Below are 108,778 nucleotides of genomic sequence, written 5' to 3'. Positions count from 1 at the left end.
CGACCTGCCGCGCCTCGTCGGCCACGACGTGCCGGGTCAGGTCGCCAAGGCCGGCCGGCCCTGCGATCTCCACCCCGCGCCGCCGTTGAAGGCCGCCTGAGCCCCTGTCGGAGACAACCGGACCGGCGGTGCACGAATGCCCCGGCCTCACATGCGAGGAAACCCCATGATCACACGACGCAGCCTGCTCGCGACCGCCGCGACGGGCGCCACCCTCATCGCCTGCCCGGCCGTGCTGCGGGCGCAGAGTCCGAGGATCCTCAAGCTCTCCCACCAGTTCCCGGGCGGCACGATCGACCAGGGCGACGCCCGCGACCGCATCGCCCGCCGCTTCGGCCAGGCGGTCGAACAGCGGACGGGCGGCAGCCTGCAGGTGCAGGTCTACCCGACCTCTTCGCTGATGAAGACGCTCGCCCAGTTCAGCGCCGTGCGGAAGGGCGCCCTCGACATGAGCCTCGTGCCGCTCTCCTACGCGGGCGGCGAGGTGGTCGAGACCAACCTCGCGCTGATGCCGGCCCTCGTCTCCAGCTACGAGCAGGCCGCCAAGTGGCGCACCGCCCGGATCGGCGAGGAATTCTCGAAGACGCTCTCCGACAAGGGCGTGATCATCCTCACCTGGATCTGGCAGTCGGGCGCGGTCGCCTCGCGGGTGAAGCCGATCCTAGAGCCCGCCGACGTGAAGGGCGTGAAGATCCGCGGCGGCGGGCGCGAGATGGACATGATGTTCCAGGCGGCCGGCGGCATCGTCTCCACCATGCCGTCGAGCGAGATGTATATCGGCATGCAGACCGGCGCCCTGGAGGCGGCGGTGAGCGCCTCGACCAGCCTAATCTCCTTCCGGCTCGACGAGATGACCAAGAACCTGACCGCGGGCCGCGGCCGCTCGTTCTGGTTCATCCTCGAGCCGCTGATCCTGTCGAAAGCGACCTTCGACGCGCTGACCCCCGAGCAGCAGCGGGCCGTGCGCGACGTCGGCCAGGAGATGGAGGCCTTCTCGTTCGAGGCCGCGAAGGCCGACGACGAGGAGATCGTGAAGGTCTATGCGGCCCGCGGCGCCACGGTCCACGACCTCACCGACGCGCACATCGCCAAGTGGAAGGATCTCGCCCGCGACACCGCCTGGAAGGATTTCGCGGGCAAGAACGCCCGCTGCGCCGAACTCCTGAAGCTCGCCGAGCAGGTCGCGTAACGGGGCTTGCCGGACACGGGCAGGGATCCCGGGGGGCGCCGAGGCGGCCCCGGGACGACGGCGCGAGGGCGGAGCCGTTCGCCCGGACCCCGACCCGGAGCGATATCAGGCCAGCAGCCCCGTCCGGCGCCCGAGCCAGAGCGTGAGGCCCGAGCCCGCGAACATCGCGAGGCCGAAGACCCAGCCCGAGACCGCCCCGGCCGTGATGCCGGAGAGCAGCGTGCCGACGCTGCAGCCGAGCCCCGTCATCGCGCCCCAGCCGAGCAGCACACCGCCGAGGAGGCCGCGCAGCACCTGGCTCCCCGTGGGCCGGGCCGGGCAGAACTGCCCGGCGGCGAGCGCGGCCGCGAAGGAGGCCAGCACGAGGCCGCCGACGAACAGCCCGTTCGGCGTCAGCACGGCGTCCCGCACGGCGGTGGCGCAACCGCGGAAGCTGTCGAGCCCTTCGAGACGCTCGGGGAGAAGCCCGAGCGCGCCCGCCGCCTGCCGGGAGCGGCCGCCGATCTCCGCCGTCACCCCGAGCGGGCCGACCCGCAGATAGGCGAGGGCGCCGATCGCCCCGACCGCGAGCCCGCCGAGCCAGACCGGCCAACGCCCGGTGAACACGGCCCGCAGCGGATCCGGCCGGACCGCCGGCCGCGGCTCCGGCGCGGGCAGGTGCCGCAGCAGCGCCCAGGCCAGGACGGCGAGCAGGCCGAGCGCCGCCGCGAGGCTGCCCGCATAGCCGAGATGGCGCGGCAGCCAGAGCACCGGCATCTCGGACACGCTGGCGAGGTAGAGCGGGTTCCAGGTCGCGAAGCCGAGGACGAAGCCGAGTCCTGTGCCGACGAGCGCGAAGGGCGCGGTCGGCGAGCCCTCGCCGAGGCGGTAGAGATGCGCGCTGATGCAGGAGCCCGACACCGCCATGCCGGCCCCGAACACCGCGCCCGCGAGCACCAGCACGGGACCGACCGGCCCGATATGCGCGTCCGGCGGCAGCCGCGTGCCCGCCGGATCCGGCATCCAGGCGCCGAGCACGACCGCGTAGCCGGCGAGCCCCGCGGCGAGCGCGGCCAGGATGCCCAGCAGCCCGCGCGGGTCGCCCGCCACGAGGAAGTCCCGTCCCAGGCAGTAGAAGCAGAACCGGCTGCGCTGCAGCACGAAGCCGAACAGCGCGCCGAAGGTGAGCGACAGGGCGAGCCGCGTGCCGCCGGGCTGCCCCGCGAGCCACCACGCGGCCCCTGCGAGGCCGGCCGCGATGGCGGCTGGCGCGAGCCGACGCGGGAGCGCCCGCGCGGCGGTGCCGGCGGGCGCGTGAGGCCGGGGGAGGGGGAGAGCCCCCTCCGCGAGGCGGTCCGTCATTTGCCGCCCCAGACCGTCCCGGCGAGGTTCACCACCGGCACGCCCACCGCGTTGCCGTATTCGGTCCAGGAGCCGTCGTAATTGCGGGCCTGATAGCCGAGGATCCGGCTCAGCACGAACCACGAGTGGCTGGAGCGCTCGCCGATGCGGCAGGAGGTGATGATCGGCTTGGTACCGTCGATGCCGGCCGCCGCGTAGAGCGCCTTCAGCTCGGCCGGGGACTTGATCGTGCCGTCGGCGTTCACCGCCTTGCCCCAGGGCACGTTGACCGAGCCCGGGATATGGCCGGCGCGGATCGCGAGTTCCTGTACGCCGGCCGGTGCGATGATCTTGCCGCTGAACTCGTCGGGCGAGCGGATGTCGAGGATCTGCTCGTCGCGTTCCTTCTTGGCTACCGCCAGCACGTCGCCGAAGCGGGCCCGCAGGGCGGACGAGGCCGGCGCCGGCGTGAAGCCGGAGGCCGCGACCTCGGCGCTCCGCGTGTCGAGGGGCCGCTTCTCGGCCTCCCACTTCTTGCGCCCGCCATCGAGCAGCTTCACGTTATCGACGAGGCCGTACTGGGCGAAGACCCAGGCGCCCCAGGCGGCGAACCAGTTGTTGTTGTCGCCGTAGAGCACCACGGTGGTGTCCCGATCGATGCCGAGCCGGCGCACCAGGGCGGTGAACTTCTCCGGGCCGGCGATGTCGCGGCTCACCGTCTCGACGAGGTCGGTGTGCCAGACGACGTTCTGGGCGCCCGGGATGTGGCCGCGCTCGAACACGCCCGGCTCGACGCTGACCTCGACGATCCGGACCTTCTTGGCGTCGAGGTTCTTCTCCAGCCACTCGGTCGAGACGAGCGGGCTCTCCTTCGGATCGGTCTTGGCTGCGGCTGGCCCTGCGGTCTTGGCCGCCGGTTCCTGCGCGACGGCCTCGGACAGGGGAAGGAGGGTGCCGGCGACGAGCGCGAGCAGACGGGCGGATTGGCGCAGCACGGGACAGGCTCCGGAGCAAGGCAGGCAAGACTCCCCGGATCGGTTCGGGAGATCCCGCTGCCGATCCGCAGGTCGCGTCTAGGCGTTCTATGAATCTGGACTGAGTTCGTCGCCGCTCCCGATCGGCAGTCCGGCGAAGATCTTGAGCAGATCCTCGCAGCACGTGCCTTCTGGAGCTGCGACAGGACGGAAACTATTGCCAGGCTTCATGCAGCGTCAAGGAAACGGCGTTCTCTTTTGCTGTACTCGCCAGTAGTCTTGCTTTCTTGGCGTCGGGGCAGGCATAAAGGACTATCTTCGCCCGTTGAACGTGCGCCGGATCGAGAGCTTCCCCGAGGAGGTGAAGGGCCAAGAAGCCATGGCCGCCGTTTCCTTTTCCGTGGATGGGATGCGGTGCCCTAAGATTGGGACGCGCAGGCATTTTGCGCCGCCTCATCCCGTGCCTTCGTAGCGCAGCGCCGATCATGGCGTGACGAAGGGGGAGTGATGGTTCAGCGTGCGGAGCTTCTACCGCGTTGGTTGCGCCGGCGGCGCATCTCGCTCAAGGCCAAGCGCCTGATCGCCGCAGCGCTCCAGCGGCGCAGAGCGGTACAGGGCGCCGTATCCCAACCCCCGGCGGCCCGCGCGTCGGCGATCGTCATTCCGTTCCCGCGCGCTTAGAGCGCTCTTGCGCCGAACTGGATGCCGGTCCGGCGCAAGAGCACGCGTCACGCAATGGCTCCAGCGAGGTTCGGCCCGTGCGCGCTCTGCGCGACTTGATCGGGCCCCGGACAGAAAAGGGGCGGACGGCCCAGGCCGTCCGCCCCTTTCGTGAGCGCGATGGTCGCGGCTGGCTCAGCCGCGCTGCTCCAGCGACACATACTCGCGGCGGTCCGGGCCGATATAGAGCTGGCGCGGCCGGCCGATCTTCTGGGACGGATCCTCGATCATCTCGGCCCACTGGGCGATCCAGCCGACGGTGCGGGCGACCGCGAAGAGCACCGTGAACATGTCGGTCGGGAAGCCCATCGCCTTGAGCGTGATGCCCGAGTAGAAGTCGATGTTCGGGTAGAGCTTCTTCTCGATGAAGTACTCGTCCTTGAGGGCGATCTCCTCGAGCTTCACCGCGACCTCGAGCAGCGGATCGTCCTGCTTGCCGAGCTCCTTCAGCACCGCGTGGGTGGTGGCCTGCATCAGGCGGGCGCGCGGATCGTAGTTCTTGTAGACCCGGTGGCCGAAGCCCATCAGGCGGAACGGGTCGCTCTTGTCCTTGGCCTTGGCGACGTAGGCGTCGACGCGGTCGGGCGTGCCGATCTCCATCAGCATCTTCAGCGCCGCCTCGTTGGCGCCGCCATGGGCGGGCCCCCACAGGCAGGCGATGCCGGCCGCGATGCAGGCGAAGGGGTTGGCACCCGACGAGCCCGCGAGCCGCACCGTCGAGGTCGAGGCGTTCTGCTCGTGGTCGGCGTGCAGGATGAAGATCCGGTCGAGTGCCTTCGAGAAGACCGGGTTGACCTGAAACTCCTCGCACGGCACCGCGAAGCACATGCGCAGGAAGTTCGAGGTGTAGTCGAGCTCGTTCTTCGGGTACACGAACGGCTGGCCGATCGAGTACTTGTAGGCCATCGCTGCGAGCGTCGGCATCTTGGCGATCATGCGGATCGAGGCGATCATCCGCTGCTGCTCGTCCGAGATGTCGGTCGAGTCGTGGTAGAAGGCCGAGAGTGCGCCCACGCAGGCCACCATCACGGCCATGGGGTGGGCGTCGCGGCGGAAGCCCGAGAAGAAGCGGTTCATCTGGTCGTGCACCATGGTGTGGCGCGTGACCCGGTAGTCGAAATCGGCCTTCTGGGCCTCGGTCGGCAGCTCGCCGAACAGCATCAGGTAGCAGGTCTCGAGAAAGTCGCCCTTCTCGGCGAGCTGCTCGATCGGGTAGCCGCGGTAGAGCAGCACGCCCTCGTCACCGTCGATATAGGTGATCTTCGACTCGCAGGAGGCCGTCGAGGTGAAGCCCGGATCGAAGGTGAAGGCACCGGTCTTGGCGTAGAGCTTGCCGATGTCGACAACGTCCGGACCGATGGTCCCCTTCTTGACCGGAAGCTCGACCTGCTTCCCGTCCACCGTAATGCTGCTGGTTGCGCTCATGGGACGTCGACCTCTCCTGACGAGGGTGCGTTGCCGGCTGCGTGCCGCGGCCGGAGGCCTTGGCCCGAACTCGGGCACCGGAAGCATTTTGCTGCAGGTGCTCACAGGTGCATCGGGTTAGCGGATCGGTCGGACGCCAGCAACGGGGCGGGTGACATCCGCCCCGGAACGCCTAGCGAAAACCGGGCCGCTCGTTCGATTTCGGCCGGCCCAGGACGGTTCTAGGCGGCCTGATCGCGCAGACGTGCGAGACTCTCGTCCCGGCCGAGCACCGCCATCACGTCGAAGAGCGGCGGGGAGGTCGTCCGACCCGTGAGTGCTGCACGCAAGGGTTGCGCCACCTGACCGAGCTTCACGCCCGCGCCCTCCGCGAAGGCGCGCACGGCGGCCTCGGTTGCGGCGGCGCTCCACGCGGGCAGAGCCTCCAGCGTCGGCAGCACGGCGGCCAGGCGCGCCTTGGCGTCGGCGCCGAGCAGCCCCTTCGCCTTCTCGTCGAGAGCAAGCGGGCGCGGCGCGTAGAGGTAGTAGGCGCTGTCGAGGAGCTCGATCAGGGTCTTGGCGCGCTCCTTCAGCCCCGGCATCGCCGCCAGCAGTTTCTCACGCAGGTCCTCCGGAAGCGGCGCCGAGAGACCGCGGGCCGGGCCCACATGCGGCAGCATCGCCTCGATCGCCGCCAGCAGGTCGGCATCGGCCGCGCCCCGGATGTAGAGGCCGTTGAGGTTCTCGAGCTTCGCGAAGTCGAAGCGCGCGGCCGAGCGGCCGACCGCTTTGAGGTCGAAGGCCTGCACCATCTCGTCGGTCGAGAAGACCTCCTGGTCGCCGTGGCTCCAGCCGAGGCGCACGAGGTAGTTGCGGAGCGCCGCCGGGAGGTAGCCGAGGTCGCGGTAGGCATCGACGCCGAGCGCGCCGTGGCGCTTCGAGAGCTTCGCCCCGTCCGCGCCGTGGATCAGCGGGATATGAGCCATGGACGGCACGTCCCAGCCCATCGCCCGGTAGATCTGGCTCTGGCGGGCGGCGTTGGTGAGATGGTCGTCGCCGCGGATGATCTGGGTGACGCCCATGTCGTGGTCGTCCACCACCACGGCGAGCATGTAGGTCGGCGTGCCGTCCGAGCGCAGCAGGACGAGATCGTCGAGATCCCGGTTCTGCCACGTCACGCGGCCCTGGACCGCGTCCTCCACCACGGTCTCGCCCTCGGTCGGCGCGCGCAGCCGGATGACGTAGGGCGCGCCCGCCGGCGCCTCGGCGGGGTCGCGGTCGCGCCAGCGCCCGTCGTAGCGGGAGGGCTTGCCCTCGGCGCGGGCCTGCTCGCGCATCTGGGCGAGCTCCTCGGCGGTGGCGTAGCAGCGATAAGCATTGCCGGCGGCGAGCAGGCTCTCGGCCACCTCGCGGTGGCGCGCCGCGCGGGCGAACTGGAACACCACGTCGCCGTCCCAGTCGAGCCCGAGCCAGCGCATCCCGTCGAGGATCGCGTCGATGGCCCCTTGGGTCGAGCGCTCGCGGTCGGTGTCCTCGATGCGCAGCAGCATCCGGCCGCCGTGATGGCGGGCGTAGAGCCAGTTGAACAGCGCGGTGCGGGCGCCCCCGATATGGAGGTAGCCCGTGGGCGAGGGCGCGAAGCGCGTGACGACGGGTGACGACATCGATCTCGGGATGCAGGTGCGGCGCGCGGGCTCTTTTCGGGAACGCGCGGGCTCGCGGACGAACGGGAACGGGGCGGCCGGCCCTGTGGGGCGCGGCGGCAGTGGCTGTAGCATGGCCCCGCCGATGCGTTAAGAAAGCGTTGGCGCGGCGTGAATGTTCACGATGCGCGTGACGGACGGCCCGGACCATGGAGCGGATCGGCGCGCGGGGGAGCGGCGGGAGCCTCGCGCTCGGGCTCGCCGCACGCCGCGCGCCCGGGCTCGTCCTGCCGGCGCTCCGCGGCTGGGTCGGCGGCTGCCTCGCCGCGGAGTCCGCGCAGCGACGGCTGTTCCCCTGGCTCGCCGTCGCCTTCGGGGCGGGCATCCTCCTGTTCTTCGGGGTGGCGGACGGCACGCCCGTCCTCGCCGCGCCGCTCGGCGCGGCCGCCCTCTGCCTCGGGCTGACGCCCTGGCTCGGGACCCGCCCGGTGATCCTCGCGCTCGCGCTGGCCCTGACGGCGGCCTCCCTCGGATTCGCGGCCGCGTCCTGGCGCGTCTCGCGGGTCGCGGGCCCGGTCCTCGCCCGCACCACCATCGGGCCGCTCACCGGGCTCGTCGAGTCCCTGGAGGAGCGTGAGGAGGGCGCCCGGCTCGTGGTCCGGGTCGCCCGCTTCGGCGCGCTCGCTCCGGAAGAGACCCCACGGCGGGTGCGCGTGTCGTTCAAGAAGGCGCCGCCCGTGAGGCCCGGCGACGCGATCGAGGCGAGCGCGCGCCTGCTGCCCCCGCCGGAGGCCGCCCGACCCGGCGGCTACGACTTCGCCCGGGACGCCTGGTTCCGCGGCATCGGCGCCGTCGGATCGCTGACGGGCAAGATCGTGGTGCGCCCGCCCGCCGAAGCGCCGGCCCTGTCCTCGCGCCTCGCAGCCCTGGTGGACGCGGCGCGCAACGCCTTGACCCGGCGCATCGCCGAGGCGACCGGGGGCCAGGCCGGGGCGGTCGCCGCCGCCCTCGTCACCGGCAAGCGCGGGCTGATCGCGCCCGTGACCAGCGAGACCCTGAGGGCGGCGGGGATCTACCACGTCGTCTCGATATCCGGTCTGCACATGGTGCTGGCGGCGGGCGTGGTGTTCTGGCTGATCCGGGCCGTGCTGGCGCTGGTGCCGCACCTCGCCCTGTTCTGGCCGATCAAGAAGATCGCGGCCGCTGTCGCGATGCTCGGCGTCACCGCCTACTGCGTCTTCTCCGGGTGGGACGTCGCGGCCGAGCGCGCCCTCGTGATGACGCTGATCATGCTGGGCGCAATCCTCGTGGACCGCCCGGCGCTGTCGATGCGCAACCTCGCGCTGGCGGCGCTCGTCGCGCTCACCCGCGAGCCCGAGGCTCTGCTCGGTCCGAGCTTCCAGATGTCGTTCGGGGCGGTGGCCGGGCTCATCGCCTGCGCGCGGCTCGTCGGCGGCACCTTGTTCCGGCAGGAGGGCGCAGGCCGGATCGGACGGTTGTTCGGCGCGGCGGCGGCGGCGATCATCGGCACGCTCGCCACCACGCTGGTGGCGCAGGTCGCGACCGCGCCCTTCGCCACCTACCATTTCCAGACCGTGCAGCCCTTCGGGTTGCTCGGCAACGCGCTGACCCTGCCCCTGGTCTCGCTCGCGGTGATGCCGGCGGCGGTGCTTGGCATCCTGGCCTACCCCTTCGCCCTCGACCTGCCGGTCTGGTGGCTCATGGGGCAGGCGGTGCGGGGGATGCTGGCGATCTCCGGTTGGATCGAGGGCTTCGGCGGCGCGACGCTGGTGGTGCCGGCCTTCGGCACCGCGGCGCTCGGGCTGCTCGCCGCCGCGCTGCTGCTGGCGACGCTGCCGGCCTCCGGCCTGCGCTGGCTCGCGCTCCTGCCCGGCGCCTGCGGCCTGGCGCTCGCGGCGGCCCCGGAGCGTCACGACCTCTACGTCGACCGGCAGGGCGGCGGGGCGGCTCTGCGCGGCGCGGACGGGCGCCTGATCACGCTCGGGCGCCCCTCGGGCTTCGTGCTCGAGCAGTGGCTGAAGGCGGACGGCGACGGGCGCAAGGCCGAGGCCGTGGGCGGCGGCACCTGCGACCGGCTGGGCTGCGTCGGATACCTCGCGGACGGACGCGCCGTCGCCCTGGTGCGGGACCGGCGCGCCTTCGCGGAGGATTGCGCCCGCGCCGCGGTGATCGTGACGGGGCTCGCGGCCCCGCCCGGCTGCGCCGCCGGTCTGGTGATCGACCGGGCCTACCTCGCCCGGCACGGGGCGACCGCGCTACGGGTCGCGGTGGGCGGTGCGCTCGTCCCGCGGCACGCCCGCGATCCCGCCCGCGCCGCACCGTGGTGGCCGGCCGCCCGGCCGCCCCCGGAGACGCAGAAGGCCCCGCAGCCGGCAGCCGCGGAGCCTTCCCAGGAGGAGTCGCCCGGCGTGCCGGACGATCCCGAACCGTAACGGCCGATCAGTAGCGGCGAACGAGGCTGACGAGCCGGCCCTGGATCTGAACCCGGTCCGGCCCGAGCACGCGGGTCTCGTAGGCCGGGTTGGCGGCCTCCAGCGCGATCGAGGAGCCGCGCTTGCGCAGGCGCTTGAGCGTGGCCTCCTCGTCGTCGATCAGCGCCACGATGATGTCGCCGGTATTGGCCGTGTCCTGCTTGCGGATCACCACGAGATCGCCATCGAGGATACCGGCCTCGACCATCGAGTCGCCGCGGACCTCCAAGGCGTAGTGCTCGCCGCCCGCCAGGAAGTCCGGCGACAGGGTGATGGCCGAGCTCTGGTTCTGGATCGCCGAGATCGGCGTACCGGCGGCGATCCGGCCCATCACCGGGATCGAGACGGCGCGGCCCTGCTCGTCGGTAAACTGAGTGGTGGTAGGCCGGGGCGGAACCGCCTTGGCCCGGCCGCCCTCGACCACGCTCGGGGTGAAGCGGCGCGGCTCGGGCGCCGCGGCGCTGGCAGTCGCGGGGCCGAGGCTCTCGGGCAGGCGGATCACCTCGATGGCGCGGGCCCGGTTCGGCAGGCGCCGCAGGAAGCCGCGCTCCTCAAGTGCCGTGATCAGCCGGTGGATGCCGGACTTCGACTTGAGGTCGAGGGCGTCCTTCATCTCGTCGAAGGAGGGCGGCACGCCGCTCTCGCGCATCCGCTGCTGGATGAAGCGCAGGAGATCCAGCTGTTTACGCGTCAGCATCGGGTGGCACTCGCATTCGGGGCAGGCGGAATCGCGGCTTCGGAAACAAACCACGAACACGTTAAACGTTCCGCAAGTGTTCCGCAAGCGGGCGCGCCCAGGCTCGGACGCGCTTCAGACCAGCCGGCGGTCGAGGCGGATGATACGGCAGGCGTCGCCCGCCCGGGCGGGCGGGGCATGGGGCTCGCGGATCAGCAGCGCCTCGGCCTGGCCGAGCACCGCGAGCATCGAGGAATCCTGGCGCCGCTCGGGCGTCGCCACCGGCAGGCGGTCGGGCGCCGTCCGCAGGGTCGCCCGCATGTAGTCCTGCCGGCCGTCATTGGCCTCGAGGTCGCGCCCGAGGACGGCGGGCTCGCTGCGGTCGGCGCCCGCCGCCGGATCGCCGAGCAGGGCGCGGATCGCCGGCAGGACGAAGAGCAGCCCGCAGACGATCGAGGAGACCGGGTTTCCGGGCAGCCCGATCACCAGCATGGCGCCGAGCCGGCCGTGCATCAGCGGCTTGCCGGGGCGCAGCGCCACCCGCCAGAAGCCGAGCTCCAGGCCTTCCTTCGCCAGCGCCGCCTGGACGAGGTCGTGGTCACCGACCGAGGCGCCGCCCAGCGTCACGAGCAGGTCGGCCCGGGCCGCGCGGGCGCGGCGGAAGGCGTCCTCCAGGGCGGCGTGCTCGTCGCGCACCACGCCGAGATCGATCGGCTCGCCGCCGGCCGATTCGACGAGGGCGGCGAGCGCGAAAGTGTTCGAGGCGACGATCTGGTCCCAGGCAGGCGGCTCGCCCGGCAGGACCAGCTCGTCGCCGGTCGCCAGGATCGCGACGCGGGGACGGCGCCGCAGGCCGAGCACCGGGTGGCCGGCCGCGGCGGCGAGCGCGATGCGGCGGGCGTCCAGGGTCTCGCCCGCGCGCAGCAGCGTGTCGCCGGCCGCGAAGTCGAGCCCGGCGCGGCGGACGAAGCGGTCGGGCACGACCGGCTCAAGCACGCTCACCCGGTCGTCCTCGGCCTCGGCGTTCTCCTGGATCAGGATGGCGTCGGCGCCCTCCGGCACGGGGGCGCCGGTGAAGATCCGGACGGCCTCGCCCGCCTGAAGCGCGCCGCGGTACCCGTTGCCCGCCGCGCTGGTGCCGACGCGGCGCAGGACGGCGCCGGCCCGGTCGGCATCGGCGCTCCGCACCGCGTAGCCGTCCATGGCGGAGGCGCGGAAGGGCGGCTGCGTGCGCTTCGCCGCCACATCGGCCGCCAATGTGCGGCCGGCGGCCTGGCCGAGCGGCACGTCCTCGGCCTCGACCGGTCCGGGCACGCTCGCCAGGACTCGGGCGAGCGCCTCCGCGACCGGGATCGGCCCGCTCACGCCCCGGCCCTGTAGGCGCCGGAGCGGCCGCCGTCCTTGGAGAGCAGCCGCACGCCCTCGATGCGCATGCCGCGATCGACCGCCTTCACCATGTCGTAGACCGTGAGGCAGGCGACCGAGACGGCGGTGAGCGCCTCCATCTCGACCCCGGTCGGGCCCTGCACCCGCACCTCGGCGGTGACGCGCAGGCCGGGCAGCGCCTCGTCGATCGCGCAATCGACCCGCACCTTCGAGAGGAGCAGGGGGTGGCAGAGCGGGATCAGCTCGTGCGTGCGCTTGGAGGCCATGATGCCGGCGAGCCGCGCGGTGCCGATCACGTCACCCTTCTTGGCGTCGCCCTCGCGGATCAGCGCCAGCGTCTCGGGGCGCATCACCACGCAGCCCTCGGCGGTCGCGGTGCGGTCGGTCGCGGCCTTGTCGGTGACGTCGACCATGTTGGCCGCGCCGCTGGCGTCGAGATGGGTGAGGCCGCCCAGGTTTCTCGTCATGTCCCCTCAGGCCTCGTCGCCGAAGAGCAGGCCGCGGGTCGCGGCGGTCACGTCCGCCTGCCGCATCAGGCTCTCGCCGACCAGAACCGTGTGGAGCCCGTGCTCGCGCAGGCGCAGCACGTCGGCGTGGGTGGAGATGCCGCTCTCAGCCACCGCGATGCGATCCTTCGGGATGCCGGGCGCGAGGCGGATCGCGGTCTCGAACGAGACCTCGAAGGTCTTCAAGTTGCGGTTGTTCACGCCGATCATCGCGGCGCCGAGCGGGATCGCGCGGGCGAGCTCCGCCTCGTCATGCACCTCGACCAGGGCATCCATGCCGAGGTCGTGGGCCGTCTCCACCAGGGCGGCGGCCTCCTCGTCCTCCAGGCAGGCCATGATGACGAGGATGCAGTCGGCGCCCCAGGCGCGGGCCTCGTAGACTTGGTAGGGCTCGAACAGGAAGTCCTTGCGCAGGGCCGGCAGGGCGCAGGCCGCGCGCGCCTGGGTCAGGTATTCGGGCTTGCCCTGGAACGAGGGCTCGTCGGTGAGCACCGACAGGCAGGTGGCGCCCCCGGCCTCGTAGGCCTTGGCCAGCGCCGCGGGCTCGAAATCGGCGCGGATCAGGCCCTTCGAGGGCGAGGCCTTCTTCACCTCGGCGATGAGCGCCGGGCGCCCCTGCCCGACATGGGCCCGGATCGCCGCCGCGAAGCCGCGGGGCGGCTCCGCCTTGGCGACGCGGTTCTCGAGCTTCGAGAGCGGCACCCGCAGCTTCGCCTCGGCGATCTCGCGACGCTTGTAGGCCTCGATGCGGGCGAGCACGCTCGGGCGCTCGGGGGCGTCCGCGACAGCGGTCTCGGCGGGGAGGGCGGAGGACATCGGTGCTCCTCAGGCGTTCGAGACCGCGACGAGGCGGGCGAGTGTCGCGCGTGCCGCGCCCGAATCGATCGCATCCTGCGCCCGCGCGACGCCCGCTTCCAGGGTGTCGGCGGCGCCTGCGACCACGAGGGCGGCGCCCGCATTGAGAACCGCGATATCGCGGTAGGCGTTGCGCGCGCCGTCGAGCACCTGGGCCAGCGCCCGGGCGTTGTGGTCGGGGTCGCCCCCGCGCAGGGCTTCGATCGGGTGCAGCGGCAGGCCGACCGCCTGCGGGTCGATGGTGAAGCGCGAGATCCGGCCCTCCTCCAGCGCGACCACGGCGGTGGGGCCCGTCACGGTGATCTCGTCGAGCCCGTCCGAGCCGTGCACGGTCCAGACCCGGCGGCTGCCGAGCTCGGCCAGCACGCGGGTCAGCGGCTCGGCCCAGGCGGCCTGCGAGACCCCGAAGAGCTGGTGCTCGACGCCGGCCGGGTTCGAGAGGGGGCCGAGCAGGTTGAAGATCGTGCGCACCGGCAGCTCCGCCCGCACGGGCGCCACGTGCCGCATGGCGCCGTGATGCGCCTGGGCGAACATGAAGCAGAGCCCGGCCTCGGCGAGGCAGCGGCTCAGGTCCTCGGGCGGCAGCCCGAGCTTCACGCCGAGCGCGGCCAGCACGTCGGCCGCGCCCGAGCGCGAGGTGGCGGCGCGGTTGCCGTGCTTGGCCACCGGCACGCCGCAGGCGGCAACCAAGATCGCGGCCAGCGTCGAGACGTTGTAGCTGCCCGAATGATCGCCCCCGGTGCCGACCACGTCGATCGCGCCGGGCACGCCCGCCACCCGCACCATGCGGGCGCGCATCGCCTCGACGGCGCCGACGATCTCGTCCGGGCTCTCGCCGCGGACCTTCAGGGCCATCAGGAAGGCGCCGGCCTGGACGGGCGTGACCTCCCCCGAGAGGAGGTCGTCGAAGGCGGCGCGGGCCTCCGCGCGGTCGAGCGCCAGGCCGCCCGCGACCTTCGCCAGATGGGGCTTGAACGAATCCATGCGCGCGGGTGCTGTGCGGCCTCAGTCGAGGGCGTCAATGCACGCCGGAACCGCGCTTGTCACGCTCCGCGTGTCCCGGACCGCGCCGCTCGGCGTTCCAGGCGGCGGCGATGTCGAGGAAGTTCTGGAGCATCCGGCTGCCGTGGTGCGAGAGGACGCTCTCGGGGTGGAACTGCACCGCGTGGACCGGCAGGTCCCGGTGCTCCAGGCCCATGATCAGGCCGTCGGCCTCCGCGGTCACGCCGAGCGTGTCGGGGAGTTTCGCGCGCTCCACGATCAGCGAGTGGTAGCGCGTCGCGTCGAAGCTGTCGTTGAGGCCCCGGAAGATGCCCTTGGCCTCGTGGCGAATGGTCGAGACCTTGCCGTGCATGGGCGCAGGCGCGCGCACCACCGCGCCGCCGAAGGCCTGCCCGATCGTCTGCAGGCCGAGGCAGACGCCGAAGATCGGGATCTCGCCGCTCAGGTGCTTGACCGCATCGAGGCAGACGCCCGCCTCGTTCGGCGTGCAGGGGCCGGGCGAGAGCACCAGCGCGTCCGGCGCCTTCTCCCGGATACCCGCGACCGTGATCTGGTCGTTGCGCACCACCTCGACTCCGCCGCAGAGCGGGCCGATCAGGTGGACGAGATTCCATGTGAAGGAATCGTAGTTGTCGATGACGAGGACGTTGGCCATGGCCGGCGGCTTTCCGGAAACTTCCAGCCGATGTGGCCGGTGCGGGGCGCCGGGTCAACGGGTGCGAGGCGCGGCGGCCTCCGCGCTTCCGCCTCCGCAGGAAACCGGCGCTTCGGGGCCGACACCACGCAGGATCGATCTTGCCGGTCCCGCCCTCGCTCCGTCCTCCCGGGGCCGCGTGAGCGGAACCCGGGATCCAAGCCCACCGAAGCGGCAGGTTCGGCAGGTTCGGTGTTCATGGCTTCCGGGCTCGCCCGCGGTGCCTACCGGCGCGAGCCGCGGTGGCGGTTGCCGGTGGTGCGGATGCCCGCGGGACGCCCAGGCGGGTTCGGCTTGAACGGGCGCCCGGCCGCTCCCTTGGCCGCCTTGCCCCCCGGCCGCTTGGCGCCGGAGCGGGCCCGGCCCTCGGACAGCAGCTCGAACCGGAGCGCGCCCGCGCTCGGCGCGGCCTCGACGAGGCGCACCTCGACCCGGTCGCCGAGCCGGAAGGTCTCGCCGGTGCGCTCGCCGACGAGCGCGTGGCGGGCCTCCTCATGGCGAAAATAGTCGGCGCCGATGGTCGAGACCGGCACGAAGCCGTCCGCCCCCGTCTCGTCGAGCTTGATGAACAGGCCGGAGCGCGTCACGCCCGCGATCTGTCCCGCGAAGGTCGCGCCGACCCGGTCGACGAGGTGGTTGGCGATGAGCCGGTCGATGGTCTCGCGCTCGGCCGCCATGGCGCGGCGCTCCGCCGCTGAGATCTGTTCGCCGATCCGGTCGAGTTCGGGGACCGAGATGTCGGCGGGCAGCCCGTCCTTGCCGAGCCCGCAGGCGGTGATCAGCGCCCGGTGCACGATGAGGTCGGCGTAGCGCCGGATCGGCGAGGTGAAGTGGGCGTAGCGGCGCAGGTTCAGACCGAAATGGCCGAGATTCTCCGCCGCGTAGACCGCCTGCGCCTGGGAGCGCAGGATCACCTCGTTGAGGAAGACGCCGTGCTCGCTCTCGGCGGCGGTGGCCAGGATCCGGTTGAACAGGGCAGGGCGCAGCGCCCCCTCCTTCGGCAGCTTGATGCCGACCGAGGCCAGCACCTCGCCCAAGGCCCGCATCTTCTCCAGCGCCGGCTCGTCGTGCACGCGGTAGATCAGGGGCTGGCGCGCCTGCTCCAGGGTCTCGGCCGCGGCGACGTTCGCCTGGATCATGAACTCCTCGATCAGCCGGTGGGCGTCGAGGCGCTCGGGCACGACCACCCGGTCGACGCGGCCGTCGGCGCCGATCAGCACCTTGCGCTCGGGCAGGTCGAGGGCGAGCGGCCCGCGCCGGTCCCGGGCGATCTTCAGGGCCGCGTAGGCGGCCCAGAGCGGGCGGAGCGCGCCGTCGAGGAGCGGTTCGGTCGTCGCGTCCGGGTGCCCGTCGATCGCGGCTTGCGCCTGCGCGTAGGCGAGCTTGGCGCGCGAGCGCATCATCACGCGGTGGAAGCTGTGGCGGCGCTTCTCGCCCTCGGCGGTGACGATCATCCGCACGGCGATGGCCGGGCGCCGCTCGCCCTCGCGCAGCGAGCAGAGGTCGTTCGAGATGCGCTCCGGCAGCATCGGCACGACCCGGTCCGGAAAGTAGACCGAGTTGCCCCGCTCCAACGCCTCGCGGTCGAGGCTGGAGCCCGGGCGCACGTAGGCGGCGACATCCGCGATCGCGACCGTGAGGATGAAGCCGCCCGGATTGCCGGGATCGGGATCGGCCTCGGCCATCACCGCGTCGTCGTGGTCCTTGGCGTCCGGCGGGTCGATGGTGAGGAGGGGCCGCTCGCACCAATCCTCGCGGCCCCGCAGCGTCGCGGGCTTGGCGGCGTCGGCTTCCGCCAGCGTGTTCTCGTGGAAGACGTGCGGGATGTTGTGCAGGTGGAGCGCGATCAGGCTCACCGCCTTCTCGGAGCCGAGCGAGCCCAGCCGCTCGCGCACGCGGCCGCGGGGCAGACCGAAACGGGTCTCGCGCTCCAGGCTGACGCTGACGAGGTCGCCGTCGCGCGCCTCGCCCTCCTCGCCCGGGGGGATCAGGATCTCGCGGCCCTGGCCGCGCTTCTCCACGGGCTCGATCCGGCCGCCCTGGGCGCCCGCCCGGTACACGCCGATGATCTCGGCCCTGTTCTTGCCGATCACCTTGATGACGCGGCCGGTGTAGCGGCCCTCGGCCTCGCCGTCCGGCTCGACGCGCAGCAGCGCCCGGTCGCCGATGCCGGGGGCCGGGCGCCTGTCCCGGCGCCCGCCCTTCACGGGCATCAGCACGATCGTCGGCGGCTTGCCCTCGCCCGCCCACTCGACTGGGCTCGCCACGAAATCGCCGTGGCGGTCGCGGGAGCGGATGTCGCAGAGCACCACGGGGGGCAGGCGACCCGCCTTGGCGAGGCTGCCGCGCGAGCGGGACACTGCCCCGTCCGCCTCGATCTCCTTCAGGATGCGCTTCAGGCCGATTTTGTCGGCGCCCTTCAGCCCGAAGGCCTGGGCGATCTCGCGCTTGCCGACCTTGTCCTTGGACTCGGCGATGAAGGCGAGGATCTGCTCGCGGGTGGGCAGGGTGGCGGGGGTCGCGGTCGCGCGCTTGGCCAAAGAGTCGGGCTCGCTGCGCCGTCTCTGCGGACGGCGCCGGTTTGAGTTCGGGGCCGGAATACAAAGGCCCGGCAGGTGATAAGATGGTATCGCGGGCGCGCTCCGGCAATGTCGGGGCGGGGGCCCTCAACAGCTCAGCCGGTGGAGGCTGATCTCGCGATGCGCTCGACGGCGGCGTCGACGTCGAAGGTCTCGGCCAGAATCTCGTCGAGCGTGAACGGACATTGCCGCGGCAGGGTCAGGTTGACCCGGCCCTCCTCCGGTTGGAGTTCCGGCGCCTCGGCCGCCTGGACCGCCAAGGTCCAGGCGCCGTCCATGCGCACGCTCTCGGGTTCCGGCGGGTCGGCCGCCAGCGCCCTAAGCGCCGCGCGGGCGCTCTCCCGGAACTGCAGGCTCCTGTCGTCGTCCGAGACCAGGGCCGCCTTGGTCAGCTCGGCCAGGGCGTCCCGCACCCGCTCCACGCTCGCGTTCATGTCCGTCCCGTGATGTCCTCGGCTGGAATATGGCAAAGGCGATGCCACGGGGGAGGGGAGAGCCCGTCAGTAGGGCGTGCCCTTCTGCCGCTGCGCCCGCAGGGCCTCGGCGTACCACGTCAGCTCGTCGAGGAATCGGCTGGCCGCCTTGGGGAGCCACGCTTCGGCCGGGTCGCCGGACTCGGAGAGCGCCTTCCCGATCCGCGGGATCGGCAGCAGCGAGGGGATGCTCGGCGCGCCGAGTTCGGCCAGCATCGCCCGCAGCTGCATCGCGGCGCGCACGCCTCCGTACTGGCCGGCGGAGTAGCAGCAGATCGCCGAGGGACGCCAGAAATACTCCTCGAGGAAGTGGTCGAGGGTGTTGGAGAGAGCCGGCGGGATGCTGTGGTTGTACTCGGCCGAGACGACCACGAAGGCGTCAGCCCGCCGGTAGAGGGCGGCGAGGCGCTCCAGCGGCTCCGGAGCCTCCCCCTTGGGATACTCCTTGTACATGCGATCGAGCAGCGGGAGCTTCAGCTCGGCCGGATCGACCAGCGGCGCCTCGTGGCCGCGGGTCTCCAGGGCCCGCACCAGGAAGCGCGCGGCGCGCAGGCCCTGCCGGTCGGAGCGGACGCTACCGAGGATGACGGGACAGACCAGGGACATCGGCGATTCTCCGCGTAGACCATCGTCCGGCTGAGGATGTCACGGAGTCCCGATCCGGACCCCGATCGGGTTGAACGGCCGCGGCCCGGCTGGTAGCAAGCGAGTCGGGCCGGTGTAGCACAGCGGTAGTGCAGCGGTTTTGTAAACCGAAGGTCGGGAGTTCGATCCTCTCCACCGGCACCATGCTCTTCAGGCGCTCGGCCTGCATCGCTCCTCACAGTACGGCACAGCTTCCGGTCAAGGTTTGGCCGAGCATCGTCGCTGGAGGCTGAGCCTTACATTTCAGTAACACACGAGAAACCTGATGAAAGCCGCCTGAATGCGGCTTTCAGATCCGATTGAATCCCCATCCTGTAGCTCCGGCGCCACATGGCGATGAGCCCGGCACCGACGGACGGCCCCGAGCGCCTCCCGGTGTTCCGGAATGCGGCCTCCTCACGGTCCAGCCTCATCGCGTCCGCAGGGCTACCGATGACGCACGACCCGAATAGCGGCGCACCAGCCGCGCCGGAGGATGTCCAGCCGCCACGCCGCGGCCTGGGACGCGTTCCGCACCGGTACCGGCTCGATCCGGCCGCCCGCGCCCGGATCGGCCGCGGCCTGAGGTTGCTCTACGCGGAGGCGCTGACCCAGCCGGTTCCCGAGCGCCTCGAACGGCTCGTCGAACAACTCGGCGCGGCCCGCCCCGCTTGCCCCAGCGAACGGATTGAGGAGCCGCCGCTATGACACGGCCCGATCTCGCCCCCGGTGCGCCGCTCACCCCCGATGCCGAGATGCGCGACATGCTGCTGGGTGCGATCCCGGCGCTCAGGGCCTTCGCCTTCTCGCTGACCTACGACCTGGATCGCAGCGACGACCTCGTGCAGGACACGCTGGTGCGCGCCTGGATCAAGGCCGACAGCTTCCGCCGCGGCACGAGCCTGACGGCGTGGCTGTTCACCATCCTGCGCAACCTGTTCTACTCCGAGCAGCGCAAGCGGAAGCGCGAGGTCGAGGATGTCGACGGCAGTCTCGCCGCCCGCCTCGGCAGCCTTCCCGAGCAGGAGATCCGGGTCGAGATGGAGGCGTTCCGCGGCGCCCTTGAACGCTTGCCCCTGGCGCAGCGCGAGGCGTTGATCCTCGTGGGAGCCCAGAACTTCACCTACGAGGAGGCCGCGGAGATCTGCGGCGTGCCGACGGGGACGATGAAGAGCCGGGTGAGCCGGGCGCGGCTGCGCCTGATCGAGCTGCTCGGCATGGACGGGACGGGCGACATCGGCACCGATGCCCAGACCCGCGCCGCGCTGGGCGATTAGCGTGCGTCCGCCGGGCTCAGGCCTCAGGGCCGACGGTAGACCCAGACCCGGGCAGGCGGAAGGTTGAGCCAGACCCGGTTGGAGCGGTCGGCGGTGTAGCTGCCGGCCTCGCAGCGGGCCGGGATCGGCGGCACCACCGCGTAGGTGAACTGCACGAAGGGTGCACCCGGCTGCATCAAGTCGTGGGCGGCGTTCAGCAGGTCGAGGCGCTGCTCCAGCGGCTTGGTGAAGAGCGGCAGGCTGGAGATCGTGGCCGCGGCGGGCTCGCGCAGGATGTCGCCCAGGGTGCGGCGGATGTCGTAGGCGTCGCCGCGAATCACCTGGACGCCGGGGAAGCGGCGCGCCAGCAGGGCGCAGAAATCCGGGTTGAACTCCACCAGCACGAGGCGCTCGGGCACCACGCCCCGGCGCAGCAGGGCCTCGGTCACCGGGCCTGTGCCCGGGCCAAGCTCGATCACCGGGCCGTCGCGGCGCGGATCGACGTAGGAGGCCATGGTGCGGGCGAGCATCTTGCCCGAGGGCGTGACCGCGCCGGTGACCAGCGGGCGCTCGAACCACGAGCGCAGGAACCGCGCCTCGTCCTCCAGCGGATCGCGCCGCTCACCCAACCCCGCGGCCCGCGCTTTCGTGCTGGAACGACGTAACGGAGGCAAGTCCGGAGTTCCTTGTTATCGTTGGAGGATCGAGGACGACGCTCTCATACCGCCAAGCCGGCGGCCCTGCTAGGGCAACGCCGCACGGGACCGGCCAAAAGCGACAACCGTGCGGAGCCGGTTTGGATCCGGCCGCCCGCGCGGTTTTTGCCCGGCCGCCGACGGGCTCAGGCCTGTGCCGCACCGCCGAAGAAGTCGCGCACCTTCGAGAAGAAGCCCGTGCTCTCCGGGTGGTTGTCGTCGGAGGCGGTCTTGTCGAACTCCTGGAGCAGCTCGCGCTGACGCTTGGTCAGGTTCTGCGGAGTCTCGACGAAGACCTGGATGTAGAGGTCGCCCACTTCCCGCGAGCGCAGCACCGGCATGCCCTTGCCCTTGATGCGGAACTGCTTGGCGGTCTGCGTGCCCGCCGGGATGCGCACCTGGGTCTGCGTGCCGTCGATCACCGGCACGGTGATCTCGCCCGCGAGCGCCGCCGTCACCATCGAGATCGGCACGCGGCAGAACAGGTCCGCGCCGTCGCGCTGGAAGAAGTCGTGCGGCTTGATCGAGAGGAAGACGTAGAGGTCGCCCGCCGGCCCGCCGCGCAGCCCGCTCTCACCCTCGCCGGCCAGCCGGATGCGCAGGCCGTCGTCCACGCCCGCCGGCACGTTGATCGAGAGCGTCCGCTCGCGGTTGACCCGCCCGGCGCCCGCGCAGGACGTGCAGGGATCGTCCACGATCTCGCCGCGGCCGTGGCAGTTCGGGCAGGTGCGCTCGATGGCGAAGAAGCCCTGCGCCGCCCGCACCCGGCCGTAGCCGCCGCAGGTCGAGCAGGTGCGCGGCTTCGAGCCGGGCTTGGCGCCCGAGCCCGCACAGGTCTCGCAGGTGATCGAGGTCGGAATGCGGATGGTCTCGGTCTTGCCTGTGAAGGCCTCTTCCAGGCTGATCTCGAGGTTGTAGCGCAGGTCCGCCCCGCGCTCGCGGCCCGGCGCGCCGCCGCGCCCGCGGGCCTGCCCGCCCCGGCCGTCGCCGAAGAAGTTGTCGAAGATGTCCGACATGAAGTCGCCGAACTCGTTGCCGAATCCGGGGCCGCCCGCACCGCCCTGACTGAACGCGGCGTGGCCGAAGCGGTCGTAGGCCGCGCGCTTCTGGCCGTCCGAGAGGCACTGATAGGCCTCGTTGATCTCCTTGAACTTGATCTCGGCTTCCTTGTCCCCCGGGTTGCGGTCCGGGTGGTAGGTCATGGCGAGCTTGCGGAAGGCGGTCTTCATCTGGCCGTCCGTGGCCGTCCGCTCGACGCCCAAGATCTCGTAATAGTCCCGCTTCGACATCCCTGTCCTCAAGGTCCCTCGCCCCGCGCCACGGGGGCGGGCGGCCAGCCGATTCGCCCGGTCGATCGGAGCCGGGTCTAGCATGCCCGCGCGTTTCCGCGACGCCGCACGGGCAGGCGGCATATAAGGATGCCGGTTTCCGGCTGCATCCTCCGGCCGCGTTATCGTTCCGGATCCCAAAGGTCGAGACCTTTGGCGGGTGCAGGACGGAGCCCTGCTGCCTGGCTGCGCCGAGGATGTGGCTCGGCTACCCCGGGACTCCGCCCAAGGACCCCGCCTTCAGGCGCCCGCTACCCGAAGGCGCCGACCTCGTGCTGGATCATGCCGGAGATCTCGCGGACTTGGACGAACATGCGCCGGATCGGCTGGAACAGGCCGGTATGCTCGGCCTCGTAGGTGCCGACATCCCGCGGCCCCGCCGGTTCCCCGAAATTGAGCCCCAGGGTCGGGTCGGGGGTCACGGGGAAGATCTCGTCGAGGAGCGCGAGGCAGGCGTCGATGTCGAGGCGCAGGAAGCGCTCCAAGAGCTGCTCGCGGCTCACGCCCGCCTGCGGCCGGAAGCTCGGGATGTGCACGGCCGTGAACCAGATGCGGTGGATCAGGGCGAGGCGCAGGGCGTGCAGCAGGGTGAGGCGCACCGACATCTTCTTCAGGTCGGGCGCGGCGGCCTGCAGCCCGAGCCAGTCGCAGGTGAGACGCCCGAACAGGCGGCGCAGGGCCGGCGCGAGGTCGAGCCGCTCGAGGCTGCGGGCGATGGTGATCAGCTCCTCGCGCCGCCCGTCCTTCTGGGTGCGGCGCGCCCGCTCCAGCCAGACCGCCGGGTCGAGCGTGTCGATATAGGCGCGCAGCACGTCGAGGTCGCCGACGCTCGCGGCGTGCTGGGCGAGGCGAAAGGCGCGCGAGAAGCGCACCGAGTCGCGGCGCATCTCGTCGAAGATATCCGGCGCCCGCTCGGCCGCCCGCCCGAGGCCGTGCAGCGAGTTGGCGAGGTATCCGAGCTGCTGCAGGATCGCGTTGTTGGGGATCGCCCGCATCTGGCGCGGGTGGGTGATCAGCGCCGGGCCGCCGCCGTCGCTCTGGCGCGCCACGGGCCGCGAGCCGGTGCGGTCGATCAGGCTCGGGCCGAAGGTGCCGAGCAGCGCCGCGTAGCCGGGATCCTCGACGAGCGACTCCATCTCCTGGCGCACCGCCGTGAAGAACTCGAGCGCGAAGTCGGTCTCGGCGTAGACCGGGTCGCGGGCGGCGTCCGGCCCGGCCTTCGGCTCGGCCAGCGCGTAGTCCGCGAAGGCGTCGTCCTCGGCGAGGTCGAGGGCGTAGACGTGCTCGGCGATCCGCGCGAGGCTGGCCTCGGCGAGCGCGGGCGAACCGAACAGCAGGTAGCCGTCCGTGCCCTGGAAGCTCGATTCGAGGCGCACCCGGATGCCCGCTGCCCGGTTCTTCGCGCGCGCGTCCTCGGGGGCGAGGTAGGCGAGGCGGTCGCGGAGCGAGGTCGGGTGGGCGCCACGCCCGATCGACTCGCCGTGCGTGTCGAAGATCGCGAGCTCGATGTCGGCGAGCCCGTTCTGCACCATCAGCTCGGTGATGCGCAGGCGCAGGCGCTCGATCCAGAAGGTGGCGGCGAGCTGGCCGACATAGCGGCCCGAATCCGAGTAGCCGAACTGCACGGTGAGCCGGCCGATGCGCTTGAGGTAAGCCCGCCAGTGCGGGTTGCGCAGCGCGTCATCGAGCACGCGGATGCCCTGCTCCAGCGCCTCTGCCGTCTCGAAGAGGGGCGTGATCTCCAGCTTGTCGGCGATGCCGTAGTGCCGGGCGAGCCAGAGCGCGGCGAGCAGGGTGTAGCCGGTCTCGGTCTCGGCGATGAGGAAGCGCACCGGGTGGGTGCCGTCCACGTGCTTGAGGATCTGGGCGATCGTCATCATCAGCCGTGCGGCCGAGGCGCGCTCGGCGGCCAGCGCCCCGAAATCGACGTCGACGGCCGCGACGTCGTTGAGGAGCGCGTGGATCGTGGCGAGGTGCGAGCGGCGCTGGGCCGGGTCTGCCGGCTCGCCCTCGATATCGGTGACGCGCCGCACCGCGTTGTGGATCTGGCTGGCGTTGAGCCGGAAATGCGGCAGGGCGTTCGAGAGGCCGTGCGTCGCCACGCCCGCGCGCAGCACCGCGATCGTCCGCTTGTCGGCCTCGTCCTCCGCGGCCCCGAGCGCGGCCGCGAGGCCTGCGAGCAGCGCCCCCGCATCGGTCTGGGCTCGGTCGCGCTCGATGATTACCGCGAGGGCGAAGCGATGCACCGCCTCCAGCGACGGCTTATCGCCGAGCCTGGGCGCCACGATGAGCTGACGGTTGACCGCGCTGAGGGCGTTCTCAGCCAGCGCGCGCACCACCTGCGTTGCCGGAATCTTCGGCACCTGGCGCAGCACGCGCTCGAACTGCATACGCTTCGATTCGAGGCGGTAGCGCAGGGTGTCCCACCAGCCGATATCGGTGCGCCCGTCGGTGTCGCAGCCGACCCAGCTCGCGACCGCCAGCGGGCGCGGCACCAACTCGCCCCAGCGGTCGGGCCAACGGCGGCGGGCGGCGTCGATGAGCGCGCCGTTGAAGCCGTCCAGCGCCGCGCGGGCATGGTTGGCTGCGATGCAGGCCTGGTCGAACTCGTCGTCGAGGCTGATCTTCGGGTCGGGCCGGGTCGAGAGGGCGGCGGCCTCGGCGATCAGCGGCTCGCGCGCCGCCGGATCGGCGAGGCTGGCGCTGCGGGCGAGGAGGGCCGCCACTGCGCGGGGCATGCCGAAGGTCGGATGGGCGGTGAACACCACCGCGAAGGCGGTTCGGCCGACGCGGTCGCGGAACGTCTCGAAATCCCCCGCCCGCTGCGGCACCGCGGCGGCGAGGCGGTTGGGCACCGCTGCGTCCGCGTCCTCTCTGTCGTCGGGTGCCCCGTTGAGCCCCACATAGGCCCGCAGGCGGGCGGCCCGCTCGGCGAGCGCCTGGGCGCGGAGGCGCACGAACAGGGCGTCGAGGTCGTCCCCGCTGATCTCGCCGCGGTCGAAGCGGCGGGTGATCGCCAGGGTCACGGCGAGCACGGGGTTGCGGAACGGGTCTTCCGCCGCCTGCTCGCGGGACGCCTCGATCAGGCCGCGCAGATGGGTCTCAAGCTCCTCGGGGCTTCGGCTCCGCTCGGTCTCGCGCATCGATCGGTCCTGGCTCCCTGTGATTCGGTTCTATCCGGCGAGCATCCGCGGGAACCCGTTCGGCATCCCGGTGCAATCTCCGTTCCGCTTCGTCGGCGGCCCCGCCTGATCGCGCGGCGCGCAGGCATGCGCAAGAGGAGGCCGGCGCTTGAGGAAGCCGAGGAGAGAGGTGCAAGAGGCGTGCGCTTCGGGTAACGGTTCGTCCGCATGGAACTCCTCCTGATCCTGGGCGCCGTGCTCGCCTGCACGGTCGTGGGCGTGATCGCGGTGCGCCTGTCGGCCCAGAGCCGCCGTCCACCCCTGCGGCTCGACAGCGAACTCGACGAGCGCGACGAAGATCTGCTCACCCGGGTCGGCCCATCGCGCAGTCCCATCGACCGCTCGGCGGAGGTGCTGGACATCGAGCCGGTTCGGTCCGACTCGCGTCGCCCCAGCGAGAAGATGTGAGCCCGATGGTCCGTACGGCCCCGATCCTCGTCGCTGCCGCGCTCGCGCTCGGCCTGCCCATCGGCAGCCGCGCGCAGGACGCGCCCGTCACCGATACGGCACCGGAACCGAAGCCGGCGCGCCCGAAGCCGCCGAAACTCGCCCCCAAGCCGAAGGCCAAGGCCGAGCCATCGCCCGCCGCGCCGGCTCCTGCACCGGCTCCCGCGCCGCGTCCTGCCGAGCCCCTGCGGGCGCCGGCCGCGGGCATCGACCGGGCTCCACTCGATGCGACCTTCGCGGCGCCGCCGACCATCGCGTGCGGTTCGCAGGCCGCGCGCTTCGCAGGCGAGAAGGGGTTCGAGGTCTTCGTGACCCGGGTCGGACGGGCGCAGGTCGAGAACCCGCTGCGGCCCCTCACGCCGGAGACGACCGAGGTGCTGCAGGTGGCCATCGGCGGGAAGCTCGCGACCGCCTACGGACCCGACCTCTCGGCCCTCCGGCGGGGCGGTCCGCCGGGCGCGATCGAGGCGCAGCTCGGAACGACGATCCGCTGGCAGGAGACGCTTCCGCCCTTGCCGGACCCGCTGAGCATCGTCTCCGAGGATGGCCGCCCTCTGGCGCGCCTGGGCTTCCGGGACTGCACCGAGGCGCCCGCGGTGAAGGCGCCCCCGCCGGTCGCGGCGCGCAAGGAGGCGAAGCCCGCCCGCGCGGCGAAGACGCGGGAGGCCGCCCCGGCGCCCGACGGCGAGGCGGCGCCCCTGCGCGGGCAGGCCAAGGCGGCACCCAAGGTCCCGCCCGGTTTCAGCCTGCCGCAGGGCGCTATCGGCGAGTGACGCCGAGATTTCACGGGAAAACCCTGGGGCAGCGCCGGATCGCCCGCGCGCACGTAAGGAAACCGTAACGCATGAATCCGGTCCTGAATCCCGCGATGACGGCCGCACAGGTGATCGCAGCCCTCGGGCTCGCGCCGCATCCGGAGGGCGGGCACTACCGCGAGACCTTCCGCGATCCCCGCACGGTGGAGGGCCGCTCGGTCGGCACGGCGATCTACTACCTGCTCGACGTCGGCGAGGTGTCCGCCTGGCACCGGGTCGATGCCGCCGAGATCTGGCACTGGTACGCCGGCGCCCCGCTGGTGCTGACGGTTAGCCCGAACGGGCACGACGCGGCGGCGAATCATCTCGGGCCCGACCTCGCCCGCAACCAGCGTCCGCAGCACGTGGTGCCGGCCGGACACTGGCAGACCGCGACGAGCCTCGGCGCCTGGACGCTCGTCGGCTGCACCGTCGCGCCGGGCTTCGATTTCGCGGGCTTCGAGATGGCCCCGCCGGACTGGAGACCGATGCCGCGCTGATAGTGCGGCGACGCGTCAGGAGGCGGCTTCGCGCGGGAGCCGGCGCGAGGCCCGAACGGCCACCAGGGCGCCGGCGACGATGAGGAGGCAGGCGAGCGCCAGAGCGGGCGTGGCCGGCGCGTAGCCGGTCGCAACGAGGAGCAGGGTCGAGAGGACCGGCGCCGCGTAGGCGGCCACGCCGAGGAGCCGGATATCCCCGCGCTTCACTCCGATATCCCAGAGATAGAAGGCGGCGCCGACCGGCCCTATGCCGAGCGCCGCGACCGCGGCCCATTGCGGCGCATCGGCGGGCCACACCGTAGTCTCCACGGCCAGGTGGCAGAGAAGGCTCAGAGCGGCCGTGACGAGGCAGAAGCCCGCGACCGCATCGGTCGGCACCGCGCCGACCCGGGCCGAGAGCACGGAGTAACCCGACCAGACGAAGGCGGCGGCGAAGGCTGCGGCGTAGCCCGGCGCGGCGCCGGCCGCGAAATCGAGCGTTCCGCGGCCCGCGAACAGTGCGACCACGCCCGCGAGCCCTAGGAGCGCGCCGAGCAGGTGCGCGGCCCGCAACCCTCCGGCCCGCGGAAGCAGCGCCGAGAGCAGCACGATGAGAAGGGGCCAGAGATAGTTGATCAGCCCAGCCTCAGCGGGCGGGGCGAGGCGGAGCGCGGCGAAGTAGAGCGCGTGGTAGCCGAACAGGCCGCCGACCCCGAGGAGCCAGACCGACCAGGGCTGACGCAGCGCCTTCAGGCCCTCCGGCCGCACGAGCCAGCTCCCACAGCCGAGGAGGCCACCCACCGCGAAAGTCATTGCCGCGAGCTGGAAGGGCGGGACTGCGCCCGAGGCCGCCGTGAGGACGGCGAGCAGCGACCAGAGCAGGATCGCGCCAAAGCCGAGGGCGGTGGCCGTACCGTGTGTCATCCCGTGTCTCATCGGCCCAGCGCTAGCACGCTGGGCCGATGCCTGGGAATATCGTCAGACGAAGTGCTGGCCGCCGTTGATGGTCAGCGTCGAGCCGTTGACGAAGCCGGCCTCGTCGCTGGCCAGATACTCGACCGCGTGGGCGATCTCGTCGGCTTCGCCGAGGCGGCCGGTCGGGATCGTGGAGATGATCTTGTTGCGGATGTCCTCGGGCACCGCCATCACCATCTCGGTGGCGATGTAGCCTGGCGCCACCACGTTCACGGTGATGCCCTTCGCGGCGCTTTCCTGGGCGAGCGCCTTGGCGAAGCCGATCACGCCGGCCTTGGCGGCCGAGTAGTTGGTCTGGCCGGCCTGGCCCTTCTGGCCGTTGATCGACGAGATGATGATGATGCGGCCGAAGTTGCGGCTGCGCATGCCGTCGATCAAGGGCCGGGTGCAGGTGAACATCGAGTCGAGGTTGGTGCGGATCACCGCCTGCCACTTCTCGAAGGTCATCTTGTGGAAGGCGCCGTCGCGGGTGATGCCGGCGTTGTTGACCAGCACGTCGATGGGCCCGAGCTCGCTCTCGATCGCCTTGATGCCGGCCTCGCAGCTGGCGAGATCGCCCACGTCGAACTTGAAGACCGGGATGCCGGTCTCGGCCTTGAAGGCGTTGGCGGCCTCGTCGTTGCCGCCGTAATTGGCGGCGACCCGGTAGCCCCGGTCCTTCAGCCGCTTCGAGATCGCAGCGCCGATGCCGCGGGTGCCGCCGGTGACGAGGGCGACGCGTCCTTGAGCCATGGTTTCCTCCGGATGTTTTTGTTGGGTCGGTCCCGGGGACCGAGACGGTCCCGCGCGATAGGCACATCTTGCCCATCGCGCGCGAACCGCGCACCGAATTTATTCTTGAGCGGCCTTTGAATGCGTTTCAGAGGGAGCGGGTTTGTCCCGCCCCTGCCGCGAGCCCTGGCGATCAGGGCCGCTCGAGGCACATGGCGACACCCATGCCGCCGCCGATGCAGAGTGTGGCGAGGCCCTTCTTGGCGTCGCGCCGCTTCATCTCGTGCAGCAGGGTGACGAGGACGCGCGCCCCAGAGGCACCGATCGGGTGGCCGATGGCGATGGCGCCGCCATTGACGTTCACCTTGGCGTCGTCCCAGCCCATGTCCTTGTTCACCGCGAGCGCCTGAGCTGCGAAGGCCTCGTTGGCCTCGATCAGGTCGAGGTCGGAGGGCTTCCAGCCGGCCTTGTCGAGGGCCTTGCGCGAGGCCGGGATGGGGCCGGTGCCCATCACCTTAGGGTCGACGCCCGCCGTCGCCCAGGACTTGATCTTGGCGAGCGGCGTGAGCCCGCGGCGCTCGGCCTCGGAGGCCGACATCAGCACGATCGCCGCCGCGCCGTCGTTGAGGCCCGAGGCGTTGGCGGCCGTCACCGTGCCGTCCTTCGAGAACGCGGGCTTCAGCTTGGCCATTGCCTCGACGGTCGCGCCGTCGCGGATGTACTCGTCGGTGTCGACGATCGTGTCGCCCTTCCGGCCCGGCACCGTGACGGGGGCGATCTCCTCCTTGAAGCGGCCCTCCTTGCGGGCGGCCTCGGCCTTGTTCTGCGAGCGGGTCGCGAACTGGTCCTGCTGCTCGCGGGTGAGCTGGAAGGCCTGGGCCACGTTCTCGGCGGTCGTGCCCATGTGGTAGCCGTTGAAGGCGTCCCAGAGCCCGTCCTTGATCATGGTGTCGACGAGCTTGACGTCGCCCATCTTCTGGCCGCCGCGCAGGTACTGCGCGTGGGGGCTGAGCGACATGGATTCCTGGCCGCCGGCCACGATCACGGTCGCGTCGCCGTTCGCGATCTGCTGCATGCCGATCGCGACGGTGCGCAGCCCCGAGCCGCAGACCTGGTTGAGGCCCCAGGCGGTCGCCTTCTCGGGAATGCCCGCGGCGATGGCCGCTTGACGGGCCGGGTTCTGGCCGGCGCCCGCCGTGAGCACCTGACCGAAGATCACTTCGTCCACGTCGTCGGGCGAGACCTTGGCCCGCTCCAGCGCCGCCTGGATCGCCACCTTGCCGAGCTCGTGCGCGGGCATGCTGCCGAACGCGCCACCGAACGAGCCCACCGGGGTGCGCGCCGCACCGACGATGACGATCTCCTCGCTGCCTGCCATCTTGCGTTCTCCTCTGGCGGCCGGCGCGGCTTCAGACATGTCCGCGCTCTGGTCCGTTGATGGGATGAAGGGCCTGTCCAGGGCGAAGTCAAGCCGTCCAAAGGACGAGCGCTGACGGCCGGCAGGGGGCGAAAAGTTGGCTTTGCCGGCCCGTTATGCATGATTGTGCTGGGAAAGGCGTCAGATTGCGGTTTTCGACGCCGCACGAAAGCCTTAAGTTCTGTGGGCGGCCGCATCGTGAAGGTGGTCGCGCCGTCAGGTTCGGGAGAGGCCGCAGAGATGGCGGACAGCGTCAAGGTCCATCAGACCGTCATCAAGAAGTACGCGAACAGGCGCCTTTATCACACCGGCACCTCAACCTACGTCACCCTCGAAGATCTCGCGACCATGGTGCAGAACGGCGAGGACTTCGTCGTCTACGACGCGCGCACCAGCGAGGACATCACGCGCTCGGTGCTGACGCAGATCATCTTCGAGCAGGAGAACAAGGCCGGTGCCGACAACCTGCTACCGGTGGCCTTCCTGCGCCAGCTGATCCGCTTCTACGGCGACAGCATGCGCACGATGGTGCCGAGTTTTCTCGAGTTCTCGATGGCGAATTTCGCCCGCGATCAGGATGGGCTTCGCGAAAAATTCGGCACGGGCTTCGGGACCGGGTTCGGCCCTGCCGCTTTCCAGAACGCGCTGGAGCAGCAGGTGCGCACCAACATGTCGTTCTTCGGGGACGCCATGAAGATGTTCACGGGCCTCAGCGCGGGCGCCACGCCCGGCGCGGCGCCGCCTGCAGCGCCCAAGCCTGCGGCCCCTCCGGCGCAGGCGTCGAGCGGCGGCGAGCTGGACGAGCTGAAGCGCCAGATGCTCGCGATGCAGGAGCAGCTCGCGGCGCTCGCGAAGAAGTAGGGTCGGGCGAGCTCTCCAGCTCCCGCCGGAGAGCGGGCGCCCGCAGGCTGCCTGGCCGAGACGCGTGAACCCGTCAGGCAGATGGGCGCGCGAGGATCCGCTCTGAAGCCGCCGCCCACGCAAAGGTTGACGAAACCTTAATGCCGGCCCAACGCTTGCACCTGCCGTGACACGGTCGCGGAGGGTGCGAGGCGATGTCCCGAATCGAGCCGAGCCAACGTCCCGGAGTGGTGCGATCCGCCACCGCGCAGCCGCGGGCGGGCGCGACGGCGCGCGCGGTCGTGCCCGTGGCGGACGGTGCGGCGGGCCATCGGGACGGTTCGGTTTCGTGGGATCCGAGAAGCCCGGGCAGCGCGCGGCCGCAGATCGGCTTCGTGGCGCAGCTGATGGCGGGTGCGGACCCGACGCTGCTGCCATCGCGGATGGAGCGGGCCCAGCGGGCCGCTTCGCTCTACGCGGAGGCGGCGCGGCGGGTCGCCTGATCCTGATCGAGGATCGCCCCCGAAGGGGCTGCGATCCCGGCCGCGCCGGTCGTCTTCAGTCTCAGGCCTCGGCCGACTTGACCTTCAGGACCTGACGGCCGCGGTACATGCCGGTCTTCAGGTCGATGTGGTGCGGACGGCGCAGCTCGCCCGAGTCCTTGTCCTCGACGTAGGTCGGAGCCTTGAGGGCGTCCGCCGAGCGGCGCATGCCGCGGCGGGAGGGGGAGGTCTTTCGCTTCGGAACGGCCATGGGATCAATCCTTCGAACTGGCGGATGACGGCAAAGCGGCGCGCGGGCGGCTCCTCGGAGCGAGGAGCGCCTCGTGCACCGCCGGACACGGAGATTCGAGGGCGCGCTTATAGCGTCGGCCGACGCCTCTGACTAGAGGCTGACCGCCGGCCCTGCCTGCGGACCGCGCTTAACCCAGAACGCGCCGGGCGTTAAGCGGCAGTTCAAGCGGAACGCCCCACGTTCTCCAGACCGGCTTCGTCCATGAGGTCGGGACTTTTCGGGAGAACCGCCATGGTCTCGTCCACTCGCGCCATCCTGCGCACGCTCGCTCTGCTGACGGCGCTCGCCGCCGCGCCGGCCCTCGCTCAGGCCCCGGCTCCGACTGCGCCAAGCCCCGCCGCACCGACGAAGCCCGCCCCCGCGGCACCCGCCGCCCCGGCCGCGCCCAAGGCGCCGAGCGCGCCCGTCGCCGGATCGCCCAACGCCGCCAAGACCGCGCTCATCGACCTCAACAGCGCCAGCGCCGCCGAGCTCGATGCGCTGCCCGGCATCGGGGCCGCGCGCTCGGCCGCGATCATCAAGGGCCGCCCCTACCGCGGCAAGGACGAGCTCGTCTCCAAGAAGATCCTGTCCGAGAGCGTCTACGAGGGGATCAAGGACAAGGTCATCGCCAAGCAGAAGTAGGCCCGAGACGGCCGCGCCTCAGGCGCGGCCAGCCTCCTTCTGGACCGTGTTGATCCGCGGCGCCGGGGCGTCGCCGTTTCCCGCCTTGGCCCGCTTGCGCCGCCGGACCAGCATGTTGAGGCCCTCCACGCCCGCCGAGAAGGCCATCGCGGTGTAGATGTAGCCCTTGGGCACGTGCGCCCCGAAGCCCTCCGCGATCAGCACCATGCCGATCATGATGAGGAAGCCGAGCGCCAGCATCACCACGGTCGGGTTGTTGGCGATGAAGCGCGAGAGCGGGTCGGCGGCGAGCAGCATCACCGTCACGGCGGCGATCACCGCGATCATCATCACCGGCACGTGCTCGGTCATGCCGACCGCCGTGATGATCGAGTCGATCGAGAAGACGAGGTCGAGCAGCAGGATCTGACCGATCGCCGCCGAGAAGCCGAGCGCGACGCCCGGCCCCGTCTCCTCGGCGTGGGGATCGACGCTCTCGTGAATCTCCTTGGTGGCCTTCCAGAGCAGGAACAGGCCGCCCGCGATCAGGATCAGGTCGCGCCAGGAGAAGGCCTTGCCGAAGATCTCGAAGATCGGCTGCGTGAGCTGCACGATGAAGGCGACCGTGCCGAGCAGCCCCAGCCGCAGCACCAGGGCGAGGCCGATGCCGATGCGGCGCGCCCGCTGCTGCTGGCTCGCCGGCAGCTTGTTGGTGATGATCGAGATGAAGATCAGGTTGTCGATGCCGAGCACCACCTCCATCACGACGAGGGTGGCGAGCGCGGCCCAGACGGCCGGGTCGGCGGCGAGCTGCATCAAGTTGTCGAGCACGGGCATCGTCTCCGTGGCGGCCGGTCAGAGAGCGGGATCAGAGCGGAAGAAGGCTGTCGCGGGCGCCGGGGCGCGCCTCCGGGCCGGGGGCGAAGATGCGGATGACCTTCGGCACCACCTTGAAATGGGCCGGTGTGTAGGTCGTCAGCTCGCCGTCCGTGTTCACCGGCCGCGGCTTGCGGGTGGTGAGCCGGATCTCCGTGGTCTTGAAGGCGCGGACATCCTGCGCCCGCCCCTGCGTGCCGCGGCGCAGCGCCGGCAGCAGCGCGAGGAGACGCCACCAATGAGCGACCTCCAGGCTGTAGAAGTCGAGCTTGCCGTCGTCGACCGCCGCACCCGCCTCCACGGTCATGCCGCCGCCGTAGTGGCGGCCGTTGCCGACAGAGGCCTGGATGGTGGTGACGCGCTCGGTCTGCCCGTCGTGCTCGATCGTGACGGTGAAGGGCCGCACCCGGCGCAGCACCCGCACGGCCGCGACCGCGTAGCCGAGCACGCCCCAGGCCTTCTTCGATTCCGCAGTCAATTCGCCCGCGAGCTCCGCCGAGAAGCCGATGCTCGCGACGTTGAAGTAATAGTGCCCGTTGACCCAGCCGAGATCGGCCGGCCGCGCTTGCGCGGTGGTGATGAGGCGGGCGGCGGCGACCGGATCGAGCGGGATTCCCAGCGAGCGGGCGAGGTCGTTGGCGGTGCCGAGCGGCAGGATGCCGAGCGGCAGACCGGTCTCGACCAGCGCCTCGGCCGCCGCGTTCATGGTGCCGTCGCCGCCGCCGAGGATGACGCGGTCGACCGAGCCGGCATGGGCCGTGATCAGCGCCTTGCAGTCGCCGGGCGGCGGCTCGACCGGCTCGATCCCGCCCGCGCGCAGGACGGCGCGGATCTCGTTGAGATCGACGCCGCCGTTGCGGGCCTTGGCGTTGCAGATCAGGAGGGCGCGGCGCGGCGGCCCGGCTGCCCCAGCCTGCGGTGCTCGGGCCTGCGCGGCTTGGGCATGCGCGGCTTGGGCCTGCGGATCGGTCAAGGGGCGGACACTCCGGTGCGTTCGCGCCGCGTCAGCGCAAAGGCAGGGACGCGGTCCGACATCACGGCCGACGCCTCGGCCGCCAGAGGAGCCCGGACCCGGGTTGAGCGGGAACTTGGGTGTGCGGCGCCCGATCTCAACCCCGGCCGGGGTCCGGACTGTGGATTTCCATGGGTGCGGGGATGACGGGCCGGTGTCCGAGCGGTGTGTCCGCGGCGCCGAGCCGAGACGTGCCGGGGCTGATAAGACCCGTGACGTGAGCCGTCGTCGGGGGGGGCGTTGCGGGTGAAGGGTCGGAACCCCGCGCCCACCCGAGCGCGTTTCACGCTGTGCCGCCCCGGCACGTCCCCGCTCGGCCGCGCCCCGGTGAGATCATGCGTCCTGCTTCTTCCCTCGCCACCCTGAGCCTCGCCCTCGCGGCCGGGGTCCTCGCCGTCGGCGGTGCGCGCGCGCAGTCCGGCTGGGTTGATCCGCCGGCCCGCTCGACCGCGCCGGCAAAGCCCGCCGAGAACAGGCCGGAGCCCGCCGCACCCGCGGCCCCCCCTTCCGCCGCACCGCAGGTGCGGTCCGCCCCCGCCGAGGCGGAGGCCGGGCCGGAGCGGAGCGCGGCGCGCCCCTCCCGGGCTGCGCGTCACGCCGAGCGGCCGGAGAGGCCGGAGCGCCGGCTCGAGCGTCATCGCCGCCAGCGCCGGCTGGCCGACACGCCGCCTGTCCAGGCGGCGCCCGTCCCTCCCGCCGCGCGGCCCGAGCCGCGTCTCAGCGACTGGGCGGGCACCGCGCAGGGCCTCGTGGCGGATTACTTCGACGCGGTCTCGGCGCCCGGCCCGGCCATCGTGGCGAGCGCCCCCCGCTTCTACGGGGATCAGGTGCGCTTCTATGGCCGCACCGTGAGCCTGCGCGCCGTGATGGCGGAGAAGCGGGATTTCGCCCGGCGCTGGCCGGAGCGGCGCTACGAGCCGCGCGGCATGCGCACCTTCTGCAACGGGGCGCTGGCGACCTGCGTGGTGCGGGCGGAGGTCGCCTTCCGGGCGGCGAGCCCCGGCCGTGGCGCGGTCTCGCAGGGGATCGCCGAGGTGGTGCTGGAGGTGAGCCTCGCGGGGCCGCGCCCGGTCATCGTCTCGGAGACGAGCCGGGTCCTGCACCGCGGCTCGGCGAGCGCCGGAACGGCCGGCACCGGCCGGAGCGCCTGACTCGCCCGGCCCCGAATCGGCCCCCGAATCATTTTTTCGCCGGACCCGCGGGACAGTTCGGTCCAGGATGCTTAGATCGGACCCCATGGCGGTTTCAGGCGCGACAGCGGCGGACGGAGTGGACGGTACGGAGGCGCAACGCCCCGTGCTCGACGGCGCGGAGCGGGCCGCGCTGCAGACGCAGATCCGCGCCGAGATCGAGCGCCGACGCCCCCGCCCCGTGGCGCTGCGCACGCTCGAGCTTCTCGTCTCCGCCGCCGTCGAGCCGGCGGAGGCGCCGCCCGGCTACCGGTTGATCGACCGGCACGGCCTGCCGCGGGTGCGCGAGGCGGCCACGGAGGGCGGGACGGCGCGACCGATGACGCTCACCGACCTCCTCGACGAGATCGTCGAGCGTCATCCGGCCCTGTTCCTGCCGCCGGAGCCCGCACCCGTCCCGGCGGAGCCCGCGCCCGAACAGAGCCTCGGGGCCAACGCAGCCGAGATGCGCGCCGCGACCGCGCGCTTCGTCGAGACCCAGTCGGAGCGCGCGCGCGCGCTGGCCGAGCGCTCCTCGGAGCAGGGCCGCGCCCTCGCCCAGTCCGCGGCCGCGGCCTTCGCCGGTCTGCGGGCGCGCCTCGACAGCCGCCGCGGCGCGGAGCCCGCCGCCGAGGGGGCGGCTGCCGACACCGTCGCGCCCGCGTGGCGCGAAGGGGCCGAGGGCGGGCTCCAGCGGTTCCGCACGGGGCTGCAGGATTGGCGCGACGGCGGCCTGGGCGGACGCGGCTCCCGCCGCTGGATCGCGGGTGCCGCCGCCGCGGCCCTCGCGCTCGTCGTCGGGGCGGGGCTCGTCCTCTCCTGGCGCGGATCGGGCGAGGACAGGTCAGCGCCCGGGCGGCAGGCCGCCACGGAGGCGTCGCAGGCCCAGCCGCAATCCCCCTCGCAGGCCGCCCCCGCCGAGGCGCCGCCGGCCGAGGCGGAATCGGCTCCCGAGGAGGCGCCGCGTCCGGCGCCCAACGCGGTGACCGGTCAGGCGCAGGTGATCGACACCGCCACCCTGCGCCTCAACGGCAAGCTCGTGCGGCTGTTCGGCGTCGAGTGGGTGCGCGGCGGCCAGGCGGACGAGCTGGCCCGCTACATCAACAACCGTCCGGTGACCTGCCAGCCCGTGCCGGGCAGCGAGAACCAGCTCTGCCAGATCGAGGGGCGCGACCTCTCGGAGGTGGTGCTGTTCAACGGTGGCGGTCGCGCCTCGCCGGAGGCCACGCCCGAGCTCGTCGCCGCCGAGGACCATGCCCGCAGCGAGCGGCTCGGCGTCTGGAAGCGCTGAGCGCCGCCGGGCCGGCCCGACCGCGGTGCCTCACCAGAGCGAGAGCTGCGTGCTGAAATCCGTGCTTCGGAGCACCCGGCAGGCGGCGGGCTCCGCCTCGCAGGTCGCCCGAGGCCGCAGGTGCAGCGCGCCGTCCGGCCCGTGCTCGAAGCGCAGCCGCACGGGCGGATCGTCGTCACGGGTGTAGACGAGGCTGACGTCGAAGCGGACGAAGTCGTAGCGGCCCCGGTCGGCGTAGACGATGAGATCGCGCGAGACCTCCTCGCCCGGATTCAGGTCGGCGGGCTGCCCGTCCCGCTCCGTCGCCCCGGCGAAGAGCTTGCCCTCCCGCAGGATCGCGATGCCGGGGTCCTCCAGCACGTAGGCGCCGCTGCGGGCCACATGGTCCTCGTCCGTGCCGTCGCCCGCCCCCGTGCCGGCCGGCGCCGTCTCGCCGAAGCGGACCCGCACCCCGGTGACGTTGTAGACGAGGCCGAGCACGCGGACCCCGGCCTGCCCGACATTCCGGCGCCGGACCGTGGACCGGATCGCGAGCCGGTCGCCGCGCTCGCCCGCGCGGACGAGGCTCGTCGTGACCGAGACGGCCGGCGGCTCCAGCCCGGGCTTGATCCGCGCCTCGTAGATGAATGTGTAGACGCCCCAGGCGCCGGCACCGAGGATCGCCAGGGTCTGCACCAGCGCGTTGACCCGCTCGATCCGGCCGCTCGGCCGCGGCTCCTCCGCCCCCATGATGGTCGCTTCCCGCACGGAAAAGGGCCGGGGGAGACCCCCGACCCTGCCGATCTCTTCGGACGTGGCGCGCCGCTTACTAGCGCGCGCCCTGGTTGGCGCCCTGGTTGCCCAGGCCGACACCGGTGTTGCTGCTGGTGCCGGTGCCGCCGCCCATGTTGCCCATGCCGCCCGCGCGGCCGGTCGTGCCGGTGCTGCCCGGGCTGGTGTTCGGGTCCATCCGGTTCATCGAGCGATCCGTGCCCTGGCCGCTGCGCATGGCCGGGTCGCTGGCGCCGGCCGCGCCCGGCTGCGTGCTCTGGGCGAGCGCGGCGTCCGAGAGGCCGAGGACCAGCGAGGCGGCGACGGCGATCGTCTTGATCTGCATGGCGGTTTTCCCTCCGTTCGGTGTTGCGTGGCTGACAACGTCTCAGCCCGCCAGCCGTTCAGAGAAAAACTGTTCGCGGACGCGGTTCTTGCGCCGTGGCGAACACACGCGGATACCGGGGCGGTCATCCGTGCGGGCACAAAAAAGGGGCCGGATCGCTCCGGCCCCCCGTCGGCATCTTGAAGATACGGAAGATCAAGCCCGCTTCTTCTGGTCCTTCTCGTCGACCTCCTGGAAGTCGGCGTCGATGACGTCGTCCTTCTTGGCCTCACCCTGGGCGCCCGCCGCGGCGGCGTCCGGGCCGGCCGCCTGGTTCGCCGCGTACATCGCCTCGCCGAGCTTCATCGAGGCCTGCATCAGGTCCGTGGTGCGGGCCTTGATGGTCTCGACGTCGTCACCCTCCAGCGCGGTCTTGAGCGCCGTGATGGCGGTCTCGATGCCGTCGCGGTCCGCCTGGCCGACCTTGTCGCCGTACTCCTTCACCGACTTCTCGGTGGCGTGGATCAGGCTCTCACCCTGGTTCTTCACCTCGACCAGCTCACGGCGGCGCTTGTCGGCCTCGGCGTTGGCCTCGGCGTCCTTCACCATCCGGTCGATGTCGGCGTCGGAGAGACCGCCCGAGGCCTGGATGCGGATCTGGTGTTCCTTGTTCGTCGCCTTGTCCTTGGCCGTGACGTTCACGATGCCGTTGGCGTCGATGTCGAAGGTCACCTCGATCTGCGGCATGCCGCGGGGCGCCGGCGGGATGCCGACGAGATCGAACTGGCCGAGCAGCTTGTTGTCGGCCGCCATCTCGCGCTCACCCTGGAAGACCCGGATGGTGACCGCGTTCTGGTTGTCCTCGGCCGTCGAGAAGACCTGGGACTTTTTGGTCGGGATCGTGGTGTTGCGGTCGATGAGCCGGGTGAACACGCCGCCCAGCGTCTCGATGCCGAGCGAGAGCGGGGTGACGTCGAGGAGCAGCACGTCCTTCACGTCGCCCTGAAGCACGCCGGCCTGGACCGCCGCGCCGATGGCCACGACCTCGTCCGGGTTGACGCCCTTGTGGGGCTCCTTGCCGAAGAAGGACTTCACCACCTCCTGGATCTTGGGCATGCGGATCATGCCCCCGACGAGCACGACCTCGTCGATCTCGGAGGCCGAGACGCCGGCATCCTTCAGCGCCTTGCGGCAGGGCTCGATCGTGCGCTGCACGAGGTCGTCCACCAGCGACTCGAACTTGGCGCGGCTGAGCTTCAGCGCGAGGTGCTTCGGGCCGGTGGCGTCCGCCGTGATGTAGGGCAGGTTGATCTCGGTCTGCGTCGCGGACGAGAGCTCAATCTTCGCCTTCTCAGCGGCCTCCTTGAGGCGCTGGAGCGCGAGCTTGTCCTTCGTCAGGTCGATGCCCTGCTCGCGCTTGAACTCGGCGGTCAGGTACTCGACCACGCGGTTGTCGAAATCCTCGCCGCCCAGGAACGTGTCGCCGTTCGTGGACTTCACCTCGAACACGCCGTCGCCGATCTCGAGGATCGAGACGTCGAAGGTGCCGCCGCCGAGGTCGTAGACCGCGATCGTGCCGGACTTCTTCTTGTCGAGGCCGTAGGCGAGCGCGGCCGCGGTCGGCTCGTTGATGATGCGCAGCACCTCGAGGCCGGCGATCTTGCCCGCGTCCTTCGTGGCCTGGCGCTGGGCGTCGTTGAAGTAGGCCGGGACCGTGATGACGGCCTGGGTGACCGGCTGGCCGAGATGCGACTCGGCGGTCTCCTTCATCTTCTGAAGGGTGAAGGCCGAGATCTGGGACGGCGAGTACTTCTTGCCGTCGGCCTCGACCCAGGCGTCGCCGTTGTCGCCCTTGACGATCTTGTAGGGCACGAGGCCCTTGTCCTTCTGCGTCATCGGATCGTCGTAGGTACGGCCGATCAGACGCTTGATGGCGAAGAAGGTGCGTTCCGGGTTGGTGACGGCCTGCCGCTTGGCGGGCTGGCCGACGAGGCGCTCGCCGTCGTCCGTGAAGGCGACGATGGAGGGGGTGGTGCGGGCGCCTTCCGCGTTCTCGATGACCTTGGGCTGCGTGCCTTCCATGACGGCCACGCAGGAGTTGGTGGTGCCCAAGTCGATGCCGATGACTTTACCCATGGTGGGATCCCTCTGTTGGTTCGTGTTCAAGCAGACCGCCGAGCCCCGAAGCAGCTCGGCCCATGGCGGTGCGACGTTTGGTGATGTGCGTACGGGAGGGGGGGCGGATCAAGGGCCGGAGCCGGCGAAAAACCCGCGCTTAATCCCGTGTCGCAGCGGATATAAGAAGGGGCCCTGGAGGCCGCAAGGCAAAGCCGCAGCGCACGTGCGATTCCGGTCACGGCGGGACCATCGCCTTGAGGGGTTTGAGGAATCGGCGTCGTCGCACCGTCGCGACCGCGCCGGTGCACCCGCATTTTGTTGCTCCGCTGCCACGCCCGCGCCATCGATGGCGTGTTAGCGTTGGGACGCCGCCGCACGACGGCGCCCACCCTGCCGTCAGGGAGGCGGGTACCGGGCGCACGGTGCGCGCCATGCCTGTTGCCATGCCTGTTTCTGCCTCGAAGGACTCGATGCGTCCGACCCGCAGCTTCCTGATCCCCCTCCTCGGCCTCGCCGCCGCGACGGCGCCGACGCCCGCGGCGCAGGCCCAGAACTTCTTCGAGGAGCTCTTCGGGATCGGCCGCGCGGCCAAGCCCCCGGTGCCGCCCCGCGGCGTGCCGGGTGGCGCGCCCGCCCCCCCGCCCGCGCCGATGCCGGGCGACCCGTTGCCGGCCGACCCGAACGCCCCCGCAGCCGAGGCGCCGCGCCCGGCCGCGCCGCCGAAGCCCGTGGTGCTGAAGGTGCCGAGCGAGGACGCGATCCTCGGCCAGGAACTCCAGCTCAACGGCCTCTCGGGCAAGCTGAAGCTGGAGCGCGCCGGCACGGCGACGACCGCGCGCATCACCCTCCCGGGCACCAAGGTCTCGCAGCCGACCGAGTCCTGCGCGGTGCCGCTGGCGAACGGCAACCCCGTCACCCTCTCGTCGGAGGGGCGGCCCGAGGGCGTGCCGCGGTTCGAGGCGGCGGGGGCCGAGTGCCCGCTGCGCTTCGACGTGACGGAGGGCGGCCTCCTCGTGACGCCCCTCGGGCCCGGCCAGACCTGCACCTTCTCGGCGGCCGATTGCACCACCACGCCGAAGGGGCTGTGGGGCCCGGTCGCCGCGGGACTGATCCCGCGCTCGGCGGAGTTCGACACCGCCCGCGGCGTCGCCGACAAGGCGGTGCGGGACAATTACAAGCTGATGACCCAGCGGGCGCGGCGCGAGGACGTGCGCCCGATCGTGACCGAGCAGGCGGCCTTCTCCTCCGACCGGGAGCAGCTCTGCCGGACTTACGCCCGCGAGGGCGCGCACGGCTTCTGCCACCTGCGCTTCACCGAGAACCGGGCGCTGGCGCTGGCCACGCGCCTCGGCGTGAACACTGCCGCGCCGCCGGCCGCCGCCGCGGCGACCCCGCGCCCGCGCCGGAAGCCGCCCGTCGAGGGCATGAACCCCGACGCGCCGGGGGCGGGGATCCCGGTCGCCGAGTAGCGCCCGACCCGGTCAGGCCCGCGGCGGCGGGTCCGGCGCCTCGACCTCGCCCCGGCGCTGGAGCTGCAGGGCCACGAACCAGCAGAGCGCCGCCCAGGCGGCGCCGACGCACCAGCCGGCCAGGACGTCGCTCGGCCAGTGCACGCCGAGATAGACCCGGCTGACCCCCACCAGCACCGTCATGGCCACGCCGAGGAACAGCACCAGCGCCTTCACCCGTCGGCGCGGGTCGATGCGCGCGAGCAGCGTCGCCAGCGTCAGGTAGGCGATCGCCGACATCATGGCGTGGCCGGAGGGGAAGCTCGCGGTGAACACCTCCATGCCGTGGGGCACGAGGTCCGGCCGCGGCCGGTGGTAGAACAGCTTCAGCACCGTCGAGACGATCTCGCCGCCGCCGACCGCGCCGATCACGAAGGCGCCGATCCGCAGCTTCCCGGACAGAGCGAGGTAGGCCGCCACCGCGCCCGTGAGGAACACGATGGTGAAGACGCTGCCGAGCCCGGTGATGTCGCGCATCGTCTCCTCGAGCCAGCGCGGCCCGATCGGGTCGGAGAGGTCGGCGGGGTTGCGCAAGGAGAGCAGGATCTTGCGGTCGAGCGCCTCGGTCGAGCCCTCGCCGACCTCCTGGGCCAGCGCGAAGAAGCCGTAGCCGAGCGTGCTCACGGTGAGCAGCGCGACCAGCGGACCGACCTCGTTGAGGCGGAAGCGCAGCCAGACCCGCATGGCGCGGCCGGTGAGCGGGTTGCCGCGGATATGCTCGTAGGCCCTCACGCGTTCTCTCCGAAGGACAAGCGGGAGACCTCCTCCCAGGGACCGCCGAGATAGCGCCAGAGCAGCAGGCCCGGCGCGGTGAACCGGAAGGGCGCAAAGCCCTGCTGCAGATCGGCGTGGAGCGCGCGGGCGATCTTCGGATCGACCTTGTTCTGCACCGTGACGTGCGGGCGCCAGCCCTGGGCGTCCTGCGGCGTGAGATGGTCGGCGAAGGCCTGTGCCAGCCGGGCTCGGAAGGCCGCGAGGGCTTCCGATTCCAGCACGTAGGCGACGCCGCGCCCGGTGAAGCGCAGGCCCGTCACCGCGACGGCAGGCGGCGGCACGGTGCGGGCCAAGCTCGCCACCGTCTCGATCACCGCCCGCTCCCGGTCGCCCGGCAGGTGGTGGAACAGGGTGGCATGGGCCGGGATGAAGTTGATCGCTTCGGGGAAGTGGCGCCGCCGCAACCCGTCGAACCGCCCGAAGGTGGCTTCGTCGAAGGCGAGGGTCAGGATGAGGGGCGCGTCGGACATCGGATCCCGAGATGGCGCGGTGACCGCTCAGGTCCAGTAGAGCACGCGGGCGGCCGGCAGGTCGCGGGCGAGCGCCGCGTGGAGCGCGGCGCGCATCTCCGCCATCAGCGCCTTCGGCAGCACGTACTTCACTGAGCCGAACTTCGTGAACTTCCGCGTCCGCTCCGCCTCGTCGAGCGGCAGGTCTGAGCCCGGATACCAGCCCTGAAGAACCTCCTTCGAGCCCGGCGTGAAGCGGTGGGTGATCAGCTCCGCCGTCAGGTCGAGATCGGGCACGCCGGCGAGCGCGTCGGCCGCGTCCCGGATCAGCGCCGCGTAGGCCGCCGGCCAGTCGGGGATCGGCAGGATCGGCGCGACCGTGAGCCCGACGGGGTAGCCGGCGCGCGCGGCCAGGCGCATCGCCCGCAGCCGCGCGTCGAGGGAGGCGGTGCCGCCCTCGTAGCGGGCGGCGCCCCGCGCGTTCACCGAGAAGCGGATGCGGGTGCGCCGCCCGTGGGGAAGATCGAGCAGCGGCTCGACCGCCGCGAACTTGGTGGTGAAGCGGAGTTGCACCGGCGCCTCCCAGGCGCCGAAATGCCGGATCGCCGCCGAGAGCGAGCCGGTCAGGTGCTCGATGCCGAGCGGGTCGGTGTAGCAGGAGGCCTCGAAGGTGGTGCCCTCGTGGCTCCGCGCCTCCGAGGCCGAGGTGACGGCCCCGCGCCCCGCATAGGCGGCGAGGTTTCCCAGGATCGCGTCGAGATTGGCGTAGGCCCGCGTCACCGGCGGGCCGGAGAGCGAGCCGGCCAGATAGCAGTACTGGCAGTGGGCCGGGCAGCCCTCCGCGAGGTCGAAGCGCCAGTCGGCCGAGGGCGGGATCGGCTGGAGCTTCAGCTTGGTCGGCGGCGCGACGACGAGGGCGAGCGTCGCCTTGGCCTCCGCATAGGCCCGGCGGGGATCGGGCCGGCGCAGGCCCGTGAGACGGTTCGAGGCGAGCCGCTCGACCGGCAGCCCCAAGGCCTCGGCCCGGGACAGCATGGCGCGGCCGTGGGCGTGCTCCAGGGCGGCGGGCGTCACCAGGACGCGCCGCGGGCGCCAGAGCCGGGCCGGACGGTCGGCAGGTGCGGTCCGGAGCGGCTTCTCGGCGAGGGCGGGTTCCATCCTGTGCGGAACGCCGCACCGCACGGCCAAGCTCCGGCCTATCGCGACCCGGACCCCGCGGCTAAAGCACCCGCATGTTCAGAAAACGCTGGGACACCGTGCACGAGGGGCGCGAGGGCTGGCTGTTCCTCACGGGGGGCAGCAACCGCGTCATGGACCGCTACGCGCGGGGCCTGCGCCACTGGTGGCTGATGCGGGGATGGGCCCGGCTGATGGAGGCGCGCGCCGCCCGCGCCGCCCGGCTCGGCATCCGCTGCCTGCACGTGATCGTGCCGGAGAAGCTCTCGGTCTACGAGAACCTGACCCACGGCCTGCCCTACGACCCGGCGCAGGCCTCGACGCGCCGGCTCGCCCGGCGGCTCGCCGGCAAGCCCTACTATCTCGACCTGCTGGCTCCGTTGCGCGCCGCCCGCGACGGGCCGGTGCCGCTCTACCAGCGTACCGACACCCATTGGACGGTCGAGGGCTGCCTGCTCGCCTACCGGGCGATCATGCGGGCGCTGGCCGCCGTGCCGCCCGCCGACATCGCCGAGCGGCCCGACTTCGCGCACGAGACGGTGCTCGATCTCGGCGAGAAGGTGCCGCACCGGCCGACCGAGCGCCTGCGGCGCCCGCGCATCCTGCGCGACGCCGTGCGGGCCGAGACCGGGTCCTTGCTCGCGGCCTACGAGGCGCTGGGTCGCGCCCAGGACCTGCATGTCGGCGCTCACGTGGTCTACCGGAACGCGCGGGCGCCGGACCCGCGCCGCATCATGCTGTTCGGCGATTCCTGCGCGCATTTCTCGCCGATCCTGCTGACCGGCTACCTCGCGGAGAGTTTTTCCGAGGTGCACTTCGTCTGGTCGGCGGCGCTCGACTGGGACTACATCGCGCGCGTGAAGCCCGACATCCTGCTGTTCGAGTTGGCCGAGCGTTTCCTCGCCCGCCTGCCTGCGGACGATTTCGACGTGGCGGCCGGCTGCCGGAGGGGCAGGACGCCGCCCTGGCCGAACGGGACCCCGCCTAGTTGAGGAACTGCATCGCCTCGCCGTTCTCCAGCGCGAGGGCTTGCGCCCGCAGCACAGGCTCCGGCGTGCCGGCCACCGCCAGCAGCAGCGTGACGAGCACCAGCAGACAGGCGAGCGCGCCCGTCACGATATCCGCGTGGCGACGCAGGGCGTGGATCAGCAGGCAGCCGAAGGTGAAGAGGGAAGCCTCGGCAACGGGCAGGGTGAGGGCAAACGACATCGACGGCTCCGCGCAGCATGTGCGGCTCATGGTGCGACGCACAAACGAGTGCGCTGCACAAAGCAGAAAATGGACCGTTCGTGCGCGTTTTCATGTCTCTTCCGGGCTTTTCGGACCCTGGTATGCGCCCATCTCATGGCCATGGCGGCGTGCCTGGGTCGGGCGACGGGAGGCGGCGATGGGTTTGCTGGTCGACGGCGTCTGGCAGGACCAGTGGTACGATACGATGTCCACCGGTGGCCGCTTCGAGCGCAAGGCCTCGGCCTTCCGCAACTGGGTGACGGCCGACGGCGCGCCCGGTCCCTCGGGGGAGGGGGGCTTCCGGGGCGAGGCCGGGCGCTATCACCTCTACGTCGCGCTCGCCTGTCCGTGGGCGCACCGCACCCTGATCGTGCGCGCGCTCAAGGGGCTGGAGGCGGCGATCTCCGTCTCGGTGGTCGATCCGCACATGGGCGCGGAGGGCTGGGTCTTCGGCGATAGGCCCGGCGCGACGCCGGACGCGCTCCACGGCGCACGGCGCCTCTACGAGGTCTACCTGAAGGCCGATCCGCACTACACGGGCCGCGTGACGGTGCCCGTCCTCTGGGACAAGCGGCGCGGCACCATCGTGTCGAACGAGTCGTCCGAGATCATCCGCATGCTCAACGACGCCTTCGGCGCGGGCGACCCCGACCTCTACCCCGCCGACCTGCGGCCTGAGATCGACGCGATCAACGCGCGGGTCTACGAGCGGGTGAACAACGGCGTCTACCGCGCGGGCTTCGCCACCACCGAGGAGGCCTATGCGGAGGCCTACGAGGCCCTGTTCGCGGAACTCGACGCGCTGGAAGAGCGCCTCGACCGGGGCCGCTATCTCTGCGGCGGCCGGCTCACCGAGGCCGACATCCGCCTGTTCACCACGCTGGTGCGGTTCGACGCGGTCTATGTCGGGCACTTCAAGTGCAACCGGCAGCGCATCGCCGACTACCCGAACCTGTCGAACTACCTGCGCGACCTCTACGCCCTGCCGGGCGTGGCCGGGACGGTGAACCTCGACCACATCAAGCGGCACTATTATTGGAGCCACACCACCATCAACCCGACCCGCATCGTGCCGCTCGGGCCCCGGCTCGACTTCGCCGCGCCGAACGACCGGGCCTTGCGGTTCGCAACCTGAGACAGGGATCTCGACGGCGACCGTTCCTTCACTAGATCAGCCGGCATGACGCTCATGACGCCCCGAAACCTTGCGCCCGTCCTCCTCCTGCTCGGCCTCGTCTCGCCGGCCGCGGCGCAGACCGCGATCAAGCTGGAGGGCACCTGCGAGAAGCTGGTGATCGCCGGCAAGGACCTCAGCGACGCCTGCAAGGACGTGCTGACCAACACGGTCGCGCGCAACCGCACGAGCTTCGACTTCGCGGCCGAGGACGGCCAGACCCTGAGCTTCGGCGGCAGCGGCGCCCAGCAGGAGCGCACGGAGGAAACGGATCCCCTCCAGCCGATCAGCCTCGTCGTCCCGGGCAAGGCCGGCGCGGCGCAGGGACCGGTCATGGCGGTGGGCGCCTGCCGCTTCTCGACGCCGGAGCCGAGCAAGACCGCGATCACCTGCGAGGCGACCGCGCCCGGGGACAACACCACCTACGCGGGCACCTTCGTGACGGACGCCAGAGCGACGGCCAAGCCGCCGGAGGGCGGGCCCGCGCCGGGCGCCGCGAAGTAGCGCGCGGGGCTGCGGCCGGGCTGGTCAATCCGGTCCGCCCGTCCCATCTACGCAACGGTCCGCAACGTCGCACGGCGCGCGGGCCGGTACGACGCGCGACCGAACCGTCGAGCAGGGTCCTTTGACGCGCGTGATCTCGCGAGAAGCCCTGCCCGGCGGGCCCGACCAGACCCGAGGCTCGACCCGATGCTCAACGACTTCCCCGCCGGCGACGCGCCGAAGCCCGGCGCGGCCGACCTGATCAAGGACACCACCACCGCCACCTTCCGGCAGGACGTCATCGCCGAGTCGATGAACCGCCCGGTGCTGGTCGATTTCTGGGCGCCCTGGTGCGGGCCCTGCAAGCAGCTCACCCCCGTGCTGGAGAAGGCCGTCACGGCGGCGGGCGGCGCGGTCGTGCTCGTCAAGATGAACATCGACGAGCACCCGTCCATCGCCGGGCAGCTCGGCATCCAGTCGATCCCCGCGGTCATCGCCTTCCAGCGCGGCCAGCCGGTCGACGGCTTCATGGGCGCGGTGCCCGAGAGCCAGGTGAAGGAGTTCATCGCCCGCCTCGCCGGCCCGGCCGGCCCGAGCCCGATCGAGGCGGCGCTCGAGGAGGCGACCCGCCTGATCGCGGAAGGCGACCTCGCGGGCGCCTCCGAGATCTACGCCGCGATCCTGGAGCAGGAGCCCGACAACGTCCCGGCGCTCGCGGGCCTGGCCAAGATCCAGCTCGACGCCGGAGAGTTGGAGAACGCCCGGCAGGTGCTCGCCATGGTGCCGGAGGCCAAGGCCAACGATCCGGCTCTCGCCGGCATCCGGGCGGCGCTGGAACTCGCCGAGCAGGCCGCCTCGCTCGGCGACCTCGCCGGGCTCCAGGCCCAGGTCGAGGCGAACCCGGACGACCATCAGGCCCGCTTCGACCTCGCGCTGGGGCTGGCCGCCCGGGGCGACCGCTCGGCCGCCGTCGACCACCTGATCGAGATCCGCCGCCGCGACCGCGACTGGAACGAGGACGGCGCCCGCAAGCAGCTGCTGCAGTTCTTCGAGGCCTGGGGCGTGATGGATCCGGACACGATCCGCGGCCGGCGCAAGCTCTCGACGCTGCTGTTTTCCTAAAGGACCGCCGGAGGGAGGCGCCATGAGCACGCATGCGGGCTACCGGAGCCCGGCCGACTGCCCGGCCGTGATTCCGGTCTTCCCTCTGCCGGGGGCCCTGCTGCTGCCGCGGGGCCAGATGCCGCTCAACATCTTCGAGCCGCGCTACCTCGCGATGGTGGACGACGCGCTCCGCACCGACAGGGTCATCGGCATGATCCAGCCGGACCCGGAGGGGGCCGGCGGCTCGCCGATGAACCCGCGGCTCTACCGGGTCGGCTGCCTCGGGCGGCTGACACAGTTCGCCGAGACCGGGGACGGGCGCTACCTGATCTCGCTCACCGGGATCAGCCGCTTCCGGATCGAGAGCGAGCTCGCCACCGCCAGCGCCTACCGGCGCTGCCAAGTCTCCTACGACGACTTCGCGGTGGACTTCGCGGCCCGCGCAGGCGAGGAGCAGGTCGACCGCGAGGGCGTGCTGAAGGCGTTGCGCGACTTCGTGGAGTCGAACGACCTCAAGGTCGATTGGGCGGGGATCGAGGAGGCGCCGAACGAGGCCCTCGTCAACGCGCTCTGCATGATGAGCCCCTTCGGCGTGCGCGAGAAGCAGGCCATGCTGGAGGCGCAGGACCTGAAGACGCGGGCCGAGATCCTGATCGCGGTCACGCAGATGGAGCTGGTGCGCGGATCCGGCCCCGAGCCGACGCTGCAGTGACGAGAGACGTGAGCGAGACGTGAGCATGGCCAACGAGATCACCGCCCCCGTCGAGGCGACCCGCGTCGACCCGAAGCTCCTGGAGATCCTGGTCTGCCCGCTGACCAAGCAGACCCTGGAATACGACGCTGCTCGCCAGGAGCTGATCAGCCGATCGGCCAAGCTCGCCTACCCGATCCGCGACGGCATCCCGATCATGCTGCCCGAGGAGGCGCGCCCGCTGACGGACTGAGATCCGCTCAGCGGTTCGGGTCGCGCCGGATCTGGTCGATGTTCTGGTTCGAGAGGTCGGCCGAGATGTTGTCGGGGCGCGGCAACCGGCCGCCGGCCGGATAGTAGTAGGTGAAGCGCGGGCGGCCCTGAGCCTCCTCCGGCTGGCCGGCGCGCAGCTTCTTCAGGTAGTCGGCCCCGTCCCGGTCACTGAACGGCCGCCGCGCCTCGCCGCAGCCCTCGCAGACCGAGACCAGCCAGGATTGCCACAGGCCGTCCGTGCGCTGCTGCATCGACTCGGCCCGCTCACGGTGGGCCGAGGCGAGCGCGACGGTGTCGAGGTCCCCCTGCTGGGCCGGCTTCGGCAGGGCGCCGAGCTGGTCGAGTGCGGCCTTGCCGCCGTCCTGGGCCTGCGCGCCTGCGGTGAGCAGGATGAGGGCGGCGAGCGGCGATCTCCCGGGCATGGCGTCATCCTCCGAAGGACCCTTCGAGGTTGCCGAGGGAGAATGGACCGCCGTCGCATCGGTTGCCCGCCGATCGGCCGGACCGCGAGCGCAGAAGGATTAACCCGGGCCGAACTCAGGCACGATCGGCGTATTGCGCGAGGCCGTTGCCGAACGACCAGTTCTCCGCCTTCACCTCGACGAGGTTGATGAAGACGTCCTCCGGCCGCAGGCCGGGGTCGTCCGTGAGGTTGTCCACGATGCGGCGGTAGAGCGCCCGCTTCTGCGCGCGGTTGCGCGTATCGTTGCAGGTGATCTGCACGATCACGAGGTCGTCGCTGCGGGCGACCCCGAGATAGGTGGCCCCGTAGGCGAAGGCGTCCGCCGCGTGCTCGTGGATCAGCACGAAGCGGTCGTCCTCGGGCACGTCGAAGCTCGCGCGCAGGGCGGCGTAGACGCCCTCCGACAGGGCGGCCCGGTAGGCGGCGGGCTTGCCCACCCGCAGGGAGATCCGGATCAACGGCATGGCAGGGCTCCGCTTCAGGGATGGGACAGGCGAGCCCAGCCGGGCGCGGCGAGGTGGAGCACGCTCTCGTGCGGTGTGCCGGCCGCGCCGTCCCGCCGGAGCGTGAGGCGGAGGAGGCGCCACGCGCCTGGATCGAGCGCGCTGACGGCGGCGCAGGCACCCTCCGCCACGGCCGAGGCGGCGCGCTCGGCCTCCGCGGCACGCAGGGCGGCGAGATCGCGGGTCTCGGAGACCGGAAGCGTCTCGCGCACCAGCACGGTCGCGCCGGTCCCTGAGCCGGCCGCCACCACGAGGGGCAGCCAGGTCTCGACGCGCGGGCGGCCGAACCCGTCCACGACGGCCCGGAAGCGGTGGTCGGTGAGGAACTCGCCGGCGGCGAGCGGGTCCAGCCAGAGATAGGTCGCCGCGTAGACGTTGCCGCCGGCGCCCTCCGCGATCGAGAAGGCCTTGAAGCCGAGGCCGGGTGTCGCGTCGAAGAAGGATCCGCGCTCGGCGACGCGGCGGCGGATGCGGGCCATGTCGTAATCGGCGGGCAGGCGGTGGCGGTAGCGCAGGACCAGCATGTTCGGCTCCGGCAATCGGGAACCGTCACGGCTTGCCAAATCACAGGCATCAGAGAAACATATCGCCGGTTATTTGTACGATGAGCATCTGTTATGATTGCCCCGGCGCGCGCCCTCGATTCCGATGCGGTCCAGGCCTTCGTGCTGGTGGCCGATCTCGGCGGCTTCACGCGAGCCGCGGAGGCGCTCGGGACCTCACAGGCCGCGGTGAGCCTGCGCCTGAAGCGGCTCGAGGAACGGCTCGGTCACCGCCTGATCGAGCGCACCCCGCGGCGGGTCCGCCTGTCCGAGCGCGGCGAGGCCTTCCTGCCCGCGGCGCGCGACCTCCTGGCCGCGCAGGAGCGGGCGTGGCAGCAGGTGGCGCCGACGCCGCCGCGTCGGCTGATCCTCGGGATCAGCGATCACGTCGCGGGACCCGAACTGCCGGTTCTGATCGGGCGCATCGCCGCGCAGGATCCGGGCCTGCTCATCGAGGTGCGGATCGCGGGCTCGCGCGACCTCGTGGCGGCCTATGCGCGCGCCGAGATCGACGCCGCCATCGTGCGAAGCGAGGACGGATCGCCGCGGCGCGGTGAGGGGCGCCTGCTCGCCCGCGAGCCCTTCGGCTGGTTCGCGGGGCCCGGCTTCCGGCACCGGCCGGGCGAGGCGCTGCGGCTCGCGACCCTGGCGGGCTCCTGCGGCGTGCGCGAGACGGCTTTGCGCTGCCTCGACGCGGCCGGCATTTCCTGGACAGAGGTCTTCGTCGGGGGCGGCGTGCTCGCGGTCGGCGCCGCGGTCAGCGCCGGGCTCGGCGTCGCGGCGCTCGCCCGCCGGGTCGCCCCGCCGGGCTCGGTCGAGGTCGGCGAGCGCTTCGGGCTGCCGCCCCTGCCGACCGCCGACGTGGTGCTGCATGCCCGCACCCGGGAACCGCGCGCCGGCGCAGCCCTGCGCCTCGTCGGCGCAGCCTTCCGCGCGGCCGCGACCGTTTGAACCAAGTTACCGTCGGTTCAGCTCCCGTACAGCTCCGACCCATCACTCAGCATATATGCATCTGAACAGGCGCGCTTCCTGGTAGCAAAGCTTGGGCGTTCGCAAGAATTCGGCGTCATATTCTCGCCGTTTCCCAGATTTAACCGGGGGTATCGCCCAATCACGGACCCGACGGGTCTAGCACCGAGAACACGCCGCGTGCCCGCGCGGCGAATCATACGGCTTTGCCCGACAGGGAGCACATGACCTCGACCTTCACCGCCCTCAGCCTCGCCGCCGGTCTCGCGCTGACCGGCCTCCTGCCGGCAGCCCATGCCCGGGCCGGGGATTACACGGGCACGTGGCGCGTCGAGCTCGTGACGGAGAGCGGGATCTGCGACAGCCGCTACAGCTACGCCGTCTCCATCCAGGAGGGGCAGGTGCGCCTCGCCTCGGCGGCGGATGCCGGCACGCGGATGAGCGGACGCGTCGGCGCCGACGGCACGGTCGGTCTCACGGTCTCGAACGGCGGCACCAGCGGCGCCGCCTCGGGCCGGCTCCAGGCGCAGTCCGGTTCGGGCACCTGGAAGGTCTCGGCCCTGTGCTCGGGCCGCTGGACGGCGCGGCGCAGCAACACCCGCACCGCCCAAGCGGAATGATCGGCGTCGGCTACGTCAGGCCGTCGCCAGCCAGGAACGCGCCTCCTCGAGACGGGCGCGCTCGAAGACCCGGATCTGCGCGGGCGAGACGAAGTTGAAGGTCTCGGCCAGTGCCTTGAGCCAGGGCGCGTCGGTGACGAGCGCGACGTGGCTGACGCTCTTCATCATCGAGAGGCCGAAGCGCGGGTCCTTGAAGAAGGCCGCCGGCTCCATGCCCTCGAAGGCGCGGATGTCCTCCAAGAGCTTGAGCTTGCCGCCCTTGTCGAGGTCGGCCTTCATCGCGGTCATGGCCGCGTCCATCTCCGCGTCGGTGATCTTCCCGTCGACCACGATCTCGGCGACGTTGGTGTCCGGCTTCTTGGTGTAGCTCAGCACTATCGGGCTCCTGGGGGGCCGTTGCGGCCCGCCACTCTCCTACAAAAAGCTCTGCGGGTCGACATCGACCGCCACCCGCACGCTGCCGCGGGGCTTCGGCGCGCGCGCCAGCCAGTCGCGCAGGTAGCTCTGCAGATCCACGTTGCGCTCGGTCTTCACGAGCAGGCGGAAGCGGTAGCGCCCGCGCACCAGCGCCAGCGGCGCCTCGGCGGGCCCGAGCACCATGGCGCCGGGCGGCGGCTCGGCGACGCGCGCCAGCGCCTGCCCCTGCGCCTCCGCGGCCTCGCGCTCGGCCGCCGAGACGATGAGCGCGGCGAGGCGCCCGAAGGGCGGCAGGCCCGCGGCCTCGCGCGCGGCCACCTCCTCCGCGTAGAAGCGCTCGGCGTCGCCCGAGAGCAGCGCCGCGATCACCGGGTGCGTCGGCTGGTAGGTCTGGACCAGCGCCCGGCCCGGCCGCTCGCCGCGGCCCGCCCGGCCCGTCACCTGCTGCAGGAGCTGGAAGGTGCGCTCGGCCGCGCGGGGATCGCCGGAGGTGAGGCCGATATCGGCGTCCAAGACGCCGACCAGCGTCAGGTGCGGGAAGTTGTGGCCCTTGGCCACGAGCTGCGTGCCGACCACGATGTCGCACTCGCCGGCCGCCACCGCGTCGAGCTCCATGCGCAGCCGCTCGGCGCCGCCCGGGAAGTCGCTCGACAGCACGATGATGCGCCGGTCCGGGAACAGCTCGGAGACCTCCTCGGCGATCCGCTCGACGCCCGGCCCGCAGGCGGTCAGGTTGTCGAAGGTGCCGCATTCGGTGCAGGCCTGCGGCCGCGGCTCGGCGTAGCCGCACTGGTGGCAGACGAGCGCCTTGCGGAAGCGGTGCTCGACCAGCCAGGTCGAGCAGTTGCGGCAGCGGTAGCGGTGGCCGCAGGCCCGGCAGAGCGTGAGCGGCGCGTAGCCGCGGCGGTTGAGGAAGAGCAGCGACTGCTCCCCCGCCGCGAGGTTCGCCTTGATGGCGTTGATCAAGGGCGGGCTTAGGAAGCGGCCGCGCTCCGGCCCATCGAGGCGCATGTCGATCGCCCGGATGTCGGGCAGGCGCCGGCCGCCGAAGCGCTCGGGCAGGCGCACGTGGCGGTAGCGCCCGCGCTCGGCATTGACCCGGCTCTCGATCGAGGGCGTGGCGGAGGCGAGCACCACCGGGCAGCCCTCCAGGCGCCCGCGCACCACCGCCATGTCGCGGGCGTGGTAGTGTACCCCGTCCTCCTGCTTGTAGGCGGATTCGTGCTCCTCATCGACCACGATGAGGCCGAGTTGTCTGAACGGCAGGAACAGGGCCGAGCGGGCACCGACCACGACGCGCGCCTCGCCGGCCGCCACGGCCGCCCGCAGCCGCTCGCGCCGCCGCCCGCCGACGCCGGAGTGCCACGCGGCCGGCCGCACGCCGAAGCGGGCGGCGAAGCGGTCGAGGAACTGCGCGGTCAGGGCGATCTCGGGCATCAGGATCAGCGCCTGCCGCCCGGCCCGGACGCAGTGCGCCACGGCCTCGAAATAGACTTCGGTCTTGCCGGAGCCGGTGACGCCTTCGAGCAGGACGGGGCCGGGCGCCGCCGGTTCGACCGGTTGCAGCGCGCTCCCGGAAACCCGCGCGTTCCCTTCCCCCGGCGATGCGAGCGCCTTTCCCGGCCCGGCGATCAGCTCCAGCGCGGCCGCCTCCTGCGCGTCGGACAGCGGCACCCGGGGGTGGTCCGGGTCCGGCGGGGGCGCCACCGCCTCGGGCTCGACCGCGACCGCCTCCAGCGCGCCGTCGTCGATGAGCCCGTCGACCACGCTGAGCGAGACGCCCGCCGCCTTGGCGAGCGCGCTCTTCCCGTGCAGCGCCCCGTCGGCGGCCGCCTCCAGCACCTTCCGGCGGGCGGGCGTCGCGCGGGTGGGCGCCTTGCCGGAGACGCGCACGCCGACGCGGGCGGTCTCGCGGGCGGCGGCCTCGTCGGGCAGGCGCAGCACCATGGCGAGCGCCGAGCCCTTCGGCGCCAGCGTGTAGCGGGCGATCCAGTCGACGAGCCGGCGCAGGGGCTCGGAGAGCGGCGGGGCATCGACCCGGCCCGTCACCGGCCGCAGGTTCGAGCCGCCCGCCGTCTGGGCCAGCCCCCAGACCACGCCGACCGTCTCGCGGGGGCCGAGCGGCACCTGCACCACGTCGCCTTCCGCGAGGCGGAGACCTTCGGGCACGACGTAGCTGTAGGCCGTGTCGAGGGCGAGCGGGATCAGGATCTCGGCGACGTCGGGCATGGAATCCGGGTGTGCGGGCCGCATCGAGAGGGCCCGCGGGCCTCCGTTCCGGGTCCGTACCATAGGGCGCGGGAAAAAGCGGCGCCCAGCCTCGCCGCAACGTTCAGCGTGCCCGCAGCCCGTGGGCGAGCGGCAGCGCCGCGAGGCTCAGGGCCGCCATCGCCCAGAAGGCCCGCGCGCCGAACGCGGCGTAGAGCGGGCCGGAGGCCAGCGTCACCAGGGCGCCCGCGAGGCCCAGGCCGACGCTGCCGTAGAGCGTGAGCGCCGTGGCGCGCAGATGCGCCGGCACCGTCTCCCCGATCAGCCCCAGGCAGGCGAGGTGCAGGAGCGCGAAGCTGAGGCCGTGCAGGGCCTGGGCGCCGGCGAGCCAGGGCAGGGCGACCGTCTGCGCGGCGATCCCCCAGCGCAGAGCACCGGCGGCGGCGGCCAGCGCCAGCCCGCCCGCGAGGCCGATCCGGCCGAGGAGCCGCGGGCCGATCGTCAGAAAGACCAGAACCTCGGCGGCCACGGCCTCGGCCCAGAGCAGGCCCGCCGCCCCGGCGCCGATGCCGGAGGCGCGCCAGAGGATCATCGCGAAGGCCTCGTGCAGGCCGTGCGCGCCGATCACCAGAGCGGCGACCAGGAGCGTCCGGCGAAAGGCCGCGAGGCGCAGCAGGGTGCCGAAACCCGCCCCCAGGACGGCAGCCGGATCCGGCCTCGGGCCGGTCTCGCCGGGGGGCGACGGCAGGCGCCGCGCGAGGGCCCCCGCGACGATGAAGAGCGCGCCGCCCATCAGGATCGCGGCGGCGAGCCCGTAGGTCCCGGCGAGCCATCCGGCCACGGCGGCCGCGGCGATGAAGGCGCCCGAGCCCGCCGCCCGCACGCGCCCGTAGACGAAGGCCGTCCCGCCCCGCGCCGCACCGAGCGCCAGCGCGTCGGCGAGCGGGGCCAGCGGCGCCGTCGCGACCGCGTAGGCTAGGCCCGCGGCGAGCACCGGCCAGAGCCCGTGGATCGGCAGGTGCGCCGCCGCGAGGAGGCCGGCCGCGACCGCGCTCGCGGCGAGGATCGGGCGGGCCGCGTCGCGCGCATCGGCGAGACGGCCGGCGAGCGGGGCGGCCACGAGCCGCACCAGGGTCGCGGCGGCCAGCACGAGGCCGATCGCCTCGGGCGCGAGCCCGCGGGCGGCCATCAGGTTCGGCAGGAGCGGGGACAGGCAGCCATAGGCGCCGTAGAGCCCGGCATAGAGCGCGAGGTAGCGCGCGAACCCGCCCCGTCCCGCCACGTCATCCCCCGGTCTCCCGACACGCACCAGCCTATACCGGATTGCGCCGGCCGGAGCGCCGCGTCAGGAACGGCCGATGCAGCACGCGCAGCCGAATCCATCCTGTCCTCGGAGCGAAGGGAGCGCTCCCCACGGTTCAGGCTTGGTGCGCGCCCGTGCCTGAGATGCCCCGCCTCGAACTCGACCGCATCGGCTGCCGCTTCGGCCCGGTGCGGGCCCTCGACGACGTCTCGCTGGCGGTGGCGGGTGGAGAGATCGTCGGGCTGCTCGGCGATTCCGGCTGCGGCAAGAGCACCCTGCTGCGGATCGTGGCCGGGCTGGAGACGCCCGACCGGGGCGCCTTGCGCCTAGACGGGCGGGAGATCCGCCCCGGCCTGCCGCCGGAGCTGCGCGGCGTCGGGATGATGTTCCAGGACTACGCCCTGTTCCCGCACCTGACGGTCGCCGAGAACGTGCGCTACGGGCTCGCCGGCCGCAAACGCACCGAGGCCGATGCTGCGGCGGCCGCGCGGCTCGCGCAGGTGGGGCTCGGGCACCGCGCGGCGGGCTATCCCGAGACCCTGTCGGGCGGCGAGGCCCAGCGGGTGGCGCTTGCCCGGGCGCTCGCGCCCGGCCCGCGCCTGCTGCTCCTCGACGAGCCCTTCTCAAATCTCGATCGCCGCACCCGCGACCGGGTGCGGGCCGACACGCTCGCGGTGCTGCGCGCGGCCGGCGCCACGGCGCTCCTCGTGACCCACGACCCCGAGGAGGCGATGGAGGTCTGCGACCGCATCGCGCTGATGCGGGCCGGGCGCGTCGTGCAGGTGGGCACGCCGGAGGATCTCTACCGCCGCCCGGTCAACCGCTTCGCCGCCCGGTTCTTCGGCGACCTTGTGGAGGTCGCGGGGCCCTGCCGGGGCGGAGTGCTGGAGACGCGGCTCGGATCCTTCCCGGTGCCCGGCTTCGCGGAGGGCGCGCGCCTGAGCGCGGCCGTCCGCCCGCAGGCGCTGCGGATCGTGCACGCGGGCGAGGGCTGCCCGGCCCGCGTCGCGCGACGGGTCTATCTCGGCACGCAGACGCGGCTGGAGATCGAGGCCGCGGGTTTCGCTGAGCCGCTGCGCCTCGCGGTGCCCCCCGAAGATGCGCACCGGCCTGGCGAGACCGTCGGCCTCGTGCTGGCGGGCGACACCCCCTTTATTTTTGTGCCCGACGCGGATTAGGGACGGAGGTCCGCGCGTGAGGCGCTGCGTAGATTTTAACTGTTTTAGATCAAAAACTTAGGTCTTGCTTTCGGTCGGCCGATGCCGCTCAACCTCCCGCGCTTCAGGGAGGAAACCATGTCGCGTCGGACTGCCGGATACGCCCTTCTCGCCACCCTGCTCGCGGCCGTGTCCGCGCAGGCTGCGGAGGTGAACCTCTACACCACCCGCGAGCCCGGCCTGATCCGGCCGATCCTCGATGCCTACACGGCCAAGACCGGCACCACGGTCAACACGGTCTTCGTCGAGAAGGGGCTGGCGGAGCGCGTGGCGGCCGAGGGCGAGCGCGCCAAGGCCGACGTGCTGATGACGGTCGATATCGGCAACCTGATCGAGCTGGTCGACCGCGGCCTCGCCCAGCCGGTGAAATCGGCCGCGCTCGATGCTGCCGTCCCCGCCACCCTGCGCGATCCTGAGGGCCGCTGGTTCGCGCTCTCCTCCCGCGCCCGCGTGGCCTACGCGGACGCGCGCGACTTCGCCGACCTGAAGGCGCTCTCCTACGAGGAGCTGGCCGACCCGAAATGGAAGGGCAAGCTCTGCCTGCGCTCGGGCCAGCACCCCTACAACACGGCGCTGATTGCCCATCACCTCGCCAAGCACGGGCCGGAGAAGACGGAAGCCTGGCTGAAGGGCGTGAAGGCCAATCTCGCCCGCAAGCCCGCGGGCGGCGACCGGGACATCGCCCGCGACATCCTGGCCGAGACCTGCGAGATCGGCCTCGGCAATTCCTACTATGTGGGCCTGATGCGCTCGGGCAAGGGTGGGCCCGAACAGGTGAAGTGGGGCGAGGCCATCACGGTCGCACTGCCGACGTTCGAGGGCGGCGGCACGCACGTTAACGTCTCGGGCGCGGTGGTGGCGAAGAACGCCCCGAACCGCGACGAGGCGGTCAAGCTCCTCGAGTACCTCGTCTCCGACGAGGCGCAGGCCCTCTACGCCCAGGCGAACTACGAGTACCCGGTCAAGGCCGGCGCCAAGATCGACCCGCTGCTCACCGCGATGGGCCCGCTCGCGATCGACCCGACGCCGCTCGCCGACATCGCCCGCAACCGCAAGGCCGCGAGCCTGCTGGTGGACAAGGTCGGCTTCGACAATTGATGCGTGAAATCCCCCTCCGCCGCCCTGGCGGAGGGGGAGGCCCGACCTTGCGGCGGGGCCGCAAACAGGCACATTTTCCCCGTGCGACGCGCTATGAGGGATCCATGAGCCGCTCCGCCGCCCGCCCCGACATCCTCGCCGCCATCGGGGACACGCCGCTGATCCGCCTGCGCCGGGCCTCGGAGGAGACCGGCTGCACGATCCTCGGCAAGGCCGAGTTCCTGAATCCCGGACTCTCGGTGAAGGACCGGGCCGCGCTCTCGATCGTGCAGGACGCGGAGGCGCGGGGGCTGATCCGGCCGGGCGGCACCATCGTGGAGGGCACGGCCGGCAATACCGGCATCGGCCTCGCCTTGGTGGCCTCGGTGCGGGGCTACCGCACCGTGATCGTGATCCCCGAGACGCAGTCGGCCGAGAAGAAGCAGACCCTGCGGCTCGCCGGCGCACGCCTCGTCGAGGTGCCGGCGGTGCCTTTCGCCAACCCCAACAACTACGTGCACGTGGCGCGGCGCCTGGCCGAGAGCCTCGCAACCCGCGATCCCGCCGGGGCCTTCTTCGCCGACCAGTTCGACAACGTCGCCAACCGCCGCGCCCATGTGGAGCATACCGGGCCGGAGATCTTCGCGGGCACGGGCGGCGCGGTCGACGGCTTCGTCTGCGCGGCCGGCACCGGCGGCACGCTCGCGGGCGTCGCCGAGTCTCTGCGCACGGCCAAGCCCGGCGTGAAGATCGCGCTCGCCGATCCCGACGGCTCGGCCCTCTACGCGCACTACACCGCCGGCACGCTGAAGGCCGAGGGCTCCTCGATCACGGAGGGCATCGGCCAGGGCCGCGTCACCGGCAACCTCGCAGGCTTCACGCCCGACCACGCCTTCCGCATTCCCGACACCGAGGCGCTGGAGATCGTGTTCGGGTTGATGCGCGAGGAAGGCCTGTCGCTCGGCGGCTCGTCCGGCATCAACGTGGCGGGGGCGATCCGGTTGGCGAAGGAACTCGGGCCGGGCCACACGATCGTGACGATCCTGTGCGACGGCGCGGCGCGCTACGCCTCGAAGCTGTTCAACCCGGCCTTCCTCGCCGAGCGCGGCCTGCCCGCGCCGGACTGGCTCGACGCGCCCGCCGAGGATCTGCCGGACTGGCGGGCCTGAGGGCCCGCCGACCCTCGCTCAGCGGCTGCTGCCGCCGCCGTTCGCGCTGCCCTGCGGGATCGCGCGCTCCGGCTGGCCCGCATTGCCGCCGGCCGCCGAGTTCGTCGTGATGGTCTCCGCGCCCGTGCTGCCGCGCGAGATGATCAGGCTGGGGTCGTTGCCGGTCGTGTTCGGCTGGCGCTGGATGATGGGGCGGGTCGCACCCGGCCCCTGGAGAGGGGCCAGACCCTGGGCCAGGGCAGGGCCAGTGACGAGCAGCGCCAGGGCGCTGACGGCGAATGTCTTTGTCATGGGAGCTCCGTGCCGGACGGTCCGGCGTGTAGAGCGGCAACCGCGCGATGTGCGGGAGGTTTCCGGGCTCGCGCCGAGCGTGCGGCAACGCACGGATGACGGGCCGCGACGTTCCGGACCCGTTCGGACGCCTTCGCAGAACCGGGCATGACTTCGCCGGTTGGCCGTTCGAAGCCCCAGGAGTTGCGATGGCCCTTCCGAGAGACGAGAAGCCGGCGCCGGTGCGGACGAACCGCTTCGGCCTGATCGCGGCCGCCATCCTCTTCGCGGCCCTTGTCGCCTACACGATCTACTTCCTCACCGTTCCGGCCACGCCGCCACCGACACCGCACTGAGGCACGGCCTCCCGACGCGGAAGGCCCGCCGCGGCGGTGCCGGGCGGACCTTGCAGGCGGCGAGCGACGCGCCGACGCCTCAGTTGCGGACGAGGGCGCCCGCGGGGCCGCCGGCATGCTGGCCGGAATAGCGGTAGGCCGAGGCCGCGGCGTGCCGGACCGCGGGCGCCTGCCCGGGCGCGAGGTAGCCCGGATAGGCCGAGGCCGGGTAGGGGCTGTGGCGGGAGTCGAGGCCCTGGGCGAGAGCCGGCGAGGCGACGGTCGCGGCGAGCAGGGCGGCGGCGATGAGGCGAGACGTCATGATGATCTCCCGTGTCTTGGGATGCGAGGAAATCATCCGGTCTAGGGTGGAGTGAGAAAGATCGTGCCTTCGCAATCTTGCGCGGTCTTGGTCGCTCCGGCTGTCCTTGGCCGAATGCAGTGACGAAACCGGTGAATGCGCGCACCGGTTCACGCTGATCGGTGCGCTCTCGCACCTGCGAGACGCGCAGCACCGCCGCTTCGCAAAACACCGGATCGGCCAAAGGTGGCAGAGCCGCGTCATCGTCGTGTCAAGAAAAATGGGACGCGACTGAACGAAGCGGACCGTCACGGCGTTTGAATGGCCAAGCTCACATCCTGTGCAGCTGCCGGAGTATACGCAGCATGTCCCTCGTCACCATTCTGCTGATCATTCTGATCATTCTCGCCTTTGGCGGCGGCGGCTTCCTGGGCGGCGGCGCCTATCGCGGACCCGGCTTCGGCCTCGGCGGCATCCTGCTCATCATCCTGATCGTGCTGCTCGCCACCGGGCGGCTCTGACCCTGTCGTCGCCCGCGCGCCTCAGCGCGCGCAGGTGACGGCCACCACGGCCACCACGGCCGGCGCGACCGCGCCGGCCGACGACTCGCCGGCCCCGCCCGGCGCCGCGATGCCGTTCCGGCGCAGGAAACCCGCGACCGCGTCGCCCGGCAGGATCGGGAAGCGCGCCGGCGGCGCCACTCCGGCAACGAGGCGCGGCGCGTCCGGATAGCGGGCGACGATCCCGGCGAGCGCGCCCGCGCGGTCGAGGACCGGCGCGCCGGCCGCGCCCGGCTGGAGCGGCGCCACCACGCCGGATCCCTGCGCCGTCCCGGGCGCGACGACGCGCCCCTCGGCGCTCGCTGCCAACACCGTCAACGCCTCGTCGGCGCCAACCGGCGTCGCACGCGGCATCGGCAGGACCGGGGCCGGCAGGCCCGGCGCCTCGATCAGCGCGAGGCCTTGGGCCGGGTCGCTCGCGAGCACGCGCGCCGCCGCGGCTCCGATGCGCGGCGCGCACCCGCTGAGCGCGGCGGCCGCTGTCAGCACCCGCCCCTGCGCCACCACGAGGCCCGTCGCGGCGGGGGGCGCCCCGGCCCGCGGGAGTATCGGCAGGGCGGATTGAAGCGAGGGCTCGGCAGGCGGCTGCAGGGACGGCTGCGCGGGCGCGGGCGGCCGCGCGCCGGCCTGCGGCGCGGGCCTCTGTGCCCCCTCGCCCGAGCCGTCCGTCGGCGCGTCGGGGAAGGGCACGAAGCTGTTGGCGACCGCGATCACCAGCCGGTCGACCTCCGCAGCGAGGCGGCTGTCGTAGCCGAGGGTGAAGCCCCGAACGCCCGCCGGACCCGCCGCGTAGCGGATGTAGGAGCGGCCCGTTGCGGTCTCGCCCGTGACCACGATGAAGTCCGGCCGCTTCAGCTTGTAGGTCACGCGCCGGTCCGGCATCGGCGCGGTGGCGCGCTCGAACAGGCTGTCGAGGGTCGCGGCCTCCGGCGGGAAGGCGCGGGTCTCCAGCGTCACCCGGCCGTCCGCGCTCTGCCAGCGCGTGCCGGCCGGAACGGGGCCGGGCAGGGGCGTGCGCTTGGCGAGCAGGCGCTCGGGCACGCCGAGCGTCACGCCGCTCGCCGGGTCCGTCCGTACGACGAAGCGTGCCGCGCGCCGGGCCGCCTCGCCCGCCGCAAGGATCGCCTGACGCATGCTCGGATCGAGCGGATCGCGGGTCTCTCCAGTGCGGGTGCGGTAGGCGTTCAGCCCCTCGAAGGTACGCCGCCCGAACGCGCCGCTGACCACGCTGTTGTAGTCCCCGGTCCAGACGAGGGCGTCCTGCAGCGCCTTGCGCTCCGCCTCGGGCAGCGCCTCGAAGCGCGCGCGCATCGCCTCGACGGCGGGATCGGGCGCTGCGGCAGGCGGGCGCTGCGCCGGCTGCGCCACGGAGGCGGTCGGGGCGGCGAGCGCGGCGGCGACGAGGGCGGCGGCGCGAAGCCGGATGCACGGCATGGTCCCGGGTCCCGATCTTCTGCTTCGGGCGAGCTTGGCAGGCGGTTGGAACGAAGGCCAGCGCGAATTGGGAAGGCGGTGCGCCGGGGCTGCATCCTGGGACGCACGCTCTTGCCTATTCGCACGACGCGTATGGAGGCCTCCGCGCGCTCCCTCTCCCCTGTCGAGCTGCCGGACCCCCACATCTTCCACACTAAGCGCGGGTCTCCGCGCCCTATGGAAGCGGGAGCGCGGTGGGGTGCCTGCCCGCTCGTTCACAGCCGAAGCAGACGCCTACGGCCCTGCGCAGTTCAGCCCGGATCCGCCCCCGCCTGCGCACCGCCCGGCGCCCGCACGGCGGCGAGCACGTAGACCCGGATCGCCGAGGACAGGTTCTGCGCTCCGCGCCCCGCGTCAATCGCGCCGATCAGCGCCTGCACGGATTGCCTACGGGTGGAGGCGATCTCGCGCAGGGCCTCCCAGAACGGCTCCTCGAGGGAGACGCTGGTCGGGTGGCCTGCGATCATCACCGAGCGCTTGCGGATGCCGCTCACGCCGGCGGGTCGTCCCGCTCCAGGCGATGTCCCAAGCGATGCCCTTCATGGCGGATCTCCTCCAGGACCTTGCGCTTCTCCTGAAGGGTCTTCTGCTTCTTCGGGCGGCCGAAGGCCACGCGGTTCTCGGCGGCCTTGGCGTCCTTCTCCGCCTTCTCCCGCGCCTTGCGGACCTGACGCAGGTTGATGATCTCGCCCATGCGATCCAACCTCCCGGCTCGGGCCGGCGCGGGGAGGCTCCTCGCACCGGCCGGTTCATCAGAGGGCGCCACGCGCGCGGCGCCTGTCACTCGGTACTGACTACGCGGCCCCGCTCATTTCGGGCCGCTCACTCGGCGCTCGGCGCCAGCATGGTCTCGGGCCGCACCACGCGCTCGAACTCCGCGTCGGTCACGTAGCCGAGGCGCAGCGCCTCCTCCTTCAGGGTGGTGCCGTTCTTGTGCGCGGTCTTGGCGATCTCGGCGGCCCGGTCGTAGCCGATCGTGGGCGCGAGGGCGGTCACCAGCATCAGCGAGCGGCTCATCAGGTCCGCGATCTTGTCCTCGTTGGCCTTGATGCCGACGACGCAGTTGTCGGCGAAGCTCACGGCGGCGTCGGCGAGCAGGCGCACCGATTGCAGCACGGCGTTGGCGATCACCGGCTTGAACACGTTGAGCTCGAAATTGCCCTGGGAGCCGGCGAAGGACACGGTGGTGCCGTTGCCGATCACCTGGGCGCAGACCATCGTCAGCGCCTCGCACTGGGTCGGGTTGACCTTGCCGGGCATGATCGAGGAGCCGGGCTCGTTCTCCGGCAGCGACAATTCGCCGAGCCCCGAGCGCGGGCCCGAGCCCAGGAAGCGGATGTCCTGGGCGATCTTGAACAGGCCTGCGGCGAGCGCCGAGAGCGCGCCCTGCGTGAAGACCAGCGCGTCGTGGGTGGCGAGCGCCTCGAACTTGTTCGCGGCCGAGGTGAAGGGCAGCCCGGTGAGCTCCGCGACCTTGGCGGCGAACTTCTCGGCGAAGTCGGGGTGCGCGTTGAGGCCGGTGCCGACGGCGGTGCCACCCTGCGCCAGCGCCAGCACGCCCGGAAGGGTCGCGGCGACGCGGGAGCCGCCGAGCGCCACCTGCGCGACGTAGCCAGAGAATTCCTGGCCAAGCGAGACCGGGGTCGCGTCCTGCAGGTGGGTGCGGCCGATCTTGACGATGCCCTCGAAGGCCTGCGCCTTGGCGTCCAGCGCGCCGTGCAGGTGCGAGAGGGCGGGCAGCAGCCGCTCCTGGATCTCGCGGGCTACCGCGATGTGCATCGCGGTCGGGAAGGTGTCGTTCGAGGACTGGCCGCGGTTGCAGTGGTCGTTCGGGTGGACCGGCGACTTGCCGCCGCGCTGGCCCCCCAGACGCTCGTTGGCGAGGCTCGCGATCACCTCGTTGGCGTTCATGTTGGACTGCGTGCCCGAGCCCGTCTGCCAGACGACCAGCGGGAACTCGTCGTCGTGCCGGCCGGCCACCACCTCGGCGGCGGATTCGGCGATCGCATCGGCGATCTTCGGGTCGAGGGCGCCCAGGTCCTTGTTCACCAGGGCGGCGGCCTGCTTCACGATGCCCAGCGCGTGCACGAGCGGCGCCGGCATGTGCTCGGTGCCGATCTTGAAGTTCTGGATCGAGCGCTGCGTCTGCGCGCCCCAGTACCGGTGGGCCGGAACCTCGATCGGGCCGAACGTGTCGGATTCCGTGCGGGTGGCGGTCTCGGTGGGCGACATCGTGGCCTCTACGTCTGGTGCAGTGCGGCACCTACTTAGCGAAGGCCGGGCCGAAACGCGAACCTGCCGCGCGGCCGTCCTGACAATCCGCGCGGGCTGTCGCCGCGCCCCCGGAAGCTCACGGGACACCATGCCGACGATCGCCGAGACCGCGCCGGAGACGGCGCCGAGGACCCGCTTCCGCCCCGCCGTGCCCCGCCCCCGGCGCACGCCGATGGGGCTGTTCGACTTCCTGAAGGCCGCCCGCGCCAACCCGCTCACCACCTGGATGGAGGAGCACTTCACCCTGCCGCTGGTGGCGGGCGAGGGCGTGCTCGGGCGCGTCACCGTGGTGAGCGAGCCGGGCCTGATCCGCCACGTCTTGGTCGAGAACGCGGCCGCCTACCGCAAGGACGACCTGCAGCGCCGCGTTCTGGCGCCGGGCCTCGGCGAGGGCCTGCTGACGGCCGAGGGCGACGACTGGCGGCTGCAGCGGCGCACGCTCGCCCCGCTCTTCTCCGCCCGGACTGTGCGGGGCTTCGAGGCAGCGATGAACGCGGCCGGCGCCCGCCTCGCCCGGCGCCTCGTGCGGCGCACCGGCACGCAGGTCGACGTCGCCCAGGAGATGGCCCGCGTCACCCTCGACGTGCTGGAGCGCACGATCTTCACCCACGGGCCGCAGAACGACCCGGACGCTCTGGCCCGCGCCATCACGCGCTTCCTCGAATCGGTCGGGCCGATCGACCCGCTCGACGTGTTCGGCGTGCCCGCCGTCGTGCCGCGGATCGGGCGCCTCCGGGCGCGGCCGGCGTTGCGCTACTTCGCCGAGGTGGTGGACGGGCTGATCGACCACCGCCGAGCCGTGATGGCGCGGGGCGAGGCGCCGGAGGATCTCCTCACCCTATTGCTGGCCGCGCAGGACCCGGAGACGGGGCAGGGGCTCGACGACCTCACGGTGAAGGCCAACATCGTCACCTTCATCGCGGCCGGCCACGAGACCACCGCCAACGCCCTGACCTGGGCGCTCTACTGCCTGTCGCAGGACGCGGACACGCGCGCCCGACTGGAAGCGGAGGTGGATGCGGCGGCCGACCCGGAGGGCAACTTCGCCGCCGAGCGCCTGCCCTTCGCCAAGGCCGTGATCGAGGAGGCTTTGCGCCTCTTCCCGCCCGCCGCCATCATCAGCCGGCAGGCGTTGAAGGAGGACCGGCTCGGCCGCGTGAAGGTGCCGCGCGGCTCGCTGGTGATGGTCTCCCCTTACGTGCTCCACCGCCACCGCGCCCTCTGGGACGACCCCGACGCCTTCGTGCCGGAGCGTTTCCTCGGCGAGGCCCGCGCGGCGATCCCGCGCTTCGCCTACCTGCCCTTCGGGGCGGGGCCGCGCGTCTGCATCGGCCAGAGCTTCTCGCTGCAGGAGGCGGTGATCGTGCTGGCCCACATGGTGCGGGCGGTCCGCCTCGGCCTGCCCGCCGACCACCCGCCGGTCACGCCGGTGCAGCGGGTGACCGTGCGGCCCAGCGGCGGCCTGCGGATGGACGCCGTGCGGCGCTGACCGATCCGCCGCGGAGAGGGAGCTCAGGGTTCCGGCGCGGCCCCCCGCGGCGGACCCTCGACCAGGGCGACGCTCTTCACCGCGGCGAAGACCGGCAGTCCCGGTCGGAGGCCCATCTCGGCCAGCGAGCGGCGGGTCAGGCGCACCACCAGGGCCAAGCCGCCGCAATCGAGGCGAACCTCCGTGCCGGGATCGCCGGGCGTGGCCGCGCCGATCTCCGCCACCGTGCCGGCCAGCACGTTGAGCGCGCTCGTGCCCGCGGGCCGGGCGAGGCTCAGGGTCACGTCGCGGGCCGAGACGAGGATGCGCAAGGGGGCGCCCACGGCCCGGTCTAGGAGCGGCACGTGGAGGGGGCCGGCGGCGGTGGAGAGCCGGGTCAGCGCGAAGGCCGGATCGTGCGCCTCCACGGTGGCGGCGAGCACCGCGCCGGCCTCGCGGGCGGCCCGCAGCGGCGCGACGTCGAGGCGCGCGCTGAGTTCGTCCACGGGGCCGCGCGCGACCACCCGGCCCGCCTCCAGCACCACCACACGGTCGGCGAGCCGCACGATCTCCGGCAGGGCATGGGAGACGTAGAGGATCGGCACCCCGCCGAGGTCGCGCAGGCGCTCGAGGAAGGGCAGGATCTCGGCCTTGCGGGCCTCGTCCAGCGCCGCCAGAGGCTCGTCCATCAGGAGGAGGCGGGGCCGCGCCAGCAGGGCCCGGCCGATCGCCACGCGCTGGCGCTCGCCCCCCGAGAGACCGGCGGGGCGGCGGGCGAGAAGCTGGCCGATGCCGAGCAGGCCGACCACGTCGTCGAAGCTGATCCCGTCGCTGCCGATCCTGTCGAGGCCGCGCGCGAGCCGGCGCCCGAACAGCAGGTTGGCGCGCACGTCGAGATGCGGGAACAGCCGGCTCTCCTGGAAGACGTAGCCGATGCGGCGGCGGTGCGGCGGCACGAAGCGGCGCGTGGCCGTGTCCACCAGGATCTCGCCGTCGAGCGTCACGCGGGCCCGCTCGGGGCGCACCAGCCCGGCGACGATGTCGATCAGCGTGGTCTTGCCCGAGCCCGAGCGCCCGAACAGGGCCGTGACCCCGCCCGCGGCCTCGAAGGCCGCATCGAGCCGGAAGGCGCCCTGCCGGTGCGCGACCGCGACCGCGAGGCCGCTCACGCGGCCATCCGGCGGGCGACGCCGCGGGCTAGGAACTCGGAGAGGACGAGCGCGCTCATCGAGACGGCGATCGAGATCAGGGTCAGGCGCATCGCCCCGGCCTCGCCGCCCGGCACCTGGGTCAGGGTGTAGATGGCCGACGGCAGGGTCTGGGTCTCGCCGGGAATGTTCGACACGAAGGTGATGGTGGCGCCGAACTCGCCCATCGCCTTGGCGAAGCAGAGCACGAGGCCCGCCAGGATCCCCGGCAGGATCAGCGGCAGGGTCACGCGGGCGAAGACCTGGAGCGGGTTCGCCCCGAGGGTCGCGGCCGCCTGCTCCAGCTTGGAATCGACCGCCTCGATCGACAGGCGGATGGCCCGCACGAGGAGCGGAAAGCCCATCACCGCGCAGGCGAGCGCCGCGCCTGTCCAGCGGAACGCGAACACGATGCCGAACTCGGCGAGCACGCCGCCCACCGGCCCGCGCCGCCCGAAGGCGAGGAGCAGCAGGTAGCCGGTCACCACCGGCGGCAGCACCAGGGGCAGGTGGACCGCCATGTCGAGGAGCGTCTTGCCCCAGAACCGGCCCCGGGCGAGCAGGTAGGCCACGCCGAGGCCGAGCGGCAGGCTCGCCAGCGTGCCGGTGCTGGCCACCAGCAGGCTCAGGCGCAGCGCCTGCCACTCCTCGGGTGTCAGCCAGCCCGTCACGGCACCGGTCACTGCTGGGCGGTGGCGGAGCGGTTCAGCACGGTGAAGCCCTGTTTCTCGAAGGCCGCCTTGGCGGTCGGCCCGCGCAGGTAGGCGAGGAAGGACGCGGGGTCCGGATTGGCCGAGTCCTTGGTGACGGCCACCGGGTAGACGATCGGCGGGTGGCTGTCGGCCGGGAAGGTCGCGACGATGCGCACGTTGGCATCGGCGGCCGCGTCGGTGGCGTAGACGATGCCGAGCGGCGCCTCGCCGCGGGAGACCAGCAGCAGCGCCGCGCGCACGCTCTCGGCTTGCGCCACCTTGTCCTTCACGCCGGCCCAGCCGCCGAGCTTCTCCAGCGCGGCCTTGCCGTACTTGCCGGCCGGCACCGCCTCGACATTGCCCATGGCGAGGCGCCCCGGGCCCAAAGCCGCCGCGAGGTCGAGGCCCGGGCCCATCCGGACCTCGGCCTTCGAATCCCTCGGGGCGATCAGCACGATGCTGTTGGCGAGCAGGCTCACGCGCGTGTCGGGCCGGATGAGGTTCTGCTTGGCGAGGTAGTCCATCCAGTCGAGGTCGGCGGAGAAGAACAGGTCCGCGGGCGCGCCCTGCTCGATCTGCTTGGCCAGCGTGTTCGAGGCCGCGTAGGAGACCCGCGGGGCCGGGTTGCCCGCCTTCGCGTAGGCGCCCGCGATCTCGTCGAGGGCGTTCTTCAGGCTCGCGGCGGCGAAGACGGTGACGGGCTCGGCCGCCCGGGCCGGTGCCGTCGCCAGGAGGGCGCCGGCGACGAGGGCTGCCAGGAAGCCGGCGCGGGTGATCATGCGCATGCGGGTCCGCCTCGGATTCGCGGGCGGCTTCATCCGGGCCGCCGCCGCGCGCTATATACCGCTGAACATAGCCTCGGCCAGAGGCGCCGCGGAGGCACGATGACCCGCCTGAGCATCCGGATCGATCTCGGTCCCGACCACCGCGTCGGTCCCGGCAAGGTGCGACTCCTGGAGGCGATCGCCGAGCACGGCTCGATCTCGGCGGCCGGACGGGCGCTCGGCATGTCGTACCGGCGGGCCTGGACCCTGGTCGAGGCGCTGAATGCCGGCTTCGGCCGGCCGGTGGTCGAGACGCAGGCCGGCGGACGGGCCGGCGGCGGGGCGCGGCTCTCCTCCTTCGGCGCCGGCCTCGTGGTGGATTACCGGGCGATCGAGCGGGCCGCCGAGCGGGCCGCCGCCCCCTTCCTGGCGCGCCTGTCCGATCCAGCCGGGGATCCTCCCGAGGATCACGGGCCGCAGGAGCTCGTGCAGCCATCCGATACCGTAGAGGATGAGCGCGTTCGGAAAGGGCAGAACGCGGCCGGCGACCATTAAGACTATCGCGGTGTGCGGCTTCGGTCACGACTTGATCGAGATGTCTGTCTGCTGGTGAGACTGTCTGCATCCACACGAGTAAGATTGGCTTCGTGTATCTTCCCAGAAGTTTTCATGAATTATCTGCCCTTGCCGATCTCGACAAAAGTCTCCGTTGATGGATCGGCCCACTTCATGGCTCGGTGGTCGAGCTCCGGCGGGCGGCGACAGGCCCTTAACCATACCTCCATTAGAGTCAGGGCCATAAGGGAACCTTTGGCCGTCTATCCGTAAGGCCTCCCCAGACGATCAGGAGCCCGCCACATGCAGATCGATCTCGCGACCCTGTGGTACCTGACCATCGGGACGCTGCTCGTCTCCGCGGCCCTGACGCTCTGGGAGCGGCAGGCCCACCCCCGGCGCGCGCGCGAGCTCGGGATCTGGGCGGGCGCCTGCGCGGTCTTCGCGCTCGGCTGCGTGGTCGCGATGAACCGCGGCCTGTTCCCCGGTGCGGTCGGCGCGGCGCTGACCAACCTCCTGATGGTGCTGGGCTACCTCATGGTCCTGCACGGGGCGGCCAGCCTCGACGGTCCCGCGCGGGTCCGCGGCTCGGCGGCGGCGCTCGCCGCCCTCGCCCTGCTCTGGGCTCTGGCGGGCTGGCGCTTCGAGGCGGCGTTCTGGAACCACGTCGCCGCGCTGCCGATCGCGCTGACCTGCGGCCTGACCGCCTGGACGCTCCTGCGCAGCCGCTCGGTCCGGGGCCTGCGCTCGCGGCCGGTCGCCGTCGCGGTCTCGGCCGGCCACGGCCTGTTCTACCTGCTGCGCGGTCTCGTGGCGCCTCTCCTCGTCGAGCGCTACGGGCCCGGGCTGCTGCCGGTCTTCGCCAAGGTCACGATGTACGAGGCGGTGCTCTACTCCGTCGCCATGCCGATGACCTTCCTGGCGCTGGTGCGCGAGGAGGCGCAGGCCCAGCTCCTGGCGGCCGCCCGCACGGACTTCCTCACCGGACTCGCCAACCGGCAGGGCTTCTTCGAGCGGGGCACGCGGATGCTCGCGGAGCGGGAGCCGGACCGGCCCTTCGCGCTCCTCGCCTTCGATCTCGACCACTTCAAGAGCATCAACGACCGCTACGGACATGCCGCGGGCGACGCGGTGCTCGCGCTCTTCGCCCGCGTGGCCCGCGAGGCCGCCGGGCCGGACGCGCTGGTGGTGCGCCTGGGCGGCGAGGAATTCGCCGCGCTACTGCCGGGGCAGGGCGCCCGCGCGGCCCGGCAGGTCGGCGAGGATATCGCGCGGCTCTTCGCCGAGGCTGCCGCGCACCGTGACGGCCCCGGCATCCGGGCGACCGTCAGCGTCGGCCTGGCGGAGGCGGGGCCGGATCGCGGCGATCTCTCGGGGCTGCTCTCGGCCGCCGACCGCGCACTCTATCGGGCGAAGGCTGCCGGCCGGAACCGCCTTGAGGTTGCGGCGGCCGCCTGAGGACGTCGGCCGACCCGGGGGCTCGTCCGGGAGGACGCATGTCCGGGGCTCGTCGACCTCGGTGAGCAGGGCCCGGCCCGTCATCGGAGCCGTCCGGGCAGGCAGGCCGCCGCAGGGCGGGTGGTGCGCGGAGACGGTCTCTCGTCTCAGGCCGGCAGGATGGCGCGGAGCCGCTGCAGGGCGCGCGCCTCGGCCTCCTGAGGCGTGAGGCCGGCGGCCAGGATCGCGGCCCGCTCCGCCTCGGAGCCGGCGCGGAAGGCGCGGCAGAGCGCGTTGTGGAGGCCCGAAGCCGTGTCGTGCGCGCTGCCGAGCTCCAGCGCGAAGGCGCGCTCGGCCACCCAGGCGCCGCCCGCGAACACGTCGTGGAAGCGAGCGACGAAATCCTCGCGGCCCATCCGGGAGGGCCGGATCGCGGGCGCCGCGTAGGGGTGGCGCGCCTGCCAGTGCCGGGCGATGTCGATGCGCCGGGCGAACCAGACCCGGTCGTGGCCGCGCACGTAGTCGAGGAAGCGGGCCAGCGCCAGCGCGCGGCCCGGGCGCCCGACGAGGCGGCAGTGCAGGCCGATATTCATCATCCCGGGCCGGCCCGCCGCGCCCTCGGCGTAGAGCGCGTCGAACGTGTCCTTCAGGTAGCTGAAGAACTGGTCCCCGTTCGCGAAGCCGGCCGGCGTCGAGAAGCGCATGTCGTTGGCGTCGAGGGTGTAGGGGATGATCAGCTGCGGGCGGATCGGCCGCCCGTGCCCGTCATGGTCGAGCCAGTAGGGCAGATCGTCGGCGTAGGTGTCGGAGACGTAGGCGAAGCCACCCTCCTCGGCCACCAGCCGCACCGTATCGGCGGAGGAGCGGCCGGTGTACCAGCCGGTCGGGCGCGCGCCCGTCACCTCCGTGTGCAGGCGGATCGCCGCCTCGAGGTCGCGGCGTTCGTCCTCGGGCGCGTGGGAGCGGTAATCGATCCAGCGCAGGCCGTGCGAGGCGATCTCCCAATCGGCCGCCTGCATCGCCGCGACCTGCTCGGGCGAGCGCGCCAGCGCCGTGGCGACCCCGTAGACCGTGACCGGGATCTCCATTCCGGTCAGCAACCGGTGCAGGCGCCAGAACCCGGCCCGTGCGCCGTACTCATAGAGCGACTCCATGTTCCAGTGGCGCAGGCCCGGCCAGGGCACGGCCGAGACGATCTCGGAGAGGAAGGCCTCGGAGGCCGCGTCCCCGTGCAGGATCGCGTTCTCGCCGCCCTCCTCGTAGTTGAGCACGACCTGCACGGCCACGCGCGCGCCGCCCGGCCAGTCCGGGTCGGGCGGGTTCGCCCCGTAGCCGCGCATGTCCCGCACGTAGCGCATCGCTCAGATCCCCGGTCGGCGTCGTTCCGGCCCTCGTGGGCGCCGGCCATCCCTTGCGGGCGGTATAGCCCCGGCCTCATCCTGCGGCCAATGCTTCGCGCCCGGCGGGCCGGCGCGCCGGGTCCCGAACGGCGCCGGTTGTCGCCCGAATGGCACGGCGGGCCGGTGCGGCCGATGCTATGGAGCGCGTCGGTTCGGCAGAGATTCCCGGGGGACAGCGTGGCACGGTCCAGCCTCATCGTCCTCGCGCTCATCGCGCTCGGCCCGTCCGCGGTCGCCGCCGCCGATATCCGGGACCGGCCGGTTCCCGCCGCCGGGCGCTTCCTGGCGACCTGCGAGGATCTCGGCCGGTTCTGCTTCGCCGAAGGGTGCGGGCGCGACCAGATCGACGCTGCGCTCGCCTGCCGGACTGCCTGCCCGTCATCCGCCGTGCTGACCGTGCAGCCCGCCGCCTGCCCGATCCCGTCATCGCCCGTACGCGTGGTGCTGCGCCGTCGCGGCTGAGAGGTCTGGCGGGCGTCTTGCGGGCGTGCGCGCGGTTCCAGCGCGGAATGCAGTCCTCGTGCGGGTGCACCCGTTTCCGCCGCTCCGCAATAATTCGAAGGACTCAGGCAACGAAGCAGATCTCGGCGCATTGTCGTTCACTTGATCACTCCTCGTGCCGGCACCGGCGCACGAAAAGGCACCGCCTGCGGCGGAACACGGGATCGATGCTGAAGAACGCGATACAGCCGCCCCTCGCCGGGCCCAATCGGAACCCCGTGCTCTATGGGGTCGCGAACGGTCTCGCGAAGCTGTTCCCGCCCGTGGAGCATCCCGAGAACCGCGCCCGGGAGAGCGCTGCGCCCCGGCCGGCCCCCCGTCCGGCGCGCGGCTGAGCGCTCACCCGGAGGCCGTGCCGGCTCCTCCCCGATCCATACCCCGATCGCGGACAAGAGGCACAGGGCCGTTCCCAGATCGGGCGCGCCGCCCGTGTCAGCTCCACCGGATCGTGCTAGACCTTGGCCGAGGCCCGGCCTGTGCGGCTCCGGGCATATATCGCTCGGTTCAGAGGATTCCGGTCCGGCCGAGCTGCTGTAACGGGTATTCATGTTCGACGCCGTCGCCGCACTCGACCGGGTTCTGGAGACTCTCGACCGCGAGGCGCGGGAGCCAACGAAGCTCCGGGCGGCGCTGGTGCCGCAGCTCAAGGCGGTGATTGCGGAGGGGCACGCGGCGGCCGAGGCCCAGCTCCTGAAGGACCGCGACGGGATGGCCTGCGCGCAGGCCCTGTCGCGGCTCACCGACGCTGTGGTGCGGGCGATCTACGACGCGGTCTGCTGGCGCCTCTACCCGAACGACAACCCGACCACCGGCGAGCAGCTCGCGATCGTGGCAACCGGCGGCTACGGCCGCGGTACGATGGCCCCGGGCTCGGACATCGATCTGCTGTTCCTGCTGCCCTACAAGCAGACCGCCTGGTCCGAGAGCGTCGTCGAGGCGATGCTCTACGTGCTCTGGGACCTCAAGCTGAAGGTCGGCCACGCCACGCGCTCGGTCGAGGAATGCCTGCGCGAGGCCCGGGCGGATTTCACGATCCGCACCGCGCTGCTCGAAGCCCGCTTCCTGTTCGGCTCGCGCATCCTGTTCGAGGAGCTGGTCACGCGCTTCGACGGGGAACTCGTCATCGGCTCGGCCTCGGAGTTCGTCGAGGCGAAGCTGCGCGAGCGCGACGGGCGCGTCTCGAAGGCGGGCTCCTCCCGCTACCTCGTCGAGCCGAACGTGAAGGACGGCAAGGGGGGGCTGCGCGACCTCAACACCCTGTTCTGGATCGCCAAGTACACCTACCGGGTGCGCGATCAGGCCGAGCTCGTCCACGCGGGCCTGTTCACGCCCGAGGAGTACCGTTTGTTCGAGCGCTGCGAGGAGTTCCTGTGGCGGGTGCGCTGCCACATGCACTTCCTCACCGGCCGGCCGGAGGAGCGGCTCTCCTTCGGGCTGCAGCCCCGCGTCGCCGAGCGCCTCAACTACGGTCCCCGCGGGGGCCTGTCGGGCGTCGAGCGCTTCATGAAGGCCTACTTCCTGATCGCCAAGGACGTGGGCGACCTCACCGCCATCGTCTGCGCGGAGTTGGAGGCGCGCCACGCCAAGCGCACCCCGGTGCTCGACCGCTGGATCGGCCGCTTCCGCGACCGCTTCCGCGCCACCGCCATGGAGGCCGAGGATTTCTGGATCGACCACGGCCGGGTGAACCTGCGCGCCGAGGACGCCTTCGAGCGCGATCCCGTCAACCTGATCCGCCTGTTCTGGCTGGCCGAGCGCCACAACCTGCCGATCCACCCGGACGCGCGGCGGCTCGCCACCCGCTCGCTCCGTCTGATCACCCCGACCCTGCGGGCCGACGAGGAGGCCAACCGCCTCTTCGTCGAGATCCTGACCTCGAAGAACGCGCCGGAATCCGTGCTGCGCCAGATGAACGAGGCGGGCGTGCTCGGCCGCTTCATCCCCGATTTCGGGCGCATCGTGGCGATGATGCAGTTCAACATGTACCACCACTTCACGGTGGACGAGCACCTGCTGCGCTCGGTCGGCGTGCTGGCCTCGATCGAGGCGGGCCGGGTGCAGGAGGCGCACCCGCTGGTCTCCCGGGTGATCCACACCATCAACAACCGCACCGCGCTCTACGTCGCGATCCTCCTGCACGACATCGCTAAGGGCCGCCCCGAGGACCACTCGGTGGCGGGCGCGGCCATCGCCCAGCGGCTCTGCCCGCGCTTCGGCCTCTCCCAGGCCGAGACCGAGACGGTGGCCTGGCTCGTCGAGCACCACCTGCTGATGTCGATGACGGCCCAGAGCCGCGATCTCTCCGACCCGAAGACGATCGAGCGCTTCGCCGGCGTGGTGCAGACCCTGGAGCGGCTGAAGCTCCTCACCATCCTGACTGTCGCCGACATCGCGGCGGTCGGCCCCGGCGTCTGGACCGCCTGGAAGGGCACGCTGCTGCGCACCCTCTACGACGAGACCGAGGTGCGGCTCTCGGGCGGCCACTCGGAGATCGCCCGCACCGACCGGGTGCGCATGATCCAGATCGCGCTGCGCGAGAAACTGCCGGACTGGTCGGCGGAGGAGTTCGACGCCTACGCGGCCCGCCACAACCAAGCCTACTGGCTGAAGGTGGAGGGCGTGCGCCAGTTCAAGGACGCAAACTTCATCCGGGGCGTGGTGGAATCGGGCCGCACCAGCGCCACCGACGTGGAGACCGACCCGGTGCGCGGCGTCACCGAGATCACGGTCTACTCGCCCGACCACCCGCGGCTGCTCGCCATCATCACGGGCGCCTGCGCGGCGGCCGGCGGCAACATCGTGGACGCGCAGATCTTCACCACGAGCGACGGCTTCGCCCTCGACTCGATCTACCTCTCGCGCGCCTTCGAGCGCGACGAGGACGAGCTGCGGCGGGGCCGGCGCATCACCGCGGCGATCGAGCGGGCGCTCAAGGGCGAGATCCGCATCGCCGACCTCGTCGCCGACAAGCACCCGCCGGTGGCGAGCGCCCGGGCCAAGACCTTCCTGGTGCCCCCCGACATGGCGATCGACAACGCGCTCTCGAGCCGCGAGACCGTGGTCGAGGTCACGGGCCTCGACCGGCCGGGCCTCCTGTACGAGCTGACCACCGCCTTCAGCCGGCTCTCGCTCAACATCACCTCGGCGCATATCGCGACCTTCGGCGAGCGCGCGGTCGACGTGTTCTACATCACCGACCTCATCGGCACCCGCGTCACCCAGCCCGATCGCCTCGCCGCCATCCGCGCCGCCGTGATGGAGATCTTCGCCGGCGACGTGGCAGCGCTGAAGGCCGAGGGGCTGGAGGCCTTGGTCGCCGCCCCGCCGCCGCGGGAAGCGTGAGCGGCCCGGCCGCCGCGGGTTGATTTCAAGGCCCGCCGGCCTGATATCAGCGGCGACCCCGCACATCACCACGACTGAAACGCCATGACGAGCAACGACATGCAGCATGACGACCCGCGCCGGAACGAGGCCGCGGACGGCGCCGCGCCCCAGAACGGGGCTCATGCTGGAACGCATGCCGAAGCGGCCCAGCCGGCCGAGGCGAACCCGCAGGCGGAGGCCCTCGCCGCCCTCACGGCCGAGCGCGACGAGTTCAAGGACCGGGCGCTGCGCACGCTCGCCGAGATGGAGAACCTGCGCCGCCGCACCGAGCGCGAGGTCGCGGACGCGCGCACCTACGCGGTGACGAACTTCGCCCGCGACATGCTGAACGTCGCCGACAACGTCCGCCGCGCCCTGGAGAGCGTGCCGGCCGAGGCCCGCGCCGGCGCGGAGGGGGCGCTCAAGGGGCTGATCGAGGGTATCGAGCTGACCGAGCGCGACCTCGCCAAGACCCTGGAGCGCCACGGCGTGAAGGCCGTCGAGCCGCAGGGCCAGCGCTTCGACCCGAACCGCCACCAGGCGATGTTCGAGGTGCCGAACACGGAGGTCCCGAACGGCACCGTGGTGCAGGTGGTTCAATCCGGCTACGTCATCGGCGAGCGGGTGCTGCGCCCGGCGCTGGTGGGCGTCTCCAAGGGCGGCCCGAAGGCGCCCGCGAACCCGACCGACGCCGGCTGACCTGCCCCCGGACGCGCGCATGACGGGAGCCCGGTGCCGACGGCGCCGGGCTCTTCGACGTTCTCACGGGTCGCAGGGCAGCGCCAGGGCGAAGTCCGAGACGAAGCGCGCGGTGTCCCGCAGCGACGGCAGCGTGCCGGGATTCCGGGCGACCAAGTCCGCCTCGGCATGGAGGCGGTCGTGGCAGGCGCAGGCCGCCAAGCGCCCCGAGGCGAGCGGGGGCGAGCAGGCGTCGTGCCGGGCGCAGGCGAGGTCGAGCGCGTCGATCGGCGGGTAGCCCGGGCCCCGATTGCCGGGACCGCAGAAATTGCCGTGGATCAGGAAGCTGCCGCGGCCGGCGTTGATCCGCGGCGGCTCCTGTGCCCAGCCAGCCGGCGCGAGGGCGCCCGCGAAGGCGCAGGTGAGCAAGGCCCGCTGCAGGAATCCGGAAACGGTCAAGGCTGGGCCCCGTTCATCGCAACACCCGCCCGCCGAGATGGATCGGCCGATGCGTCCGACAAGCGTCGCGTCCCGCGGAAGAAGACTTAGCGGTCGAACCGACTGACTTCCGCTTTCGGCGACCGGGGATGGACGCTACAGCCTTCGGCGCACACCGTTCCGGCACGGGAGCCTGCTGGCCGCCGCCGACGAAGCCGCCCCCCGCTGCCGGTCGCGGTGCCTTAGGTGGGGTCGGTGAAGCCGCCTCCGAGCCCGTAGCCACGTTCACGCCGACATTGAGCCCGGTCCAGGCCCGCGCGGGCGGCCGGAAGGGTTCTCAGCATGGATCTGCGTCTCGTGTTGGGGCCGCACGGTGCGGCCGCTGGGATGCGCGCGGCCTCAGAGCGCCGCGAGCAGCAGGCCGACCACGGTCACCGCCAGGATCAGACAGATCGCGAAGTCGATCACCCGGGCGCCCCCGCAATCGTCGGCGATGCCGGGGGCGCTGCGTCCGGATCGGCGCCCGGCGAGTCCCATAACGGTCGTGGGGGTCGTCACCGGATCAGCTCCGCGGCCGGGTGGGGGAGGGCGGCCTCCCGAAACGCCGGGACGCTTCGGGAGGCCTGGGGAGCCACCGTCCAGCCGGAGGGGGTCGGCAGGGCGGTGGCCTGCTTCGTTCCCGGTACGCCGCCGCGGTGGACCGTATCCGCGGCTTTGCTCCCGAGAACGGGCAGGGCGAGGGCGGCCAGGCACAGGGTGAGGCGTGCGAGGCGCGCGGCATCGGGTGTACGGCCGCGCGGGGCCGACCAGGGATGGAGGTCCCGCAGGGGCGGCAGAGCGGGCGGGGCGACCACACGGATCCTCTCGACCATGTCCGGGTTCCTGCTTCGTGGGAAATTTGACCACGCGAGAAATACGTGTGCAAAAATCCCACGTCAACGGAAATTCCCGCCGCACGGGTGCGCTCCCGCACCCTGTGGGATTGTCGCCCACGATTTCGAGGCTAAGGTCCGGCCCATGTCGGACGAGATCGCATCCTCGGAAGGCGCGGCCCTGCACGCGCCCGTGGCGCGCCTGCTGCGCCCCCTGGTGCGCCTGTTCGTGGCTCGGGGCATCACCTTCCCGGCGCTGACGAACCTGCTGCGCGAACTCTACGTGAACGTGGCCGAGTACGATTTCGCGCTCCCCGGCAAGGAGCAGACGGACAGCCGCGTCTCGCTGCTCACCGGCATCCACCGCAAGGAAGTGCGGCGCCTGCGCGGCGCGGGCGCGCCGGTGAGCGCGGTGCCGGCCGTGGTCTCGCGCACGAGCCGGATCATCGCCCGCTGGCTCGCCGACCCGAGATTCACGGACGGGCAGGGACGTCCGCTGCCGCTTCCCCGCTCGGCCCCCGGCGAGGCGCCCTCCTTCGAGGCCCTGGTCGCCGGCATCACCCGGGATCTGCGCCCGCGCGCCGTGCTCGACGAGTGGCTCGACCGGGGCTTGGCGAGTCTCGACGTGTCCGACCGCGTCGTGCTGGCCGAGGCCGCCTACGTGCCGAAGGGCGGCGGCGAGCCGCAGCTCTACTATTTCGGCCGCAACCTGCACGACCACATCGCGGCGAGCGTCGCCAACATCGTGGGCGAGTCCCCGCGCTTCCTGGAACGGGCGGTGCATTACGACGGGCTCTCGGAGGATCTCGCCCGGCGGCTCGAGGCGCGGGCCCGCGAGATCGCCATGGAGGCGCTGCAACAGGCCAACCGCGAGGCCCACGCCGCCTGCCAGACCGATCCCGGCGGCGACCACCGCTGGAACTTCGGCCTCTACGTCTACGCCGAGGCGGCGCCCCCGCCCGCGCCGCCCGGACCCCGTTGAGGAGCGGGCGCGTGGCGCGCGACGTCCGTCCAAGTCTTCGCCCGAGCCGCCGGCACGTCCTCGGCTTACTTGCCGGCGCCGCCTTCCTGCCCGGCCGGGCACCCGCGCAGGAGGCGCCGATCCGTGACCAGGGCATCGGCGGCACCGGCGCGCGCCCGACCGACACCCCCGGCGAGGGCGATCGCGGCATCGGCGGCACGGGGGTGATCGGCACGATCCGGCGCTTCGGCTCGATCGTGGTGAACGACCTGCGCATCGCCTACCCGGACGACGTCGCGGTGCGCATCGACGGTGCCCCGGCCCGCGCCTCGGATCTGCGCGTCGGCCACGTGGTGCGGGTGGTGGCGAGGTCCGAGGGAACGGGCCTCGCCACCCGGCGCATCGATGTGACGAGCGAGGTCGTGGGCCCGGTCGAGGCGGTCGGCCGCGACAGCCTCACGGTGCTGGGCCAGCGCGTCGCGACGGGCGGCGCGGTCGGCCCTCGGCAGGGAGAGTCCTGGACCGTCGGCCAGCGCGTCGCGGTGAGTGGCCTGCGCCGCCCGGATGGGGTGGTGGTGGCGAGCCTGATCGAGCCCCGCACGGCGGGTCCGGACCGGGTTGCCGGCCCGGTCCGGCGCGGGCCGGACGGCGCGCTGCGGATCGGCGGGCTGCGGCTGACGGGCGCCGAGCACCTGCCCGTTGGGCGCCGCGCCGCTCTCGCCGGGCAGGCGCGGGACGGTTCGCTCGCGGTGGCCGACGCCGCCGAGACGGGCCTGCCGCCCGGCATCCGGACCGCCTCGATCGAGGCCTATATCGGCCGGCGCAAAGGCGGGATGATCCTGGGTTCCGGCCTGACGGTCGCGGGCGTTCCGGGCGCGAACCTGCCCCGGTCCGGCGCGGTCCGGGCGGTGCTCACCACGGAGGTGGCGGGGGACGGGCGCCTGACGGTCGAGCGCCTGCGCGTCGACGATCGCCTCGCTCCGGTGCGTGAGCCTCCGCGCGAGCCGGGACGGTTCGAGGGGCCGGGCTTCCAGCGCGACCGCCTCGACCTGCGCGGCCTGCCGGGCCACGGGCCGGGGGGCGACGTCACGGGCCGGTACGGCCCTGGACCTGCGCAAGGATTGCGCATCGATACGCGGCCCCCCGGAGGCGGCCCGGGCGGACCCGGGGGCTTTGGCCCGCCCGGCGGCTTTGGCGGACCCGGAGGCCCGGGGCTCGGCCTCGGCGGCAATCCGGGCGGCTTCGGAGGGCCGGGCGGTCCCGGCGGCGGTCCCGGCGGAGGCGGACCGGGCTTCGGCGGCAACCCGGGCGGTTTCGGCGGCGGCCGCCGCTGAGCCGGTCGGTTCAGCCGGGATCCGGAGCCCCGGCACGGGATCGCCGAAGCGAAGCGCTGGCCCGGAGCGGCCCCGTCATCTCTGGGGGCGGTCCGGGCGATCCCGAGGGTCGGCGGCGTGTCCGAACTCCGCGATGGCCATGCGGTAGCCGAGATCGTGGGACGCGAGCGTGTTGGCGATGAAGCGGTCGATCGCGGCAAGGCCGCGCGGAGTCGCGGCGATGAGTCTCTGGCTCCGGCCGGACACGGTGATGAGGCCGGCGGCCTCGGCCGTGGACAGCGTGTTGCGGATATGGGACCGCGAGATCCCGAACCTCCTCTGCAGACCGGCGAGGTCCCGCTCCCGCACCGGCCGCGACTGCGGCTCCAAGTTCAGGTCGATCACATGCATGAGGATGTGAACGCCCTGATACATGCTGAGGAACGGCAGAAGGTCCGTGTCTTCACGGATGAAAGCGGCGATCTGAGGAAAATACGAGGTCGATGCTTTGCGCATCGCCAGCTGGAATTCTCGATCGCGGGCGACCGGGAGGTCGTATCCGGTATCCGGATACAGGATCCGCAGGGCCTCGTAATAGCCGGCCAGTCCCGTACGATCCCAGTCCAGAAGCTGCTCGGTCGGCTTGAGAAGCCGCAGGCGGCCGTCCGTCGCCACCCGCGCGAGCACGACGTATCCCGTCTCCACGAGGCGGGCCACGAAATCATCGATCTGGCGGGCGCTGGAGAGCCCGAACGTCGCCATGGCTTCCTTGAAGCGGGCGAGCGTCGGCCAGGTCGCGCGATCCGCGCTGTCGTAGGCGGCGTGGAGGCAGACGATCGCGCCGATCGCCGCGACGCGGTAGATCGTGCTCTGCCATCCGCCGGGGAAGTTCGCGAATTCGTACTGCGCCATCGTGGTCGCGATGTAGTGGCGGCGCATCTCGGCAAACCGGGGATGCTGAAGCACCTCGCCGGTCGTCCGATGGTCGATCTGGGGAAGGAAGCGCCTGAACAGCGACGGTGCCGGTGGGAGACGCGAGCCCGCATCGACGTTGCCCTGGTCCCGCGAGCCTCGGGGCTCAACCATGGCGGCGTTGGGAACGGTCCGTCCTACGGGCAGCGACGCTGCTTCGAGCGGTCCTGGCGGCGCGTCCGGGAACGCTCGGGAACTCACGGGTCGGTTCGGGCATCGTGCTCTGTGAGGGGCGTGTCGTCATGGATTCGCGATGACGTTCCGGCCCTCCCGCAGGAACCGAGGCCGTGAGCGACAGTCCCCACGACTCATAGGCACGTACAGGTCAGGATCAGCTGGTAGAAGCGCTGCTCCGGTCCCGTTGCCGACACGGACGGATGATGCCTCGCGTGCGAAGGGGCGCGCGATGCGTCGTGGCGCGCAAGCCGCGACTTCGTCTGGGTCACGCCCCCGTCGTGCCGCATCGCGGTCGACGGCGCATCGTCCGAACCGACCGGCGGGTTCCGGTCCGGGTCTGAGGCCGATCTGAGCAGTTGATTGAACTGATGTGCTTCGGCGTGCTCGCGCAATCTGCTGGACATGCAAAAGCACCCTCGGCCGGAGCATTCTTCGCGTGGGACCTATTGATGCAGCCGAAGGTTGCGCAGGGCCTCAATACGGTTGCCGGCGTCTGCTTCGGTCCATTCGTGCCTCATCCCTGCCTGTCTACAGCGCCGAAAATGGCGCAACAACCGAGCCTGACTGTCAAAAATTGCGATGATCCCTGAGCCCGAAAGAAACGGATGCTCGCTGCCGGGCAGCCCCGGACTTCGCGCATGCAGACGGATGACCCGGCGACAGTCGAGGCGTCGCGTCAGCGCGTGGACCGTTGGCACAGGACGGGACGAGCAGCCCAGGGCGCGGCAGCGATGCTCGCCGGTCCAGCGCCGAGCGAGCCCTTTCCTGTGGCGGTACGTCGCATCGTAGGGAGAAGGTCTACGGATCCGGATCACGGCCCCGGCGCGCGAGCTCGCCTTCGCCGCCGGACATCCCTACCGCGCGGGCGGTTCCTCACTCTGGCTGTCGATGGAGCAGGCGACCGCCTGCACCGCCGCGTTGGCAGCGGCGCGCTGGCTCGGCAGGCCGGCCAGGGCCCGCACCACCACGAAGCCCTGGCGGTCGGGAGCGACGATGCGCACGTCGCGGCTCGGCTCGTTCTCGTCGTCGTTGGCGAGCGCCTCGTCGTACTGCGCGCGCGTGAGGATCACGAGGTCGAGCGCGCCCCGCACCGCCGCTTGGTCGGTCACCGCGTAGAAGGCTCCGCGCCGCCCGTGAGCGGCGAGCGTGAGCATCAGCGGACCGGTGCGGGCGGAGACGCGCAGCGGCCCGTCCGCGAGGTCGTAGGCGCAGACCCCGACCGCCACCGCCGGGTCGGGGATCGGCAACCACGCCTCGGCCGGGGCCGGGTTCGCGGCGGTCGCCACCGTGTAGACCGGCTGCGGATGGTCGAGGGTCTCGCTGGCGCGCGCGCGGGAGAGCGCGTCCGTCTCCGACAGGAGCGGGATCGCCAGCACGGTCGCCACGTGCACGAGGCCGGCGAGCGTCAGGCCGCACAGGGTGGCGTAGGCGAAGCGCAGGCTCATCGGGGCCCCATCGGTCTCACGTCCGGCAGCGCACACGGGTGATCGCCGGCACCGCGTCGCGGTCGAGGCTGCCGGCGCTCGCCGCCACCGGCGTGTCGTAGAGGCGCAGCGCCAGGCGCAGGGGACCGGTCTCGCGCGGGCTCGGCAGCCAGTTGCCGGGCTCCGCCTCGGGCCCGAGCGTGATGGCGAAGCGGCCGTCCCGCTCGCGCAGGATCTCGGTCGCGGTGAAGCCCTCGCGCACCGGCGGCCGGGCGGGGTCCGGGTCGCCGCGGCCCGAGACGGTCAGCGTCCAGGCCCGGGCCGGCGGCGTCGCGCCGGTGAGGCTGTAGGTGCAGGCGGCGTCGAGCCCGCGACCGGCATCGTCGGTCGCGGCCGTCATCAGCAGACCTTCGCCCACCGCGAGCGGGATCTCGCCCCGGCGGGCGTTGACGGCCCGGGTGTAGGGATCGGCGCTGGTGGCGCCCGCCCGCGGCCAGATCGTCCAGGCCCCGACCGTGACGCCGCCGAACGGGTAGCCGCCGCGCGTCGCCCAGTCGGCGCTGGCGAGCCCCAGCACCGCGCCGAGCGCCAAAGCGTAGAGGGCGAGCCCGACCCAGGCGCTCCGGCGCCACAGGTGCCCGGCGATCCGCGCGATCCGCCCGCCCGCCCGCGCGGCCGCGGCGGCCGGCGCCGTCACCGCGGGCCTCACCGGGGCGCCGTCCGGTCGGCCGGGCCGCTGCCCTCGGCGAGGGCGCGGGGCGCGCCCTTCGGGTCGAGCTGCGCCCCGGGCCGGGGCGGCGCCTCGATGGTGCGGAACAGGCCGTTCACGCCGCTGATCACCTCGAAGGAGCGGCGCGAGAGCTTGCCGTAATTGCTCGCCGCCGGGTTCGTCGGCGCGGTCGGGGCCGCGGCCTGGGCGCCCGGGCCCGGCACCTTCAGGCCGGGCAGGGGCTTGATCTCGATGCCCTGATGGGCCGGCTCCATCACGTCGTGCCAGACCTGGGCGGGCAGCGAGCCGCCGGTCATCTTGTTGGTCGAGGTGCTGTCGTCGTTGCCGAACCAGACGGCGCCGACATAGTTGCCCGAGTAGCCCACGAACCACGCGTCCTTGTAGCCGTTCGTGGTGCCGGTCTTGCCGGCGATCTTCACGCCCTCGATCTGGACGCGCCGGGCCGTGCCCTCCTCGACCACCTTGTTGAGCATGTAGTTCATGCCGGCCACGACCTGCGTCGAGAGCACCTGCTCTGGCCGCTCGTCGGCGTGGCGGTAGATCACCTCGCCGGAGGAGTTCTTCACCTCCATCGCCGCGTAGGGCTTGGCCCGCTGGCCACCGTTGGCGAAGACCGCGTACGCCGCCGCCTGATCGATCACCGTGACCTCGGCCGAGCCGATCGGCAGCGAGACCGAGTCGACGAGCGGCGTGGTGATGCCCATGGCGTGCGCGGTGTCGATGATCTTCTTGCGGCCCGCCACCGCGGCGCGCGCGTCGTGGCTGATGCCCATCGCCTTGCCGAGCTGGATCGAGACCTGGATCGGGATCGTGTTGATCGACTTCGCCACCGCGAGCCAGAGTGGCTGCCGCCCCGAGAAGGAGCGGCCGTAATTCTGCGGACACCAGTTGCCGATGCAGGTCGGCCGGTCGACGACCACTGTCTCGGGCTTGTACTGGCCCGAGGCGAGCGCCGCCGCGTAGACGTAGGGCTTGAACGAGGAGCCGGGCTGGCGCAGGGCGTCGGTGGCGCGGTTGAACTGGCTCTCGCCGTAATCGGCGCCGCCGACCATCGCGCGCAGCGCCCCGTCCGGATCGAGGATGACCATCGCGGCCTCCTCCACATCGTAGGCGTCGCCGGACTTGCGCAGCACGTTGGCCACCACCTCGTCGGCCCGCTTCTGGATCGCGACGTCGAGCGGCGTCTTCACGGTGAGCACGCGGTCGTTGCGGAACTTGCCCGCGTCGGCCATCGACTTGATCTCGCCGAAGGCCCAGTCGAGGTAATAGTCCGCCGTGATGTCGCGGGTGCGCGTCACCGGCGTCGCGGGGTTGCGCAGCGCCGTCTGGATTTGGCCTTCCGTGACGAAGCCCGCCTCCACCATGTTGTGCAGCACGTCGACCGCGCGGGAGCGCGCCGCCGGCAGGTTGACGTGGGGCGCGTACTTCGTCGGCGCCTTGAACAGGCCGGCCAGCATCGCAGCCTCGGCGAGGCTGATGTCCTTCAGCGGCTTGCCGAAATAGTAGTCCGCCGCCGCCACCGCCCCGAAGGTGCCGCCGCCCATATAGGCTCGGTCGAGATAGAGCTTCAGGATCTCGTTCTTGCTGAGGTGGAACTCCAGCCACAGCGCCAGGAAGGCCTCGTTGACCTTGCGCTCGATGGAGCGCTCGTTCGTCAGGAACAGGTTCTTGGCGAGCTGCTGCGTGATCGAGGAGCCGCCCTGCGTGTTGCCGCCCCCGCGCGAGTTGTTGACCAGCGCGCGCAGCGTGCCGATCGGGTCGATGCCCCAGTGCTCGTAGAAGCGCCGGTCCTCGGTCGAGACCAGCGCCTTGATCATGATGTCGGGAAACTCGTCGAGCTTGAGCGAGTCGTCGTGCTTAATGCCGCGCCGCCCGACCTCGGTGCCGTAGCGGTCGAGGAACGTGACGGCGAGGTCCTGCTGCTTCAGCCAGTTCTCGCTGGTCAGGTTGAAGGCGGGCTGGGCCAGCGCCAGCATCCCCAGGAGGCCGACGGTGCCGAGCGTCACGCCCTCGCTCGTGAGGTCGAGCGCGACGCGCTTCCAGCCGCGCACCGAGAAGCGGTTCATCGCCGCCTGGAAGCGCTCGTAGACGATCCCGGTCGATTGCCCGCTGTCGTAGAGGCTCGCGTTCACCCAGGCATCGAAGCCGAGGGCGGCATGTCGGATGCGGGTCCGGATCGCGGTGAGGTTCGGCAGACGCACGACGGAGGATCCGGCTTCGAAGGCACCAGGGAGAGCAGTCGGGAGCCGACCCTCCTTAGCAAGCCCTGCGGCCATTCGCGAGGCTTGATCGCGGACAACGTCCGGGAGGTGGATCGGGAGCCGTTGATCTCCGCTTAACCTTGATGACCGAATGGGGCGCCCTGGTGGCGCCGGGGCTCTCCCAGGCTCTCCCAGGGCTCTGCCCCGGACCCGCCAAAGGTCGCAGACCTTTGGAATTCAAGCCCGCCGCGGCCACGCTTGCGTGCGGGCGTGCCTTGCGGCAGAGGGGGGCTCCACCCCGATTGTCGAGAGGCGTTCCCGATGGGAAGCCACAGGGCCCCGCGCCGCGGTGCGGCCGTGCCGTCGAACGAGTTCTGGCGCACAAAGTCCCTGGAGGCGATGACCTCCGAGGAATGGGAGAGCCTGTGCGACGGCTGCGGGCGCTGCTGCCTGATCAAGCTCGAGGACGAGGATACGGGCGAGGTCCACCACACCGATATCGGCTGCACTCTGCTCGACGGGATCGGCTGTCGCTGCCGCGACTACGCCCACCGTCAGAAGCGGGTGCCGGACTGCGTGCGCCTGACGCCTGAGGCGGTGCGCACCATCTCCTGGCTGCCGCCGACCTGTGCCTACCGCCTCGTGCGCGACGGTGAGCCGCTGTTCGACTGGCACCCCCTGGTCTCGGGCCGTCCGAACAGCGTCCACGAGGCCGGCGTCTCGGTGCAGGGACGGCTCGCCGGCAACGAGGAGGAGTTCCTCGACGAGGAGTATCCCGAGCGCATCGTCGACTGGCCGGGGCTCCTGCCGGACGAGGAATAGCGCGCTCGGGTCGAGCCCTGCCGCCGCTTAACCTCGGCTCCGGTCGAGCAGGCGGCCGCCCGCCAGCCCATTCAGGCCGATCACGCCGAGCACCGTCGCGCCGTGGGCCACGAGATCGGTCGCGGTCGAGTCCTGCGGATGGAACGGGATGAGGAGCGCCGCCGCGGCCGCCGCCACCGCGAGGCCACCGAGCGCCGCGGTGAGGTTCGGGCGCAAGGGGCAGGCGCGGCGCAGCATCAGCACCAGCAGGACCGAGAGCGGCAGCGATACGCTGAGCAGAAAGGTGAAGCAGCCGGGCAGCGCGTGCGGGGCCTCGATGGCGGGGCCGGCCAGCGCCCGCAGGCAGCCCGGCCCGCTGGCGCCGATCCACAGGGCGGCCGGCGCCAGCGGCAGCAGGGCCCAGCCCGCGGAGCGCCCCGGTACGCTGGTCGCGAAGGCCGCGTAGGCGGCGGTGAGCGCCGTCAGCACGGCGCCGAGCAGGACGATCCGCGCCTCGGCCGGGCGCGGCCCCTGAAGGCCCTCCAGCTCCAGGACGGCGAGGAGCGCGAGGCCGAGCGCCAGGGCGGCGCCAGTCCAGGCCAGGGCGCGACGGCCCGGGGATGGCAGCGGGCGGACCGGTTCGAGTCCGGCGACGAGATCGTCGACGAGGCGGTCGTGCGGCAAGGAATGAGTGTCACGCATCGGCTACTCTCCCGGGCGTCCCGTTCCGGGGCCTGCCGCGAGGCTGGCGCGCAACGCCTTGATCGCCCGGTGCAGATTCACTTTGAGAGCGCCTTTGCTCCGCCCGGTCAGCGCCGCGGCCTCGTCGAGGGAGCGCTCGCGCAAGGCCAGCTCCTCGATGGCTTGGCGCTGGCCGGCGGGCAGGCCGGCCACGGCGCGGGCGAGGTCGGCGGCGCGCTCGCGCGCCTCCAGGCCTTCGCCGGGTTCGGGCAGCGCGTCGGCCTGCCCCTCGTAGGCGGCCGGGTCGTGCACCTCCCGCGGTCGGCGTCCTGCACGGCGGAGCGCGTCGATCGCCCGCCGCTGCGCGATGGCGCGCAGCCAGGGCAGGAAGGCCCGCGCCGGGTCGTAGCTCGCCCGCGCCCGGTGCAGGGTGACGAGCGTGTCCTGAACGACATCCTCCACGGCCTCGCCGCGCAGTCCCTGCGCGCGCACGGCCGAGCGGATCACCGGCAGGCAATCTCGGAGCAGGGCGCGGTAGGCGTCCGCGTCGCCCCCCTGCGCCGCGCGCATCGCGGCGGCCAGCCTCTCCTCCTGCGCCATCGCCGTCCCGTTTGCCTGCGAGGCGGATTCTAACACCCGCGGGCGCAGCGGGAAGAGCGGGTCGGCGCGTGCGTCGAGGCGTGCGTTGAGGCGTGCATCCGGGGCGAGGGTTAGCAGCATGGGCTTCGGCCGGCGTTGCGTTGCCGCGGCGGGCGGTCCGGTGCTTTCGCCCGCCGCGGCCGCGCGGTTACGCGGTGGGCTGGAGCTTCAGCCCGTCAGTCGTCGAGATCGAAGCGGGCGACGTCGGCGAGCAGGTCCACGAAGGCCCGCGCGCCGTGATCGAGGGCTGCCTGGCCCGCCTCGGCGCGGCCGAGGCGCGCGTCGCCGATCGCGCCGGACGGGTGCAGGTCCTGCGCCTTCCAGGCGAAGGCGGCGGGGCGGCCGGCGCTGAGATGCGTGAAATCTCTCCGCATCCGGAGCGCCCGGGACGGGAAGTCGGCGATCCGGTCGGTGCGAACGAGGTCCGGGCGCAGCGCCAGCATCAGGGCGGTCTCGATCCCGCCGGCGTGGATGCCGTAGGCGACCTCGTCGGCCGGAAACAGATCCGCCGGGTAGCCGAAGCGGGCCCAGGCGGTCGTCACCGCGACCATGTTCAGGCGTCCGCGCAGGTCCGCCGCCACGAGGTCGATCAGTGCGCTGTTGCCCCCGTGCGACGTGACGATGACAAGCCGGCGGCATCCCGCGCGGTGCACGCAAGCGCCGATCTCGGTCCAGGCCCGGAGCGCCGTCTCGGCGGAGAGCGTCAGGGTGCCCGGAAAGGCGTCGTGCTCGTCGGACTTGCCGATGGTCTGCACCGGCAGGGTCAGCACGTCGAGATCGTCCGGCACGCGGGCCGCGGCGCACGCGAGATAGCCCTCGGCGATCACCACGTCGGTCGCGAGCGGCAGGTGCGGCCCGTGCTGCTCCACGGCCGCGACCGGCAGAACCGCGACCGCGCGGCCCATGTCGCGCGTGCGGATCTCCTCGGCGGTCAGCTCGGACCAGGGGCGTGCGGGCATCGGCCGTGTCTCGCGGGCGGCGGGGCCGCCCGCTCTAGCATGCCGGACCCGCGCCCGTGAAAACGCGGTTCGGCGTGCCGGCTGAAGCTCAGGCGAACAGGGCGTCGATGTCGTCCTGGGCCGTGGCCGGGCCTTTCGACTGCGGGCCGTTGAGGATCAGGCGCTCGGCCCGCTCCTTGCGCGCCGCCTCGGCCGGGTCGAGCCCGGCATCGTCGCGGGCGCGCACCGCGGTGGCGAACCGGGCGAGCCGCAATTCGAGGTGGCGCAGCGCCTCGACCACCTTGGAGATGCGCTGGCCGGTGATGTCCTGGAAGGCGCAGGCCTCGAAGATCGTGTAGATCTGCGCCTCGACGTTGGCGCGGTAATCCGCGTCGTCGGGCAGCGCCAGCATCGCCTCGGCCGATTCCATGATGGTGTTGGTGGCGCCCGCCGTGGCGGCCAGCACGTTGCCGAGCTCCTCGTGCGCCATCGGGATGCGGTCGCGCGTGATCTCGTTCGCCCGCAGGGCCGCGATCTCGCCGCGCACGTGGCTGATGTAGTCGGCGATCTGGACCAGCTCGGCGACCATCTTCTGCGGGGACAGGCTGGCCGTATCAGGTACCGATGTTCCGGAATAACCCATGACGATTCCTCGAACCCAAGATGTCCTCGAACCCGAGAGACTCGGGCCGGGGCAGCGATCCGCCCGGTCCCCCCGAACGGGATCGGACCGCCTGCCCCGTGCGTCGGACGGGTGCGGCGCTCAGGCGCCGCAGACGGCCTCGATCTTGGACTTCAGCGTGGCGGCGTTGAAGGGCTTGACGATGTAGTTGTTCACGCCGGCCTTCTTGGCCGCGATGACGTTCTCGGTCTTCGACTCGGCGGTGACCATGATGAACGGCGTGGTGCGCAGGCCCTCGTCCGCGCGGACGTGGCGCAGCAGCTCGTAGCCCGTCATCGGCTCCATGTTCCAGTCGGAGATGACGAGGCCGTACTTGCGGCCCTTCAGCTTGGCGAGCGCGGCGGTGCCGTCGGAGGCGTCGTCGACCTCCTCGAAGCCGAGCTGCTTCAGCAGGTTGCGGATGATGCGGACCATGGTCTGGTAGTCGTCGACGACCAGGATCGGCATGCTGAGGTCGAGGGCCATGAGCGCGTGACTCCGTGTGTTCTGTACAAGGCGAGCAGCTTGAGAGCTCCCGCGATCCGATTCCCGGGAGGTGCCAGAGTCCGAACGGCACCTCATGACGGCGAAAATAGGCTTGACCGGATTGCGAACCGGTTAACCCGCGCGCGAGCCCGCTTCGCTTGACCGCAGGTGTGCTTTTCGACAGGGTCCGCGGCGTCTTCCGGGGCCCCTCGACCCCGATCGTCACCCCGAGCGAGACCGCAAGTACCGATGGCGTCAGGCGACGAGACGGCCGCGCGACCTTTCACGATCTGCCGGCCGGACGAGCCCGTGCCGCCGAACCTCGCCGGTGCGGTCGCCGCGCTCGGCAACTTCGACGGCGTACATCGCGGCCACCGGGTTCTGGCCGAGGCGGTGCGGGAGGCGGCGGCCGAGGCTCCGGCGATCGTGCTGACCTTCGAGCCGCATCCGCGCGCCTTCTTCGCGCCCGACATGCCGATGTTCCGGCTCACCGGGCCGGAGGCGAAGGAGATCGTGTTCCGGCGCCTCGGCCTCGACGGGCTGGTGATCCGCCGCTTCGACGCCGAGCTCGCCGGCACCGGTGCGCGCGCCTTCGTGCACGACCTGCTGAAGCGCGACCTCGGCCTCTCGGGGGTGGTGATCGGGCACGACTTCCATTTCGGCCGCGGGCGCGAGGGCACGCCCGCGATCCTCGCCGATCTCTGCCGCGAGGCGGGGCTCGCCTGCCGCATCGTGCCGCCGGTGGCGCTGGGAGCGGAGGCCGAGCCGATCTCCTCCTCGGGCATCCGCCGGGCCCTGGCGGCGGGCGACCTCAGCCGGGCGAACGCGCTGCTCGGCTACCGCTGGTTCGTGCTGGGCACGGTTCGGCACGGCGACAAGCGCGGGCGCGTGCTGGGCTACCCCACCGCCAACGTGGCGCTGCCCGATTGCGGACTCGCCCACGGCATCTACGCGGTGCGCGCGCGGCTCTCCGACGGCTCGTTGCGGAATGGCGTGGCGAGCTACGGCCGCCGCCCGACCTTCGACGACGGGGCGCCGCTCCTCGAAGTGAACCTCTTCGACTTCGCGGGCGACCTCTACGGGCAGACCCTCGCGGTCGAGTTCGTCGCCTGGATCCGCGGCGAGGAACGCTTCGACAGCGCCGAGGCGCTCGTCGCCCGCATGGACATCGACGCGGCCGAGGCGCGCCGCCTGCTCGCCGCCGACGCCACGCCGTCGATGCTCGGCTGATTCCTGCCGGGCTCGGCCCGTGCTATGGAGATGGCCGAGACTTCAGGGACATCTGCGATGCTGGGACGCTTCGAGCGGGGTGCGAGCGGGGAGGCGGTCGTCGAGTACGGCGACGGCACCATGCGGGTGGTCAAGCCCGGCAGCTTCGTGCGCTGCGCGGTGACCGGCGAGGCGATCCAGCTCGACGCCCTGCGCTACTGGAGCGCCGCCCGCCAGGAGGCCTACGCCTCGCCCGAGGCCGTGATGGTGCGCCTGAAGCAGACCGGCCGGCCCTAGAACCCTTCCGATTGCCGCGCAGCCGGGACTGGTCCCGTGTGCTCAGCGCATGCCAGAACCATCCGCGGGCCCGCCAGGGGCATCCGTGACGCGCGCGCGCGATAGGCCCAGCCGCGCGATCTGCGCCGTGTGCCACGCCGCGTCCTGGCGGGCCGCGAAGGCGGCGTACTGGCTGGGCGGCATGCCGTAGCGCGCCTTGAAGCTGCGCCCGAGCTGCGTCAGACCGCCGAAGCCGTGACGGGCCGCCAGGCCCGCCAGATCCCGGCGCGCCCGGGGATCCGCGATCAGCGCGCCCGCCACATGGTCGAGCCGGCGCCGCAGCAGCGCGGCCTGGATCCCGCCCTCCGCTTTGAACAGCCGGTACAGCGTGGCCCGCGACAGGCCGAGATGCCCGGCGACCGCGTCCGCGTCGAGGTCGGGCCGGGCGTGATGGGCGTCGAGATAGGCCAGCACGGCCGCGTGTCGGGCCTGCTCGGACGCGCCGGCGGTGTCGGCGTCGGCGAGCCGCGCGGCCTCAATTAGCCCGGCCGCGAGGCCGAGCACGCCCGCGAACGCGGCCTCCGCCTCGCCGAGACGCAAGGCTCCCGCCGCCTCGAACAGGCCGGTCAGCACCGTGGTGAGCAGGCTCCCCGGGCCGCTGCCGCCCGGAATGACGTGCCCGTGCAGCTCTGAGGCCAGCAGGCCGGCGGGCACGCTGGCGCGGGACGTCGTCAGCACGAGATTGGTGAAGTCCGTGGTCCGGCTGACGAGGGGACGTGCGTAGTCGAACAGGGCGAGGTCGCCGGGCTCCAGGCGGAAGGCCCGTCCGTCGGCCTCGCCCTCCAGCGTGCCGGCCTCCTGGCGGTAGAGCATGACCTCGTCGGTGCCGCCCGCGACGTGCCGGGGCGTGCGGGTGAGGATCTGGGCCGCGGCGCTCGAGCGGGCCAGCGAGGCCGTGCGCGTGTGGTAGCGCAGTTCCGTGGCGTGGAAGTCCTGCGCGGCGGGATCGGGCAGGTGCACGTCGTAGATCGGCGCGATGGCGGCGCGGTAGGCCTCGAACAGGACGGGGCCGGTGACTCCGTGCGGGTTGCCGTTGCTCGGCTGCAGGCGCGCGGCGTGGGGCGAGTCGTCGGTCGGGTCAGGCCCTGCGGCGCTGGTCGTCCCGGAGCGCGGCTTGTTCTGCATTCGACGCGAAGCGTCACGCTTTTCGACATTTGACATCGTGATTGTAGGTTCTCACGAAAATATCTCTGCTTATAGTCCTCAAACTATTGCTTCCGCCACTGGGGGTGTTACCCCTCTGCGCAGTTCAATATGGGCCGGTCCGCTCCAGGGACCGTCGCCCGGGGAGGGTGCTCCATGGCCACCTTCGCGATCACGAGCGTTCCCAACGCAGCCGGCGCCCCCGGCATCGGTCCGCAGATCGGCACCACGCTCCGTCGCATAGAGCGATGGCAGCAGGACCGCTGCTGCACAGGCGGTGATGACGGCAGTGGTCTTGTCGTGCCCGCGCGGCACAGCCGTCTGGCGGCGGCTACCGCGCGGAGCGCGTCCTTCCGCCACGGAGCTCGGCGGCGAGATCGGGCGGGTTTCCGTCGTGGAGCAAGGCCAGGATAGCGCACCCAGTCTCGAAAGAGACAGATCCGGGCTGCTGTCGCCGGGCTGAAGGCGCGCGTTGTGGGTCGAGCTGGGTCGATCGGCGTTGCCCGGCCTAGTTATGTCTCCATCTGTATTTGGCAGAAGGCATCGCATCTTAGAGCGGTAATGCGGTATTCTGTATTATTGCGCAATATTCGGAAAGTAAATTTCGTCGCGCACTGATGTGCGATGTGGACCTAGCTCGGCAAGACGCGAGATTGATATCATGGCTGCATCCGATCGGACGCTGACCGGGACGGCACGCGATTTTTCCTACCTCACGCCACCGGCCGGACGAAAGCCACTGAAGCATCCTGATTTTGAAACGTATAGTTCGAGCTCAAATCGAACGGGCCTGGTCTCTGCGAGCCTTGGACCCGACGGAACCCCGATTCTGCAGAGTACCGGCGGAGTCATAACTTCTGCAGCCTCGTTTCAAACTTGGTTCCATAACGATCCAGATTACAATGTTAGCCTACCAATCAGCATTGTACTGACGGACACCGCAGATCCAGCCGTACAAGGATATTCGGCAACGGTTTTTGCCCCTCTGGACGGAATCGGTTTCGGCAATCAAGGAAATAACCATAACTATCATTACACTTATCAATTGACTACAACGTTTACATATCATGGCACGGAGTCTCTCGATTTTTTGTCAGACGACGATATGTGGGTTTTTATCAATGGTCGACTGGAAGTTGATTTGGGTGGTGTCCATGGACCGCAAGCGGCCACGCTGAATCTAAGCTCGACCGGTTCCGCCGCAGCACGGCTCGGACTTGTGGTTGGAGGAACATACGAAATCGCGATCTTCCATGCAGATCGTCATACGACGGGCCTGGATTTCGGCATCCAGATCCCGACTCAGGCAGCAATCTCGGTTGATTCGACCGCTGACAGCATCATCGACCAAACGGAGGCCAGAGCGACAGCCTTTACGGTGACCGGGTTCGACGGACTATCTGGCACCGCGGTCTTCACAGATGGTGCCCACAGCACCCAGGTTTCAGTGAGCGGCAATGGTGCTCACACAATCGACTTGACTGGATTTTCCGGCAATGTCAGCTCCAGGCTTGCTGTCGGCAGTCAGACGTCTGGGATCGGCAACGCCGTAACCGTGCAGCCTGTGAATGTACCGCCCACGATTGGAGGTACGGCTGGCGGACAGGCCATCAACGACAAAACGATGGTGAGCCCCTTCTCGGCTGTCACCATCACGGATCCCGACGCAAACGCTTCCGCGACCGCAACCATCACCATCACGGCCGGCGGTACGGCCAGCGATGCCGGCGGCACACTCTCCGGCGCTGGCCTGACCAAGACCGGTACAGGCACCTACACCCTCACGCCAGGAACGCCTGCAGCGACCGAGTTGGCTCTGCGTGCCCTCGTCTTCACGCCGAGGGCCAACCAAGTCACGCCAAGTGGAACGATCACGACTGGCTTCAGCCTAGCCGTCAGTGATGGTGCCGCAACGACAACAGACAGCACCACTACGGTGGTCGCCACTTCGATCAACGATGCGCCTAGCCTCGGCGGAGATGGGCAGATCAACGTTTCTCAGGGTGGAGCTGTGACGGTCACGACCGGAGATCTCACGGCCAATGATCCGGATGTTGGGCAGAACCTTACTTACACGCTGACTGGCACGACGCGGGGGCAGGTGCTGGTCAATGGCACAGCGCTTGCCGTCAACGGCACCTTCGCGCAGACGCAGCTCGCCAACGGTCAGATCAGCTTCCAGCAGGATGGCAGTGCCGACACGGGGGCGAGCTTCAGTGTCAGGGTGAGCGATGGCCTCGACACTTCAAGCCGAGCGACGGTTCTCGCAAGCGTCGCTCTGACCCCCCAGCCACCCGATCCAGGCCCTGCCGGTCCGACCTCGGGCGACGACAATCTCACGGGTACGTCGGGGCCAGACACGATCAGCCTGGGACTCGGCAACGACACCTACGCGAGCGGGGCCGGCAACGACCTCGTCTACGGCAACCAGGGCAACGACCTGATCTACGGCAATCAGGACACCGATACCCTCTACGGGGGCCAGGGGGACGACCGCGCCTTCGGCGGCCAGGGCGACGACCGCCTGTTCGGCAACCTCGGCAACGACGTGCTCTCCGGCAATCGCGGGGCCGACATCGTCTACGGCAACCAGGGCAACGACCTCGTCTACGGGAACCAGGGTGCGGACATCCTGTTCGGCGGGCAGGGCAACGACGTGCTCTACGGCGGGCAGGACGCCGATATGCTGGCGGGCGGCATCGGCGACGACACGCTGGTGGGCGGACTCGGGGCAGACCTCTACCGCTTCGACCCGAACTCGGGCCGCGACCTGATCCTTGGCTTCAACCAAGCTGAGGGCGACCGGATCGCGCTGGGCGGGCAGACCTACACGGTCAGCTCGGCGCAGAACGGCGACGCGCTGCTCTTGCTCTCGGGCGGCGGCGTGGTCGATCTGGCCGGCATCCGGGCCGATCAGGTCAGCGCCGGTTACTTCGCGGCTTGAGACGCTCCGGCATGATGTCCGCCCCGCCCCGCTCCCTCAGGCCTGCGGCTCGGCGAGTCGCGCCCGGTGCCGCTCCAGGGTATCGAGCAGGATCGGCATGAAGGCCGATCCGGCGTCGAGCCCGGCTACTCCGCGCTCGAGTTCGGCCAGCGCGGCCCGCTGCGCCGCCAGCCCCTCGACCGCCTCGAGATAGGCCCAGATCGCGGCGTCGGCCTCGCCCGCGTTGACGGGCCGCTCGGCGGCGAGCAGCCCCTCGAAGACGCGCAACGTCTCCTGCCGCGTCATCGGGCGTCCCCGTCCTGGCGACCATCTTGGCGCCCGCCCAGCAGTCCCGCGGCCGCGATGCCGATCCCGGCCACCACGGCGGCCGTGGTCAAAGGATGGAGGCTGGCGCGGGTGTAGAGGCTCGTGCGCATCACGTAGCCCGGATGGCCGCCCACGACCTCGCCGCCCGAGCGGCTGGGCTCGTAGAGGGCGCCGGCCCGGTCGTGGGCCGGTTCGTCGGTCTGCTGCTGGGCGGACATCGTGCGGCCGGCGAGGTCGAAGGCGCGCGGCGCCAACGCCTTGGCGAGGCTCATCAGCCGGCCGCCACCGCCTACGTAGATGTCGCGGCGCGGGTGCACGGCCGCGTGCAGGATGGCGTGCGCCACCTCCTCGGTGCGGTAGACCGGCGGCGGCAACTTCGGCGCGTGGGGGGTGTAGTTCTTGGCGTTCTTCGCGAATGGGGTGTCGATCGCCGCGGGCTTGATCAGCGTCACGGCGACCTGCGCGCCCTCCTCCTCCAGCTCGATCCGGAAGGCGTCGGTGAAGCCTTTGATGGCGTGCTTGCTCGCGCAGTACATGCCCTGGAGCGGGAAGGCGATGTCGGAGGCGACGCTGCCGAGGTTGATCAGGACGCCGCCGCTGCGCTTCAGATGGGGCGCGGCCACGAGCGAGCCGTGCACGACGCCCCAGAAGTTCGTCTGGAACAGGCACATGTGGTCGGCCTCGCTCACCTCATCCAGGCGCCCGAAAATCGACAGGCCAGCATCGTTCACCCAGGTGTCGATGCGCCCGAAGCGCCCGACCGCCTGATCGGCGATGCGCTGGACCTGGGCGCGGTCGCCGACATCGGCCACCACGTCGAGGGCCTCGCCGCCCTCCGCCTCGATCTCCCGGCGGATCTGCGCCAGGGCCTCGCCGTTGCGGGCGGCGAGCACCACCTTGGCGCCCTCGCGGGCCGCCCGGCGGGCGGTCTCGAGTCCGATGCCGCTCGACGCGCCGGTGATGACCACGACCTGACGGTCGAGCGGATGGCGGGACTTCCACATGGGGCGGATCCTCTCGGGCAGGTTCGCGGGGCAAGGGGTCAACCGTCCAACCGGCGCCCGGCGGATCCGTTCACCCACGCCCGGGCCGCGGGAGACGCAGGGCCCCTACGGCCAGGCCCGCAGGATCTCGTCGGTCGGCGCGATCTCGATCTGCTCGCCGAAGCGGCTGCAGTAGAGGGTCACCATCGCGTCGTGGGTCTCGTCGGCCGAGCTGCAGACGCCGTCGGCCGCGATCACCACCCGGTAGCCGCGATCGACCGCGCCGAGCACCGTGGCGAGCACGCAGATGTCCGTCTCCCCGCCGGTGATCACCAGCGTGTCGGTGCCGAGGTCGCGCAGGTGCGCCTGGAGGTCCGGTTCGAGCCAGGGGGAGTAGGTCGTCTTGTCGAAGACCCGTGCGGGCGGCGCCAGCGCGGCGAGGCTCGGCAGCAGATCGACCATGCCGGGCTCCAGCCGGTCGAGGGTCATGTCCGGCCAGCGCTCGTAGTAGCGCCGCCACGTACCCGAGCAGGATTGCGCGTTCGCCGCCGGGATGAAGCGCGTGAACGCCGTCCGCGCGGGATGCGCCGCGGCGATCCGCTCGACCTGCGGCAGGATGCGGCCGAGCCAGGGCGTGTGCCAGTCGGTCTCCTCGTGGAAGAGGCGCTGGACATCCACACAGACGTGCGCCGTCTGCTCACCCAGATCACCGAACCGCAGCCCTACGCCCCGTTTCATCTCGCTCTTCCCCCCAATCGCGCGTCCGCGCAGCCGGGCACCGCGCAGACCTCGTCGTTTCCGCAACTTTTGGTGGTATGGCCCGGCTCCGTGAGGCGGCGCCGGGCCGCACCCGTCAGCCGATCTGCTCGCTCTGGGCGCCGCTGTCGGGCCGGGCCGGGCCGAGCACCGGCTCCTGGCCCATCGGCTCGTTCTGCACCACGCTGAACTCGCCCTTGCCGTCGAGGGACGGCCCGCTGGTCCAGCGGCCGGCGGGCGGGGGCGTCCCGTCGCGGGCGGTGGCGAAGAAGGCGTAGTTGAACTTCTGGTGCTCCTCGCTCTGCGGGAACGAGTTCGGGATGGGCAACTGCTCCTTCAGGCCGCCGAGCTCCTCGATCACCGCGAGCCATTGCTGCTGGTGCATGGTGTCGCGCGCGATGAGGAAGCTCCACATGTCGCGCATGCCGGGATCGTTCGTCGCCGTGTGCAGGCGGACGGCGAGCGTCCGGCCCGTCGCCTCCGCGGCGACGTTGCAGTACATGTCGGCCGCGATGTTGCCGCTGGCGTAGATGTGGCTCATGTCGAAGGGCAGCCCGTCGGAATTGCCCGGGAAGGCCGCCATGCCGGTCGAGAGCAACGTCTTGTGCAGCATGCCCTCGGCGATGTGGCGCGGGTTCTCGCCGCCCATCACGGCGCCGACCAGCGCGTCGGCGGCGCCCGCCTCCTGCACCTTGGTGGGCGCGTTCTCAAGGTTCATCGCGACGGCGGTGGCCAGCATCTCGATATGGCCGATCTCCTCGGTCGCCGTATTGAGGAGCATGTCGCGATACTTCGTGTTGGGCGCGCGGTTGCCCCAGGCCTGGAAGAAGTACTGGAAGCAGACGCGGATCTCGCCCTCGATGCCACCGATCGCCTGTTGCAGCATGCGCGCGTAGACAGGGTCGGGGCTCTCGACACGAACGGGATATTGCAGGCGCTTGTCGTGGAAATACATGGGCTGGTCCTCTGCTCGGGTGTCGGCTGACGAGCGGCTCGTCCCGCACCGCGCCCTTCCGGGCACGTCATTGGGCGCGATCGGGGACGGATCGCGGAAGGCCGGGGCCTGTATCCGAGCGCCGCCGCGGGATGTCAGCTCAAGGCTGTTCTTCCCGTCTCAGCGCACGCCGAAGATACGTTGGGCTGAACCAGGCTTTTGCGAACGAAGTTCCGAGAAAAACACATGAATTGTACTGCGGTAGGCTGATCCATGTTGGGTCACACAGCGGGCGGTCTCGGATCTACTCCGGTCGAGCACGGCCTTGGCTGTTGACGGGCGGCCAATCTAAGGTTCTGTTCGTCCCCGGGTTCTGGGGCGTCCCCATGGGGGGCGCGGTGCCGAACGGACCCGCGATCGGCCCGGGACGTTGAGGCCTTTGAGGGTTCATGCAGGGTGGTCATGCCGGGCCTTGGACGGCTCGGGCAGCGTGAAGGAGGCGGCGATGGTCGACGTGGCACGATCCCTGACCGACCGGCACGTGCTGGTGGTCGAAGACGATTACTTCATCATGGACGAGCTGCGGCAGAGCTTCGAGCGGAGCGGCGCCACGGTGCTCGGCCCCGTCGGCAGCATCGAGGAGGCCCTCGCCCTGGCCGAGGGCTCGCCGCGGATCGATGCCGCAGTGCTCGACATCAACCTTCACGGCGAGATGGCGTTTCCGGTGGCGGACGCGCTGCGAACCCGCGGCATTCCCATCATCTTCGCCACCGGTTACGGCGCTGCCACGATCCCGGAGCGCTTCGCCGACGCGCCCCATTGCGAGAAGCCCGTCGAGCCGGAGATGATCGCCCGCCTGATCCTGGCCTACGAGGGTGACGCGACGGCGGAGGCGACGACGGCGGCGTGATGGGCGGCCTGACGGAGCCGCGCCGAGCCAGTCTTTTTCCCGTTCCGCGGTGACCTTCCGGACGGGGCGCGGTTGCTCCGGCAGCAGCCCCGACGCGACGGAGTTCCCCGTGGAGCAATTTCCCAAGCCGCCCTTCCCGGATCAGCGGCAGCCGATGCCGGGCTCCAGCGCGGCGATGGAGCCGCAGCCCGATTACGGCGAGGCGACCTACAAGGGCTCGGGGCGACTCGCCGGCAAGGCCGCGATCATCACCGGTGGCGACAGCGGCATCGGCCGCGCCGTGGCCCTCGCTTACGCCCGCGAGGGCGCCGACGTGCTGGTCTCCTATCTCGACGAGGACGAGGATGCGGCCGAGACGCGCCGGCTCGTCGAGTCCGCCGGGCGCAAGGCGGTGCTGGTGCCGGGCGACATCCAGGAAGCGCGCCACTGCCGGCTGATCGTGGAGAGGGCGATCAAGGAATTCGGCCGTCTCGACGTGCTCGTCAACAACGCCGCCCATCAGGCGACCTTCGACAGCCCGGAGGAGATCTCGGACGCGGAATGGGAAACCACCTTCCGCATCAACATCCACGCGATGTTCTATCTGGTGAAGGCGGCGCTGCCGCACCTGCGCGAGGGTGCGGCCATCATCAACACCACCTCGGTCAACGCCGACACGCCGAGCCCGCAGCTCTTGGCCTACGCCACCACCAAGGGCGCGATTCAGAACTTCACCGGCGGGCTCGCCCAGATGCTCGCCGAGCGGGGCATCCGGGTGAACTGCGTCGCGCCGGGCCCGATCTGGACGCCGCTGATCCCCTCGACCATGCCGCCCGAGAAGGTGACGCAGTTCGGCTCGCAGGTGCCGATGAAGCGCCCCGGCCAGCCGAAGGAGCTCGCCCCCGTCTACGTGATGCTGGCCTCCGAGGAGGCGAGCTACGTCTCGGGCGCAACGGTCGCGGTGACGGGCGGCAAGCCGATCATCTGACGGTCACGGTTTCCAAAGGCCGAGGCCTTTGGCGGGTCCAGGGGGGAGCCCTGGTTCTTGGCTTCGCCATTTGGGGCCGCCCTGAACCCTGCCAAAGGGTCCCGACCCTTTGGGATCCAAGGATACCCGAGGAGCGCGCATGGGACCGAGACCGCTGAAGACCCTGCAGGGCGCCGTGGTGGTGATCACCGGGGCGTCGAGCGGGATCGGCCGGGCCACCGCGCTCGCCTTCGCGCGGGCCGGTGCCGACGTGGTGCTGGCGGCCCGCCGGGGCGACGTGCTGGCGGATCTGGCAGCGATCTGCCGGCGCCAGGGCGGCCGGGCCGAGGCGGTGCCGACCGACGTCACCGATCCGGGGGCCGTCGAGGCGCTGGCGCGGGCGGCCGAACGGGCCTTCGGGCGCATCGACGTCTGGGTAAACAATGCCGGCACCGGCGTGTTCGGACCCTTCTGGGAGGCGCCGCTCGACCTGCACCGGCGGACGGTCGCGGTGAATCTCTTCGGCACCCTGCACGGCGCCTACGCGGCGTTGCCGCGCTTCCTCCACCAGGGACGGGGTGTGCTGATCAACATGGTATCGCTCGGCGGCTGGGCGCCGACGCCCTTCGCGGCGGCCTACACGGCGAGCAAGTTCGGCCTGCGCGGCCTCACCGCCAGCCTGCGGCAGGAACTGCGCGACCACCCGGGCATCCGGGTCTGCGGCGTGTTCCCGGCGATGGTCGACACGCCGGGCTTCGTGCACGGCGCCAACGTCTCGGGCCGCACCCTCGATCCCGGGCCGATGCTCTACGCCCCCGAGGACGTGGCCGCGACGATCCTGCACCTCGCGCTGCATCCGCGCGACGAGATCGCGGTCGGCTGGCCCGCGCGCGCCCTCCAGGCCGCCTACGCACTCGCCCCGGGGCCGACCGAGCACGTCATGGGCTTCACGCTCGCGCGGCTCCTCGACCGTGCGGGGCCGGCACCGAACAGCTACGGGGCGCTGCGGGGCCCGATACCGGGCGGCACCACGGCGAGCGGCGGCTGGCGTCACCGCAAGGGCATGCCCTCCGCGCCGGTGCTCAGCGGCCTCGGCCTCGCGGCCGCGGGCGTGATCGGGGTGCTCGCGCTCGGGGCGGCCCGGCGGCGGCGCTGAGCCCGCCTCAGCGCGCCACGCTCCAAGTGGTCGTGCCGTCCTTGTTGTCCTTCACCGCCACGCCCATGGCCGCCAGCGCGTCGCGAGCGCGGTCGGAGGCGGCCCAGTCCTTGGCGGCGCGGGCGGCCTTGCGCTCGGCGATCAGCCCCTCGACCCGGGCGACGTCGATGCCAGCGGCCTGCACGCTCGCCGCGGCCCGCGCGCTCGCCGTCTGGCCGAGAAGCCCGAGCAGGTTCGCCCCCGCCTTGAGCGTGGCCGGGTCGTCGAGCCGGTGGATCTCCGCGAGGGCCGCCGCCGTGTTGAGATCGTCGAGCAGCGGCTCCAGCACGCTCGGCGGCGCGTCCGCCGCGGGGCCCGCGTCGCCGACCGCACCGTACCAGCGCTCCAGCATCCGGCTCGATTCCTCGAGCCCCCGCGCCGTCCAGTCGATGGGCTGGCGGTAGTGCGTCTTGAGCATGTTGAGGCGCACGACCTCGCCGGGCCAGTCCTTCAGCACGTCCCGGATGGTGATGAAGTTGCCGAGCGACTTCGACATCTTCTCCCCCTCGACCTGCAGGAAGCCGTTGTGCAGCCACCAGTTGGCCATCACGGGCGTGCCGAAGCAGCAGCGGGACTGTGCCACCTCGTTCTCGTGGTGGGGAAAGATCAGGTCGATCCCGCCCGCATGGATGTCGAAGGTCTGGCCCAGGTGCTTCGCCGACATCGCCGAGCACTCGATGTGCCAGCCGGGTCGGCCCGGCGCCGGGATGCCGGCGGGTGAATCCCACGACGGCTCGCCCGGCTTCGAGGGCTTCCAGAGCACGAAGTCGAGGGGCGAGCGCTTATAGGGCGCGACCTCGACCCGGGCGCCGGCCTCCATCTCGTCGAGTGGCCGCCCCGAGAGCCGGCCGTAATCGGGCATCGAGGGCACGTCGAACAGGACGTGGTCCTCCGCCACGTAGGCATGGCCCGCGGCGACGAGCCCCTCGATCATCTGGCACATCTCGCGGATGTGATCGGTGGCCCGCGGCTCGACGAAGCGGGGCGGCGCGCCCGCCGGGTTCACGTCCTCCGGCATCAGCACGCCGAGGTCGCGGATGTCCCGGTGGAACTGCGCCAGCGTGCCGTCGGTGAGTTCGCGGATGGTGATGCCACGCTCGGCCGCGCGCGCGTTGATCTTGTCGTCCACGTCCGTGACGTTGCGGGCGTAGGTGACGTGCGCCGGACCGTAGAGGTGGCGCAGCAGCCGGAACAGCAGGTCGAAGACGATGATCGGGCGCGCGTTGCCGATATGGGCCGCGTCGTAGACCGTCGGCCCGCAGGCATACATCCGGACGTTGCCCGCATCGATCGGCGCGAACACGTCCTTGGCGCCGGTCAGCGTGTTGTAGAGCCGCAACATCGGCGCCATGAAACCCATCCTCTCCCGTCCCCTCCGGACCCTGCGCCGGCCCCGCCCGCATCCTGCGGCCGGCCGGAAACTCGCCTGACCCCTCAAGGACCTGCCGCCCGGTCCGGTCCCGCGCGGCCTCCGGCCAAGCTTTGCTGCGCCGCGGCGCGGGCGCGGAGGCCTGTTGCGGATCGGCGACGGTGCGGCCGGCCGGATCGGGCTAACCCAAAACCGTGATGCAATCGACAACGCCGGACGCGCAAGCCCGCGTCCGGAGAGCGGGCGAACCCGAAAGGTTTTGTTTACCGCCGCGATGGACCCTCGCCGCAGGTCTCCCTGCACGCCCACGCTTGAGCCCCAAGGAATCGTTCATGCGCGCCTCGACCGTCGTCAGCGCCCTCCTCGCCGCCGCCCTCGCCACGACGCTCGCGCTCGGCGCGCAGGCGGGCAGTGAGACGCCGGCCCGCAACCACGTCGAGAAGACCTTCCTGATCCCGTCGAGCGAGGGCTACGGCGTCGCCGATTGCCTGACGACGCCCGGCAGCGCCTGCGGCCAGACGGTGGCCGATTCCTGGTGCGAGGCCCAGGGCTTCGCCGCCGCCGGCTCCTTCGGCATCGCGGCGCCAGAGGAATATACCGGCTCGGTCGACCTGCCGGTCTCGAAGCCCTCCGAGCGCCCGCTGCGCATCACCTGCAAGGATTGAGCGGTCCTACCGCACGAAATCCCCGCATTTCTGCGAGACTTCCGTGCCCCAGGGCATCAGCGGCACCGCCGAGGTGGAGTTCTTCGGCGAGCCCTGGATGACCTTGTCGGAATAGACCATGTAGATCAGCGTGTTGCGCTTCGCGTCGCAGCCGCGCACGATCTGCATCGATTTGAAGATCAGCGAGCGGCGCTCGCTGAACACCACCTCGCCCTGCTTGAACTTGTCCTTGAACTGGACCGGGCCGACCTGCCGGCAGGCGAGCGAGATGTCCGAGACGTCCTCGGCCAGCCCCAGCGTGCCCTTGATGCCCCCCTTCTCGGGCTGGGTGTACCAGCAGGCCACGCCCGAGACCGCCGGATCGTCGATGCCGTAGACGACGAGCTTGTCGTTGGGCGTCAGCGGGCGCCACACCGTCGACTTGTCGAAGATCCGGTCCGGCTCCTGCGCGGAGGCCGGCGCGGCGAGTGCCGCCAGCCCGAGGGCGGCGGCTGTGAGACACCGAAACAACATCGTCCACGCATTCCCCTATCGAAGCGGTGCCGGGCATGTAGGAGGGGTGTCGCCGCCGCGCGAGGGCGTTTAAAAATGTTGTCCCCGGCGCGAGTCTCGCACGCGCGCCGCCTGTTCGTCCGCGTCTCGATATTCCCGGTTCCCAAGGCCCCCGGTTGCCCATGCTGCCGTCGCGTTCCCCGATTCGCCGGACCGTCCGCGCGCTCGCCGTGGCCGCGGCCTGTCTCGTGCCCGGCCTCGCCGCGGCGCAGGAGCCGGCCGCGACGCCGGTCCCACCCAGCGCGCCGAGCGCCGCCTGCCTGCGCTACCGCGCCGAACTGTCCGCCCTGCCGGCGGACGGGGCCAGCGTGATGCGCGCGCTCCAGGGCGAGATCGGCCGGCTGGAGGCCTATTACCGCAGCCTGAACTGCGAGGGCGGGCGCTTCCTGTTCTTCGACACCCGGCCGCCCCAGTGCGGCGCGGTCGAGCAGCGCATCCGTGCGCTCAACGCCACCTACGGGGGCGCGGCGACCGACGACAATTCCGGCCGCCGCCGTCAGCTTCAGACGCTGGTGGCGCAGAGCTGCCCGACGCTGGCCAGGACGGAGGGCGTCGAATCCCACGCCCGCGGCGGCGCGCAGGTGATCTGCGTGCGCACCTGCGACGGCGGCTACTTCCCGATGAAGAACCTGCCGGAGGGCCGCGCCAGCGCCGACGACATGTGCCAGGCGCTCTGCCCCGGCACCGAGGCCGTGGCCTACTCGATGCCGAACGGCGACGACGCCCTGAAACACGCGGCGACCGTCCGGGGCAGCCGGGCCTACGCCTCGCTCGCCAACGCCTTCAAGTTCCAGAAGACCTTCGTGCCGAACTGCTCCTGCAAGCCGGCGGACAAGAGCTGGGCGCAGTCGCTGGCGAAGGCCGAGAGCATGCTGGTGCGGCACAAGGGCGACATCTTCGTCACGCCGATGCAGGCCGAGGCGCTGTCGCGGCCGAAGATCCGCCTGACGCTGGTCGGACGCGCCGACAAGACCGCGGCCGAGATCGCCGCCGACGCCGCCGGGCGCAGCGCCTCCGCCCCGGGCGAGACCACCGCGACGGCCGGGACCGCCCTCCCAGTCGCCGAGCGGGCGAGCGTGCGCATCATCGCGCCGGACCGGATCGCGGTGCCGGCCACGGCGCTGCCGGCCGCGCTGGCCGCTGTCCCGCCCGCTGCCCCGCCCGTCGCGCCGGCGCCCGCGCCCTCCGCGCGCTGAGGGCCACGCCCCGGCGCGGCCCCGCGGGGGCTCCGCGCCGGGAACCAAATCCTGCCTGCGGAGGTTCGAACCGGCCAAACGCCCCGTCCCGCCCGGTGATCTCGACGGATCGCGGCCGGGCGGGGCCGAACCCCTCACGCGCCGCCACCGTTCCGGTTCGGCGCGCCGCGAAGGCCGATCGATGCGGAAGCTCCGCCTGCTCCTCCTCGCCGGGACCGTGCTGCCCGGTCTCCTCGCCATGCCCGTCTCCGCACGTCCGGACGATCCGGGCGCGCGCCTGCTCCTGGCCCAGGGCGGCCCGGACATGGAGCGGGGCCCGCGCGGCGGCGGAGAGGGGCCACGCGGCGGCGGCGAAGGTCCGCGTGGCGGTGGGGAAGGCCCGCGCGGCGGAGCGCCGCGCCCCGAACGACCGGAGCGTCCCGAACGACCTGAGCGCCCCGAGCGTCCTGACAGGTCCGAGCGCCCCGAGCGCGTCGCGCCCGAGCGGGCACCTGCGGAGAGGGCGGCGCCTCCGGCCCAGCGCGAGCGGCCTGAGCCGCGTCCCGACCGCAACCCCGAACGCGCCGCACCCGCCGAGCGTCCGCAGCCGCCGGCCGCCCGCGAGCGGCCCGAGCCCCGCGAGGAGCGCGCCCCCGCGCAGCGTCAGCCCGATCGTGAGCGTCAGCCCGAGCGCCCGCAGCGCCCGGACCGCGACCCGTCCGAGCGCCCGACGCCGCCGGCCCGCGACCGCGCGCCCGAGCGGCAGCCGGAGCGGCAGACCGCGCCGGAGCGCTCCACTGCGCCCGAGCGCCGGGAGGCCCCCGAACCCGGCCGCCGCGCACCCGAGGCCGACGCACCGCAGAGGCCGACGCCGCGGCCCGAGTCCGGCACGCCCGGGCGCGAGGACAGGCAGAATCGCCCGGAGAGGCCGGATCGCCCGGAGGGCGCCCCGCGCCAAGCGCCCGAGCGCGCGGCGCCGCAGCCCGGGGGTGCCCCGGGACGGGAGCCCGCCCCGAGCGCGCCGCAGCAGGCGGCCCCGCCCGCGCCCAACCAGGCGCCCGGCGTGCCGGGCCGTCCGGTCCAGCGCCCGGACGCGGCGCCGGCCGCTCCGCCGACCGCACCGAACCAGGCTCCGGGTGTTCCCGGCCGCCCCGTCCAGCCGCCCGGCGCCGCTCAGTCCGACGCCCCGGTTCAGGCCGCGCCGCCGGCTCAGACGCCGGCCCCCGGCGCCGTCCAGCCTGGCGCTCCGACGCCTCCGAACCAGGCGCCCGGCATCCCCGGCCGCCCGGTCCTGCCGCCCGGCGCCGAGCGGGACGGCCGCGACGACCTGCCGGCCGGGCGCGCCGACGACCGCCGCGGCTTCGATGACCGCCGCGACGACCGCCGCGGGTACGACGATCGCCGCGACGGCGACCGGCGCGGCTTCAACGTGCCGGGTCGCCCCGGCTACATCCCCGGCGGGTTCCGCGAGGACGACGAGGATATCCGCGACTACGACCGCATCCGGCGCGACCGGCGCGAGTTCAACGAGGACGGGCGCACCTACATCCGCGAGCCCGGCCGCCTCATCGTGCGCGACCGGGACGGCTACTTCATCCGGCACGACGAGAACGAGCGCTTCCGCGAACTCGACCGGCGCGCCTTCCGCAGCGAGCGGCGGGGCCAGGAGACCTACACCTTCCTCGACCGGCCGGGCGGCGAGCAGATCATCACCGTGGTGGACGATGACGGCCGGCTGCTGCGCCGGACCCGCCGCTTCCGCGACGGGCGCGAGGTGGTGATCATCGACAACGGCTTCGGTCCCCGCCGCCCGATCTACGAGGACGTGGTCGACCTGCCGCCCCCCGACATCCGGATCCCGCGCGAGCGCTACATCGTCGATTACGAGGGCGCCGACGAGCGGGCCGTCTACGAGGCCCTCTCGGCCCCGCCGGTGGTGCCGGTGGAGAGGCGCTACACACTCGATCAGGTGCGCTACAGCCCGCAGTTGCGCGCCCGCATGCGCAGCGTGGACATCGACACGATCACCTTCGACACGGGCTCCTTCACGGTGACCCCGGAGCAGGCGGCGCGGCTCTCGACCATCGCGGCGGCGATCAACCAGGCGATCCGGGCGAACCCACAGGAGGTGTTCCTGATCGAGGGCTACACCGACGCTGTGGGCTCGGACGTGGACAACCTCTCGCTCTCGGACCGCCGGGCGCAATCGGTGGCCACCGTGCTGACCCAGCAGTTCCAGGTGCCGCCCGAGAACCTGACGACCCAGGGCTACGGCGAGCAGTACCTGAAGGTGAACACGCAAGGGCCCTCACGCGAGAACCGCCGGGTGACCGTGCGGCGGATCACGCCACTGATCCAGCAGGGGCAGGCGCAAGGACAGGGCGGGCAGCCGCCGCGGTAAGGCCGCTCGAACCACCAACCCTCCCCCCTCTGCGGGGGGAGGGAGGGAGCGGCGGGCGTCAGCCCGCCACCACCGCGTTCCCCGCCACCCGGATCACGGCGTCGAAGGGCGGCAGCGCCGCGGTGTCGGCCGTGTCGGGCAGGCAGACGATGAGGCCGCGGCCGGCGCGCGCCGCCCGCAGATCGGCGAGGCGCTCCTCGAAGTTGGCGGGCGCGCGCTCCTCCAGCAGGATCGCCACGACGAGGATGTCGGGCTCCCGGATCAGGCAGCGGGCGAGGTCGATGGCGATGCGCTCGCGCGGGCCGGGCGCACCCTCGGCGAGGGCGCCCGTGGCCGCGGGATCGATCCGGCTGTCGAGGCCGAGCCGGTAGACCTGATCCTCCAGCCCCTCCTCGGCCAGAACCCGGCGGACCAGGGCGCGCACCCGTGCCTCGGCCCCAGCCTCGCCGTAGCTGATCCGGCCGAACAGCAGGTTCTCCTCCAGGCTCGCGGCCGGATTGACCCGGGCGGGATCGTAGAACTCCACCGACCCCCGCAGTGCGGCGGGCAGCATCCGGGCGAAGGCGTGGCGCGCGCCCACGATGCGCGCCTCGAGGCCCGCGTCGATCAGGCCGAAGCGGTGGCGTGTCTCATTGTAGCGCAGCGCCAGTCCGATCAGCGCCTCGCGGTCGCGGTGCCCCGCGGGGCCGCGGCGCAGGGTGGCGTCCGTCTGGCGGGCGACCAAGTCCTCGAAGAAGCCGCGCTCGGCCGCCGGGAAGAGCGAGAAGGCGTCGAAGAGCGGGTGGTCGTTCGGCAGGTCGGCGAAGATCTCGACCGAGTTGCGCGCGACCGCGAGGCCGATCTCGGTCAGCGGCCGGGTCAGGCCCTCCGCCTCCAGCACCGCCCGCAGGTAGGGCTGGCGCGCGAGCCGCGCCGGGGCGAGCGCCGGCCCGACCGGCTCCCCGAACAGGATGTTCTCGCCGAGATCCGCCTGATGGTTGTAGAGCGCCGGGTCGAAGGGCTCGACGAGGCGCTCGGCCTGATCGGCCCTGAGGCGCGCGCGCACGCTCTCCCGCGCCGCCACCACGGCCCGGGCGAGGTCCGGGTCGGCGGCGGAATCGACCGGCCCGGTGAGCCCGCGGGCGTACACGAAGGCGTCGAGCCCGGTGAGCCGCAGGATCTCGCCGAAGCCCGCCGCGTCCGGAGCCCCTTCCGAGCCGTAGAGCAGGTTCTGCCGCAAGGACCCCTCGATCAGGATCGCCTCGCCCGAGGCGTAGGCGATGCGGCGCGCCCGCTCGGCCGGGTCGAAGGCGCGCAGGTCCTGGCCCGCGAAGGTGACGGCGCCCGCGCTCGGCTCGACTTGGCCCGCGAGCACCGCCGCGAGCACCCGGGCGCCCCCGCCGCGCCCGCCCGTGATCGCCACGTGGCCGGGCATCGCGACCTCCGCGTCGACACCCGCGAGGCGCTCGCCGG

General features: G+C 72.0%; 108 protein-coding genes, 1 tRNA gene and 3 pseudogenes. 47 read left to right on the top strand and 65 right to left on the bottom strand.

Annotation, left to right across the window (positions count from 1 at the left end):
- Both MFF54_RS06890 and dctP read left to right on the top strand, forming a co-directional pair.
- Window positions 1-100: pseudogene (locus tag MFF54_RS06890) on the top strand (hydroxymethylglutaryl-CoA lyase); the annotation flags it as partial.
- 66 nt (window positions 101-166) lie between these two features.
- Window positions 167-1,189, top strand: coding sequence for a TRAP transporter substrate-binding protein DctP (dctP, locus tag MFF54_RS06885; RefSeq protein WP_238301869.1), 1,023 nt, complete (start codon window positions 167-169; stop codon window positions 1,187-1,189).
- Window positions 1,190-1,294: 105 nt separating this feature from the next.
- On the opposite strand, the gene MFF54_RS06880 is transcribed toward dctP, so the two are convergent.
- The 4 genes from MFF54_RS06880 to gltX all read right to left on the bottom strand — a co-directional run bounded on the left by MFF54_RS06880 (window position 1,295) and on the right by gltX (window position 7,271).
- Window positions 1,295-2,530, bottom strand: a complete 1,236-nt coding sequence (locus MFF54_RS06880; protein ID WP_238301868.1) for a YeeE/YedE thiosulfate transporter family protein — start codon at window positions 2,528-2,530, stop codon at window positions 1,295-1,297.
- On the bottom strand, window positions 2,527-3,504 hold the full coding sequence (locus MFF54_RS06875) for a sulfurtransferase (RefSeq protein WP_238301867.1): 978 nt from the start codon (window positions 3,502-3,504) through the stop codon (window positions 2,527-2,529). The genes MFF54_RS06880 and MFF54_RS06875 overlap by 4 nt, the downstream gene beginning before the upstream one ends.
- 834 nt (window positions 3,505-4,338) lie before the next feature.
- Window positions 4,339-5,628 (bottom strand): citrate synthase, encoded by a 1,290-nt coding sequence (gltA, locus tag MFF54_RS06870; protein ID WP_238301866.1) that lies wholly within the window; start codon window positions 5,626-5,628, stop codon window positions 4,339-4,341.
- A gap of 221 nt (window positions 5,629-5,849) precedes the next feature.
- The gene (gene gltX, locus MFF54_RS06865; protein ID WP_238301865.1) at window positions 5,850-7,271 is read right to left on the bottom strand and encodes a glutamate--tRNA ligase; all 1,422 of its coding nucleotides are present in this window, start codon (window positions 7,269-7,271) and stop codon (window positions 5,850-5,852) included.
- Between the two features lie 188 nt (window positions 7,272-7,459).
- Between gltX and MFF54_RS06860 the strand changes: the two genes are divergently transcribed.
- Complete coding sequence (locus MFF54_RS06860) at window positions 7,460-9,703, top strand: ComEC/Rec2 family competence protein (RefSeq protein WP_238301864.1); 2,244 nt, start codon at window positions 7,460-7,462, stop codon at window positions 9,701-9,703.
- A 7-nt stretch (window positions 9,704-9,710) separates the two neighbouring features.
- On the opposite strand, the gene lexA is transcribed toward MFF54_RS06860, so the two are convergent.
- From lexA to MFF54_RS06815, 9 genes are all read right to left on the bottom strand, one after another.
- Window positions 9,711-10,439 carry a transcriptional repressor LexA gene (lexA, locus tag MFF54_RS06855; RefSeq protein WP_238301863.1) on the bottom strand — a complete coding sequence of 243 codons (729 nt, stop codon included), beginning with the start codon at window positions 10,437-10,439 and terminating at the stop codon, window positions 9,711-9,713.
- A 114-nt stretch (window positions 10,440-10,553) separates the two neighbouring features.
- Complete coding sequence (locus MFF54_RS06850) at window positions 10,554-11,783, bottom strand: molybdopterin molybdotransferase MoeA (RefSeq protein WP_238301862.1); 1,230 nt, start codon at window positions 11,781-11,783, stop codon at window positions 10,554-10,556.
- Window positions 11,780-12,259 carry a cyclic pyranopterin monophosphate synthase MoaC gene (gene moaC, locus MFF54_RS06845; RefSeq protein ID WP_238301881.1) on the bottom strand — a complete coding sequence of 160 codons (480 nt, stop codon included), beginning with the start codon at window positions 12,257-12,259 and terminating at the stop codon, window positions 11,780-11,782. The genes MFF54_RS06850 and moaC overlap by 4 nt, the downstream gene beginning before the upstream one ends.
- An 18-nt stretch (window positions 12,260-12,277) precedes the next feature.
- Entirely contained in the window at window positions 12,278-13,126 is an 849-nt protein-coding gene (gene trpC / locus MFF54_RS06840; protein ID WP_238301861.1) for an indole-3-glycerol phosphate synthase TrpC, read from the bottom strand.
- A 9-nt stretch (window positions 13,127-13,135) separates the two neighbouring features.
- The gene (gene trpD, locus MFF54_RS06835; RefSeq protein WP_238301860.1) at window positions 13,136-14,149 is read right to left on the bottom strand and encodes an anthranilate phosphoribosyltransferase; all 1,014 of its coding nucleotides are present in this window, start codon (window positions 14,147-14,149) and stop codon (window positions 13,136-13,138) included.
- A gap of 34 nt (window positions 14,150-14,183) precedes the next feature.
- On the bottom strand, window positions 14,184-14,822 hold the full coding sequence (locus MFF54_RS06830; RefSeq protein ID WP_238301859.1) for an anthranilate synthase component II: 639 nt from the start codon (window positions 14,820-14,822) through the stop codon (window positions 14,184-14,186).
- Between the two features lie 263 nt (window positions 14,823-15,085).
- Entirely contained in the window at window positions 15,086-17,401 is a 2,316-nt protein-coding gene (gene rnr / locus MFF54_RS06825) for a ribonuclease R (RefSeq protein ID WP_238301858.1), read from the bottom strand.
- A gap of 134 nt (window positions 17,402-17,535) precedes the next feature.
- Window positions 17,536-17,874, bottom strand: a complete 339-nt coding sequence (locus MFF54_RS06820; protein WP_238301857.1) for a hypothetical protein — start codon at window positions 17,872-17,874, stop codon at window positions 17,536-17,538.
- Window positions 17,875-17,940: 66 nt separating this feature from the next.
- Window positions 17,941-18,519 (bottom strand): NADPH-dependent FMN reductase, encoded by a 579-nt coding sequence (locus MFF54_RS06815; protein WP_238301856.1) that lies wholly within the window; start codon window positions 18,517-18,519, stop codon window positions 17,941-17,943.
- Between the two features lie 108 nt (window positions 18,520-18,627).
- Here MFF54_RS06815 and MFF54_RS06810 point away from each other — a divergent pair.
- From MFF54_RS06810 to MFF54_RS06800, 3 genes are all read left to right on the top strand, one after another.
- Window positions 18,628-18,702 (top strand) — tRNA-Thr (locus MFF54_RS06810).
- A gap of 288 nt (window positions 18,703-18,990) precedes the next feature.
- A complete protein-coding gene (locus MFF54_RS06805; RefSeq protein WP_238301855.1) occupies window positions 18,991-19,245 on the top strand; it encodes a NepR family anti-sigma factor in 255 nt (84 codons plus the stop codon).
- Window positions 19,242-19,814 (top strand): sigma-70 family RNA polymerase sigma factor, encoded by a 573-nt coding sequence (locus MFF54_RS06800; RefSeq protein ID WP_238301854.1) that lies wholly within the window; start codon window positions 19,242-19,244, stop codon window positions 19,812-19,814. Before MFF54_RS06805 ends, MFF54_RS06800 begins: the two co-directional genes overlap by 4 nt.
- Window positions 19,815-19,837: 23 nt before the next feature.
- Here the strand turns inward: MFF54_RS06800 and MFF54_RS06795 are convergent, their stop codons facing one another.
- The 3 genes from MFF54_RS06795 to MFF54_RS06785 form a co-directional block, all read right to left on the bottom strand.
- Window positions 19,838-20,467, bottom strand: coding sequence for a class I SAM-dependent methyltransferase (locus tag MFF54_RS06795; protein ID WP_238301853.1), 630 nt, complete (start codon window positions 20,465-20,467; stop codon window positions 19,838-19,840).
- Between the two features lie 167 nt (window positions 20,468-20,634).
- Window positions 20,635-21,777: a molecular chaperone DnaJ gene (gene dnaJ / locus MFF54_RS06790; RefSeq protein ID WP_238301852.1), complete on the bottom strand. Its 1,143-nt coding sequence runs from the start codon at window positions 21,775-21,777 to the stop codon at window positions 20,635-20,637.
- Window positions 21,778-22,067: 290 nt separating this feature from the next.
- Entirely contained in the window at window positions 22,068-24,959 is a 2,892-nt protein-coding gene (locus tag MFF54_RS06785) for a phosphoenolpyruvate carboxylase (protein ID WP_238301851.1), read from the bottom strand.
- Window positions 24,960-25,166: 207 nt separating this feature from the next.
- On the opposite strand from MFF54_RS06785, the gene MFF54_RS06780 reads away from it, so the two are divergent.
- The 3 genes from MFF54_RS06780 to MFF54_RS06770 all read left to right on the top strand — a co-directional run bounded on the left by MFF54_RS06780 (window position 25,167) and on the right by MFF54_RS06770 (window position 26,739).
- Entirely contained in the window at window positions 25,167-25,406 is a 240-nt protein-coding gene (locus MFF54_RS06780) for a hypothetical protein (RefSeq protein ID WP_238301850.1), read from the top strand.
- 5 nt (window positions 25,407-25,411) lie between these two features.
- The gene (locus MFF54_RS06775) at window positions 25,412-26,218 is read left to right on the top strand and encodes a hypothetical protein (protein ID WP_238301849.1); all 807 of its coding nucleotides are present in this window, start codon (window positions 25,412-25,414) and stop codon (window positions 26,216-26,218) included.
- 95 nt (window positions 26,219-26,313) lie between these two features.
- Complete coding sequence (locus tag MFF54_RS06770) at window positions 26,314-26,739, top strand: cupin domain-containing protein (protein WP_238301880.1); 426 nt, start codon at window positions 26,314-26,316, stop codon at window positions 26,737-26,739.
- Window positions 26,740-26,754: 15 nt separating this feature from the next.
- On the opposite strand, the gene yddG is transcribed toward MFF54_RS06770, so the two are convergent.
- From yddG to MFF54_RS06755, 3 genes are all read right to left on the bottom strand, one after another.
- Window positions 26,755-27,642, bottom strand: a complete 888-nt coding sequence (gene yddG, locus MFF54_RS06765; protein ID WP_238301848.1) for an aromatic amino acid exporter YddG — start codon at window positions 27,640-27,642, stop codon at window positions 26,755-26,757.
- Window positions 27,643-27,696: 54 nt separating this feature from the next.
- Window positions 27,697-28,425 carry an acetoacetyl-CoA reductase gene (gene phbB, locus MFF54_RS06760; protein WP_238301847.1) on the bottom strand — a complete coding sequence of 243 codons (729 nt, stop codon included), beginning with the start codon at window positions 28,423-28,425 and terminating at the stop codon, window positions 27,697-27,699.
- A gap of 172 nt (window positions 28,426-28,597) precedes the next feature.
- Complete coding sequence (locus MFF54_RS06755; protein WP_238301846.1) at window positions 28,598-29,782, bottom strand: acetyl-CoA C-acetyltransferase; 1,185 nt, start codon at window positions 29,780-29,782, stop codon at window positions 28,598-28,600.
- Between the two features lie 279 nt (window positions 29,783-30,061).
- On the opposite strand from MFF54_RS06755, the gene phaR reads away from it, so the two are divergent.
- Together phaR and MFF54_RS06745 are read left to right on the top strand one after the other, a co-directional pair.
- A complete protein-coding gene (gene phaR / locus MFF54_RS06750) occupies window positions 30,062-30,682 on the top strand; it encodes a polyhydroxyalkanoate synthesis repressor PhaR (protein WP_238301879.1) in 621 nt (206 codons plus the stop codon).
- A 194-nt stretch (window positions 30,683-30,876) separates the two neighbouring features.
- The gene (locus MFF54_RS06745; protein ID WP_238301845.1) at window positions 30,877-31,164 is read left to right on the top strand and encodes a hypothetical protein; all 288 of its coding nucleotides are present in this window, start codon (window positions 30,877-30,879) and stop codon (window positions 31,162-31,164) included.
- A gap of 61 nt (window positions 31,165-31,225) precedes the next feature.
- On the opposite strand, the gene rpmF is transcribed toward MFF54_RS06745, so the two are convergent.
- A complete protein-coding gene (rpmF, locus tag MFF54_RS06740; RefSeq protein ID WP_003601373.1) occupies window positions 31,226-31,414 on the bottom strand; it encodes a 50S ribosomal protein L32 in 189 nt (62 codons plus the stop codon).
- Window positions 31,415-31,687: 273 nt separating this feature from the next.
- Between rpmF and MFF54_RS06735 the strand changes: the two genes are divergently transcribed.
- Window positions 31,688-32,080 carry a ComEA family DNA-binding protein gene (locus MFF54_RS06735; protein WP_238301844.1) on the top strand — a complete coding sequence of 131 codons (393 nt, stop codon included), beginning with the start codon at window positions 31,688-31,690 and terminating at the stop codon, window positions 32,078-32,080.
- An 18-nt stretch (window positions 32,081-32,098) separates the two neighbouring features.
- Here MFF54_RS06735 and MFF54_RS06730 read toward each other — a convergent pair whose 3' ends face one another.
- Window positions 32,099-32,875, bottom strand: coding sequence for a TerC family protein (locus tag MFF54_RS06730; protein WP_238301878.1), 777 nt, complete (start codon window positions 32,873-32,875; stop codon window positions 32,099-32,101).
- Between the two features lie 52 nt (window positions 32,876-32,927).
- A complete protein-coding gene (locus MFF54_RS06725) occupies window positions 32,928-33,908 on the bottom strand; it encodes a lipid kinase (protein WP_283206260.1) in 981 nt (326 codons plus the stop codon).
- A gap of 374 nt (window positions 33,909-34,282) precedes the next feature.
- On the opposite strand from MFF54_RS06725, the gene MFF54_RS06720 reads away from it, so the two are divergent.
- Window positions 34,283-35,098 carry a hypothetical protein gene (locus MFF54_RS06720; protein ID WP_238301843.1) on the top strand — a complete coding sequence of 272 codons (816 nt, stop codon included), beginning with the start codon at window positions 34,283-34,285 and terminating at the stop codon, window positions 35,096-35,098.
- Between the two features lie 145 nt (window positions 35,099-35,243).
- Complete coding sequence (locus tag MFF54_RS06715; protein WP_238301842.1) at window positions 35,244-36,407, top strand: nuclease; 1,164 nt, start codon at window positions 35,244-35,246, stop codon at window positions 36,405-36,407.
- 30 nt (window positions 36,408-36,437) lie between these two features.
- Here MFF54_RS06715 and MFF54_RS06710 read toward each other — a convergent pair whose 3' ends face one another.
- From MFF54_RS06710 to dnaK, 3 genes are all read right to left on the bottom strand, one after another.
- Complete coding sequence (locus MFF54_RS06710; RefSeq protein WP_238301841.1) at window positions 36,438-37,154, bottom strand: hypothetical protein; 717 nt, start codon at window positions 37,152-37,154, stop codon at window positions 36,438-36,440.
- Window positions 37,155-37,215: 61 nt separating this feature from the next.
- Complete coding sequence (locus tag MFF54_RS06705; RefSeq protein ID WP_238301840.1) at window positions 37,216-37,503, bottom strand: hypothetical protein; 288 nt, start codon at window positions 37,501-37,503, stop codon at window positions 37,216-37,218.
- 195 nt (window positions 37,504-37,698) lie between these two features.
- Entirely contained in the window at window positions 37,699-39,618 is a 1,920-nt protein-coding gene (gene dnaK, locus MFF54_RS06700; RefSeq protein ID WP_238301839.1) for a molecular chaperone DnaK, read from the bottom strand.
- 452 nt (window positions 39,619-40,070) lie between these two features.
- Between dnaK and MFF54_RS06695 the strand changes: the two genes are divergently transcribed.
- On the top strand, window positions 40,071-41,069 hold the full coding sequence (locus tag MFF54_RS06695) for a hypothetical protein (protein WP_238301838.1): 999 nt from the start codon (window positions 40,071-40,073) through the stop codon (window positions 41,067-41,069).
- 12 nt (window positions 41,070-41,081) lie between these two features.
- Here MFF54_RS06695 and MFF54_RS06690 read toward each other — a convergent pair whose 3' ends face one another.
- Genes MFF54_RS06690 through MFF54_RS06680 form a run of 3 tightly spaced genes read right to left on the bottom strand, consistent with a single transcriptional unit; the run spans window position 41,082 to window position 43,489 of the window.
- Window positions 41,082-41,792: a phosphatase PAP2 family protein gene (locus MFF54_RS06690; protein WP_238301876.1), complete on the bottom strand. Its 711-nt coding sequence runs from the start codon at window positions 41,790-41,792 to the stop codon at window positions 41,082-41,084.
- Window positions 41,793-41,836: 44 nt separating this feature from the next.
- The gene (locus tag MFF54_RS06685) at window positions 41,837-42,352 is read right to left on the bottom strand and encodes a 2'-5' RNA ligase family protein (protein ID WP_238301837.1); all 516 of its coding nucleotides are present in this window, start codon (window positions 42,350-42,352) and stop codon (window positions 41,837-41,839) included.
- A gap of 27 nt (window positions 42,353-42,379) precedes the next feature.
- Window positions 42,380-43,489: an SPL family radical SAM protein gene (locus MFF54_RS06680; RefSeq protein WP_238301836.1), complete on the bottom strand. Its 1,110-nt coding sequence runs from the start codon at window positions 43,487-43,489 to the stop codon at window positions 42,380-42,382.
- Window positions 43,490-43,563: 74 nt separating this feature from the next.
- On the opposite strand from MFF54_RS06680, the gene MFF54_RS06675 reads away from it, so the two are divergent.
- Window positions 43,564-44,499 carry an alginate O-acetyltransferase AlgX-related protein gene (locus MFF54_RS06675; RefSeq protein WP_238301835.1) on the top strand — a complete coding sequence of 312 codons (936 nt, stop codon included), beginning with the start codon at window positions 43,564-43,566 and terminating at the stop codon, window positions 44,497-44,499.
- Here MFF54_RS06675 and MFF54_RS06670 read toward each other — a convergent pair.
- A complete protein-coding gene (locus MFF54_RS06670; protein WP_238301834.1) occupies window positions 44,492-44,716 on the bottom strand; it encodes a hypothetical protein in 225 nt (74 codons plus the stop codon). The genes MFF54_RS06675 and MFF54_RS06670 overlap by 8 nt on opposite strands.
- 178 nt (window positions 44,717-44,894) lie before the next feature.
- Here MFF54_RS06670 and MFF54_RS06665 point away from each other — a divergent pair, with 178 nt between their 5' ends.
- The 5 genes from MFF54_RS06665 (at window position 44,895) to MFF54_RS06645 (ending at window position 48,442) form a co-directional block, all read left to right on the top strand.
- On the top strand, window positions 44,895-45,872 hold the full coding sequence (locus MFF54_RS06665) for a glutathione S-transferase family protein (RefSeq protein ID WP_238301833.1): 978 nt from the start codon (window positions 44,895-44,897) through the stop codon (window positions 45,870-45,872).
- Window positions 45,873-45,926: 54 nt separating this feature from the next.
- Window positions 45,927-46,415 carry a hypothetical protein gene (locus MFF54_RS06660; protein WP_238301875.1) on the top strand — a complete coding sequence of 163 codons (489 nt, stop codon included), beginning with the start codon at window positions 45,927-45,929 and terminating at the stop codon, window positions 46,413-46,415.
- A 186-nt stretch (window positions 46,416-46,601) separates the two neighbouring features.
- On the top strand, window positions 46,602-47,516 hold the full coding sequence (gene trxA / locus MFF54_RS06655; protein ID WP_238301832.1) for a thioredoxin: 915 nt from the start codon (window positions 46,602-46,604) through the stop codon (window positions 47,514-47,516).
- A 22-nt stretch (window positions 47,517-47,538) separates the two neighbouring features.
- Window positions 47,539-48,210 carry an LON peptidase substrate-binding domain-containing protein gene (locus MFF54_RS06650; RefSeq protein ID WP_238301831.1) on the top strand — a complete coding sequence of 224 codons (672 nt, stop codon included), beginning with the start codon at window positions 47,539-47,541 and terminating at the stop codon, window positions 48,208-48,210.
- A gap of 25 nt (window positions 48,211-48,235) precedes the next feature.
- Window positions 48,236-48,442 carry a Trm112 family protein gene (locus MFF54_RS06645; protein ID WP_109950434.1) on the top strand — a complete coding sequence of 69 codons (207 nt, stop codon included), beginning with the start codon at window positions 48,236-48,238 and terminating at the stop codon, window positions 48,440-48,442.
- Between the two features lie 7 nt (window positions 48,443-48,449).
- On the opposite strand, the gene MFF54_RS06640 is transcribed toward MFF54_RS06645, so the two are convergent.
- The 3 genes from MFF54_RS06640 to MFF54_RS06630 all read right to left on the bottom strand — a co-directional run bounded on the left by MFF54_RS06640 (window position 48,450) and on the right by MFF54_RS06630 (window position 49,952).
- Window positions 48,450-48,884, bottom strand: a complete 435-nt coding sequence (locus MFF54_RS06640) for a BTB/POZ domain-containing protein (RefSeq protein WP_238301830.1) — start codon at window positions 48,882-48,884, stop codon at window positions 48,450-48,452.
- Between the two features lie 115 nt (window positions 48,885-48,999).
- Window positions 49,000-49,389: a tautomerase family protein gene (locus tag MFF54_RS06635; RefSeq protein ID WP_238301829.1), complete on the bottom strand. Its 390-nt coding sequence runs from the start codon at window positions 49,387-49,389 to the stop codon at window positions 49,000-49,002.
- Window positions 49,390-49,403: 14 nt separating this feature from the next.
- Window positions 49,404-49,952, bottom strand: a complete 549-nt coding sequence (locus tag MFF54_RS06630) for a DUF4865 family protein (RefSeq protein WP_238301828.1) — start codon at window positions 49,950-49,952, stop codon at window positions 49,404-49,406.
- Window positions 49,953-50,045: 93 nt separating this feature from the next.
- Here MFF54_RS06630 and MFF54_RS06625 point away from each other — a divergent pair, with 93 nt between their 5' ends.
- A complete protein-coding gene (locus MFF54_RS06625) occupies window positions 50,046-50,921 on the top strand; it encodes a LysR family transcriptional regulator (protein WP_238301827.1) in 876 nt (291 codons plus the stop codon).
- 242 nt (window positions 50,922-51,163) lie between these two features.
- The gene (locus MFF54_RS06620; protein WP_238301826.1) at window positions 51,164-51,559 is read left to right on the top strand and encodes a hypothetical protein; all 396 of its coding nucleotides are present in this window, start codon (window positions 51,164-51,166) and stop codon (window positions 51,557-51,559) included.
- Window positions 51,560-51,574: 15 nt separating this feature from the next.
- On the opposite strand, the gene MFF54_RS06615 is transcribed toward MFF54_RS06620, so the two are convergent.
- The 3 genes from MFF54_RS06615 to MFF54_RS06605 all read right to left on the bottom strand — a co-directional run bounded on the left by MFF54_RS06615 (window position 51,575) and on the right by MFF54_RS06605 (window position 55,466).
- Entirely contained in the window at window positions 51,575-51,934 is a 360-nt protein-coding gene (locus MFF54_RS06615; RefSeq protein ID WP_238301825.1) for a SpoIIAA family protein, read from the bottom strand.
- Between the two features lie 39 nt (window positions 51,935-51,973).
- A complete protein-coding gene (locus MFF54_RS06610; RefSeq protein ID WP_238301824.1) occupies window positions 51,974-54,205 on the bottom strand; it encodes a primosomal protein N' in 2,232 nt (743 codons plus the stop codon).
- Window positions 54,206-54,308: 103 nt separating this feature from the next.
- A complete protein-coding gene (locus MFF54_RS06605) occupies window positions 54,309-55,466 on the bottom strand; it encodes an MFS transporter (protein WP_238301823.1) in 1,158 nt (385 codons plus the stop codon).
- 164 nt (window positions 55,467-55,630) lie between these two features.
- Between MFF54_RS06605 and MFF54_RS06600 the strand changes: the two genes are divergently transcribed.
- The 3 genes from MFF54_RS06600 (at window position 55,631) to MFF54_RS06590 (ending at window position 58,950) form a co-directional block, all read left to right on the top strand.
- Entirely contained in the window at window positions 55,631-56,665 is a 1,035-nt protein-coding gene (locus tag MFF54_RS06600) for an ABC transporter ATP-binding protein (protein ID WP_238301874.1), read from the top strand.
- Between the two features lie 117 nt (window positions 56,666-56,782).
- Window positions 56,783-57,802, top strand: coding sequence for an extracellular solute-binding protein (locus tag MFF54_RS06595; protein WP_238301822.1), 1,020 nt, complete (start codon window positions 56,783-56,785; stop codon window positions 57,800-57,802).
- Window positions 57,803-57,906: 104 nt separating this feature from the next.
- Window positions 57,907-58,950 (top strand): cysteine synthase A, encoded by a 1,044-nt coding sequence (locus tag MFF54_RS06590; RefSeq protein ID WP_238301821.1) that lies wholly within the window; start codon window positions 57,907-57,909, stop codon window positions 58,948-58,950.
- A gap of 18 nt (window positions 58,951-58,968) precedes the next feature.
- Here the strand turns inward: MFF54_RS06590 and MFF54_RS06585 are convergent, their stop codons facing one another.
- Window positions 58,969-59,241: a hypothetical protein gene (locus MFF54_RS06585; protein WP_238301820.1), complete on the bottom strand. Its 273-nt coding sequence runs from the start codon at window positions 59,239-59,241 to the stop codon at window positions 58,969-58,971.
- A 188-nt stretch (window positions 59,242-59,429) separates the two neighbouring features.
- Between MFF54_RS06585 and MFF54_RS06580 the strand changes: the two genes are divergently transcribed.
- Entirely contained in the window at window positions 59,430-59,576 is a 147-nt protein-coding gene (locus tag MFF54_RS06580) for a hypothetical protein (protein WP_238301819.1), read from the top strand.
- 79 nt (window positions 59,577-59,655) lie between these two features.
- Here the strand turns inward: MFF54_RS06580 and MFF54_RS06575 are convergent, their stop codons facing one another.
- Window positions 59,656-59,877, bottom strand: a complete 222-nt coding sequence (locus MFF54_RS06575; RefSeq protein ID WP_238301818.1) for a hypothetical protein — start codon at window positions 59,875-59,877, stop codon at window positions 59,656-59,658.
- Between the two features lie 344 nt (window positions 59,878-60,221).
- On the opposite strand from MFF54_RS06575, the gene MFF54_RS06570 reads away from it, so the two are divergent.
- Window positions 60,222-60,377 (top strand): DUF3309 domain-containing protein, encoded by a 156-nt coding sequence (locus MFF54_RS06570; RefSeq protein ID WP_109950448.1) that lies wholly within the window; start codon window positions 60,222-60,224, stop codon window positions 60,375-60,377.
- 21 nt (window positions 60,378-60,398) lie between these two features.
- Here the strand turns inward: MFF54_RS06570 and MFF54_RS06565 are convergent, their stop codons facing one another.
- From MFF54_RS06565 to fumC, 4 genes are all read right to left on the bottom strand, one after another.
- A complete protein-coding gene (locus MFF54_RS06565) occupies window positions 60,399-61,850 on the bottom strand; it encodes a serine protease (RefSeq protein ID WP_238301817.1) in 1,452 nt (483 codons plus the stop codon).
- Window positions 61,851-62,140: 290 nt separating this feature from the next.
- Entirely contained in the window at window positions 62,141-62,383 is a 243-nt protein-coding gene (locus tag MFF54_RS06560) for a ribbon-helix-helix domain-containing protein (protein WP_283206259.1), read from the bottom strand.
- The gene (locus MFF54_RS06555; protein ID WP_238301816.1) at window positions 62,380-62,583 is read right to left on the bottom strand and encodes a DUF4169 family protein; all 204 of its coding nucleotides are present in this window, start codon (window positions 62,581-62,583) and stop codon (window positions 62,380-62,382) included. Before MFF54_RS06555 ends, MFF54_RS06560 begins: the two co-directional genes overlap by 4 nt.
- A gap of 128 nt (window positions 62,584-62,711) precedes the next feature.
- The gene (fumC, locus tag MFF54_RS06550) at window positions 62,712-64,121 is read right to left on the bottom strand and encodes a class II fumarate hydratase (RefSeq protein ID WP_238301815.1); all 1,410 of its coding nucleotides are present in this window, start codon (window positions 64,119-64,121) and stop codon (window positions 62,712-62,714) included.
- Between the two features lie 130 nt (window positions 64,122-64,251).
- Here fumC and MFF54_RS06545 point away from each other — a divergent pair, with 130 nt between their 5' ends.
- Window positions 64,252-65,652, top strand: coding sequence for a cytochrome P450 (locus tag MFF54_RS06545; RefSeq protein WP_238301814.1), 1,401 nt, complete (start codon window positions 64,252-64,254; stop codon window positions 65,650-65,652).
- Window positions 65,653-65,675: 23 nt separating this feature from the next.
- On the opposite strand, the gene modC is transcribed toward MFF54_RS06545, so the two are convergent.
- From modC to modA, 3 genes are read right to left on the bottom strand one after another with little or no spacing between them, the layout of a single operon-like run.
- A complete protein-coding gene (modC, locus tag MFF54_RS06540; RefSeq protein WP_238301813.1) occupies window positions 65,676-66,800 on the bottom strand; it encodes a molybdenum ABC transporter ATP-binding protein in 1,125 nt (374 codons plus the stop codon).
- A complete protein-coding gene (modB, locus tag MFF54_RS06535; RefSeq protein WP_238301812.1) occupies window positions 66,797-67,489 on the bottom strand; it encodes a molybdate ABC transporter permease subunit in 693 nt (230 codons plus the stop codon). Before modB ends, modC begins: the two co-directional genes overlap by 4 nt.
- An 8-nt stretch (window positions 67,490-67,497) precedes the next feature.
- Window positions 67,498-68,289 carry a molybdate ABC transporter substrate-binding protein gene (gene modA, locus MFF54_RS06530; RefSeq protein WP_370880205.1) on the bottom strand — a complete coding sequence of 264 codons (792 nt, stop codon included), beginning with the start codon at window positions 68,287-68,289 and terminating at the stop codon, window positions 67,498-67,500.
- 105 nt (window positions 68,290-68,394) lie between these two features.
- On the opposite strand from modA, the gene MFF54_RS06525 reads away from it, so the two are divergent.
- Complete coding sequence (locus MFF54_RS06525) at window positions 68,395-68,829, top strand: winged helix-turn-helix domain-containing protein (protein WP_238301810.1); 435 nt, start codon at window positions 68,395-68,397, stop codon at window positions 68,827-68,829.
- A 303-nt stretch (window positions 68,830-69,132) separates the two neighbouring features.
- Entirely contained in the window at window positions 69,133-70,287 is a 1,155-nt protein-coding gene (locus tag MFF54_RS06520; protein WP_238301809.1) for a GGDEF domain-containing protein, read from the top strand.
- A gap of 176 nt (window positions 70,288-70,463) precedes the next feature.
- On the opposite strand, the pseudogene puuE reads toward MFF54_RS06520, so the two are convergent.
- Window positions 70,464-71,624 (bottom strand): annotated as a pseudogene (gene puuE / locus MFF54_RS06515) (allantoinase PuuE); the annotation flags it as partial.
- A 219-nt stretch (window positions 71,625-71,843) separates the two neighbouring features.
- Here puuE and MFF54_RS06510 point away from each other — a divergent pair.
- The 3 genes from MFF54_RS06510 to grpE all read left to right on the top strand — a co-directional run bounded on the left by MFF54_RS06510 (window position 71,844) and on the right by grpE (window position 76,229).
- The gene (locus tag MFF54_RS06510; RefSeq protein WP_238301808.1) at window positions 71,844-72,128 is read left to right on the top strand and encodes a hypothetical protein; all 285 of its coding nucleotides are present in this window, start codon (window positions 71,844-71,846) and stop codon (window positions 72,126-72,128) included.
- Window positions 72,129-72,713: 585 nt separating this feature from the next.
- The gene (locus MFF54_RS06505) at window positions 72,714-75,509 is read left to right on the top strand and encodes a [protein-PII] uridylyltransferase (RefSeq protein ID WP_238301807.1); all 2,796 of its coding nucleotides are present in this window, start codon (window positions 72,714-72,716) and stop codon (window positions 75,507-75,509) included.
- An 84-nt stretch (window positions 75,510-75,593) separates the two neighbouring features.
- Window positions 75,594-76,229: a nucleotide exchange factor GrpE gene (gene grpE, locus MFF54_RS06500; protein ID WP_238301806.1), complete on the top strand. Its 636-nt coding sequence runs from the start codon at window positions 75,594-75,596 to the stop codon at window positions 76,227-76,229.
- Between the two features lie 63 nt (window positions 76,230-76,292).
- Here grpE and MFF54_RS06495 read toward each other — a convergent pair whose 3' ends face one another.
- The 3 genes from MFF54_RS06495 to MFF54_RS06485 form a co-directional block, all read right to left on the bottom strand.
- Window positions 76,293-76,667: a phospholipase A2 family protein gene (locus MFF54_RS06495; protein WP_238301805.1), complete on the bottom strand. Its 375-nt coding sequence runs from the start codon at window positions 76,665-76,667 to the stop codon at window positions 76,293-76,295.
- 378 nt (window positions 76,668-77,045) lie between these two features.
- On the bottom strand, window positions 77,046-77,204 hold the full coding sequence (locus MFF54_RS06490) for a hypothetical protein (RefSeq protein WP_238301804.1): 159 nt from the start codon (window positions 77,202-77,204) through the stop codon (window positions 77,046-77,048).
- Window positions 77,201-77,518, bottom strand: a complete 318-nt coding sequence (locus MFF54_RS06485) for a hypothetical protein (RefSeq protein ID WP_238301803.1) — start codon at window positions 77,516-77,518, stop codon at window positions 77,201-77,203. The genes MFF54_RS06490 and MFF54_RS06485 overlap by 4 nt, the downstream gene beginning before the upstream one ends.
- Window positions 77,519-77,663: 145 nt before the next feature.
- On the opposite strand from MFF54_RS06485, the gene MFF54_RS06480 reads away from it, so the two are divergent.
- Together MFF54_RS06480 and MFF54_RS06475 are read left to right on the top strand one after the other, a co-directional pair.
- Window positions 77,664-78,500 carry a DUF6502 family protein gene (locus MFF54_RS06480; RefSeq protein ID WP_238301802.1) on the top strand — a complete coding sequence of 279 codons (837 nt, stop codon included), beginning with the start codon at window positions 77,664-77,666 and terminating at the stop codon, window positions 78,498-78,500.
- Between the two features lie 11 nt (window positions 78,501-78,511).
- Window positions 78,512-79,813 (top strand): DUF5666 domain-containing protein, encoded by a 1,302-nt coding sequence (locus tag MFF54_RS06475; protein ID WP_238301801.1) that lies wholly within the window; start codon window positions 78,512-78,514, stop codon window positions 79,811-79,813.
- Window positions 79,814-79,888: 75 nt separating this feature from the next.
- Here the strand turns inward: MFF54_RS06475 and MFF54_RS06470 are convergent, their stop codons facing one another.
- A complete protein-coding gene (locus MFF54_RS06470; RefSeq protein ID WP_238301800.1) occupies window positions 79,889-80,758 on the bottom strand; it encodes a helix-turn-helix domain-containing protein in 870 nt (289 codons plus the stop codon).
- A gap of 539 nt (window positions 80,759-81,297) precedes the next feature.
- Here MFF54_RS06470 and MFF54_RS06465 point away from each other — a divergent pair.
- Entirely contained in the window at window positions 81,298-81,531 is a 234-nt protein-coding gene (locus MFF54_RS06465; RefSeq protein ID WP_238301799.1) for a hypothetical protein, read from the top strand.
- A 264-nt stretch (window positions 81,532-81,795) separates the two neighbouring features.
- Here MFF54_RS06465 and MFF54_RS06460 read toward each other — a convergent pair whose 3' ends face one another.
- The 3 genes from MFF54_RS06460 to MFF54_RS06450 are packed head-to-tail and all read right to left on the bottom strand — an operon-like array spanning window position 81,796 to window position 85,296.
- Window positions 81,796-82,386, bottom strand: a complete 591-nt coding sequence (locus tag MFF54_RS06460) for a DUF1254 domain-containing protein (RefSeq protein WP_238301798.1) — start codon at window positions 82,384-82,386, stop codon at window positions 81,796-81,798.
- A 16-nt stretch (window positions 82,387-82,402) separates the two neighbouring features.
- Window positions 82,403-83,062, bottom strand: a complete 660-nt coding sequence (locus tag MFF54_RS06455) for a DUF1214 domain-containing protein (protein WP_238301797.1) — start codon at window positions 83,060-83,062, stop codon at window positions 82,403-82,405.
- Window positions 83,063-83,070: 8 nt separating this feature from the next.
- The gene (locus MFF54_RS06450; protein WP_238301796.1) at window positions 83,071-85,296 is read right to left on the bottom strand and encodes a transglycosylase domain-containing protein; all 2,226 of its coding nucleotides are present in this window, start codon (window positions 85,294-85,296) and stop codon (window positions 83,071-83,073) included.
- 321 nt (window positions 85,297-85,617) lie between these two features.
- Here MFF54_RS06450 and MFF54_RS06445 point away from each other — a divergent pair, with 321 nt between their 5' ends.
- Complete coding sequence (locus tag MFF54_RS06445) at window positions 85,618-86,118, top strand: YcgN family cysteine cluster protein (RefSeq protein WP_238301795.1); 501 nt, start codon at window positions 85,618-85,620, stop codon at window positions 86,116-86,118.
- A 27-nt stretch (window positions 86,119-86,145) separates the two neighbouring features.
- Here the strand turns inward: MFF54_RS06445 and MFF54_RS06440 are convergent, their stop codons facing one another.
- The 5 genes from MFF54_RS06440 to MFF54_RS06420 form a co-directional block, all read right to left on the bottom strand.
- The gene (locus tag MFF54_RS06440) at window positions 86,146-86,799 is read right to left on the bottom strand and encodes an NrsF family protein (protein ID WP_238301794.1); all 654 of its coding nucleotides are present in this window, start codon (window positions 86,797-86,799) and stop codon (window positions 86,146-86,148) included.
- A 3-nt stretch (window positions 86,800-86,802) separates the two neighbouring features.
- Window positions 86,803-87,378, bottom strand: a complete 576-nt coding sequence (locus MFF54_RS06435) for an RNA polymerase sigma factor (RefSeq protein ID WP_238301872.1) — start codon at window positions 87,376-87,378, stop codon at window positions 86,803-86,805.
- 215 nt (window positions 87,379-87,593) lie between these two features.
- Window positions 87,594-88,376, bottom strand: a complete 783-nt coding sequence (locus MFF54_RS06430) for a creatininase family protein (RefSeq protein WP_238301793.1) — start codon at window positions 88,374-88,376, stop codon at window positions 87,594-87,596.
- 88 nt (window positions 88,377-88,464) lie between these two features.
- Window positions 88,465-88,998 (bottom strand): protein phosphatase CheZ, encoded by a 534-nt coding sequence (locus MFF54_RS06425; protein ID WP_238301792.1) that lies wholly within the window; start codon window positions 88,996-88,998, stop codon window positions 88,465-88,467.
- A gap of 120 nt (window positions 88,999-89,118) precedes the next feature.
- Window positions 89,119-89,502 carry a response regulator gene (locus MFF54_RS06420; protein WP_066921441.1) on the bottom strand — a complete coding sequence of 128 codons (384 nt, stop codon included), beginning with the start codon at window positions 89,500-89,502 and terminating at the stop codon, window positions 89,119-89,121.
- A gap of 249 nt (window positions 89,503-89,751) precedes the next feature.
- Here MFF54_RS06420 and MFF54_RS06415 point away from each other — a divergent pair, with 249 nt between their 5' ends.
- Window positions 89,752-90,732 (top strand): bifunctional riboflavin kinase/FAD synthetase, encoded by a 981-nt coding sequence (locus MFF54_RS06415; RefSeq protein WP_238301791.1) that lies wholly within the window; start codon window positions 89,752-89,754, stop codon window positions 90,730-90,732.
- Window positions 90,733-90,789: 57 nt separating this feature from the next.
- Window positions 90,790-91,008: a DUF2093 domain-containing protein gene (locus MFF54_RS06410; protein WP_238301790.1), complete on the top strand. Its 219-nt coding sequence runs from the start codon at window positions 90,790-90,792 to the stop codon at window positions 91,006-91,008.
- A gap of 42 nt (window positions 91,009-91,050) precedes the next feature.
- On the opposite strand, the gene MFF54_RS06405 is transcribed toward MFF54_RS06410, so the two are convergent.
- The gene (locus MFF54_RS06405; protein ID WP_238301789.1) at window positions 91,051-92,172 is read right to left on the bottom strand and encodes a helix-turn-helix domain-containing protein; all 1,122 of its coding nucleotides are present in this window, start codon (window positions 92,170-92,172) and stop codon (window positions 91,051-91,053) included.
- A gap of 679 nt (window positions 92,173-92,851) precedes the next feature.
- On the opposite strand from MFF54_RS06405, the gene MFF54_RS06400 reads away from it, so the two are divergent.
- Window positions 92,852-95,134, top strand: a complete 2,283-nt coding sequence (locus MFF54_RS06400) for a fibro-slime domain-containing protein (protein ID WP_238301788.1) — start codon at window positions 92,852-92,854, stop codon at window positions 95,132-95,134.
- 36 nt (window positions 95,135-95,170) lie between these two features.
- Here MFF54_RS06400 and MFF54_RS06395 read toward each other — a convergent pair whose 3' ends face one another.
- The 4 genes from MFF54_RS06395 to MFF54_RS06380 form a co-directional block, all read right to left on the bottom strand.
- On the bottom strand, window positions 95,171-95,419 hold the full coding sequence (locus MFF54_RS06395) for a hypothetical protein (RefSeq protein WP_238301787.1): 249 nt from the start codon (window positions 95,417-95,419) through the stop codon (window positions 95,171-95,173).
- The gene (locus tag MFF54_RS06390) at window positions 95,416-96,444 is read right to left on the bottom strand and encodes an SDR family oxidoreductase (protein ID WP_238301786.1); all 1,029 of its coding nucleotides are present in this window, start codon (window positions 96,442-96,444) and stop codon (window positions 95,416-95,418) included. Before MFF54_RS06390 ends, MFF54_RS06395 begins: the two co-directional genes overlap by 4 nt.
- Window positions 96,445-96,549: 105 nt before the next feature.
- Window positions 96,550-97,161: a cysteine hydrolase family protein gene (locus tag MFF54_RS06385; protein ID WP_238301785.1), complete on the bottom strand. Its 612-nt coding sequence runs from the start codon at window positions 97,159-97,161 to the stop codon at window positions 96,550-96,552.
- A gap of 115 nt (window positions 97,162-97,276) precedes the next feature.
- A complete protein-coding gene (locus MFF54_RS06380; RefSeq protein WP_238301784.1) occupies window positions 97,277-98,134 on the bottom strand; it encodes a manganese catalase family protein in 858 nt (285 codons plus the stop codon).
- A gap of 484 nt (window positions 98,135-98,618) precedes the next feature.
- Between MFF54_RS06380 and MFF54_RS06375 the strand changes: the two genes are divergently transcribed.
- The 3 genes from MFF54_RS06375 (at window position 98,619) to MFF54_RS06365 (ending at window position 101,125) form a co-directional block, all read left to right on the top strand.
- Window positions 98,619-99,023 carry a response regulator gene (locus tag MFF54_RS06375; protein ID WP_238301783.1) on the top strand — a complete coding sequence of 135 codons (405 nt, stop codon included), beginning with the start codon at window positions 98,619-98,621 and terminating at the stop codon, window positions 99,021-99,023.
- Between the two features lie 109 nt (window positions 99,024-99,132).
- Entirely contained in the window at window positions 99,133-99,990 is an 858-nt protein-coding gene (locus MFF54_RS06370; protein WP_283206258.1) for an SDR family oxidoreductase, read from the top strand.
- A 154-nt stretch (window positions 99,991-100,144) separates the two neighbouring features.
- Entirely contained in the window at window positions 100,145-101,125 is a 981-nt protein-coding gene (locus MFF54_RS06365) for an SDR family oxidoreductase (protein WP_238301870.1), read from the top strand.
- 7 nt (window positions 101,126-101,132) lie between these two features.
- Here MFF54_RS06365 and cysS read toward each other — a convergent pair whose 3' ends face one another.
- A complete protein-coding gene (gene cysS, locus MFF54_RS06360; protein ID WP_238301782.1) occupies window positions 101,133-102,515 on the bottom strand; it encodes a cysteine--tRNA ligase in 1,383 nt (460 codons plus the stop codon).
- A 350-nt stretch (window positions 102,516-102,865) separates the two neighbouring features.
- Here cysS and MFF54_RS06355 point away from each other — a divergent pair, with 350 nt between their 5' ends.
- On the top strand, window positions 102,866-103,198 hold the full coding sequence (locus MFF54_RS06355; RefSeq protein ID WP_238301781.1) for a hypothetical protein: 333 nt from the start codon (window positions 102,866-102,868) through the stop codon (window positions 103,196-103,198).
- Window positions 103,199-103,204: 6 nt separating this feature from the next.
- On the opposite strand, the gene MFF54_RS06350 is transcribed toward MFF54_RS06355, so the two are convergent.
- Window positions 103,205-103,711: a CreA family protein gene (locus MFF54_RS06350; protein ID WP_238301780.1), complete on the bottom strand. Its 507-nt coding sequence runs from the start codon at window positions 103,709-103,711 to the stop codon at window positions 103,205-103,207.
- Window positions 103,712-103,875: 164 nt separating this feature from the next.
- Here MFF54_RS06350 and MFF54_RS06345 point away from each other — a divergent pair, with 164 nt between their 5' ends.
- Window positions 103,876-104,946, top strand: coding sequence for a DUF2865 domain-containing protein (locus tag MFF54_RS06345; RefSeq protein WP_306423950.1), 1,071 nt, complete (start codon window positions 103,876-103,878; stop codon window positions 104,944-104,946).
- Window positions 104,947-105,127: 181 nt separating this feature from the next.
- On the top strand, window positions 105,128-107,326 hold the full coding sequence (locus tag MFF54_RS06340) for an OmpA family protein (protein ID WP_238301778.1): 2,199 nt from the start codon (window positions 105,128-105,130) through the stop codon (window positions 107,324-107,326).
- A 58-nt stretch (window positions 107,327-107,384) separates the two neighbouring features.
- On the opposite strand, the pseudogene MFF54_RS06335 reads toward MFF54_RS06340, so the two are convergent.
- Window positions 107,385-108,778 (bottom strand): annotated as a pseudogene (locus tag MFF54_RS06335) (ABC transporter ATP-binding protein); the annotation flags it as partial.

The organism is Methylobacterium gregans, assembly GCF_022179245.1.
GTDB classification, from domain to species: domain Bacteria; phylum Pseudomonadota; class Alphaproteobacteria; order Rhizobiales; family Beijerinckiaceae; genus Methylobacterium; species Methylobacterium gregans.
This window is presented reverse-complemented; position numbering and strand designations above follow the sequence as displayed.

What these genes read in the sequence shown, in the direction of transcription:
- dctP (WP_238301869.1), top strand. Translation starts at nt 167, where the DNA reads ATGATCACACGACGCAGCCTGCTCGCGACCGCCGCGACGGGCGCCACC.
- MFF54_RS06880 (WP_238301868.1), bottom strand. Translation starts at nt 2,530, where the DNA reads ATGACGGACCGCCTCGCGGAGGGGGCTCTCCCCCTCCCCCGGCCTCAC.
- gltA (WP_238301866.1), bottom strand. Translation starts at nt 5,628, where the DNA reads ATGAGCGCAACCAGCAGCATTACGGTGGACGGGAAGCAGGTCGAGCTT.
- gltX (WP_238301865.1), bottom strand. Translation starts at nt 7,271, where the DNA reads ATGTCGTCACCCGTCGTCACGCGCTTCGCGCCCTCGCCCACGGGCTAC.
- MFF54_RS06860 (WP_238301864.1), top strand. Translation starts at nt 7,460, where the DNA reads ATGGAGCGGATCGGCGCGCGGGGGAGCGGCGGGAGCCTCGCGCTCGGG.
- lexA (WP_238301863.1), bottom strand. Translation starts at nt 10,439, where the DNA reads ATGCTGACGCGTAAACAGCTGGATCTCCTGCGCTTCATCCAGCAGCGG.
- trpC (WP_238301861.1), bottom strand. Translation starts at nt 13,126, where the DNA reads ATGTCCTCCGCCCTCCCCGCCGAGACCGCTGTCGCGGACGCCCCCGAG.
- trpD (WP_238301860.1), bottom strand. Translation starts at nt 14,149, where the DNA reads ATGGATTCGTTCAAGCCCCATCTGGCGAAGGTCGCGGGCGGCCTGGCG.
- MFF54_RS06830 (WP_238301859.1), bottom strand. Translation starts at nt 14,822, where the DNA reads ATGGCCAACGTCCTCGTCATCGACAACTACGATTCCTTCACATGGAAT.
- MFF54_RS06820 (WP_238301857.1), bottom strand. Translation starts at nt 17,874, where the DNA reads ATGAACGCGAGCGTGGAGCGGGTGCGGGACGCCCTGGCCGAGCTGACC.
- MFF54_RS06815 (WP_238301856.1), bottom strand. Translation starts at nt 18,519, where the DNA reads ATGTCCCTGGTCTGTCCCGTCATCCTCGGTAGCGTCCGCTCCGACCGG.
- MFF54_RS06805 (WP_238301855.1), top strand. Translation starts at nt 18,991, where the DNA reads ATGACGCACGACCCGAATAGCGGCGCACCAGCCGCGCCGGAGGATGTC.
- MFF54_RS06800 (WP_238301854.1), top strand. Translation starts at nt 19,242, where the DNA reads ATGACACGGCCCGATCTCGCCCCCGGTGCGCCGCTCACCCCCGATGCC.
- dnaJ (WP_238301852.1), bottom strand. Translation starts at nt 21,777, where the DNA reads ATGTCGAAGCGGGACTATTACGAGATCTTGGGCGTCGAGCGGACGGCC.
- MFF54_RS06785 (WP_238301851.1), bottom strand. Translation starts at nt 24,959, where the DNA reads ATGCGCGAGACCGAGCGGAGCCGAAGCCCCGAGGAGCTTGAGACCCAT.
- MFF54_RS06780 (WP_238301850.1), top strand. Translation starts at nt 25,167, where the DNA reads ATGGAACTCCTCCTGATCCTGGGCGCCGTGCTCGCCTGCACGGTCGTG.
- MFF54_RS06775 (WP_238301849.1), top strand. Translation starts at nt 25,412, where the DNA reads ATGGTCCGTACGGCCCCGATCCTCGTCGCTGCCGCGCTCGCGCTCGGC.
- MFF54_RS06770 (WP_238301880.1), top strand. Translation starts at nt 26,314, where the DNA reads ATGACGGCCGCACAGGTGATCGCAGCCCTCGGGCTCGCGCCGCATCCG.
- yddG (WP_238301848.1), bottom strand. Translation starts at nt 27,642, where the DNA reads ATGACACACGGTACGGCCACCGCCCTCGGCTTTGGCGCGATCCTGCTC.
- phbB (WP_238301847.1), bottom strand. Translation starts at nt 28,425, where the DNA reads ATGGCTCAAGGACGCGTCGCCCTCGTCACCGGCGGCACCCGCGGCATC.
- MFF54_RS06755 (WP_238301846.1), bottom strand. Translation starts at nt 29,782, where the DNA reads ATGGCAGGCAGCGAGGAGATCGTCATCGTCGGTGCGGCGCGCACCCCG.
- phaR (WP_238301879.1), top strand. Translation starts at nt 30,062, where the DNA reads ATGGCGGACAGCGTCAAGGTCCATCAGACCGTCATCAAGAAGTACGCG.
- MFF54_RS06745 (WP_238301845.1), top strand. Translation starts at nt 30,877, where the DNA reads ATGTCCCGAATCGAGCCGAGCCAACGTCCCGGAGTGGTGCGATCCGCC.
- rpmF (WP_003601373.1), bottom strand. Translation starts at nt 31,414, where the DNA reads ATGGCCGTTCCGAAGCGAAAGACCTCCCCCTCCCGCCGCGGCATGCGC.
- MFF54_RS06735 (WP_238301844.1), top strand. Translation starts at nt 31,688, where the DNA reads ATGGTCTCGTCCACTCGCGCCATCCTGCGCACGCTCGCTCTGCTGACG.
- MFF54_RS06730 (WP_238301878.1), bottom strand. Translation starts at nt 32,875, where the DNA reads ATGCAGCTCGCCGCCGACCCGGCCGTCTGGGCCGCGCTCGCCACCCTC.
- MFF54_RS06720 (WP_238301843.1), top strand. Translation starts at nt 34,283, where the DNA reads ATGCGTCCTGCTTCTTCCCTCGCCACCCTGAGCCTCGCCCTCGCGGCC.
- MFF54_RS06705 (WP_238301840.1), bottom strand. Translation starts at nt 37,503, where the DNA reads ATGCAGATCAAGACGATCGCCGTCGCCGCCTCGCTGGTCCTCGGCCTC.
- dnaK (WP_238301839.1), bottom strand. Translation starts at nt 39,618, where the DNA reads ATGGGTAAAGTCATCGGCATCGACTTGGGCACCACCAACTCCTGCGTG.
- MFF54_RS06695 (WP_238301838.1), top strand. Translation starts at nt 40,071, where the DNA reads ATGCGTCCGACCCGCAGCTTCCTGATCCCCCTCCTCGGCCTCGCCGCC.
- MFF54_RS06690 (WP_238301876.1), bottom strand. Translation starts at nt 41,792, where the DNA reads ATGCGGGTCTGGCTGCGCTTCCGCCTCAACGAGGTCGGTCCGCTGGTC.
- MFF54_RS06685 (WP_238301837.1), bottom strand. Translation starts at nt 42,352, where the DNA reads ATGTCCGACGCGCCCCTCATCCTGACCCTCGCCTTCGACGAAGCCACC.
- MFF54_RS06680 (WP_238301836.1), bottom strand. Translation starts at nt 43,489, where the DNA reads ATGGAACCCGCCCTCGCCGAGAAGCCGCTCCGGACCGCACCTGCCGAC.
- MFF54_RS06675 (WP_238301835.1), top strand. Translation starts at nt 43,564, where the DNA reads ATGTTCAGAAAACGCTGGGACACCGTGCACGAGGGGCGCGAGGGCTGG.
- MFF54_RS06670 (WP_238301834.1), bottom strand. Translation starts at nt 44,716, where the DNA reads ATGTCGTTTGCCCTCACCCTGCCCGTTGCCGAGGCTTCCCTCTTCACC.
- MFF54_RS06665 (WP_238301833.1), top strand. Translation starts at nt 44,895, where the DNA reads ATGGGTTTGCTGGTCGACGGCGTCTGGCAGGACCAGTGGTACGATACG.
- MFF54_RS06660 (WP_238301875.1), top strand. Translation starts at nt 45,927, where the DNA reads ATGACGCCCCGAAACCTTGCGCCCGTCCTCCTCCTGCTCGGCCTCGTC.
- trxA (WP_238301832.1), top strand. Translation starts at nt 46,602, where the DNA reads ATGCTCAACGACTTCCCCGCCGGCGACGCGCCGAAGCCCGGCGCGGCC.
- MFF54_RS06650 (WP_238301831.1), top strand. Translation starts at nt 47,539, where the DNA reads ATGAGCACGCATGCGGGCTACCGGAGCCCGGCCGACTGCCCGGCCGTG.
- MFF54_RS06645 (WP_109950434.1), top strand. Translation starts at nt 48,236, where the DNA reads ATGGCCAACGAGATCACCGCCCCCGTCGAGGCGACCCGCGTCGACCCG.
- MFF54_RS06640 (WP_238301830.1), bottom strand. Translation starts at nt 48,884, where the DNA reads ATGCCCGGGAGATCGCCGCTCGCCGCCCTCATCCTGCTCACCGCAGGC.
- MFF54_RS06635 (WP_238301829.1), bottom strand. Translation starts at nt 49,389, where the DNA reads ATGCCGTTGATCCGGATCTCCCTGCGGGTGGGCAAGCCCGCCGCCTAC.
- MFF54_RS06630 (WP_238301828.1), bottom strand. Translation starts at nt 49,952, where the DNA reads ATGCTGGTCCTGCGCTACCGCCACCGCCTGCCCGCCGATTACGACATG.
- MFF54_RS06625 (WP_238301827.1), top strand. Translation starts at nt 50,046, where the DNA reads ATGATTGCCCCGGCGCGCGCCCTCGATTCCGATGCGGTCCAGGCCTTC.
- MFF54_RS06620 (WP_238301826.1), top strand. Translation starts at nt 51,164, where the DNA reads ATGACCTCGACCTTCACCGCCCTCAGCCTCGCCGCCGGTCTCGCGCTG.
- MFF54_RS06610 (WP_238301824.1), bottom strand. Translation starts at nt 54,205, where the DNA reads ATGCCCGACGTCGCCGAGATCCTGATCCCGCTCGCCCTCGACACGGCC.
- MFF54_RS06600 (WP_238301874.1), top strand. Translation starts at nt 55,631, where the DNA reads ATGCCCCGCCTCGAACTCGACCGCATCGGCTGCCGCTTCGGCCCGGTG.
- MFF54_RS06595 (WP_238301822.1), top strand. Translation starts at nt 56,783, where the DNA reads ATGTCGCGTCGGACTGCCGGATACGCCCTTCTCGCCACCCTGCTCGCG.
- MFF54_RS06590 (WP_238301821.1), top strand. Translation starts at nt 57,907, where the DNA reads ATGAGCCGCTCCGCCGCCCGCCCCGACATCCTCGCCGCCATCGGGGAC.
- MFF54_RS06585 (WP_238301820.1), bottom strand. Translation starts at nt 59,241, where the DNA reads ATGACAAAGACATTCGCCGTCAGCGCCCTGGCGCTGCTCGTCACTGGC.
- MFF54_RS06580 (WP_238301819.1), top strand. Translation starts at nt 59,430, where the DNA reads ATGGCCCTTCCGAGAGACGAGAAGCCGGCGCCGGTGCGGACGAACCGC.
- MFF54_RS06575 (WP_238301818.1), bottom strand. Translation starts at nt 59,877, where the DNA reads ATGACGTCTCGCCTCATCGCCGCCGCCCTGCTCGCCGCGACCGTCGCC.
- MFF54_RS06570 (WP_109950448.1), top strand. Translation starts at nt 60,222, where the DNA reads ATGTCCCTCGTCACCATTCTGCTGATCATTCTGATCATTCTCGCCTTT.
- MFF54_RS06565 (WP_238301817.1), bottom strand. Translation starts at nt 61,850, where the DNA reads ATGCCGTGCATCCGGCTTCGCGCCGCCGCCCTCGTCGCCGCCGCGCTC.
- MFF54_RS06555 (WP_238301816.1), bottom strand. Translation starts at nt 62,583, where the DNA reads ATGGGCGAGATCATCAACCTGCGTCAGGTCCGCAAGGCGCGGGAGAAG.
- fumC (WP_238301815.1), bottom strand. Translation starts at nt 64,121, where the DNA reads ATGTCGCCCACCGAGACCGCCACCCGCACGGAATCCGACACGTTCGGC.
- MFF54_RS06545 (WP_238301814.1), top strand. Translation starts at nt 64,252, where the DNA reads ATGCCGACGATCGCCGAGACCGCGCCGGAGACGGCGCCGAGGACCCGC.
- modA (WP_370880205.1), bottom strand. Translation starts at nt 68,289, where the DNA reads ATGATCACCCGCGCCGGCTTCCTGGCAGCCCTCGTCGCCGGCGCCCTC.
- MFF54_RS06525 (WP_238301810.1), top strand. Translation starts at nt 68,395, where the DNA reads ATGACCCGCCTGAGCATCCGGATCGATCTCGGTCCCGACCACCGCGTC.
- MFF54_RS06520 (WP_238301809.1), top strand. Translation starts at nt 69,133, where the DNA reads ATGCAGATCGATCTCGCGACCCTGTGGTACCTGACCATCGGGACGCTG.
- MFF54_RS06505 (WP_238301807.1), top strand. Translation starts at nt 72,714, where the DNA reads ATGTTCGACGCCGTCGCCGCACTCGACCGGGTTCTGGAGACTCTCGAC.
- grpE (WP_238301806.1), top strand. Translation starts at nt 75,594, where the DNA reads ATGACGAGCAACGACATGCAGCATGACGACCCGCGCCGGAACGAGGCC.
- MFF54_RS06485 (WP_238301803.1), bottom strand. Translation starts at nt 77,518, where the DNA reads ATGGTCGAGAGGATCCGTGTGGTCGCCCCGCCCGCTCTGCCGCCCCTG.
- MFF54_RS06480 (WP_238301802.1), top strand. Translation starts at nt 77,664, where the DNA reads ATGTCGGACGAGATCGCATCCTCGGAAGGCGCGGCCCTGCACGCGCCC.
- MFF54_RS06460 (WP_238301798.1), bottom strand. Translation starts at nt 82,386, where the DNA reads ATGAGCCTGCGCTTCGCCTACGCCACCCTGTGCGGCCTGACGCTCGCC.
- MFF54_RS06445 (WP_238301795.1), top strand. Translation starts at nt 85,618, where the DNA reads ATGGGAAGCCACAGGGCCCCGCGCCGCGGTGCGGCCGTGCCGTCGAAC.
- MFF54_RS06440 (WP_238301794.1), bottom strand. Translation starts at nt 86,799, where the DNA reads ATGCGTGACACTCATTCCTTGCCGCACGACCGCCTCGTCGACGATCTC.
- MFF54_RS06435 (WP_238301872.1), bottom strand. Translation starts at nt 87,378, where the DNA reads ATGGCGCAGGAGGAGAGGCTGGCCGCCGCGATGCGCGCGGCGCAGGGG.
- MFF54_RS06430 (WP_238301793.1), bottom strand. Translation starts at nt 88,376, where the DNA reads ATGCCCGCACGCCCCTGGTCCGAGCTGACCGCCGAGGAGATCCGCACG.
- MFF54_RS06425 (WP_238301792.1), bottom strand. Translation starts at nt 88,998, where the DNA reads ATGGGTTATTCCGGAACATCGGTACCTGATACGGCCAGCCTGTCCCCG.
- MFF54_RS06420 (WP_066921441.1), bottom strand. Translation starts at nt 89,502, where the DNA reads ATGGCCCTCGACCTCAGCATGCCGATCCTGGTCGTCGACGACTACCAG.
- MFF54_RS06415 (WP_238301791.1), top strand. Translation starts at nt 89,752, where the DNA reads ATGGCGTCAGGCGACGAGACGGCCGCGCGACCTTTCACGATCTGCCGG.
- MFF54_RS06410 (WP_238301790.1), top strand. Translation starts at nt 90,790, where the DNA reads ATGCTGGGACGCTTCGAGCGGGGTGCGAGCGGGGAGGCGGTCGTCGAG.
- MFF54_RS06405 (WP_238301789.1), bottom strand. Translation starts at nt 92,172, where the DNA reads ATGCAGAACAAGCCGCGCTCCGGGACGACCAGCGCCGCAGGGCCTGAC.
- MFF54_RS06400 (WP_238301788.1), top strand. Translation starts at nt 92,852, where the DNA reads ATGGCTGCATCCGATCGGACGCTGACCGGGACGGCACGCGATTTTTCC.
- MFF54_RS06395 (WP_238301787.1), bottom strand. Translation starts at nt 95,419, where the DNA reads ATGACGCGGCAGGAGACGTTGCGCGTCTTCGAGGGGCTGCTCGCCGCC.
- MFF54_RS06390 (WP_238301786.1), bottom strand. Translation starts at nt 96,444, where the DNA reads ATGTGGAAGTCCCGCCATCCGCTCGACCGTCAGGTCGTGGTCATCACC.
- MFF54_RS06385 (WP_238301785.1), bottom strand. Translation starts at nt 97,161, where the DNA reads ATGAAACGGGGCGTAGGGCTGCGGTTCGGTGATCTGGGTGAGCAGACG.
- MFF54_RS06380 (WP_238301784.1), bottom strand. Translation starts at nt 98,134, where the DNA reads ATGTATTTCCACGACAAGCGCCTGCAATATCCCGTTCGTGTCGAGAGC.
- MFF54_RS06375 (WP_238301783.1), top strand. Translation starts at nt 98,619, where the DNA reads ATGGTCGACGTGGCACGATCCCTGACCGACCGGCACGTGCTGGTGGTC.
- cysS (WP_238301782.1), bottom strand. Translation starts at nt 102,515, where the DNA reads ATGGCGCCGATGTTGCGGCTCTACAACACGCTGACCGGCGCCAAGGAC.
- MFF54_RS06355 (WP_238301781.1), top strand. Translation starts at nt 102,866, where the DNA reads ATGCGCGCCTCGACCGTCGTCAGCGCCCTCCTCGCCGCCGCCCTCGCC.
- MFF54_RS06350 (WP_238301780.1), bottom strand. Translation starts at nt 103,711, where the DNA reads ATGTTGTTTCGGTGTCTCACAGCCGCCGCCCTCGGGCTGGCGGCACTC.
- MFF54_RS06340 (WP_238301778.1), top strand. Translation starts at nt 105,128, where the DNA reads ATGCGGAAGCTCCGCCTGCTCCTCCTCGCCGGGACCGTGCTGCCCGGT.